The organism is Streptomyces sp. R41, assembly GCF_041053055.1.
In the GTDB taxonomy this organism is placed as follows: domain Bacteria; phylum Actinomycetota; class Actinomycetes; order Streptomycetales; family Streptomycetaceae; genus Streptomyces.
In genome coordinates, this window is the sequence record NZ_CP163443.1 from 2,097,690 (window position 1) to 2,209,036 (window position 111,347).

General features: G+C 70.8%; 105 protein-coding genes and 7 tRNA genes (2 of these 112 cut by a window edge). 39 read left to right on the top strand and 73 right to left on the bottom strand.

What is annotated here, in order from left to right; genetic code table 11:
- On the top strand, positions 1-1,544 hold the 3' portion of the coding sequence (locus AB5J53_RS09920) for an elongation factor G-like protein EF-G2 (RefSeq protein WP_369245257.1). Its footprint begins 652 nt before the window's first position; 1,544 of the gene's 2,196 nt are visible here — the last part of the coding sequence; its start codon lies beyond the left edge, outside the window; its stop codon occupies positions 1,542-1,544.
- A gap of 157 nt (positions 1,545-1,701) precedes the next feature.
- Positions 1,702-3,369, top strand: coding sequence for a hypothetical protein (locus tag AB5J53_RS09925; protein ID WP_369245258.1), 1,668 nt, complete (start codon positions 1,702-1,704; stop codon positions 3,367-3,369).
- 60 nt (positions 3,370-3,429) lie between these two features.
- Here AB5J53_RS09925 and AB5J53_RS09930 read toward each other — a convergent pair whose 3' ends face one another.
- Positions 3,430-3,993 (bottom strand): HIT domain-containing protein, encoded by a 564-nt coding sequence (locus tag AB5J53_RS09930; protein WP_369245259.1) that lies wholly within the window; start codon positions 3,991-3,993, stop codon positions 3,430-3,432.
- 67 nt (positions 3,994-4,060) lie between these two features.
- On the opposite strand from AB5J53_RS09930, the gene AB5J53_RS09935 reads away from it, so the two are divergent.
- Positions 4,061-4,717: a potassium channel family protein gene (locus AB5J53_RS09935; protein WP_369245260.1), complete on the top strand. Its 657-nt coding sequence runs from the start codon at positions 4,061-4,063 to the stop codon at positions 4,715-4,717.
- A 109-nt stretch (positions 4,718-4,826) separates the two neighbouring features.
- Here the strand turns inward: AB5J53_RS09935 and thrS are convergent, their stop codons facing one another.
- The 3 genes from thrS to AB5J53_RS09950 all read right to left on the bottom strand — a co-directional run bounded on the left by thrS (position 4,827) and on the right by AB5J53_RS09950 (position 8,697).
- A complete protein-coding gene (gene thrS / locus AB5J53_RS09940) occupies positions 4,827-6,806 on the bottom strand; it encodes a threonine--tRNA ligase (protein ID WP_369245261.1) in 1,980 nt (659 codons plus the stop codon).
- A gap of 110 nt (positions 6,807-6,916) precedes the next feature.
- Positions 6,917-8,134 (bottom strand): hypothetical protein, encoded by a 1,218-nt coding sequence (locus tag AB5J53_RS09945; RefSeq protein WP_369245262.1) that lies wholly within the window; start codon positions 8,132-8,134, stop codon positions 6,917-6,919.
- Positions 8,131-8,697: a DUF4365 domain-containing protein gene (locus AB5J53_RS09950; RefSeq protein WP_369245263.1), complete on the bottom strand. Its 567-nt coding sequence runs from the start codon at positions 8,695-8,697 to the stop codon at positions 8,131-8,133. Before AB5J53_RS09950 ends, AB5J53_RS09945 begins: the two co-directional genes overlap by 4 nt.
- Positions 8,698-8,867: 170 nt before the next feature.
- Between AB5J53_RS09950 and AB5J53_RS09955 the strand changes: the two genes are divergently transcribed.
- Complete coding sequence (locus tag AB5J53_RS09955) at positions 8,868-9,596, top strand: 3'-5' exonuclease (RefSeq protein ID WP_369245264.1); 729 nt, start codon at positions 8,868-8,870, stop codon at positions 9,594-9,596.
- A gap of 68 nt (positions 9,597-9,664) precedes the next feature.
- Here AB5J53_RS09955 and AB5J53_RS09960 read toward each other — a convergent pair.
- Positions 9,665-9,736: transfer RNA gene (locus tag AB5J53_RS09960), tRNA-Val, on the bottom strand.
- 39 nt (positions 9,737-9,775) lie between these two features.
- On the bottom strand, positions 9,776-10,222 hold the full coding sequence (locus tag AB5J53_RS09965; RefSeq protein ID WP_369245265.1) for an SRPBCC family protein: 447 nt from the start codon (positions 10,220-10,222) through the stop codon (positions 9,776-9,778).
- 132 nt (positions 10,223-10,354) lie between these two features.
- Here AB5J53_RS09965 and AB5J53_RS09970 point away from each other — a divergent pair, with 132 nt between their 5' ends.
- Positions 10,355-12,823 carry an SCO7613 C-terminal domain-containing membrane protein gene (locus AB5J53_RS09970; protein WP_369245266.1) on the top strand — a complete coding sequence of 823 codons (2,469 nt, stop codon included), beginning with the start codon at positions 10,355-10,357 and terminating at the stop codon, positions 12,821-12,823.
- Positions 12,824-12,830: 7 nt separating this feature from the next.
- Here AB5J53_RS09970 and AB5J53_RS09975 read toward each other — a convergent pair whose 3' ends face one another.
- From AB5J53_RS09975 to AB5J53_RS10005, 7 genes are all read right to left on the bottom strand, one after another.
- Positions 12,831-15,569 carry a Tat pathway signal sequence domain protein gene (locus AB5J53_RS09975; RefSeq protein WP_369245267.1) on the bottom strand — a complete coding sequence of 913 codons (2,739 nt, stop codon included), beginning with the start codon at positions 15,567-15,569 and terminating at the stop codon, positions 12,831-12,833.
- Between the two features lie 103 nt (positions 15,570-15,672).
- Entirely contained in the window at positions 15,673-16,272 is a 600-nt protein-coding gene (locus AB5J53_RS09980; protein WP_369245268.1) for a hypothetical protein, read from the bottom strand.
- A gap of 8 nt (positions 16,273-16,280) precedes the next feature.
- The gene (locus AB5J53_RS09985; RefSeq protein WP_369245269.1) at positions 16,281-17,180 is read right to left on the bottom strand and encodes a carbohydrate ABC transporter permease; all 900 of its coding nucleotides are present in this window, start codon (positions 17,178-17,180) and stop codon (positions 16,281-16,283) included.
- Positions 17,180-18,178 carry a carbohydrate ABC transporter permease gene (locus AB5J53_RS09990; RefSeq protein ID WP_369245270.1) on the bottom strand — a complete coding sequence of 333 codons (999 nt, stop codon included), beginning with the start codon at positions 18,176-18,178 and terminating at the stop codon, positions 17,180-17,182. Before AB5J53_RS09990 ends, AB5J53_RS09985 begins: the two co-directional genes overlap by 1 nt.
- The gene (locus AB5J53_RS09995; RefSeq protein WP_369245271.1) at positions 18,178-19,464 is read right to left on the bottom strand and encodes an ABC transporter substrate-binding protein; all 1,287 of its coding nucleotides are present in this window, start codon (positions 19,462-19,464) and stop codon (positions 18,178-18,180) included. Before AB5J53_RS09995 ends, AB5J53_RS09990 begins: the two co-directional genes overlap by 1 nt.
- A gap of 877 nt (positions 19,465-20,341) precedes the next feature.
- Positions 20,342-20,413, bottom strand: a tRNA-Val gene (locus tag AB5J53_RS10000).
- 83 nt (positions 20,414-20,496) lie between these two features.
- Positions 20,497-20,931, bottom strand: a complete 435-nt coding sequence (locus tag AB5J53_RS10005) for a TIGR02611 family protein (RefSeq protein ID WP_369245272.1) — start codon at positions 20,929-20,931, stop codon at positions 20,497-20,499.
- Positions 20,932-21,122: 191 nt separating this feature from the next.
- On the opposite strand from AB5J53_RS10005, the gene AB5J53_RS10010 reads away from it, so the two are divergent.
- Together AB5J53_RS10010 and AB5J53_RS10015 are read left to right on the top strand one after the other, a co-directional pair.
- Positions 21,123-21,536: an SsgA family sporulation/cell division regulator gene (locus tag AB5J53_RS10010; protein ID WP_003959770.1), complete on the top strand. Its 414-nt coding sequence runs from the start codon at positions 21,123-21,125 to the stop codon at positions 21,534-21,536.
- A 280-nt stretch (positions 21,537-21,816) separates the two neighbouring features.
- On the top strand, positions 21,817-22,374 hold the full coding sequence (locus tag AB5J53_RS10015) for a CGNR zinc finger domain-containing protein (protein ID WP_369245273.1): 558 nt from the start codon (positions 21,817-21,819) through the stop codon (positions 22,372-22,374).
- Positions 22,375-22,460: 86 nt separating this feature from the next.
- Here AB5J53_RS10015 and AB5J53_RS10020 read toward each other — a convergent pair whose 3' ends face one another.
- Together AB5J53_RS10020 and AB5J53_RS10025 are read right to left on the bottom strand one after the other, a co-directional pair.
- Positions 22,461-22,613 carry a hypothetical protein gene (locus tag AB5J53_RS10020; protein WP_167459210.1) on the bottom strand — a complete coding sequence of 51 codons (153 nt, stop codon included), beginning with the start codon at positions 22,611-22,613 and terminating at the stop codon, positions 22,461-22,463.
- A gap of 165 nt (positions 22,614-22,778) precedes the next feature.
- The gene (locus tag AB5J53_RS10025) at positions 22,779-23,225 is read right to left on the bottom strand and encodes a hypothetical protein (RefSeq protein ID WP_369245274.1); all 447 of its coding nucleotides are present in this window, start codon (positions 23,223-23,225) and stop codon (positions 22,779-22,781) included.
- Positions 23,226-23,418: 193 nt separating this feature from the next.
- On the opposite strand from AB5J53_RS10025, the gene AB5J53_RS10030 reads away from it, so the two are divergent.
- A complete protein-coding gene (locus AB5J53_RS10030; protein ID WP_369245275.1) occupies positions 23,419-23,940 on the top strand; it encodes a DsbA family protein in 522 nt (173 codons plus the stop codon).
- A gap of 19 nt (positions 23,941-23,959) precedes the next feature.
- Here the strand turns inward: AB5J53_RS10030 and AB5J53_RS10035 are convergent, their stop codons facing one another.
- The 3 genes from AB5J53_RS10035 to AB5J53_RS10045 form a co-directional block, all read right to left on the bottom strand.
- A complete protein-coding gene (locus tag AB5J53_RS10035) occupies positions 23,960-24,781 on the bottom strand; it encodes a GNAT family N-acetyltransferase (protein WP_369245276.1) in 822 nt (273 codons plus the stop codon).
- Positions 24,782-24,882: 101 nt separating this feature from the next.
- Complete coding sequence (locus AB5J53_RS10040; RefSeq protein ID WP_369245277.1) at positions 24,883-25,704, bottom strand: aminotransferase class IV; 822 nt, start codon at positions 25,702-25,704, stop codon at positions 24,883-24,885.
- A complete protein-coding gene (locus AB5J53_RS10045) occupies positions 25,701-26,861 on the bottom strand; it encodes a chorismate-binding protein (protein WP_369245278.1) in 1,161 nt (386 codons plus the stop codon). The genes AB5J53_RS10040 and AB5J53_RS10045 overlap by 4 nt, the downstream gene beginning before the upstream one ends.
- 156 nt (positions 26,862-27,017) lie before the next feature.
- On the opposite strand from AB5J53_RS10045, the gene AB5J53_RS10050 reads away from it, so the two are divergent.
- The 5 genes from AB5J53_RS10050 (at position 27,018) to AB5J53_RS10070 (ending at position 27,499) form a co-directional block, all read left to right on the top strand.
- Positions 27,018-27,090 (top strand) — tRNA-Gly (locus AB5J53_RS10050).
- Positions 27,091-27,129: 39 nt separating this feature from the next.
- Positions 27,130-27,203: transfer RNA gene (locus AB5J53_RS10055), tRNA-Cys, on the top strand.
- A 1-nt stretch (position 27,204) separates the two neighbouring features.
- Positions 27,205-27,276, top strand: a tRNA-Val gene (locus AB5J53_RS10060).
- Positions 27,277-27,312: 36 nt separating this feature from the next.
- A tRNA-Val gene (locus AB5J53_RS10065) sits at positions 27,313-27,384 on the top strand.
- Positions 27,385-27,424: 40 nt separating this feature from the next.
- Positions 27,425-27,499, top strand: a tRNA-Val gene (locus AB5J53_RS10070).
- A 129-nt stretch (positions 27,500-27,628) separates the two neighbouring features.
- On the opposite strand, the gene AB5J53_RS10075 is transcribed toward AB5J53_RS10070, so the two are convergent.
- The 4 genes from AB5J53_RS10075 to AB5J53_RS10090 all read right to left on the bottom strand — a co-directional run bounded on the left by AB5J53_RS10075 (position 27,629) and on the right by AB5J53_RS10090 (position 30,165).
- Positions 27,629-27,928, bottom strand: a complete 300-nt coding sequence (locus AB5J53_RS10075) for a zf-TFIIB domain-containing protein (protein ID WP_369245279.1) — start codon at positions 27,926-27,928, stop codon at positions 27,629-27,631.
- 74 nt (positions 27,929-28,002) lie between these two features.
- Complete coding sequence (locus AB5J53_RS10080) at positions 28,003-28,944, bottom strand: phosphotransferase family protein (RefSeq protein WP_369245280.1); 942 nt, start codon at positions 28,942-28,944, stop codon at positions 28,003-28,005.
- Between the two features lie 536 nt (positions 28,945-29,480).
- Positions 29,481-29,690 (bottom strand): hypothetical protein, encoded by a 210-nt coding sequence (locus AB5J53_RS10085; protein WP_369245281.1) that lies wholly within the window; start codon positions 29,688-29,690, stop codon positions 29,481-29,483.
- Between the two features lie 199 nt (positions 29,691-29,889).
- On the bottom strand, positions 29,890-30,165 hold the full coding sequence (locus tag AB5J53_RS10090; RefSeq protein ID WP_060902353.1) for a hypothetical protein: 276 nt from the start codon (positions 30,163-30,165) through the stop codon (positions 29,890-29,892).
- Positions 30,166-30,361: 196 nt separating this feature from the next.
- On the opposite strand from AB5J53_RS10090, the gene AB5J53_RS10095 reads away from it, so the two are divergent.
- On the top strand, positions 30,362-31,684 hold the full coding sequence (locus AB5J53_RS10095) for a protein kinase (protein WP_369245282.1): 1,323 nt from the start codon (positions 30,362-30,364) through the stop codon (positions 31,682-31,684).
- 28 nt (positions 31,685-31,712) lie between these two features.
- Here AB5J53_RS10095 and AB5J53_RS10100 read toward each other — a convergent pair whose 3' ends face one another.
- From AB5J53_RS10100 to AB5J53_RS10140, 9 genes are all read right to left on the bottom strand, one after another.
- A complete protein-coding gene (locus AB5J53_RS10100) occupies positions 31,713-32,531 on the bottom strand; it encodes a TrmH family RNA methyltransferase (RefSeq protein ID WP_369245283.1) in 819 nt (272 codons plus the stop codon).
- A gap of 64 nt (positions 32,532-32,595) precedes the next feature.
- On the bottom strand, positions 32,596-33,840 hold the full coding sequence (gene cobA / locus AB5J53_RS10105) for a uroporphyrinogen-III C-methyltransferase (RefSeq protein WP_369245284.1): 1,245 nt from the start codon (positions 33,838-33,840) through the stop codon (positions 32,596-32,598).
- Between the two features lie 246 nt (positions 33,841-34,086).
- Positions 34,087-37,890 carry a nicotinate-nucleotide--dimethylbenzimidazole phosphoribosyltransferase gene (cobT, locus tag AB5J53_RS10110; RefSeq protein ID WP_369245285.1) on the bottom strand — a complete coding sequence of 1,268 codons (3,804 nt, stop codon included), beginning with the start codon at positions 37,888-37,890 and terminating at the stop codon, positions 34,087-34,089.
- Positions 37,891-38,235: 345 nt separating this feature from the next.
- Entirely contained in the window at positions 38,236-39,447 is a 1,212-nt protein-coding gene (gene cbiE, locus AB5J53_RS10115; protein WP_369245286.1) for a precorrin-6y C5,15-methyltransferase (decarboxylating) subunit CbiE, read from the bottom strand.
- A gap of 173 nt (positions 39,448-39,620) precedes the next feature.
- Positions 39,621-40,259, bottom strand: coding sequence for a GNAT family N-acetyltransferase (locus AB5J53_RS10120; protein WP_369245287.1), 639 nt, complete (start codon positions 40,257-40,259; stop codon positions 39,621-39,623).
- Positions 40,260-40,497: 238 nt separating this feature from the next.
- Positions 40,498-41,328, bottom strand: coding sequence for a MetQ/NlpA family ABC transporter substrate-binding protein (locus AB5J53_RS10125; protein WP_369245288.1), 831 nt, complete (start codon positions 41,326-41,328; stop codon positions 40,498-40,500).
- A 74-nt stretch (positions 41,329-41,402) separates the two neighbouring features.
- Positions 41,403-42,140, bottom strand: coding sequence for a methionine ABC transporter permease (locus AB5J53_RS10130; RefSeq protein WP_369245289.1), 738 nt, complete (start codon positions 42,138-42,140; stop codon positions 41,403-41,405).
- Positions 42,137-43,171: a methionine ABC transporter ATP-binding protein gene (locus AB5J53_RS10135; RefSeq protein WP_369245290.1), complete on the bottom strand. Its 1,035-nt coding sequence runs from the start codon at positions 43,169-43,171 to the stop codon at positions 42,137-42,139. The genes AB5J53_RS10130 and AB5J53_RS10135 overlap by 4 nt, the downstream gene beginning before the upstream one ends.
- Positions 43,172-43,547: 376 nt before the next feature.
- The gene (locus AB5J53_RS10140) at positions 43,548-44,195 is read right to left on the bottom strand and encodes an HAD family hydrolase (protein ID WP_369245291.1); all 648 of its coding nucleotides are present in this window, start codon (positions 44,193-44,195) and stop codon (positions 43,548-43,550) included.
- A 69-nt stretch (positions 44,196-44,264) separates the two neighbouring features.
- On the opposite strand from AB5J53_RS10140, the gene AB5J53_RS10145 reads away from it, so the two are divergent.
- Entirely contained in the window at positions 44,265-44,624 is a 360-nt protein-coding gene (locus AB5J53_RS10145) for a hypothetical protein (RefSeq protein WP_189187955.1), read from the top strand.
- A gap of 163 nt (positions 44,625-44,787) precedes the next feature.
- Complete coding sequence (locus tag AB5J53_RS10150; RefSeq protein ID WP_369252138.1) at positions 44,788-45,171, top strand: hypothetical protein; 384 nt, start codon at positions 44,788-44,790, stop codon at positions 45,169-45,171.
- An 18-nt stretch (positions 45,172-45,189) separates the two neighbouring features.
- On the opposite strand, the gene AB5J53_RS10155 is transcribed toward AB5J53_RS10150, so the two are convergent.
- The 3 genes from AB5J53_RS10155 to AB5J53_RS10165 form a co-directional block, all read right to left on the bottom strand.
- Entirely contained in the window at positions 45,190-45,693 is a 504-nt protein-coding gene (locus AB5J53_RS10155) for a GNAT family N-acetyltransferase (protein WP_369245292.1), read from the bottom strand.
- 57 nt (positions 45,694-45,750) lie between these two features.
- Positions 45,751-46,245 (bottom strand): RNA polymerase sigma factor, encoded by a 495-nt coding sequence (locus tag AB5J53_RS10160; RefSeq protein ID WP_369245293.1) that lies wholly within the window; start codon positions 46,243-46,245, stop codon positions 45,751-45,753.
- A 91-nt stretch (positions 46,246-46,336) separates the two neighbouring features.
- Entirely contained in the window at positions 46,337-47,503 is a 1,167-nt protein-coding gene (locus AB5J53_RS10165) for a glycerophosphodiester phosphodiesterase (RefSeq protein ID WP_369245294.1), read from the bottom strand.
- Between the two features lie 384 nt (positions 47,504-47,887).
- Between AB5J53_RS10165 and AB5J53_RS10170 the strand changes: the two genes are divergently transcribed.
- Entirely contained in the window at positions 47,888-48,577 is a 690-nt protein-coding gene (locus AB5J53_RS10170; protein ID WP_369245295.1) for a lysophospholipid acyltransferase family protein, read from the top strand.
- An 82-nt stretch (positions 48,578-48,659) separates the two neighbouring features.
- Here AB5J53_RS10170 and AB5J53_RS10175 read toward each other — a convergent pair whose 3' ends face one another.
- The 5 genes from AB5J53_RS10175 to AB5J53_RS10195 all read right to left on the bottom strand — a co-directional run bounded on the left by AB5J53_RS10175 (position 48,660) and on the right by AB5J53_RS10195 (position 54,600).
- Positions 48,660-50,183: an MFS transporter gene (locus AB5J53_RS10175; RefSeq protein ID WP_369245296.1), complete on the bottom strand. Its 1,524-nt coding sequence runs from the start codon at positions 50,181-50,183 to the stop codon at positions 48,660-48,662.
- The gene (locus AB5J53_RS10180) at positions 50,180-50,731 is read right to left on the bottom strand and encodes a TetR/AcrR family transcriptional regulator (protein WP_369245297.1); all 552 of its coding nucleotides are present in this window, start codon (positions 50,729-50,731) and stop codon (positions 50,180-50,182) included. Before AB5J53_RS10180 ends, AB5J53_RS10175 begins: the two co-directional genes overlap by 4 nt.
- Positions 50,732-50,813: 82 nt before the next feature.
- Complete coding sequence (locus AB5J53_RS10185; protein WP_369245298.1) at positions 50,814-51,785, bottom strand: aldo/keto reductase; 972 nt, start codon at positions 51,783-51,785, stop codon at positions 50,814-50,816.
- A gap of 76 nt (positions 51,786-51,861) precedes the next feature.
- Positions 51,862-53,295, bottom strand: a complete 1,434-nt coding sequence (argH, locus tag AB5J53_RS10190; protein WP_369245299.1) for an argininosuccinate lyase — start codon at positions 53,293-53,295, stop codon at positions 51,862-51,864.
- 111 nt (positions 53,296-53,406) lie between these two features.
- Positions 53,407-54,600, bottom strand: a complete 1,194-nt coding sequence (locus tag AB5J53_RS10195) for an argininosuccinate synthase (RefSeq protein ID WP_369245300.1) — start codon at positions 54,598-54,600, stop codon at positions 53,407-53,409.
- 202 nt (positions 54,601-54,802) lie between these two features.
- Here AB5J53_RS10195 and AB5J53_RS10200 point away from each other — a divergent pair, with 202 nt between their 5' ends.
- Positions 54,803-55,639, top strand: a complete 837-nt coding sequence (locus AB5J53_RS10200) for a hypothetical protein (protein ID WP_369245301.1) — start codon at positions 54,803-54,805, stop codon at positions 55,637-55,639.
- Positions 55,640-55,751: 112 nt separating this feature from the next.
- On the top strand, positions 55,752-56,339 hold the full coding sequence (locus tag AB5J53_RS10205; protein WP_369245302.1) for a pyridoxamine 5'-phosphate oxidase family protein: 588 nt from the start codon (positions 55,752-55,754) through the stop codon (positions 56,337-56,339).
- 135 nt (positions 56,340-56,474) lie between these two features.
- Here AB5J53_RS10205 and AB5J53_RS10210 read toward each other — a convergent pair whose 3' ends face one another.
- Both AB5J53_RS10210 and AB5J53_RS10215 read right to left on the bottom strand, forming a co-directional pair.
- Positions 56,475-57,908, bottom strand: a complete 1,434-nt coding sequence (locus AB5J53_RS10210) for a sensor histidine kinase (protein WP_369252140.1) — start codon at positions 57,906-57,908, stop codon at positions 56,475-56,477.
- Between the two features lie 101 nt (positions 57,909-58,009).
- Positions 58,010-58,762 (bottom strand): response regulator transcription factor, encoded by a 753-nt coding sequence (locus tag AB5J53_RS10215; RefSeq protein WP_369245303.1) that lies wholly within the window; start codon positions 58,760-58,762, stop codon positions 58,010-58,012.
- Positions 58,763-58,946: 184 nt separating this feature from the next.
- On the opposite strand from AB5J53_RS10215, the gene AB5J53_RS10220 reads away from it, so the two are divergent.
- From AB5J53_RS10220 to AB5J53_RS10240, 5 genes are all read left to right on the top strand, one after another.
- Complete coding sequence (locus AB5J53_RS10220; protein WP_369245304.1) at positions 58,947-60,308, top strand: ferric reductase-like transmembrane domain-containing protein; 1,362 nt, start codon at positions 58,947-58,949, stop codon at positions 60,306-60,308.
- Between the two features lie 7 nt (positions 60,309-60,315).
- Positions 60,316-60,801, top strand: a complete 486-nt coding sequence (locus tag AB5J53_RS10225) for an FMN-binding protein (protein WP_369245305.1) — start codon at positions 60,316-60,318, stop codon at positions 60,799-60,801.
- A gap of 124 nt (positions 60,802-60,925) precedes the next feature.
- Entirely contained in the window at positions 60,926-62,263 is a 1,338-nt protein-coding gene (locus AB5J53_RS10230) for a ferric reductase-like transmembrane domain-containing protein (RefSeq protein ID WP_369252142.1), read from the top strand.
- 19 nt (positions 62,264-62,282) lie between these two features.
- Positions 62,283-63,083 carry an FMN-binding protein gene (locus AB5J53_RS10235; protein ID WP_369245306.1) on the top strand — a complete coding sequence of 267 codons (801 nt, stop codon included), beginning with the start codon at positions 62,283-62,285 and terminating at the stop codon, positions 63,081-63,083.
- Positions 63,076-63,864 carry an FAD:protein FMN transferase gene (locus AB5J53_RS10240; protein ID WP_369245307.1) on the top strand — a complete coding sequence of 263 codons (789 nt, stop codon included), beginning with the start codon at positions 63,076-63,078 and terminating at the stop codon, positions 63,862-63,864. The genes AB5J53_RS10235 and AB5J53_RS10240 overlap by 8 nt, the downstream gene beginning before the upstream one ends.
- 142 nt (positions 63,865-64,006) lie before the next feature.
- Here the strand turns inward: AB5J53_RS10240 and AB5J53_RS10245 are convergent, their stop codons facing one another.
- From AB5J53_RS10245 to AB5J53_RS10280, 8 genes are all read right to left on the bottom strand, one after another.
- The gene (locus tag AB5J53_RS10245; protein WP_369245308.1) at positions 64,007-64,543 is read right to left on the bottom strand and encodes an arginine repressor; all 537 of its coding nucleotides are present in this window, start codon (positions 64,541-64,543) and stop codon (positions 64,007-64,009) included.
- A gap of 23 nt (positions 64,544-64,566) precedes the next feature.
- A complete protein-coding gene (locus AB5J53_RS10250) occupies positions 64,567-65,754 on the bottom strand; it encodes an acetylornithine transaminase (protein ID WP_369245309.1) in 1,188 nt (395 codons plus the stop codon).
- Positions 65,751-66,665: an acetylglutamate kinase gene (gene argB / locus AB5J53_RS10255; RefSeq protein ID WP_369245310.1), complete on the bottom strand. Its 915-nt coding sequence runs from the start codon at positions 66,663-66,665 to the stop codon at positions 65,751-65,753. Before argB ends, AB5J53_RS10250 begins: the two co-directional genes overlap by 4 nt.
- Positions 66,662-67,831, bottom strand: a complete 1,170-nt coding sequence (argJ, locus tag AB5J53_RS10260; RefSeq protein WP_369245311.1) for a bifunctional glutamate N-acetyltransferase/amino-acid acetyltransferase ArgJ — start codon at positions 67,829-67,831, stop codon at positions 66,662-66,664. Before argJ ends, argB begins: the two co-directional genes overlap by 4 nt.
- 88 nt (positions 67,832-67,919) lie before the next feature.
- Positions 67,920-68,948, bottom strand: coding sequence for an N-acetyl-gamma-glutamyl-phosphate reductase (argC, locus tag AB5J53_RS10265; protein WP_369245312.1), 1,029 nt, complete (start codon positions 68,946-68,948; stop codon positions 67,920-67,922).
- A gap of 95 nt (positions 68,949-69,043) precedes the next feature.
- Entirely contained in the window at positions 69,044-69,436 is a 393-nt protein-coding gene (locus tag AB5J53_RS10270; RefSeq protein WP_369245313.1) for a hypothetical protein, read from the bottom strand.
- Positions 69,437-69,616: 180 nt separating this feature from the next.
- Entirely contained in the window at positions 69,617-70,258 is a 642-nt protein-coding gene (locus tag AB5J53_RS10275; RefSeq protein WP_369245314.1) for a class I SAM-dependent methyltransferase, read from the bottom strand.
- A 112-nt stretch (positions 70,259-70,370) separates the two neighbouring features.
- Positions 70,371-70,772 carry a DUF5997 family protein gene (locus AB5J53_RS10280; RefSeq protein ID WP_369245315.1) on the bottom strand — a complete coding sequence of 134 codons (402 nt, stop codon included), beginning with the start codon at positions 70,770-70,772 and terminating at the stop codon, positions 70,371-70,373.
- 216 nt (positions 70,773-70,988) lie between these two features.
- On the opposite strand from AB5J53_RS10280, the gene AB5J53_RS10285 reads away from it, so the two are divergent.
- A complete protein-coding gene (locus AB5J53_RS10285) occupies positions 70,989-71,780 on the top strand; it encodes a LysR family transcriptional regulator substrate-binding protein (protein ID WP_369245316.1) in 792 nt (263 codons plus the stop codon).
- A gap of 10 nt (positions 71,781-71,790) precedes the next feature.
- Here AB5J53_RS10285 and AB5J53_RS10290 read toward each other — a convergent pair whose 3' ends face one another.
- Positions 71,791-72,243 (bottom strand): hypothetical protein, encoded by a 453-nt coding sequence (locus AB5J53_RS10290; RefSeq protein ID WP_369245317.1) that lies wholly within the window; start codon positions 72,241-72,243, stop codon positions 71,791-71,793.
- Between the two features lie 34 nt (positions 72,244-72,277).
- Positions 72,278-73,189: a DUF6745 domain-containing protein gene (locus AB5J53_RS10295; protein ID WP_369245318.1), complete on the bottom strand. Its 912-nt coding sequence runs from the start codon at positions 73,187-73,189 to the stop codon at positions 72,278-72,280.
- Positions 73,190-73,763: 574 nt separating this feature from the next.
- Between AB5J53_RS10295 and AB5J53_RS10300 the strand changes: the two genes are divergently transcribed.
- Together AB5J53_RS10300 and AB5J53_RS10305 are read left to right on the top strand one after the other, a co-directional pair.
- Positions 73,764-74,183 (top strand): MerR family transcriptional regulator, encoded by a 420-nt coding sequence (locus AB5J53_RS10300; protein WP_369245319.1) that lies wholly within the window; start codon positions 73,764-73,766, stop codon positions 74,181-74,183.
- A gap of 14 nt (positions 74,184-74,197) precedes the next feature.
- Positions 74,198-74,632 carry a carboxymuconolactone decarboxylase family protein gene (locus tag AB5J53_RS10305; protein ID WP_369252145.1) on the top strand — a complete coding sequence of 145 codons (435 nt, stop codon included), beginning with the start codon at positions 74,198-74,200 and terminating at the stop codon, positions 74,630-74,632.
- Positions 74,633-74,653: 21 nt separating this feature from the next.
- On the opposite strand, the gene AB5J53_RS10310 is transcribed toward AB5J53_RS10305, so the two are convergent.
- Positions 74,654-77,134, bottom strand: coding sequence for an alpha-L-arabinofuranosidase C-terminal domain-containing protein (locus tag AB5J53_RS10310; RefSeq protein WP_369245320.1), 2,481 nt, complete (start codon positions 77,132-77,134; stop codon positions 74,654-74,656).
- A gap of 137 nt (positions 77,135-77,271) precedes the next feature.
- On the opposite strand from AB5J53_RS10310, the gene AB5J53_RS10315 reads away from it, so the two are divergent.
- Positions 77,272-77,721, top strand: coding sequence for a DUF6314 family protein (locus AB5J53_RS10315; protein WP_369245321.1), 450 nt, complete (start codon positions 77,272-77,274; stop codon positions 77,719-77,721).
- On the opposite strand, the gene AB5J53_RS10320 is transcribed toward AB5J53_RS10315, so the two are convergent.
- Positions 77,703-78,296, bottom strand: coding sequence for a histidine phosphatase family protein (locus tag AB5J53_RS10320; protein ID WP_369245322.1), 594 nt, complete (start codon positions 78,294-78,296; stop codon positions 77,703-77,705). The genes AB5J53_RS10315 and AB5J53_RS10320 overlap by 19 nt on opposite strands.
- Before the next feature lie 282 nt (positions 78,297-78,578).
- Entirely contained in the window at positions 78,579-80,012 is a 1,434-nt protein-coding gene (locus AB5J53_RS10325; RefSeq protein ID WP_369245323.1) for a PLP-dependent aminotransferase family protein, read from the bottom strand.
- On the opposite strand from AB5J53_RS10325, the gene AB5J53_RS10330 reads away from it, so the two are divergent.
- Together AB5J53_RS10330 and AB5J53_RS10335 are read left to right on the top strand one after the other, a co-directional pair.
- Positions 80,011-80,961, top strand: a complete 951-nt coding sequence (locus AB5J53_RS10330; RefSeq protein WP_369245324.1) for a DMT family transporter — start codon at positions 80,011-80,013, stop codon at positions 80,959-80,961. The two genes, AB5J53_RS10325 and AB5J53_RS10330, sit on opposite strands and share 2 nt — an antisense overlap.
- Positions 80,962-81,065: 104 nt before the next feature.
- Positions 81,066-81,257 carry a DUF1918 domain-containing protein gene (locus tag AB5J53_RS10335; RefSeq protein ID WP_369245325.1) on the top strand — a complete coding sequence of 64 codons (192 nt, stop codon included), beginning with the start codon at positions 81,066-81,068 and terminating at the stop codon, positions 81,255-81,257.
- Positions 81,258-81,298: 41 nt separating this feature from the next.
- Here AB5J53_RS10335 and AB5J53_RS10340 read toward each other — a convergent pair whose 3' ends face one another.
- A complete protein-coding gene (locus AB5J53_RS10340; protein WP_369245326.1) occupies positions 81,299-82,552 on the bottom strand; it encodes a glycoside hydrolase family 10 protein in 1,254 nt (417 codons plus the stop codon).
- Positions 82,553-82,721: 169 nt separating this feature from the next.
- Here AB5J53_RS10340 and AB5J53_RS10345 point away from each other — a divergent pair, with 169 nt between their 5' ends.
- Both AB5J53_RS10345 and AB5J53_RS10350 read left to right on the top strand, forming a co-directional pair.
- Positions 82,722-83,585, top strand: coding sequence for a 3-hydroxybutyryl-CoA dehydrogenase (locus AB5J53_RS10345; protein WP_369245327.1), 864 nt, complete (start codon positions 82,722-82,724; stop codon positions 83,583-83,585).
- A 203-nt stretch (positions 83,586-83,788) separates the two neighbouring features.
- Positions 83,789-84,046, top strand: a complete 258-nt coding sequence (locus tag AB5J53_RS10350) for a hypothetical protein (RefSeq protein ID WP_369245328.1) — start codon at positions 83,789-83,791, stop codon at positions 84,044-84,046.
- Between the two features lie 28 nt (positions 84,047-84,074).
- On the opposite strand, the gene AB5J53_RS10355 is transcribed toward AB5J53_RS10350, so the two are convergent.
- From AB5J53_RS10355 to infC, 10 genes are all read right to left on the bottom strand, one after another.
- Complete coding sequence (locus AB5J53_RS10355; RefSeq protein ID WP_095933127.1) at positions 84,075-84,620, bottom strand: NUDIX hydrolase; 546 nt, start codon at positions 84,618-84,620, stop codon at positions 84,075-84,077.
- 142 nt (positions 84,621-84,762) lie between these two features.
- Positions 84,763-86,103, bottom strand: coding sequence for a transcriptional regulator (locus AB5J53_RS10360; RefSeq protein WP_369245329.1), 1,341 nt, complete (start codon positions 86,101-86,103; stop codon positions 84,763-84,765).
- Positions 86,104-86,368: 265 nt separating this feature from the next.
- The gene (locus AB5J53_RS10365; RefSeq protein WP_369252147.1) at positions 86,369-87,370 is read right to left on the bottom strand and encodes a PP2C family protein-serine/threonine phosphatase; all 1,002 of its coding nucleotides are present in this window, start codon (positions 87,368-87,370) and stop codon (positions 86,369-86,371) included.
- A gap of 490 nt (positions 87,371-87,860) precedes the next feature.
- Complete coding sequence (pheT, locus tag AB5J53_RS10370) at positions 87,861-90,368, bottom strand: phenylalanine--tRNA ligase subunit beta (protein WP_369245330.1); 2,508 nt, start codon at positions 90,366-90,368, stop codon at positions 87,861-87,863.
- Positions 90,368-91,492, bottom strand: a complete 1,125-nt coding sequence (gene pheS, locus AB5J53_RS10375) for a phenylalanine--tRNA ligase subunit alpha (RefSeq protein ID WP_369245331.1) — start codon at positions 91,490-91,492, stop codon at positions 90,368-90,370. The genes pheT and pheS overlap by 1 nt, the downstream gene beginning before the upstream one ends.
- Positions 91,493-91,671: 179 nt before the next feature.
- Complete coding sequence (locus AB5J53_RS10380) at positions 91,672-92,889, bottom strand: ATP-binding protein (RefSeq protein WP_369245332.1); 1,218 nt, start codon at positions 92,887-92,889, stop codon at positions 91,672-91,674.
- A 51-nt stretch (positions 92,890-92,940) separates the two neighbouring features.
- A complete protein-coding gene (locus AB5J53_RS10385; RefSeq protein WP_369245333.1) occupies positions 92,941-93,798 on the bottom strand; it encodes a TrmH family RNA methyltransferase in 858 nt (285 codons plus the stop codon).
- A gap of 1,100 nt (positions 93,799-94,898) precedes the next feature.
- Positions 94,899-95,282, bottom strand: coding sequence for a 50S ribosomal protein L20 (rplT, locus tag AB5J53_RS10390; RefSeq protein WP_054236131.1), 384 nt, complete (start codon positions 95,280-95,282; stop codon positions 94,899-94,901).
- Positions 95,283-95,383: 101 nt separating this feature from the next.
- Positions 95,384-95,578 carry a 50S ribosomal protein L35 gene (gene rpmI / locus AB5J53_RS10395; RefSeq protein WP_003947156.1) on the bottom strand — a complete coding sequence of 65 codons (195 nt, stop codon included), beginning with the start codon at positions 95,576-95,578 and terminating at the stop codon, positions 95,384-95,386.
- 154 nt (positions 95,579-95,732) lie between these two features.
- Positions 95,733-96,467 (bottom strand): translation initiation factor IF-3, encoded by a 735-nt coding sequence (gene infC, locus AB5J53_RS10400; RefSeq protein WP_369245334.1) that lies wholly within the window; start codon positions 96,465-96,467, stop codon positions 95,733-95,735.
- Positions 96,468-96,826: 359 nt separating this feature from the next.
- Between infC and AB5J53_RS10405 the strand changes: the two genes are divergently transcribed.
- Positions 96,827-97,183 carry a DUF1844 domain-containing protein gene (locus AB5J53_RS10405; protein ID WP_369245335.1) on the top strand — a complete coding sequence of 119 codons (357 nt, stop codon included), beginning with the start codon at positions 96,827-96,829 and terminating at the stop codon, positions 97,181-97,183.
- A gap of 4 nt (positions 97,184-97,187) precedes the next feature.
- Here the strand turns inward: AB5J53_RS10405 and AB5J53_RS10410 are convergent, their stop codons facing one another.
- On the bottom strand, positions 97,188-97,919 hold the full coding sequence (locus AB5J53_RS10410) for an SseB family protein (protein ID WP_369245336.1): 732 nt from the start codon (positions 97,917-97,919) through the stop codon (positions 97,188-97,190).
- A 149-nt stretch (positions 97,920-98,068) separates the two neighbouring features.
- On the opposite strand from AB5J53_RS10410, the gene AB5J53_RS10415 reads away from it, so the two are divergent.
- Complete coding sequence (locus AB5J53_RS10415) at positions 98,069-99,016, top strand: serine hydrolase (protein ID WP_369245337.1); 948 nt, start codon at positions 98,069-98,071, stop codon at positions 99,014-99,016.
- A 99-nt stretch (positions 99,017-99,115) separates the two neighbouring features.
- Here AB5J53_RS10415 and mycP read toward each other — a convergent pair whose 3' ends face one another.
- Positions 99,116-100,303 (bottom strand): type VII secretion-associated serine protease mycosin, encoded by a 1,188-nt coding sequence (mycP, locus tag AB5J53_RS10420; RefSeq protein ID WP_369245338.1) that lies wholly within the window; start codon positions 100,301-100,303, stop codon positions 99,116-99,118.
- The gene (locus AB5J53_RS10425) at positions 100,300-101,403 is read right to left on the bottom strand and encodes a hypothetical protein (RefSeq protein ID WP_369245339.1); all 1,104 of its coding nucleotides are present in this window, start codon (positions 101,401-101,403) and stop codon (positions 100,300-100,302) included. The genes mycP and AB5J53_RS10425 overlap by 4 nt, the downstream gene beginning before the upstream one ends.
- Between AB5J53_RS10425 and AB5J53_RS10430 the strand changes: the two genes are divergently transcribed.
- The 3 genes from AB5J53_RS10430 to AB5J53_RS10440 all read left to right on the top strand — a co-directional run bounded on the left by AB5J53_RS10430 (position 101,402) and on the right by AB5J53_RS10440 (position 104,132).
- On the top strand, positions 101,402-102,031 hold the full coding sequence (locus AB5J53_RS10430) for a hypothetical protein (RefSeq protein ID WP_369245340.1): 630 nt from the start codon (positions 101,402-101,404) through the stop codon (positions 102,029-102,031). The genes AB5J53_RS10425 and AB5J53_RS10430 overlap by 2 nt on opposite strands.
- Positions 102,032-102,046: 15 nt before the next feature.
- Positions 102,047-102,418 carry a hypothetical protein gene (locus AB5J53_RS10435; protein ID WP_369245341.1) on the top strand — a complete coding sequence of 124 codons (372 nt, stop codon included), beginning with the start codon at positions 102,047-102,049 and terminating at the stop codon, positions 102,416-102,418.
- Positions 102,419-102,929: 511 nt separating this feature from the next.
- Entirely contained in the window at positions 102,930-104,132 is a 1,203-nt protein-coding gene (locus AB5J53_RS10440; RefSeq protein ID WP_369245342.1) for an amino acid deaminase/aldolase, read from the top strand.
- A gap of 34 nt (positions 104,133-104,166) precedes the next feature.
- Here AB5J53_RS10440 and AB5J53_RS10445 read toward each other — a convergent pair whose 3' ends face one another.
- The 5 genes from AB5J53_RS10445 to AB5J53_RS10465 all read right to left on the bottom strand — a co-directional run bounded on the left by AB5J53_RS10445 (position 104,167) and on the right by AB5J53_RS10465 (position 110,016).
- Complete coding sequence (locus tag AB5J53_RS10445; RefSeq protein WP_369245343.1) at positions 104,167-105,099, bottom strand: DUF2510 domain-containing protein; 933 nt, start codon at positions 105,097-105,099, stop codon at positions 104,167-104,169.
- A 78-nt stretch (positions 105,100-105,177) separates the two neighbouring features.
- Positions 105,178-106,428, bottom strand: a complete 1,251-nt coding sequence (locus AB5J53_RS10450; protein WP_369245344.1) for a haloacid dehalogenase-like hydrolase — start codon at positions 106,426-106,428, stop codon at positions 105,178-105,180.
- A 27-nt stretch (positions 106,429-106,455) separates the two neighbouring features.
- Entirely contained in the window at positions 106,456-107,238 is a 783-nt protein-coding gene (locus tag AB5J53_RS10455; protein WP_369245345.1) for a 3-oxoacyl-ACP reductase, read from the bottom strand.
- Positions 107,239-107,245: 7 nt separating this feature from the next.
- Positions 107,246-108,637: an aldehyde dehydrogenase gene (locus tag AB5J53_RS10460; protein WP_369245346.1), complete on the bottom strand. Its 1,392-nt coding sequence runs from the start codon at positions 108,635-108,637 to the stop codon at positions 107,246-107,248.
- Positions 108,638-108,645: 8 nt separating this feature from the next.
- The gene (locus tag AB5J53_RS10465) at positions 108,646-110,016 is read right to left on the bottom strand and encodes a glutamine synthetase family protein (RefSeq protein ID WP_369245347.1); all 1,371 of its coding nucleotides are present in this window, start codon (positions 110,014-110,016) and stop codon (positions 108,646-108,648) included.
- 77 nt (positions 110,017-110,093) lie between these two features.
- Here AB5J53_RS10465 and AB5J53_RS10470 point away from each other — a divergent pair, with 77 nt between their 5' ends.
- Complete coding sequence (locus tag AB5J53_RS10470) at positions 110,094-110,831, top strand: FadR/GntR family transcriptional regulator (protein ID WP_369245348.1); 738 nt, start codon at positions 110,094-110,096, stop codon at positions 110,829-110,831.
- Positions 110,832-110,927: 96 nt separating this feature from the next.
- On the top strand, positions 110,928-111,347 hold the 5' portion of the coding sequence (locus AB5J53_RS10475) for a gamma-glutamyl-gamma-aminobutyrate hydrolase family protein (RefSeq protein WP_369245349.1). The gene runs 270 nt beyond the window's last position; the window shows 420 of its 690 coding nt (coding positions 1-420); its start codon is at positions 110,928-110,930; the stop codon falls past the right edge of the window.

A 111,347-nucleotide genomic window follows, 5' to 3' on the forward strand; every position in this document is an offset into this window, starting at 1 on the left:
CGGAGCCGGGACCCGAGCAGCTGCCGCTCATCGAGGAGGCGCGCAACCGGCTCATCGAGGGGATCATCGCCGAGAGCGAGGACGAGACCCTCATGGACCGCTATCTCGGCGGCGAGGAGATCGATCTCAAGACGCTCGTACAGGACCTGGAGCGGGCCGTGGCGCGGGGAACCTTCTTCCCGGTGCTGGCCGCCGCTCCGGCCACCGACGGTGCCCGCCAGGGCCTCGGCACGGTCGAACTCCTCGAGCTCGTCACGGGCGGCTTCCCGACCCCGCTGGAGCGCGAGGCCCCCACGGTGACCACGCCGGACGGCGCGGCGCGCGGGGTGAAGGCCTGCGACCCGAACGGACCGCTGGTCGCGGAGGTCGTGAAGACCGCGTCCGACCCGTATGTGGGCCGGGTCTCGCTCGTACGCGTCTTCTCGGGCACTCTGCGCCCCGACGAGACGGTGCACGTGTCCGGGCACGGGCTGACCGACCGGGGCCACGAGGACCACGACGTCGACGAGCGCGTAGGGGCCCTGTCCAGGCCGTTCGGCAAGCAGCAGCGCGCCCTCACGCACTGCATCGCCGGCGATCTGGCGTGCGTGGCGAAACTGAACCGGGCCGAGACCGGAGACACCCTCTCGGCCAAGGACGACCCCCTGCTCATGGAGCCGTGGCAGATGCCCGACCCCCTGCTTCCGCTTGCCATCCAGGCCCACAGCAAACCCGACGAGGACAAGCTCTCGCAGGGTCTGGGACGGCTGGTCGCCGAGGACCCCACCATGCGCCTGGAGCAGAACCAGAACACCCACCAGGTCGTCCTGTGGTGCCTGGGCGAGGCCCACGCGGACGTCGCTCTGGAGCGGCTGCGCAACCGCTACGGCGTCCAGGTCGACGTCGTCCCGTACAAGGTCTCCCTACGGGAGACGTTCGCGGACAAGTCCGCCGGGCGCGGGCGCCATGTGAAGCAGTCCGGCGGGCACGGTCAGTACGCGATCTGCGAGATCGAGGTCGAACCGCTGCCGAACGGCTCGGGCATCGAGTTCGTGGACAAGGTCGTCGGCGGCGCCGTGCCCCGGCAGTTCATCCCGTCCGTCGAGAAGGGCGTCCGCGCCCAGGCCGCCAAGGGCGTGGCCGCGGGCTATCCCCTCATCGACGTACGCATCACGCTGCTGGACGGCAAGGCGCACTCCGTGGACTCCTCCGACGCCGCGTTCCAGACGGCCGGCGCGCTCGCCCTGCGCGAGGCGGCCGCCGACGCCAGGATCCATCTCCTGGAGCCGGTGGCCGAGGTGACCGTCCTGGTCGGCGACGACTACGTGGGCGCCGTGATGAGCGACCTGTCGGGACGGCGCGGCCGGGTCGTCGGCACCGAGCAGACGACCGGCGGGCGCACCCTCGTACGCGCCGAGGTCCCGGAGATCGAGATCGGGCGGTACGCCGTCGATCTGCGCTCCCTCTCGCACGGCACCGCGCGCTTCAACCGCAGTTACGCGCGGCACGAGCCGATGCCGCCTCAGATCGCCGAAAGGATCCGCGAACAGACCCAGGACGCTTGACGGTTCAGCGTCTCGTCGGTCGGCGGGCGGCTTCGGCCGTCCGCCGACGAATGTCGGTCGCGGCCGATACTCTGAGAACCTGATCAAGACGATGACCTGATCAACAGGTGTGCGGGGCAGGGAAGTCGGGAAAGCCGCAGGAGCGGGTGCGGCGGCGATGGGGGCGGAAGTGGCGTTCGACGGTTTCGATTTCACTCCCGGGGCGCAAGTGCCGCTCTCGGGCTCCGCGGGCCAGACGGCGGCGACGTTCGCCCTGGCCTCGGCGGCGTACCGGGACAACGCGGTCGTGGAGATCCTCAAGGCCGACAACGACTGGCACAAGTCCACCGTCAAGCCCGGAAAGATCAAGCTGTTCGCGCCGAACCTGGGCGAGGCCTTCGCGCGGGCCGTGCAGGACCGCATGCTGGGCGCGGGTCGCAAACCGCTCATCCAGTCCTTCGGCACCGAGCCGCAGGTCGTCGTGGAGCACTGCCTGGCGGCGAACCGCATCCGCAGGGAGCGCGACAACTGGCTGTCTGCCGTGATGGTGCTGTGCGGGCTGCTCTTCCTGCCCGGGCTCCTGGTCTGGCTGCTGGTCTTCCAGATCCGCACCCAGATCGCCAAGCGTGAGGACAAGCGCGCCTCCGCCCTGGCGACCACGCTCCTCGTCGCCGTCGGCGCCCTCGCGGTGCTCTTCCTCATCCGCATGCCGTTCACGGGCTTCTGGGCCTTGTATGCGCGCGCGGCGGTCGTGCTCCCCGTCGTCGGGTGGCTCTGGGCCAAGCAGATCTGCGAGCGCACGGCCAAGGACATGCGCGACCGCTGGGACAGCCTGCTGTCCGGTGGCGGCATCGGCGCCAAGATCCCCGAGGCCGTGCCCGGCAGCCCCGGTGAGACGGCGGCCGAGCGGCTGCGCCAGGCCCTCGCCCGGCTCACCGCCGAGCAGCAGTCCAACTCGGTCTTCTACGCGGGCCCCAAGGGCATACTCGGCATGGGCACCCGCTGGGGCGCCTGGCAGCTCGCCGAGGACCTGGTGCCGCGCGACGCGGACAAGGAGATCCACCCGTTCCGCAGCTGGGACGTCATCCGGTCCATCCACGACCAGCTGCGCATGCTGGAGCGCGGTCCGCTCAACACCGGTGGTTTCCCGGCCCCTTCGATAAAGCACTGGGTCGTCACACCGATCGGTGAGAACGCGAAGGCGGTGTCCCGGCCGACCGGTACGGACGTGGACGCGTACACGATCAAGACCCACGCCATACAGGACATCTGCAACAAGCAGCAGTTCGGCAGCGGGGACCGGCACTACCTCGGGGTGCAATGGACACTCTGGGACGGCCAGTTGATCATCACCATGCTGATCACCGTGACCGTCCTGCACGAGACACTGCGCATCGAGGTCACGGGGCACGCACTGGGTCCGGTGAACCCGCTCTTCACGACGAAGCCGGAGGCGCCGACCAAGGAGGTCGCGAAGGCCGTCAAGTTCTGGGAGACCCGCAAGGTGAATCTGCCGCTGGTCACCACGGACGAGGTCGTACGCCTCGCGGCGCGTGCGCCCTTCACCTGGTATCCGCCGTTCCTCAACTGGCTCGGCGGGACCCTGACGCTGCCCGAGCCCTTCGGGCTGCGGCACGCCTGGGCCGACCAGCCGTGGCGGCACCGTTTCATGGCGGACGACGCGCTGCGGGCCGCGACGCCCGTCCTGCGCGTGGTGCACGCCGCGGCGATCAGGGTTCTTGAGGAGAACGGCGTCGACACGGAGAAGTTCGGCAACCGCTCCGCGTTCCTCAGCACGGCGGTCCAGGACCCGATGCCTCGGAAGGCCGACCTGTACGACGCATAGCGTCTTCGTCGGTCGGGCTCCGGTGCCCCACTCACAAGGCACCGGAGACGCGGGTCGGGGTCAGGCGGCCGTCGGCCAGGCCTCCGCCAGCATCTTGCGGGTGTCCGCCAGGAGCTGGGGAAGCACCTTGGTGTGGCCCACGACCGGCATGAAGTTCGTGTCGCCGCCCCAGCGGGGCACGATGTGCTGGTGGAGGTGGGCGGCGATGCCGGCGCCCGCGACCGTGCCCTGGTTCATGCCGATGTTGAAGCCGTGCGCGCCCGAGGCGGTACGCAGCGCGATCATGGCCTGCTTGGTCAGCTCGCCGAGTTCGGCGGTCTCCGGGGCCGTCAGGTCCGTGTAGTCGGCGACGTGGCGGTAGGGCACGACCATGAGGTGGCCGCCGTTGTACGGGTAGAGGTTGAGCACGGCGTACACCTGCTCGCCGCGCCTGACGATCAGGCCGTCCTCGTCGGACTTGGCCGGGATCGAGCAGAAGGGACAGCCATCGTCGGCCCCCGGGCCGGTGGGCTTGTTCTCGCCCTGGATGTAAGCCATCCGATGGGGCGTCCACAAGCGCTGGAACGCGTCCTGCGTTCCCACTCCGATCTGCTGCTCCGGCTCACTCGTCATGTTGTGCAGCATATGACTTCGCCCGTTCGCGGCGTGTCGCCGGGTGCCGCGGAAAAGGGCCCCCGGCCAAGCTGGGGCGATGGACGACGACAGCACACAGGCCCGCTGGGAGCGGCGCATCGAGATCCCGCTCGCCGTGGCCTCGCTGGTGTTTCTCGCCTCGTACGCGGTCCTTGTCCTCGGTCACGGTCTGCCCGCCGCCGCGCGGGAGGCCTGTCTGGCGACGATGCTGGCGGCCTGGGCGGTGTTCGGTGTCGACTACGTCGTCCGCTGGCGGCTGAGCGGGCAGGGCCTGCGCTTCATCCCGACGCACTGGCTGGACACCCTGGTGCTCGCCCTGCCGCTGCTTCGTCCCGTGCGCATCGTGAAGGCCTACGACGCCGTGCAGCGCCGCCACGGGCAGCCTCGGCTCCCCCTGTACGGGCGCGTGGTCGTCTACGCGGGCCTGTCGGTCACACTGATCGGTTTCGCGGGCGCCCTCGCCGTCTACCAGGTGGAGCACACGGCCCCGAACGCAACGATCCTGACCTTCGGGGACTCGGTGTGGTGGGCCTGCTCCACGCTCGCGACGGTCGGATACGGGGATGTGACACCGGTGACACCGATGGGGCGCACGATCGCGGTCGGCCTGATGGGATGCGGCCTGGCGCTGCTCGGCGCGGTGACGGGGTCGTTCTCGTCGTGGCTGCTGGAGGTGTTCTCCCGTGAGGGCGACGAAAGGCCCCCGGGGAACTGAACTCTCCGGGGGCCTCACATCACGTACGCGTCGGAAGAACGCCGTACGCCTCAGAACCGTCGCCTCGGTCCCGTAGGTCTCGGAACCGTACGCGTCAGAACCGTACGCCTCAGACCTGCGCGCGCTCCTCGACGATCTGCACGATCTTGGCGATAGCCTCGTCGACCGGGATGCCGTTCTCCTGCGAGCCGTCGCGGTAGCGGAAGGAGACGGCACCGGCCGTCATGTCCTCATCGCCCGCGATGACCATGAAGGGCACCTTCTGCTTCTGCGCGTTGCGGATCTTCTTCTGCATGCGGTCCGAGGACCCGTCGACCTCGACGCGCAGACCGGCCGCCTTGGCCTTCTTGGCGAACTCCGCCAGGTACGGCACGTGCGCGTCGCCGATCGGGATGCCGATGGCCTGCACGGGCGCCAGCCACGCCGGGAACGCGCCCGCGTAGTGCTCCAGGAGCACCGCGAAGAAGCGCTCGATCGAACCGAACAGCGCGCGGTGGATCATGACCGGCTGCTGCTTGGAGCCGTCCGCGGCGGTGTACTCCAGGTTGAACCGCTTGGGCTGCTGGAAGTCGACCTGGATGGTGGACATCTGCCACGAGCGGCCGATGGCGTCCTTGGCCTGGACGGAGATCTTCGGGCCGTAGTACGCGGCGCCGCCCGGGTCGGGAACCAGCGGGAGGCCCTGCTTCTCGGCCGCCTGGCGCAGCGCGTCGGTGGCCTCCTCCCACTCCGCGTGCTCGCCGATGAACTTCGGGGAGTCGTCGCGGGTGGACAGCTCCAGCTCGAAGTCGTTCAGGCCGTAGTCGCGCAGCAGGTCCAGGACGAAGGTGAGCAGCGAGTCGAGCTCGCTGGCCATCTGGTCCTTGGTGCAGTAGATGTGCGAGTCGTCCTGCGTGAAGCCGCGTGCGCGGGTCAGGCCGTGCACGACACCCGACTTCTCGTAGCGGTACACCGTGCCGAACTCGAAGAGCCGCAGCGGCAGTTCGCGGTAGGAGCGGCCGCGCGCCTTGAAGATCAGGTTGTGCATGGGGCAGTTCATCGCCTTGAGGCGGTAGTTCTGCCCGTCGAACTCCAGCGGCGGGAACATCGCGTCCGCGTAGTTCGGCAGGTGCCCCGAGGTGACGAAGAGGTTTTCCTTCGAGATGTGCGGGGTGTTGACGAACTCGTAGTCCGCGTCCTCGTGGCGCTTGCGCGAGTAGGTCTCCATCTCGCGGCGGACGATGCCGCCCTTGGGGTGGAAGACCGCGAGGCCGGAGCCCAGCTCCTCCGGGATGGAGAAGAGGTCCAGCTCGGCGCCGAGCTTGCGGTGGTCGCGCTTCTCGGCCTCGACGAGGAAGTCCAGGTACGCCTTCAGCTCGTCCTTGGACGGCCAGGCGGTGCCGTAGATCCGCTGGAGCTGCGGGTTCTTCTCGCTGCCGCGCCAGTAGGCGGCAGCCGAGCGCATCAGCTTGAACGCCGGGATGTTCCGGGTCGTGGGCAGGTGAGGACCGCGGCAGAGGTCCTTCCAGCACAGCTCGCCGGTCTTGGCGTCGAGGTTGTCGTAGATCGTCAGCTCGCCGCCGCCGACCTCGGCGTCGGCACCCTCGGCGGCCTGCGCGGCGTTGCCCTTGAGACCGATGAGCTCCAGCTTGTAGGGCTCGTCGGCCAGCTCCTCGCGGGCGGCGTCGTCGCTGGTGACCCGGCGCGCGAACTTCTGTCCGCGCTTCTGGATCTCCTGCATCTTCTTCTCGATGCGCTTGATGTCCTCGGGCGTGAACGGCTCGGCGACGTCGAAGTCGTAGTAGAAGCCGTCCTTGACCGGCGGGCCGATGCCCAGCTTGGCCTCGGGGAAGAGTTCCTGCACGGCCTGTGCCATGACGTGCGCGGTGGAGTGGCGCAGGATGTTCAGGCCGTCCTCGGAGGAGATCTCGACGCCCTCGACGGTCTCGCCGTCGTTCAGCTCGTACGCGAGGTCCTTGAGCTCGCCGCCCACGCGGGCCGCGACGATGGTGCGCTCGCCGGCGAAGAGGTCGGCGGCCGTAGTGCCCGTCGTCACCACGCGCTCTTCCCGCTCGGAATCGCGTTGGATGATCACACGGACGTCTGACACCGGACTCTCCTGACTGAAGGGGACGCGCGCATCTTCTCTTGCGTACGTAATAGACGCGATCGTACCGAGCCCGGGGTCCCGTTCGCGAAACGGATAACCACGGCTCCGTCTCAGTCCCCGCTGCACGCCTCCTCGAAGAAGTCCAGGTTCTCCTGGAGCGACTTCATCAGCCGGTCCCGCTCGGCCTCGTCCACCTGCACGGGTACGACTCCGGAGGCGTCCGTGAGCCGGCGGAAGCCGCCCCGGCTCTCCAGCCGCCCGTGCACCCGTACCGGCAGTCCGACGAGATGGGCATGGCCCGCTATCCGGTACGCCTCCTCGTCGAGCGTCATGCGTACGTGCGGGACCTCGGCGCCCGCGATGACCCGCAGCCGTACGGTGCCCTCGCCGCGCGGCCCCGACCTGCGCATCCGTACCACGGCACCGGTGAGGCGCACCGGCACCGACGGCTCCTCGCGCAGATAGCGGGCGCCGGCCTCGCGCAGGACGGGCAGGTCGCCGGGCGAGAACTCGACGGGCTCGGCGGGTGTCGCACCGCCCTCGGGCACACCGGCGGCGGGCGCCCACTCGACGGCGATCCGGGCGCCCTCGGTGCCGCGGACGAGGGCCACCAGGGCCTCCATCAGCTCGTGGCTGACGCCCGCCTCGACGGCCGCGTCGAAGGCGTCCATACCGCCGGTGGCCCGCTGGTAGTCGATGGCCTCGCGGGCCGCGTACAGGGCCTGGTGCAGGCGGATGGCGAGCGGGCGCCCGGTGGCGACGGGCACGAAGGCGGTGAGCCTGCGTCCGCCGGGTTCGGCGCCGACCAGGACGTTCTCCAGGGAGGCGGAGGCGGACCTGCGGTGCCGGGCGCCGTAATAGCCCGCACGCGCGCGCGTGGCCAGCGCGCCCGCGAGCAGTATCTGGCGGGCGGCCGCGCGCAGCTGTTCCTCGACGGTCCAGGGCGCGGCGCCCACGGGCCCGGTCGGGACGTCACGCCACCAGCGGATCTCGTCGCTGGGCACGGCGAGCGCGACGAGCACGTCGCGTGCGGACGGCGAACCGCTGCGGGAGAGCGCGACGAGGGCCTCGCCGAGCAGGTCGTCGCTGTCGGGGAAGACCCGGTTCTCCGGCACCAGCAGGCTGGTGCCGCCGCCACCGGGCCCGGGTGGGGTCCACCGGCCGTATCGTCCCGGCGCGCCTCCGCGCCGCTGCCAGCCGTGCCGCTGCAGCAGGGCGCTGAGCACGGCGGGGTCGACCTGGCCGGGCGCGGGCGGTTCGTCGTACAGAGCCTCGGCCGGATGCGGCCTGACCGGTCGCAGGGCTTCGTCGATCGGGCGGTGCGTCATGGTCTGCCTCCCGTCCCGACCCGCGTCATGATCTCGCAGAGCGCCCGGTCGTCGAAGATCCGGGCTGTCGGTACTCGGACGGTGGTCCTGCGCCGGCCCGTGATGGCATGCCCGGCGAGGTTGGTCCAGTAGCAGCAGTGCCGCAGGTCGAGTCGGTCGTGACTGGCGCGCAGCCAGTCGTCCTGGGACCTGGGCACGAGCATCACGACCAGGATCTTGTGCACCGAGACCGGGGTGCGCGCGAGCTTCGCCAGGTGCTCGTTGTCGAGCGTGAAGGAGAAGGCGGGCCCCGGCGGGTTCGGCGGGATCTGATACGTGCACTTGAGCTGCACCTTGATGGTGACTTCGTCGTCGACCGTGTGCCCGGGGGCGCTGTGGCTGACGTGCCAGTCGATGCCGTTGTCGGGAAATGGCTGGGACAGCGAGCAGCCTGCTGCCGCCGCGACGGCGTGCAGATAGCCGACCTGCAACGTCTCCATGCAGGCGGTGGTGGCGAGTGTGCCGCGATGGGGTGCCGTCCGCTGGGGCAGCAGCCCGCCCCGTTCGGGCTGCGCGAGTGCCATGAGTCCAACAGCCTTCCAAACCAAGTGTTTCCCCGCGACGGGCCGCTGAACTGCAAAGACCCGTACCTCTGTTGTCTCCCCCCGGCGTACGGCGCAAACAGCCCGGGTATCACCAAACGGGCAGAAGACGGTACGTCAGCTGCCGTGGGTGAACGAGGAGTTGTGTACGTATGACGTGCTGGTACGAGGGCCCCTTGGCCGCGTTCGACACGGAGACCACGGGCGTGGACGTCGAGACCGACCGGATCGTGTCGGCCGCCGTCGTCGTCCAGGACGCCCCGGGTTCCCGTCCGCGGGTGACCCGATGGCTGGTGAACCCGGGAGTGCCGGTGCCCGCGGGGGCGACGGCGGTGCACGGGCTCACGGACGAACATCTGCAGCGCAACGGCCGCTGGCCGTCGCCGGTGATGGATGAGATAGCCCGCGAGCTGGGCGAACAGGCCGCAAGGGGCCGCCCGCTGGTGGTGATGAACGCACCATTCGATCTGACGCTTCTTGACCGGGAGTTGCGCCGCCATCGCGCCTCCTCGCTCGACCGGTGGTTCGAGGCGACGCCGCTGCGCGTGCTCGATCCCCGGGTCCTCGACAAACATCTGGACCGCTATCGCAAGGGCCGCCGCACCCTCACCGACCTGTGCGCGCACTACGACGTGGTCCTGGAGGGCGCGCACGACGCGGCGGCCGACGCGCTGGCCGCGATGGAGGTCGTACGCGCGGTGGGACGCCGTTTCGCGGCCCGCCTCGAACGGCTCACCCCGGCCGAGCTGCACACGCTGCAGGCCGTGTGGCATGCGGCACAGGCACGCGGACTGCAGGCGTGGTTCGCGCGCAGCGGCTCGGAGGAGGCGGTGGATCCGGCGTGGCCGCTGCGTCCGGATCTGCCCGCGGCAGCGGCCTGAAGGTACGGAAGAACGGTCCGTGAGCACAGAAAAACCGGTCCGTCTATGACGGACCGGCCTTCTCCGGGTGGGCGATACTGGGTTCGAACCAGTGACCTCTTCGGTGTGAACGAAGCGCTCTCCCACTGAGCTAATCGCCCGGGAACGGACTGAACAATACAGGTCCCCGCGGGTCTCGTTCAAACCGCTTCCAGGTAGGCCCTGAGTCCGCGCCGCCCCGCCCGCATCATCAGCGCGTGATTGGCGCGGAAGACGGGCCGCCCCGGCACGGCGAACCGCCGCATCAGCGGCTTGCTCACATCGACCTCCTGGTCGTACTGGGCACGGGTGCCCGGTCCGGCCGCTGTGAGCGTCCAGCGCGCCCAGCCGTCGAGGTCACCGGACATCGCGATCTCCAGGACACCGCTCGCCGGGTCGCGCCGCACCTCCCGCCCGGTGAACGTCACGTCGTACGGCAGGACCGAGCGGATCCGGATGACGCCGCTGCGTTCGTCGACAGGGATCACCTCGCGCACCTGGGGCCACCAGCGGGGGTAGTGCTCGGCCTGTTCCAGCACGACGTAGACGTCGGAGGGCGGCGCGGGCAGGTCCCACACGCTGCGGAAGCGGTAGTGGCTCCAGTCCATACACCGAGTGTGCCTGTCCGCGGTGCCGAGTGTGCCCATCCGCGGTACCGAGTGTGCCCGTCCGCGGATCTGAGTACGACCTGAGTACGCGCACTCATGCCGGCGAACGTGACCGGGACCACACTCCGGAGCATGACCCACATCCCGCCCCCGGCCGAGGAGTTGCGACTCCTCGACGCCGAGCTGCGGCAACTGGACGCACGCCGGGCCCTGTTGCTGGCGCGCCGCGCCTGGTTGGTCGCCGCCCTTCAGCCGGCCCCCGCACAGCCCGGATCCCGGGCCGTCCCCGCACGTCGGCCCGAGACCACCGCACCCGGCGTCCAGAACGTGCTCCTGCTGCTCGGCGGCATCCTGCTGACCGTGGCCGCCGTCGCGTTCACCGTCGTCAGCTGGGGGCACCTGGGGATCGCCGGGCGGGCACTGGTCCTCGGCGCGGTGACGCTGGCCGCGCTCGGTGCGCCCGTGCTCCTCCTCGGCCGCGGGCTGCGCTCGACCGCCGAGTCGGTGGCGGGGCTCGGCCTCGCACTGACGGTCCTCGACGTCTACGCGCTGCACGAGGTCGCGCTGCCGGACACCGACGGGCTCGGGTACGCGGCGATCGCGTCGGCGGTGCTGGCCGTGGTGTGGGCTGGGTACGGACTCGCCGTGGGCGCGCTGCACCGGCCGGACGGACAGCGGACGGCCGCCACCCGTGCGGGAGAGCGGACGGACACCATCGACTCCGGGGAGCGCAAGGTCACCACCGGCGTACGTCTCCCCCGGCTGCCCTTGCGACTGCCCCTGCCCACCGCCGTCGCCGCGGCCCAGCTCCCGCTGCTCCTCTGGGTGGCCGCGGCCGACGCGGGCGCCCGCACCATCACGGCCGCGCTGCTGGTGACGGCCGCGTTCGACACGCTGGTCGCGCTGCGGATCCCCGTGAAGTCCGTCCGTGTGGTCGCCGCCGTCGGCGCGTACGGCCTGGGCGGCTGGGGCACCTTTGCCGCCGGTTGGCTGTCCTGGACGGCCTCCGGCCCGAGCGCCGCCGCCCGTGCGGCGGCGCTCCTCCTCTTTGCCGCGGCGATCGCCCTGGCGGCGGCGTGGCACGCCCCGAGGGCGAACGTCGCGACCGGCCTCGCCCTGGCGAGCGGTCTCATCACCGTCGCCGCACCCGGCGGCGTCCTGCGCTCGTCGCTGCCGGACGACTGGACGGTCCCGGGTCATCTGGCGTGCGGCATCGCCCTGTTGGCCGCCGTACGCACCCGCTTGCCCGAGCCCGTGCGGCGCGGCCTCGCCTGGGCCTCCGGCTCCGTGCAGGCCGTGGCGGTGGTGTGGGCGCTGCCGCTGGTCGCCCTCGCCCTTCTGGGCCCGGTCGGCTGGGTCGAGAAGATCTGGTCCGGCGCTCCGGAGACGGCCCGGGACGCGGTGACGATCGACGTGCCCTGGCCCGCGAACGCGGCCACGGCACCCATCGTCCTCGCGCTCGTCGCCGGAGTCCTGGTGGTGACCGTCCGCGGCACGGCCTGGCGTTCACAGGCCCTGACCTGCGCGCTGACGCTGGCCTGGGCGACGGTGCTCGTCCTCCCCGCGGCTCTTGAACTCTCCTACACGGCAGGGCTGTTGGTGCAGGGCCTCGCGACGGCGGCCGCCCTGGCGTACGCCACCCGCCCGGCCCGGCCCCAGGCGCCCCCGCTCCTGCTGGCCCTCCTGACCTCCCTCGGTCTCGCGTTCCTCTCGCTGGCCTCCGAGGGCGCGACCCTCGCCGTCCTCGCCGCACTGGCCGCCCTGTTCGCGGTCGCCGCCTGGCGGCCCGGCCTCGGTCCGGTGGCGGCACCCGCCTCCCTCGCGTACGCCACCGCCCTGGCCTGCGCCGCGGGAGGTTCCCTCGGCTGGCAGCCTCAGCACACCGCGCTGCTCGTCCTCGTGGTGCCGGTCGGCGCGGCCCTCCTCGCGGCGCGCCTGAGCGACTCGTCCGTGGCCGTACCGGTGGAGGTGACGGGAGCCGTCGCGGGTCTGCTCGCCATCGCGCTCGCGGTCACCGATCCGCCGATGCTGGCCCTGGTGCTGGCACTCTGCGGCGTGATCGCCGCGGGCACGGCCGTACGGGAGGACCGACGCCACGTCGGATACGCGGCCGCCGCCCTGTTCGTCCTGGCCACCTGGGTCCGCCTGGCTGCCTGGGACGTCGGTTCCCCGGAGGCGTACACGCTTGCGGTGACCGTCCCGGCCCTGCTCGTGGGGGCGGTCAGGCGCCGGGGGGACACGCGGGCCTCGTCGTGGACGGCGTACGGACCGGGGCTGGCCGCCACGCTCGTGCCGAGCCTGTTCGCGGCGTGGGGCGACGCCCACTGGTTGCGCCCGCTGCTGCTCGGCGCGGCGGCGCTCCTTGTCACCCTCGTGGGCGCCCGCAACCGCCTCCAGGCGCCGCTCGTGCTGGGCGGCACGGTGCTCGCGCTGGACGCGCTGCACGAACTCGCCCCGTACATCGTGCAGGTGGTCGACGCGCTTCCCCGTTGGGTGCCTCCCGCACTCGCCGGTCTGCTGCTGCTCGCACTGGGTGCGACGTACGAGCAGCGGATACGCGACGCACGGCGGGTGCGGGAGGTGCTGGGGAGGATGGACTAGGCCACCATCACGAGGGCATCTTGTCGCCGAGAAGCGCCAGGTTCTCGATGGCGGCGAGGCCGTACAGCGCGGTGTCGTTCGTGTAGACCCAGTTGGCCTCGCTGCCGGGCACCAGGGTGAGCGGGCCGCTCAGCTTCTCCGTCTTCCAGGGCGAGGACTCCATGTAGCCGTCGGAGTTGTAGAACTTGCTCCACGCGCGCGTGGCGAGTTTCGCGTCGCCCGTCTGTACGGCGGCGTAGGCGTCGAGGCGTGAGTGGCCCTGGAAGAGCAGCAGAGTGCCGAAGTTGGAGCCGTAGCGGGCGGCCTGCTCCGCCTTGGTGGCGTTGAAGTAGCGGCAGTAGTCGAGGTACGCGTCCTTGAACTTGGGCATGTCGACGAGGTCGATGAGCTCCGCGCACAGTTCGCCCAGACCGAAGACCGCGGAGAGGTGCGAGACGCCGACGACGGGAGTCGTGGCGATCGCGAACTTGCCGGTGTCCAGGTCGTACAGGCCGCTGCCCTGCACAAATCCATTGGGCTGGGCGGCGATGGTCTCCATGGTCGACAGCACACGCGCCTTGGCCTTCTCCCACTTCGGCCCCTTGCGCTCCCACTCCGTGAGCCACGCCGACACGAGCCCGCTCCAGTCCGTGCCGAAGCCGATCGACAGCGCGTGCCGGTCGGGGGTGTACGGCTCGGTGCGGATCTTGCGGATCGGGTCGAGCACCAGAAACGTCTCGTCGGAGTCGACATTGGCGTGCATGAGGTCGCCGACGCGCTCGTCCGCGGTGAGGAAGTAGTAGTAGCGACGGTACGTGGTGTTGGCGATGCGCTGCTGCTTGGCGCTGTCGGCGTAGTGCTGGACGCCGTGTCTGGTGCCGAGACCCGCCCATTGGCCGAGGTGGTAGACGTCGACCTCGCCGGTGTGCCGGGTCATCGCCTCGGCGAAGCGGAAGATGTCCGAGCGGCCACTTCGTATGTACGCGAACCACAGCCAGAGGTCTGGCGACAGCTCGGAGTTGTCCCAGGCGTAGCCGCCGACGTCGTACCGCCACTGGTGCCTGACCGGGTCGTACGAGTGCATGATGTCGCCGTAGTCCCAGAAGCCGTACCAACGGCGCATCTCCACCTGGTCCTTGTAATAGGTGAAGAGGAAGTCGAGGTGGTCCTCGATCTTCGCCTTGGCGGGCGTGGAGCGGTCGGGTTCGGAGTAGAGGCCGGGGCCGAAGACCTTCGCCTTGATGAGCTGCCTGGGCGGGGCGGCGAGCTGTGGCAACACACGTACGGCGTCGACCTGTTCGGCGAGCTTCTCGGGGCTCGGCGTCGACTCGTTGGCCCAGAAGAGGAGTTCGGAGGTGCGGGCGATGCCGTACGGGGTGCCGAAGCCCGGCTCGTAGTCCTCGTAGGTGATGTTGAGGCCCTCGAGCTGCTCGGCGTACGTGTCCTGGCCCATGCCGTCGTGGTAGAAGCGCAGGTCCATGGGCTGCGCCTCGGGCGACCAGAGCCAGAGCGTGACTTCCGCCTCGTCGGTGTGGGCGTCGCGGATGTCGAGTTGCGCGGGGAACTTCTCCCAGAAGTCCCGCAGCCCGAAGGAGAATCCGCCGCTCGGCCCGCCGACGTAGCCGAAGCCCGACGCGCGCTGTCCGCCGCCGGCGCCGATCCAGCCGTACCCCTTCTTCGTGCGCTTTCGCAGCGTGAAGCCGTCTGCGGAGAGCTGGGCGAGGGTGTAGTCGCCCCATTCGGGGATGTACTGCAGCCGCGTCGTCACCCGCTGATCCCAGGTCGACGGGTCGGGCAGCTTCTCCCCCGCGAACTGGGCCGCCTGCACGGCCGCGCCCGGGTCGCGCCGCAGCCCTGTGATGCCCTTGACGGCCTCGCGCAGCAGACCGGTGCCGTCGCCGCCGATGCGGATGTGGCGGTCGTACGAGGCATCCCGCATCGGCACCGTGAAGCGGACGCCGAGACCGCGGATGAAGTCGCCGCTCGCCTTCCCCGGCTCCTGCTTCCCGTCGAAGGTGATGGTGTGCACCATGCGGAAGGAGTCGGCGCCCGCGTAGAAGTACAGCCGGATCGAGAACGGCAGCCAACTCCGGTCGCCCTTGCGGTGCTTGCCGTCGATGCGGACGACGGCACGGACCGGGCCCTCCTGCTCGACCTCGACCTCGGAGATCGCGCTCTCGAAGCGCTCGTACTTCTGAGCGCCCTGGTCCTCGTCCTCGATCTCCGGCTGGCGGATGAGCACCAGCCGGCCGTTCTTGGCGATCTCGGTCGAGCCGCGCGTCACGGACTTGACCAGCGTCGAGCCGCTCTTGCCGATCTTCGCGGTGACGACCCCGGTCGATATGTCGATGGTGCCGCCGCTCTTGTCGACGGTGACCTTCTTGCCCGGCGCGGCCGGCTCCCCCGCGGTGAGCGTGAGCTTGCCGGAGTCCGAACTCACCGCGTGCGCGGTCCACTTGAGGGAGCCGTCCGGCCAGTACGCGATCGGCCAGGACTGTACGGGCACGGCCTTGCCGTCGGCGTCCGTGAGCGCGAAGGTCTGGTCCTCCTGGTACGCGCCCTTCGGCCAGGGCACGCCGACGGTGGAGCCGGGGGCGGCGCCGAGGCCGCCGTCCTCCAGCCAGTCCAGGGTCACCGGGTCCGCGTCCGCGGCCTCGGCTCTGGGGGCGGCCTGCGCGTTCGTGACGCCGAGCGCCCAGCTGAACTGGGCGGCGGCTCCGGCGACGGCGGCCGCCTTGAGAAGGGACCTGCGGGGGATGGGAGACATGACCTTTCCTTTCCGTGCGGGAAGCTTCCGTGCGTGGTCAGGGGCATGACAGAGAGAGGTACGGCGCCGGGGGGGGCGCCGACCTGTGCGGGACGAGGGTGGGTCAGCGGCGCCGGTACCGCTCCTCCACGGCGACGGCGGCCGCCGCGACGGCCCCCAGGACGGGGACCGCCAGCGGCGCGATGAACAGGGCGGAGCAGGCCACCACGGCCAGTCCGCCGATCAGCAGGAAGGACCCGGCCGGGTCGAGAACGGTGCGGCGACCGGCGTCCGCGAGCAGCGTGCGCCAGGACGCGCCCGGCTCCCAGGCCGCCGCCGCGCGCAGTCCGGCGACGGCGAGGCCGATCAGCGCGAAGAGGCCGACGGCCCCGACGAGCGGCCCGCCCGGGATTCCGGCGCGCACGGCCTGGACGTCCACCCAGACCGCGGCCGCCGCGGCCCATCCGGCGAGCCCGGCGATCCAGCCGCCCCGGACGGCCGCCCGGAAGTCGGCGACGAACTCCCGCCAGCCGCCACCCATATGGGCGGTTCGCCGCCGCAGGTGACGCGATCCGGCGGCGAACGCGGCGGGATACGTGACGAGCGGCAGCGCGGCGACCGCGATCCACACGCCCGTCAGCAGACACTCCGCGAACAGCGCGAACCGCTCCGCGAGCACGGACTCCCGCGGCGTACCGCGTTCCTTGACACGTACCTGGCTCATCCCGCTCCTCAGCCCTTCAGGCCGGACGTGGCCATGCCGTCGATCAGGTAGCGCTGGAAGGCCAGGAAGAAGGCGAGTACGGGCAGGAGGGCGACGAGCGACATGGCGATCATGCCGCCGTAGTCGGCCACGCCTTCCTGGTCGACGAACATCTTCAGGCCGAGCGAGACCGTGTACTTGTCGGGCTCGTTGAGGTAGATCAGCGGGCCCATGAAGTCGTTCCAGGAGTTGATGAAGGTGAAGATCGCGCTGGTGATCAGTGCCGGGCGGCACAGCGGGAGCACGATCGACCAGTAGATGCGCAGATGTCCGCAGCCGTCGAGGCGCGCCGCCTCGTCGAGCTCCTTGGGCAGGTTGCGCATGAACTGCATCATCAGGAAGACGAAGAATGCCTCCGTGGCGAGGTACTTGCCGAGCAGCAGCGGCGTGTACGTGTTGATCATGTTCATGTTGCGGAACAGCACGTACTGCGGGATGAGCAGCACGTGGTACGGCAGCAGGAGCGTGCCGATCATCAGCGTGAAGAGCAGATTGCGGCCCGCGAATTTGATCTTGGCGAAGGCGTACGCCGTCAGCGAGCAGGACAGCAGGATCCCGATCACCGAGCCGACCGCGAGGAAGAGCGAGTTGAGGAAGAACGTGGAGATCGAGATGTCCGCGATGCCCTCGGTCAGGCGCGTGTAGTTGGAGGTGATCGGGGAGCCGGGGAAGAGGTCCAGGCTGCCGACGATGTCTTCGCTCTTCTTGAAGGAGCCGCCGACCACCCAGAGCACGGGGTAGAGGATGACCGCGAGGATCGCGAGGGACCCGAGATGCCAGGCGAGCGAACCGGGCAGCCTGCGGCGGAAGTTGCCCGCCTTGGTCGACTGGGCCCGAACCGGCGTGACGTCCGTGATCTGCGCGCTCATCAGGCGCCCTCCTCGTAGTGCACCCAGCGCTTCTGGGACCAGAACAGCACCGCCGTCACCAGGGCGACCGCGACAAGCAGCATCCAGGCCATGGCGGAGGCCAGGCCCATCCGGCTGTTCTCGAAGCCCTGGACGTAGAGGTAGCAGGTGTAGACCATCGAACCGTCCGCGGGCCCGCAGGCATTGCCTCCGGCGCCGCCACCGACGATGTACGCCGAGCTGAAGATCTGGAAGGAGTGGATGGTCTCCAGCAGGACGTTGAAGAAGAGGACCGGGGAGATCATCGGCAGGGTGATGTTCCAGAACCGGCGCAGCTTGCCGGCCCCGTCGACCTCGGCCGCCTCGTACAGCTCGCGCGGGACCTGCTTGAGGCCGGCGAGGAAGATGACCATGGGGGCGCCGAACTGCCAGACGGTCAGCGCCACGAGGCTGTAGATGATCAGGTCCGGGTCGCCGGTCCAACCGCCGGCGTGCACCCCGAAGAGCTTCTGCGTACGGTCGACGATCGCGTCGTCCGAAAAGATCGCCTTCCACACGATGGCGACAGAGACGCTCGCCCCGATCAGAGAGGGCGCGTAGAACGCGGCCCGGTAGAAAGCCTGTCCGCGACGCTTCTGGGCGAGGAGCAGCGCCACACCGAGGGCCGCGAGCAGCTTGAGTGGGGTACCGACGACGACGTACCACATCGTCACCTGCACCGAGTGGCGCCAGCGCGGGTCGGCGAACATCTCGGAGAAGTTGTCGAGGCCGATCCACTTGGGGGCGTCGAACAGGTTGTAGTCGGTGAACGCGAAGTAGAGCGAGGCGATCATCGGGCCCGCTGTGAGCAGCAGGAACCCGGCGATCCAGGGGGACATGAAGAGATAGCCGGCCAGGTTCTCCCGGCGGCCCCGCCGCTTGAGGGCGGCGGGGCGCCGGGGGTTCACCGGACCGTGCCGCGGCTCGGAGTCCTTGGCCAGGACGTCCGTCGCAGAGGCGTGTGTCACGGTGGTTCCCATCAGCTGCCGAGAGCCGTCTTCGACTCGGTGAAGAACTGCTTGACGGCGTCGTCCACGGACCGCTTGCCCAGGCCGAGTTCCTCGGCGATGCGCAGGAACGCGGACTCACAGATGTCCGCACCGTTCGGGTGCGGGGTGATGGGCTCCAGAACGCCCGCCGCGACGAGGGACTCCTCGTAGGCGGCGATGCCCTTGCCGACCGCGTCGGTCGGCTTGTACGCGTCGTACTGCGCCTGTGTCGCGGGCACCCCACGGTCGTAGCCCATGATCTTGGCGACCTCGGGCTCGTGCACCATGAAGTCGATGAACTGGGCGACTTCCTTGGGGTGCTGTGTGCGCTTGGAGGCGCTGAGCATCAGGGAGCCGAGGTACTGGCCCGTGTGCTTCCCGTCCGTGGTCGGGATCGGGGCAAGGCCGTACTCGCTCTTTCCCTCGGCGGAATAGCGGACCGTGAAGTTGTCCCAGGTGAACTCGCCGCCGGCGAGCTCTGCGGAGACGGCGGACTTGGGCTTGATCTGGGCGACCTTCTTCGGATCGGCGTAGACGCCCGACTCCACACCCTTCTTGGCCTTGGTCCACCACTCCTTGAGGTCCGCCTCGGTGAAGCCGAGGCCGTCCTCGGTGAAGAATGCCTTGTCGTTCTGACGCAGGTACAGGTCGTAGAGGTACATGACGCCGTACATGCCGCTGTCACCGGCACGTCCCGTCTTGTCGCGGATCTTCTTCATCGCCGCGTCGAAGTCGTCCCAGGTCCAGCCCTGCTTGGGCGTCACTCCCGCCTTGGTGTAAACGGGCTTGTCGATGACCAGGGCCATCGAGTTGGAACCAACCGGAACCCCAAGAAGCTTGCCGTCGACCTCGCCGAATTTCTCCAGGCCGGCCCGAAAGCCGTCCATGGAGAGGTTGCCCGCCTTCACCTGCTCGCTGAGATCGAGCAGCACATTCTTCGCGTCATACTTGCGCAGGAATCCAATGGCATTCTGGAAAACATCCGGCGGATTGCCGCCGGAGGCCTGCGTGTTGAACTTCTTCCAGAAGTCCAGGTAAGGCTGGAAGTCCGTTTTCACCTTGATCTTCGGGTACTTCTTCTCAAAGAGTGCGATGGTCTGGTTGATCCGCTTGGCGCGGTCGTCGGCACCCCACCAGGCGTAACGGATCGTCACCGTCCCGTCCCCCGCGCCGCTGTCGCCTCCGCAGCCCGTCGTCGCGGCCAGCCCCAGCGTGGCCAGCGATGCTCCGGCCGCCTTGAGGACCGTCCGCCTCTCGACACTCCCGTTGTTTCCCACAGTCGGGCCTCCCCGCTACGGCGTCGCCGCCTGCATGAATCGTTTCAAGTAAGCGCTTGCTGGCACAAGGTACGGAGGGCTTTGGGGCACGTCAATGATTCGGACAGGAATTGATGTGATGCGGTTCGGCTGCGCGACGGGGAGGGCGGGGGTGCGGTTCGCTCGTGGGGGCGCGACCGTGCAGGTCCGGCGGGCGTGGTCGACCTGCCGAACGGGATGCGGTAGGTCGGGGGGACGGAGGGCGGGGCCGAAAACGACTGCGGTTCCGGGGGGTTGGCGACGGTGGGGTGGGATTGAACGAAGGCGGGGGGACTGAGGGCGAGGGTGGGGTCCTCGGGTGGCGAGAGGCCTGGCGCCGCGAAGTGCTCGACGCCAGCGGGAGCCCAAGGGGCGCGAACGGCTCGACCATGGACGGGAAGTCCAGGGGCTGCGAAGTGCTCCACGCAGGCAGAAGCCCAGGGGCCGCGTACGGCTCGACCGGGACGGGAGTCCAGGGGCCGCGAAGGGCGCCTCTCGGGCTCAAGGGTCGTGCCCAGGTGGGGCGTTCACGGGTTCCGAAACCATGCACCAGAGAGCAGTTGACCAGCGACCGGGCCACCTGGATCAGTGCAGGTCGGAAGGCCGGCGGCTCAGCAACCGTCCCGGGACGCAGGGCACAGGCCGCAGTGCTCCAGCGGTGGGGAGAACCCACTGGACGCGACCCCGATGTCAACTCCAGCGCGCCCACTGGACCGACGTCCCGACCGGCTCCCAGTGGACTCAACACCCCAGGGGGTGCGGGTGGCGAGGCCCCGCCGCGTGCGGCGGAGCCGCGCAGGAACGACGAAGGCGACCCCGTCCACGCGTTTCCGTGGACATGAGTCGCCTTTCGCACACGTGGGCGATACTGGGATCGAACCAGTGACCTCTTCGGTGTGAACGAAGCGCTCTCCCGCTGAGCTAATCGCCCGGGCGCAGGAAGAACATTACCCCATGTCAGGGGGTGCCTTCGACCGGCCGAGGAGCCTCAGGGCGGTGCCTGAGCGGGCTACCTCACTCCTTGATGTTCCAGGGCATCGCGAGGCCGAACTTCCAGACGTAGACGCCGACAAGGGCCGCGACGATCACCAGGCCGACGGTCGTGAGGATGATGTTGCGACGCCGCACCTTGGGGTCGAGCGCCCGCTGAGTCGCCTCCGTGACCTTGCGCTTCGTCCAGCGGAGCACCAGCTGCGCCCAGACGAACTCGGTCGCCCAGATCGCCATGCCGCCGAAGATCACCAACCAGCCCGGCCCCGGCAGCGGAAGCATGATCACGCCCGCGGCCACCACCGCGAGCCCCACGATGAAAACACCCACCTGCCAGCTCAGGTGCAGCGCGCGGCGCGCCTTGATGAATCCCGGCGCTCGCGAACCGAGCGCTCGCTCACCCTTCGCCCCGTCATCGGCCGTGGCGACCTCGCCCGGCCCGTCACTCCCCGTATTCATACAGCCAAACCCTACCCGAGAGAAACCAGTCACCGGAATGGCCCTATCCGGCGAACGGTCTCTCGGCCGGATGAGTTACGTAAAGGCACGCAAAACACTCAGAGGGGTTTACAACGGCACCGTAGGTGGCATGTCGATTTCGCCGACGTGCGAATCCCCGAGCGCACACTGAGCGAAAGGCCCTGGCGCTTATGAACACCACGGTCAGCTGCGAGCTGCACCTGCGCCTCGTTGTGTCGAGCGAGTCCTCACTGCCTGTTCCCGCAGGACTGCGGTATGACACGGCCGATCCCTACGCCGTGCACGCCACCTTCCACACCGGAGCCGAGGAAACCGTCGAGTGGGTGTTCGCCCGCGACCTCCTCGCCGAGGGCCTGCATCGGCCCACCGGTACCGGCGACGTCCGAGTCTGGCCGTCCCGTAGCCATGGCCAGGGCGTCGTATGCATCGCCCTGAGCTCCCCGGAGGGCGAGGCCCTGCTCGAGGCCCCGGCGCGGGCCCTGGAGTCGTTCCTCAAGCGAACAGACGCTGCCGTGCCCCCCGGCACGGAACACCGGCATTTCGATCTCGACACGGAGCTCTCACACATCCTGGCCGAGAGCTAGCGAGGCACCACAGAGCCGCCCGGCGCCGTCCACTCGGGGAGACGGCTCGGGCCTAGACAACCGCATAGGGCACAACCGCATAGGGCACAAACACCGGCGCCGTCGCCGCGGAACACCGCGGAGGCGGCGTCGGCGTGCCTGCCCGGCCCGCCCGAGGCCACTTCCCCGCTCCCTCGCGACCGCTCCCGCTCCCCCGCGACCGCTCTCCGTGCCGCGAAGCCACTACCATCGGCCAGCATCGGGCGGGCGCCCGCCCGACCCCCAGGCCAGGGAGCGAAACGTGCTGATCACCCACGACATCCGGTGCGCCCTCGACGCCGTGGTGGGTCTGGTGAACACCGCGCCGGAGGACCAGACGACGGACGGGCTCGCGGATGTCGCGTCCCTCGCCGATTTCGTACGAAAGCACGAAATCAGCGATGTCGGTGTGCTGTCCGAGCACGATCTCGCGGCCGTGCGCAAGGTTCGCGACCGGTTCGCCGCGATCTTCGCCGCCGACGACCCGCGGACCGCCGCCGCGCTGATCAACGAACTGGTCGCCGCCGCGGGCACCACCCCCCGACTCACCGACCACGACGGCTACGACTGGCATGTCCACTATTTCGCGCCGGGTGCCTCCGTCGCCGACCATCTCGCGGCCGACTGCGGGATGGCTCTGGCCTTCTTCGTGGTCGCCGGGGAGCAGGAGCGGCTGCGCCGCTGCGAGGCCCCGGACTGCCGGCGTGCCTTCGTCGACCTCTCCCGCAATCGCTCCCGCCGCTACTGCGACAGCCGCACCTGCGGGAACCGCCTCCACGTGGCCGCGTACCGGGCACGCCGGAAGGAAGCCGCGGGCTGACGGACGTGTCCCCGCCATGCTCGACGCGAGGAAGTGGCGGGCTGACGGAGCCCTCGGCGGGTGACGCCAGGGGCTCCGTGTACGGCTCAGAGCAGCAGCAGGTCGTGCAGCGAAGCCATGAGCAGCAGACAGCCGATCACCGCAAGGAAGATCATCAGCGGTGGCTGGGAGAGCGCGAAGAGACAACCACGCCGCTCCTCGGACGGGGCGGCGGTGTCGCTCTGTGTTGTGTCCAGCATCTCGCGGCGATGATGACGCAGCCGACACCCCTGGCGCGATCAACACGCCCGGAAAATGCGGGAGTTCGCCAGATCATGCGACGGACACGCTCGAACGTGAACGCTTTCGCGTACTCCACGAGGCCCCGGTGAAGCCTTGTGTCGTTTCAGCTGGTCATGTGCGGGTCATATGCCGTGCTTCTTCAGGATGGCCTCGATGTCACTGAAGTCGTCCCCGGAGCCGGTGGCACGGGGCGCCGCCGCGGGGCGGGTGGCCGGGCGAGACCCCTGGACCAGCGAGGGCGCCGAGGCCGCAGGGGCCACCGCCTCGCGCTGGGCGGCGGCCTTCGCCGCCTTGCGTTCCTTCCGTGTCCCGCCGCCACGCCGCTCTATCGCCCGCGTGGTCATGAACAGCAGCCAGGCGCCGCCGAGCACGACGAAACCGGCCCACGCGGTCGGGCTGAACGCGGTGTCGGCGAGCCAGCCGACGACCCCGGTCATCACCAGGCCGACCGGCACGAGCGAGTAGGCGGCGATGCGGGCGGCCGCGAGGAAGCGCTTGCGGTAGGCCGTGACCGCGGCGATGCCCAGGCCGGCCGCGGAGACGGCGGAACAGACAGTCTCGGCAATCATCCGGTCCTCCAGGGCAGGGCTCGGTCGGGCAGGGTCGGTTCGTCCCTTCCATCCTGCACCGCCCGACGCCCGGTATGCCATGCTCCGGGCCGACCTCAGGGACATCTCCGGGTCGGCGTCCTCCCAAGGTCCCGGTTGGGGCGCCCCAGGTCCCGGTTGGGGCGCCCCCGCCGGGGCTGGGAGACTGGTCTCCATGAACGACTCCTCCTCCGCCCGCCCGGCCGCCGTCCTGGACGTCTGGTGCGAACTCCAGTGCCCCGACTGCGGCAGCGCCCTCGCCGACCTGCGCGCGCTGCGCGCCCGCTACGGCGACCGCTTGGAGCTGCGGCTGCGGCACTTCCCCCTGGAGAAGCACAAGCACGCGTTCGCCGCGGCGCAGGCCGCCGAGGAGGCCGCGGAGCAGGGCCAGGCCTGGCCGTACGTCGAGGCGGTGCTCGGCCGCGTAGCGGAGCTGGACCGTAAGGGAGAACCCTTCCTGGTGGAAGTCGCCCGTGAACTCGGTCTGGACGCCGAGGAGTTCGACACGGCCCTGATCGACGGCCGGCACATCCTGATCGTCGACGCCGACCAGGCCGAGGGCAAGGCCATCGGAGTGACCGGCACCCCGACGTACGTCATCGGCGGCGAACGCCTCGACGGCGGCAAGAGCCAGGAGGGGCTGCGCGAGCGCATCGAGGAGATCGCGGACCGGCTGCTGACCGAGCAGGAGGCATGACGCCCACGGAGGCTGCTTGCTACAGGTCCTTGTACAGATGGTGGGCCGTCGTCTCGTAGCCGAGGGACTCGTAGAGCCGCTCGGCCGGGGTGTTGCCCGAGAAGACGTTGAGACCGACGCGGTCCATCCCTGCGGCCACCGCCTGCGCTTCGGCGAGCAGCATGAGCGTACGGCCGTGGCCCCGGCCGCGGTGTGCGGCGCGGACCTCGACGTTGTAGACGAAGGCGCTTCCCGCGCGCTCCCCCAGCCACAGGTCGCCGACCGGGGTCCCTTCGTGTTCGAGGATGCTGAACAGCATGTTCTCCGTGGCCAGACCCTGCGGCAGCAACTGGTCGTGATCCCGGTGCGACTTGGCGTACGCCTCCGCTTCCGGCACCCCGCGCCGGATCCAGTCCTGGGCGAATTCCTCCCTGCCGTGCCGGTCCCAGGCCTCGTACTCGGCCTGCGTCATGGGGCGGCCGACACTCCCGGCGGGCAGCTCGGGAGGGGTGGCGCCGAGCGCCTTCTCCATCCCTCGGTTGCGCGTGACGTACCCGAGCGCCTTGGTGAGCCGGAGCCCGGCCTCGGCGTTGCCGGGGACGGTCGTCTCGATCTGCTTGCAGCCCCAGCCGCGCGCCACCTCCTCCGCGGCGAGCGCGGCCACGGTGCCCCGGCCGCGTCCGCGGTCCGGCTCCTCGATGCGAAGCTCGCGGATCTTGGCGACGGATGGTCCGAAGTGCGGATCGGTCGCGAGGTGTATCGCGCCCACGGGACGGCTGTTCACACACACTTGGTAGTGGCGCGAGAGCGTCCCGTCGGCGGCGTGCTGCAGCGGCTCGGTCGGCCGCAGGGTGGTGGTCATCAGGGGTGTTCTACCCGCTGCGGAGTCCTAGGTCAGCTGAATTTATTCAGCGATCAAGCGATCAAGCGGTCGGGACATCGCGAGATCGATCGGGCGAGCGATCAGGGATCGAGGTCGTCCCCGGCCCGCTCGTCGAAGATCCGCATCGCCTTGGCGGTCACCGGGCCCGGCGCGCCCGGGAGTTCACGGGCGTCGACCCGGTGCACGGCCTGCACGTCACGCAGCGTGGAAGTCAGGAAGACCTCGTCGGCGCGTGCCAGGACGTCCAGCGGCAGGTCGGTCTCCTTGGCGCCGGTCCACTCGACGGTCAGCGCGCGCGTGATGCCGGCGAGGCAGCCGGAAGCGACCGGTGGGGTGTGGATCTCGCCGTCGAGGACGACGAAGACATTGGACCCCGTGCCCTCGCAGAGCTGACCGACCGTGTTGGCGAACAGCGCCTCGGACGCGCCGTGTTCGCGCGCGCGGGCCAGGGCGACGACGTTCTCGGCGTACGAGGTGGTCTTGAGGCCGGTCAGCGCGCCGCGCTCGTTGCGGGTCCAGGGGACCGTGACGACGGCGGTGGAGTCGGGGCGCCGGGAGGACTCGCCGAGGGCGACGACCAAAGTCGGGCCGTGCTCGCCGCGGTCGGAGCCGAGCGGCCCGTGGCCGCCGGTGTACGTGATCCGCAGGCGGCCGAGCGGCATCGGGTTGGCGTCCATGACCGCGGCGCAGGCGCGGCGCACCTCGTCGAGGTCGGGCTCGGGCAGGCCGAGGCCACGGGCCGAGCGGGCCAGCCGGTCGAGGTGGCGGGTCAGTGCGAACGGCCGCCCCTCGACCGCCTTCACGGTCTCGAAGATGCCGTCGCCCACGGTCAGTCCGTGGTCGAAGACGGAGACGCGGGCGGTCTCGATGTCCTGCAGCCCGCCGTCGAGCCAAAGCTTCACTGGTCAATACCTCGCAAGAAAGTGCCGGATGCACCGTCCGACGTGCCTTTTCGGCCGGGGGTCCGGCCCGCGGCGGAGCCGCTATGGAATGCAGCGTCCCCCGGATGAACAGAGCAGGTCAGGGTTCCTCCGCTCACCTCGTACTCACCCGACGCTACCGCGAGCAGTCGCGCGGCCTTCAGCTCGGTCTCCCGCCACTCCCCCTCGGGGTCCGAACCCCAGGTGATGCCCGCGCCCGTCCCGAAACGCAGAACCCCTTCCTCCCGGTCGATCCAGAAGGTGCGGATACCGACGGCGAGCTGTCCGGTGCCGCGGTCGGCGTCGACCCAGCCGATGCCTCCGCAGTACGGGCCGCGGGGCGCGGTCTCCAGGGCCTCGATGATCCGCAGGGCGCTGGACTTGGGGGCGCCGGTGACCGAGCCGGGCGGGAAGGCGGCGGCGAGCAGCTCGGGCCAGCCGGCGTCGTCGCGCAGCTCGCCGTGGACCGTGGAGACGAGGTGGACCAGGCCGGGGTGCTTCTCGACGACGCACAGGTCGGGGACCGTCACGGTGCCGGTGGCGCAGACCCGGCCGATGTCGTTGCGGACGAGGTCCACGATCATCACGTTCTCGGCGTAGTCCTTCTCCAGGAGGTCCGCCTCGGTGCGTCCGGTGCCCTTGATCGGGCCGGACTCGACGATCCGGCCGTCGCGGCGCAGGAAGAGTTCGGGGGAGGCCGTGGCTATTTCCACGCCGTGCGCGGGCAGCCGGATCGTTCCTGCGTACGGCGCCGGATTGCCGCGGGCCAGCAGGGAGGTCAGCGCGTCCACGTCCGCGTCGGGTGCGATCGGCGCGGAGAGCACCCGGCAGAGGTTCGCCTGATAGACCTCGCCGGCCGCGATGTGCTCGCGGATCCGCCGTACGCCCGCGGTGTACGCGGCACGGTCGAGGGACGACTTCCAGTCATCGGGCGCCGGTCCCCGCCACCGTCCGGGCACCGGCGCGGGCACGGGCTCCTGTCGTACGTCCCGGAAGCGGGCGCAGACCAGACGTCCCTCGAAGTCGGCCGAGACAGCCCAGAAACCGGTCGAGTCCAGGGCCGCGGGGTCGCTGGTGACGTCGAGGAGACCGGTGGCGAGGAGGCCACCGAAGCGGGCGAGAGGAGGGAGGTCGAGCACGGAGTCGAGTCTATGGCGGGTGACCTGCGGGTGCCCTGACCATGTCCTTGGGCGGACAGACCGCAGCACGCTGCACAAACGCGTTTTTGTGCTGGCCCCGGAATCCGCTAGAGTTCAACACGTCGCCGGGCCGCGCAAGCGGAACGGAAACGGCACGCGGACGTAGCTCAGTTGGTAGAGCGCAACCTTGCCAAGGTTGAGGTCGCCAGTTCGAACCTGGTCGTCCGCTCGCAGGAAGTGGGGGATCTTCCCGAACCCCTACGCTCCTGGTGGAGTGGCCGAGAGGCGAGGCAACGGCCTGCAAAGCCGTCTACACGGGTTCAAATCCCGTCTCCACCTCCAAGGACGATTAGCTCAGCGGGAGAGCGCTTCCCTGACACGGAAGAGGTCACTGGTTCAATCCCAGTATCGTCCACTGGATCTTCCAGCACGTACGGCAAGATCCGAACCCGCGCGATTAGCTCAGCGGGAGAGCGCTTCCCTGACACGGAAGAGGTCACTGGTTCAATCCCAGTATCGCGCACGCAGCACCGGCAGTATGCGTGGCTCCAGCCGCGTGACCTGCGCGATTAGCTCAGCGGGAGAGCGCTTCCCTGACACGGAAGAGGTCACTGGTTCAATCCCAGTATCGCGCACCAGCCGAAGCCCCCGGCCGTCTCGTACGGTCGGGGGCTTCGTCGTATCCACGGCCGGATCCGTGCGTACGACGAAGGGGCCCCTCCACTCAGGAAGAGGGCCCCTTCGGTCGGTCAGCCCGTTTCAGTTCGTCAGGACGAGAAGAGCATGTGGCCGAAGCTCTTGTGACGGTGGTGGCCGCCGTAGTGACCGCCGTGGCCTCCGTGACCGCCGTGCTGCGGGGCGCCCCAGGCGGGCGCGGGGGCGGACGGGTACGCCTGCGGGGCGGCCGGGGGCGGCGGCGCGGGCTGCTGCCACTGGGACTCCAGGCGGGTCAGCGACTCCAGCTCGCCATAGTCGAGAAATATCCCGCGGCAGCCGCTGCACTGCTCGATCTGGACGCCATTGCGGTTGTACGTGTGCATCGGCGCATGGCACTTCGGACACTGCATGCTCGGCTCAACTCCTCGCCGGTCGGTACTGCTTCCGCCAGGACAGACTCCGCCCGGCTTCGGTCGGTTGCACCCTACGTCGCGAAACCGTGCGCCAACTCGGGCGGGACGGTGCCCATTCGGTCACAGGCATCGACCACGGCCTGCTGCACCTCGTCCAACGGGTGCCCGGCGGCGACGGATTTGGCGATCGCCAGGGCCGCCGTCTGCACGGTGAGGGCGCGGGCCGCGACGTCCAGGGCCGGCCAGGGGTCGCCGGCGACGGGGACGGCCGGGCCACCGGCCCGCTGGTAGGCGGTCAGGAAGCGCAGCCACTCGTCGGGCGGGAGCAGGCCGCAGGCGTACCACGCGGCCGGGCGGGCCAGGTCCCAGGCCGGGGCGCCCACGCCCAGGTCGTCGACGTCGATGAGGAGCCAGGGGCCGTTCGGCGCGGGGTGGCGGACGAGCTGGCCGAGGTGCAGGTCGCCGTGGCACAGGGTCGTGGCGTCCGGCATCGGGGCCTCGCCGCGGGCCCAGGGCGGGAGGCCGGCCCAGGCGCGCAGGACCGGGGCGGCGGCCGGGTGCGGGCCCGCCGCGCGGAGCCGGGCGATCGCGCGGGCCGCCTTGGCAGGGCCGCGCATGGGCGGCAGGCCGTCGGGCGCGCGGGTCCGGTGAAGGCGGGCCAGCAGAGTGGCGGCGGCCTCCCAGGGGGCCGCCTCAGGGATTTCCGGGTCGACCGGGCTGCCGTACGGCCAGAAGGACACCAGACGGCCGTGGAGGTCGACGGGGGTCAGGGTCAGCGGGGGCAGGAGGACGCCGGGGAGTTCGGCGGCGACGGAGAGGCGGAGGGCGAGTTCCGCGGGGGCCGCGTCGGGGGCGTGCGCTTTGGCGACGGTGTCGCCGTGGCGGACGACGGTGCCGTCTTCGCGGTCGGCGAGGACCGCGTCCTTCGTCCCGCACCGGCAGGGGCCTGGCACAGGGTGGACCGTGCCGCGCACCTTGGCGGTGAGTGCGGGCAGCAGGGTGTCTGCGGTCACGGGGCTCCCTGGGGTGTACGGCGTCTGGGGGTGAGCGTACGCAGGTGGGGCGCCGGGGGGTGGGGGTACCCGGCGCGGGTGCCGAGCTCCGGGGTGATGCGCTGCCCGGCACCTGCGGGGTGCCGCCATAGCCCAAGCGTGCCCGGCACGGGAGACGAACTCCGGGGGTGATGCGCCGCCCGGCGCCTGCGGGGTGCCGCTCTCAGTGGGACGGGTGCCGCCCCTAGCGGCACGCATGCCCGCAGCTGGGAGGGGGAGGGGGTCGCCTGTCGGCGGCGCGACTGCCCGCAAGGGGGACGGGAAGGACGCCGCCCCGCCACGCGCTCACCCACCGCTGGGACGGCAGGACCACCACCGCGCCGGGCCATCGCCCGTCGCCGGGGACGGTGGGCAAGCCCCTGGGCCCGTGCAGAAAAATGCCCGCGCAGCTCCCCAGCTGCGCGGGCATTTTGTGCCGTCCGCCGCACCCCCGTCCCCACGGGGTTTCATGGCCGGATGTCCCCGCCCGGACCGCTCTTCCGGGCCTGGGGCGCCGCTCAGCGCCCCAGCATCACGCCCACGGACGACGCTTGTGTGACCACTGCTTCCCAGCCGCCGAAGACGACTACCAGCAGGGCCGCCAGGGGGAGGACCATCGCTGTCGCCACCAGCGGGTGGCGCCGGCCCTGGCGGCGGGTGCCGAACGCAGCGGTGTATGCCCTGCGTCCCTGCGTGCGGATCGCTGTCCGCGGTGCCGTGTGGGCCATGGTCCCTCTCCTGACCGAGCTTCTGTTGTGGTTGGCAGCGGCGGGTGTCTGACCTCGGGGGACGAGTGCTGCACCCGCCGCTTGACCTCAAATCTAGGCGCGCGGCGGCAGTGGGTCGTCATGCCCTCGTACCGATTGGCGGGCCTCCCGGAGGATGAGCGATGACCTGCGGAGTACTCCCCTGGGTGGAGACGAGGACCTAGGTCTCAGGGTCTTCCCGGAGGGGGCGCCCGGTGTGCCCCGACTGTTCCGAGCTGTCCTCCCTGGGCACCGGCTGCTCGACCAGCGCCAGCACCCGGGTCGCCATGAAGCGGGCGGTGCGCACCACCGATCCGCTTCGGGTGACTTCGCTCACTTCCACGACACCTCGGCGTACCGCCGTCTCCACCCGGCGGCCCGCCCTGCTCGCCACCACCTCGTACGTACGCGTCGTGTCACCGGCGTCCACGACTATCTCCACACGGTCACCCTTCACGGGCCCAATCCCCCTTCTGCGACGGATGGTTGGGATCACAGGCAGCCCAAAGCAGGCCTGTTCGCACGCTCCCTGACCACCTTTCAAGTTTCCCACCCGGCACTGACAATCGATCGGGCCGAGAGGGCGCGGCCTCTGCGCGCACTCGGCCGCGGAAACGTAAGCTGTGGCTCGTCAAACGGACCGGGCAGCGGGGATGGACATGGCGATGATGCGCCTGAGGCGCGAGGACCCGCGTGTCGTCGGCTCGTTCAGGCTTCACAGGCGGCTCGGCGCGGGTGGGATGGGCGTGGTCTACCTGGGCTCCGACCGGCGTGGCCAGCGGGTCGCGCTGAAGGTGATCCGACCGGATCTGGCGGAGGATCAGGAGTTCCGGTCGCGGTTCGCCCGCGAGGTCTCGGCGGCCCGACGCATCAGGGGCGGATGCACGGCGCGGCTCGTCGCCGCCGATCTGGAGGCGGACCGGCCGTGGTTCGCCACGCAGTACGTGCCCGGGCCCTCTCTGCACGACAAGGTCGCCGAGGAAGGGCCGCTGAGCGCCGCCGATGTGGCCGCCGTCGGTGCCGCGCTCTCCGAGGGGCTCGTCGCCGTGCACGAGGCCGGTGTCGTCCACCGGGATCTCAAGCCGTCCAACATCCTGCTGTCCCCCAAGGGGCCGCGGATCATCGACTTCGGCATCGCCTGGGCGACGGGCGCCTCGACGCTCACCCATGTCGGTACGGCCGTCGGCTCGCCCGGCTTCCTCGCGCCCGAGCAGGTGCGTGGGGCCGCCGTCACGCCGGCCACGGACGTGTTCGCGCTCGGTGCCACGCTCGCGTACGCGGCGACCCAGGACTCGCCCTTCGGGCACGGCAGTTCCGAAGTGATGCTCTACAGAGTGGTGCACGAGGAGCCCCAACTGCACGGCGTGCCGGACGCGCTGGCACCTCTCGTACGGGCATGTCTGGCGAAGGACCCCGAGGAGCGGCCCACCACCCTCCAACTGTCCCTGCGGCTCAAGGAGATCGCGGCCCGCGAGGCACAGGGCATGGCGGATGTACGGCCGCCCGCGCCGCGCACGGATCCCGACCGGCCGACCGGACGCCTGGCCGAGCAGTACACCGAGCCGCGCACCCAGCGGCGTCCGCAGGGCACTCCCCCGCCGCGCACGGGCGGGACGAACGGCGGCACGAGGTCGACGCAGTCGGGTGCGCGCCCCACACCCGCGCGCAACACCGGCCGCTCCGGCAGCAGGCCCGCGCCCCGCAGCGGTGCCGGCCGTCCCGCGCCCCGGACCACCGGCACCGGCCGGCGGCCCGCCAACCCGCGACTGCTGCGCCAGCGGCTCTTCGTGTTCGTCGTCGTGACGCTGCTCGTCGCGCTCGGCATCGCCGCTGCCCAGGGGTGCCAGGGGCCCGCGCGCGGGCTGGACGACGGGGGCACCCACAGGGACGTACGACACGAGCAGACGTACGCACCGCTGCCCACCGGGGACCTGATGTCCCAGCAGTACCGGAGTGAGGTCCGCAAGGACGGCTAGCGCCTCGGGCGGACGCCCGTGAGGCCGCTCAGGGCTGCGGGCGGCCCGTCGCCACCGCGTAGAAGGCGACCGCGGCCGCCGCGCCCACGTTGAGCGAGTCGACACCGTGGGCCATGGGGATGCGGACCCACTCGTCCGCCGCCATCAGGGCCTTCGTGGACAGGCCGTCGCCCTCCGCGCCCAGCATCAGCGCGACCCGGTCCATGCGGTGCGGGGCCGCCTCGTCGAGGGACTTCGCCTTCTCGTCCGGGGTGAGGGCGAGCAGGGTGAAGCCGGCCTCGCGGACCGACTCCAGGCCCTTGGGCCAGGTCTCGAGACGGGCGTACGGCACCGAGAAGACCGCACCCATGGAGACCTTCACGGAGCGGCGATAGAGGGGGTCAGCGCAGTCCGGGGAGAGCAGAACCGCGTCCATGCCGAGGGCGGCGGCCGAGCGGAAGATCGCGCCGATGTTGGTGTGGTCGTTGACCGACTCCATGACGACGACGCGGCGCGCGGACTGCAGGAGTTCCTCCGCCGTCGGCAGCGGCTTGCGCTGCATCGAGGCCAGCGCGCCGCGGTGCACGTGATAGCCGGTGACCTGCTCGGCGAGCTCCGGACTGACCGCGTAGACCGGGGCCGGGAGCTCGTCGATGACGTCGCGCATGACGTCGACCCACTTCGCGGACAGGAGCATCGAACGCATCTCGTAACCGGCGTCCTTGGCCCGTCTGATGACCTTCTCGCCCTCGGCGATGAACAGGCCCTCGGCGGGTTCGCGCTTGCGGCGCAGCTCCACATCGGTCAGGCCCGTGTAGTCGCGCAGACGCGGGTCGTCGGGGTTCTCAACGGTGATGAGATCGGCCACAGGGTGATACTGCCTTGTCCTGGGTGCGGTGCCAACGGCTGGGAACGAGTTGGGTTACCCGTGGTTACTCGGAAGCCTTCAGCGGGCTGTGCACGCCCACGTTCACGACCTCGCCGATGACGATCACCGCCGGCGGCTTCACGTCCTGCGTCCGTACGGTCTCGGCGACCGTCGCCAAGGTCGCGTCGACGCGGCGCTGCGCGGCGGTCGTGCCCTCCTGAACCAGAGCGACGGGGGTGTCGGCCGGCTTGCCGTGCGCGACAAGGGTTTCGGCGATCTTGCCGATCTTGTCGACGCCCATCAGGACGACGAGAGTGCCGCGGAGCTTGGCGAGGGACGGCCAGTCGACGAGGGAGCGCTCGTCGTCGGGGGCGACATGGCCGCTGACCACCGTGAACTCGTGGGCGACCCCTCGGTGTGTGACGGGGATGCCCGCGGCGCCCGGGACCGAGATCGAGCTGGAGATGCCCGGGACGACGGTGCAGGCGATGCCCGCCTCGGCGAGAGCCTGGGCCTCCTCCATGCCGCGCCCGAAGACGAACGGGTCGCCGCCCTTGAGTCGTACGACGGACTTGCCCTGCTTGGCGTGCTCGATCAGCGCGTTGTTGATGGCCTCCTGGGCCATGTAACGGCCGTACGGGATCTTCGCCGCGTCGATCACCTCGACGTGCGGCGGGAGTTCGGCGAGCAGGTCGCGCGGGCCGAGGCGGTCCGCGATGACCACGTCGGCCTCGGCGAGCAGGCGGCGGCCGCGGACCGTGATCAGGTCCGGGTCGCCGGGGCCGCCGCCGACCAGGGCGACGCCGGGGGTGCGGGTGCGGTGGTGCGGCGCCACCAGGGTGCCGTCGCGCAGGCCCTCCACCACGGCGTCGCGGATCGCCGCCGTGTGACGGGGGTCCCGGCCCCGGGCGTCCGTCGTCAGGACCGCGACCGTCACGCCCTCGCTGTGGCCCGTCGCCGGGGTCCACGCCGTCGCCGCGTCGGCGTCGTCCGAGCGGACGCACCAGACGCGGTGGCGCTCCGCTTCGGCGGAAGCCTCGGTGTTCGCCTCGTGGTCGCTGGTGGCGATCAGGGCGTACCAGGCGTTCGCCAGGTCGCCTTCCTCGTACGGGCGCCTCGTCCAGGTGATCTCGCCCGCGTCCGCCATCGCCTCCACGGAGGGGGTGGCCTCCGGTGAGACGAGGTGAATGTCCGCGCCCGCCGCGATGAGCGCCGGGAGGCGGCGCCCGGCCACTTGGCCGCCGCCGAGGACGACTACGCGGCGGCCGGTGAGGCGGAGGCCTACGGGGTAGGCGGGGTGTTCGGCCATGGGGGTGCGGCTCCCTCGTGCGGGGTGGTGCGAGACGGGGCCCCGCGGCGTTGAGAAGGCCCCTGACGTGCGAATTTTAAGCTGCGGGTGCGGTATGTGGCTGAGGCGGGTGGGGAGTTTCCTTCCCCAGGCCCGCCCCTTGCCGAAACCGGGGCGCCGCCCCGGACCCCTGTTCGTCTGCGTGCCGGCGGGCGGGCTGTGGCCGCCGTTCCGCCCCGGCGGAACGACTGCCCACAGCCCTTGCGCCTACTTTTCGGTTACCCCTGCTGAATCGAACGTCGCCACCTCGTGCATCGCCCTTGCCGCGCTCTGGACCACCGGGAGGGCCAGGAGGGCGCCTGTGCCCTCGCCGAGGCGGAGGTCCAGGTCGACCAAGGGGCGCAGGCCCAGCTTGTTCAGGGCTGCCACGTGGCCGGGTTCCGCGCTGCGGTGGCCGGCGATGCAGGCCGCGAGGACCTCGGGGGCGATGGCACGGGCCACGAGGGCCGCCGCGCCGGCGCTGACGCCGTCCAGGATGACCGGCGTACGGAGGGAGGCGCCGCCGAGGAGGAGGCCGACCATGGCTGCGTGTTCGAGGCCGCCGATGGCCGCGAGGACGCCGATGGGGTCGGCGGGGTCCGGCTGGTGGAGTTCGATGGCGCGGCGGACGACCTCGGTCTTGCGGGCCAGGGTCTCGTCGTTGATGCCGGTGCCCCGGCCCGTCACCTCGGACGGGTCGGTGCCGGTGAAGACCGAGATCAGGGCCGCCGACGCCGTGGTGTTGGCGATGCCCATCTCGCCCGTCAGGAGCGCCTTGTTGCCCGCCGCCACCAGGTCGCGGGCCGTTTCGATGCCCACCTCGATGGCAGCCGTGACCTCTTCGCGGGTCAGCGCGGGGCCCGTCGTCATGTCGGCGGTGCCCGCGCGGACCTTGCGCGGGAGGAGGCCCGGGGTCGCGGGGAGGTCGGAGGCGACGCCCACGTCGATGACGCAGACCTCGGCGCCCACCTGGTTGGCGAACGCGTTGCAGACCGCGCCGCCGCCCAGGAAGTTGGCCACCATCTGGGCGGTGACCTCCTGGGGCCAGGGGGTGACGCCCTGGGCGTGCACGCCGTGGTCGCCGGCGAAGATCGCGACGGCGGCGGGCTCCGGGATCGGCGGCGGGCACATCCGGGACAGGCCCGACAGCTGTGCGGAGATGATCTCCAGCATGCCGAGCGCGCCCGCGGGCTTGGTCATCCGCTTCTGGCGCTCCCACGCCTCGCCGAGCGCCTTGGCGTCGAGCGGGCGGATGTTGGAGACCGTCTCGGCGAGCAGGTCGTGCGGCTCCTCGCCGGGCAGCGCGCGACGGCCGTACGTCTCCTCGTGCACGACCCACGACAGCGGGCGGCGCTTGGACCAGCCGGCCTGCATCAGCTCGGGCTCGTCCGGGAACTCGTCGACGTATCCGACGCAGAGGTACGCCACGACCTCCAGATGCTCGGGCAGGCCGAGGGCGCGGACCATTTCGCGCTCGTCGAAGAAGCTGACCCAGCCGACGCCGAGGCCCTCGGCGCGGGCCGCGAGCCACAGGTTCTCGACCGCGAGCGCGGAGGAGTACGGGGCCATCTGCGGCTGGGTGTGGCGGCCCAGGGTGTGGCGGCCACCGCGGGTCGGGTCAGCGGTGACGACGATGTTCACCGGGGTGTCGAGGATGGCCTCGATCTTCAGTTCCTTGAACTGCTTCGCACGGCCCTTGGGCAGCGACTTGGCGTACGCCTCGCGCTGGCGCTGGGCGAGTTCGTGCATGCTCCGGCGGGTGTCGGCGGAGCGGATGACGACGAAGTCCCAGGGCTGGGAGTGGCCGACGGACGGCGCGGTGTGCGCGGCCTCCAGGACACGAAGCAGCACGTCGTGCGGGATCGGATCGCTGCGGAAGCCATTGCGGATGTCGCGGCGCTCGCGCATCACGCGCAGCACGGCCTCGCGCTCGGCGTCGTCGTAACCGGGGGCCGCCGGGCCGGTGGACTCTCGTACGTCTTCCACTACGGCCGTGCTCTCTTCCTGGTCGGCGACCTGGGTGTCCAGGTCCTCCGCTTGCTGTGCGACTACGGGCTCCGGGTCCGCAGGGAGCGGCTCCGGTACGGGGGGTGTCTCGGTTTCGGTCTCGGTCTCGGTTTCGGTCTCGCCTTGAGGTTCGCGGGGCGCCGGCACAACTGCCGGAGCGATCTGCTCCGCTTCCTCGACGGGAGCCTCCGAGGGTTCCTCCGCGGCCTCCTCGACGGGGGCGGGCGCCACCACGATCGTCTCCTCCGCGGGCTCCTCGGCTGTGGGCTCCTCGGCCGTGGGCTGCTCCTCGACGGGGAGCGGCGGCACGGTCATGGCGTGCGGCGGGGTCGGGGCCAGGTGCGGGGTCGTCGGCACCTGACCCTCCACGGGCACGAACTGGCCCAGGGGCTGGTCCGCGTGGGGCTCCAGGGGGGTGCCCGGGAGTCCGGAGGCGCCTGGCGCGTCGCCTTCGGCGGCACCGGCTCCTGGGAAGTGCTGCTCGCCGTGTGGGCCGCCCACCGAGGCCTCCGCGTGGGCCGCCACACCTACCGGCACGCCGTGCGACGCCTCGGTGGCACCCGTCTCGGAGAATGCGGCCGCATCCGCGAACTGCTGGGCAGGGAAGGCTTCGAGGCCGGGGACCGCCCGGCCGTGCGAGGCGTCCGCCGAGAGCGAGGCCTGCACGGGCTCGGGAGCGTGCGCCGCGGCTGCCGCGAGCGGCCGCGCGGTCTCTGTCTGGGATCCCGCGTCCGCGAACTGGGCTGCTGGTTCCGGGATGTGAATACCAGGGTCCGCGAACTGGGCGGGCTGGGTGGGGAACTGGGCCATGGACTCGGCCGGGTCGGCTCCGTATGCGACCGGGTCGACGGTGGCCTGGTCGGCGATCTGCGGCGGGGTCACATGCGCCGTCTGCGGGGCTTGCTCGGGTGCGAGGTCCGGCACGGGGGCGAGGTTCGGAGCGGGTGTGAAGTGCCCGCCGTCCGACGGGATCTGCGGCGGTGCGGCATCGTGCGCGGGCGAGTGGGCGTCGCCTGCGTGCCCGGCGTATCCGGTGTCGTCCACCGCTTGGAGGGCGTGCGGAATCTCCGGGGCCGCCGGGAAGGGCGTGGCGTCCGGAGTCTGCGGGGCCCGCGGGTCGAGCGCGCCGTCCAGGGTGGGCGCGGCCTCGGGAACCTGGGCGCCCGCCGCCTCCTGGAGGGTGAGCGAACCCTCCGGGGCCTGGGGTACCTGCGCCGGGGTCTCAGCGGCCACCGGGATCTGGGGAGCGTGCGCGAGCCCCGGAAGCTCAGCGGCGTCCGGAGCCTGCGGGGCGTCAGCGGACTGAGGCGCATCCGCTACCTGGGCCACCTCCGGGAACGACCCGGACTCGGTGATCGGCACCGACTCGGTGGTCGGCACGGACTCGGGCGTCTGTCCCGCCTCCGGGACGACCGTTTCTGCAGCCCCCGCCTCGGAAGCCACGGGCGGAGCGCCCCACGGCATGGCGCCCTGCGGCGGAGTCTCGCCGAGCTGCGGCACATCGAGGTACTCGGGCCCGGCCGTCGGCGGACCCGCGTGCCGTACGGGAGTTACGGGAGCGGCGGCCGCAGGAGCAGTGGGCGGGACCGGCGTACCCGCCGGGCCACGGTCGGCCAGCGACCGCACCGGGCTCGCGGAGCCGTCCGGCGTCGGCGGGCCGAGGTGCAGCGGGCGGCGCGCCGGCGTCGGCTGCGGGGCGGGCCCCTGGTTCGGCACGCGGACACCGCCGAGGTCGACCGAGCCGCTGTCGCGTCCGGCCATCTCGTGCGGACCCGGCTCGTGCGGACCCGGCTCGTGCGGACCCGGCTCGTGGGCGAAGGGCATCGGGGCCGGTGGCGGCACCTCGTTGCCCCACGCGCCCTGCGCTCCCGGCGCGCCCGGCATCAGGAGCAGGTCGTCGTCCTCGGCGGGGTTCTCGGAGGGGTCGAGGAAGGTGTACGCGCCCGGCGCGGTGACGCCCGGCTGCTCCACCATGCCTGCGTTCTCCGGCAGTCCCTCGCCCGGGACCTGGCCGGTGTCGGTCATGCGTACCCCTCGCCCATCGGTTAGTGCTTCCAAGTCCAGCTCGCCCGGAACGGCGCACCGACCGCCCCACTGTGAAGAACGAGCGTGCGTGCCCAGCGGCACGAACGACCGGCCAACAAAGACGACAAAGCCATTAACTGGCATTGTCCCGGTCGTCCCGCCTTCGCGACACCTTGATCCGCGAGGGCCCGCTGTGGACTGCGCCACGTTGCGCGTCCTCCGGTTCTGCCGTACCACACACGCCTCAAAACGGGTGCGTTTTCCGGACATTGACCGACGAAAGGCCGACCACCCGGGAGCGGTACAACGATCGGCCAGCCTACCGCGCGGAGTACGACAACAGGATCACGGGGCGCGATCCGGCAAACGGCCGCTGAGCAGGAACGCGACGCTCCGTTCCTTCTCCGTCCAGGCCCTTGTATCGAGTTCGACGGACTGAATGAGGGCGCACTCGACCTCATAGCCGTGCTCCGTCAGGTCCCGGCCGATGAGTTCGGCCGCGTCGCGGGTGGCGGCGTGCGTCACGATGCGCTGCGGACGGCGGTCGGCGACGGCCGAGACCACCGCCGCTCCCCCGCCTCCGACGCGTACGACATCGGGCTCCGGAAGGTCCTCCAGAATGTGCGGCGCGTTGCCGTGCACGATCTGCATCTGGACGCCGAAGCGACGGGCGGAGTCCTCGGTGCGGGCGCAGCAGCCCGGGTTGCGGTCGACCGCGATGACGGCGGCGCCGGTGCGTGCGGCCTCGGTGGCGAAGGCGCCGCTGCCGGAGCCGATGTCCCACACGAGGTCCCCCACGCGCGGGCCCAGTCGGGCGAGTTGGGCGGCGCGCAGCAGATCCGTTTCGCCTTCGCCGAGCGCACCGCCGTACGCCTCGGCGGGCAGCGCCCAGCCGCGCGCTCCATTGCCCGGGTCGCGTCCGGCGATCCAGCCGCCGCCCTCGGCCGCGGCCACGAAGGCGCCGATGACGATGACGACGTTGGGGTCGCGCCAGGTGTGGTCGGCGGCCTTGTCGGAGGTCACGACGGTGACCTGTTCGCGGGCGGTGCCGAGTTCCTCGCAGATGACGAAGGTGCGGTGCACTCCTCCGAGGAGCAGACCGAGTTCGGCGGGGCCGGCGCCCGGCGAGGTGAGGACGGCGACCTTGGTGTGGGCGCGGCACACATTCACCGCGCGTCGCAGGGTGCGGGGGTGTGCGACGACTACCTGCGCGTCATCCCAGGGCATCCCGGCGCGAGCGAAGGCGGCGGCCACCGCGGAGACGGCGGGCACCACTTCGACCTCCAGGCCGAACTCGGGGCCCCGCAGGGTGCGTACGACACCGAAGAAGCCCGGGTCCCCGTCGGCGAGGACGACGGCGGTGCCCCGGTGGTTCGCGATCCGGCGGGCGGCGAGGGAGACGCTGCCGAGGCGGATGCGCTCGGCGGCCCGGGGCACCTCGGGGAGCGCGAGGTGGTGGGCCGCGCCGGCCACCAGGCTGGCGGCACCGAGCGCGGAGCGCGCCGCGGCGGTCAGCGGCGAGCCGTCCCAGCCGATCACCGTGACCCGGTCGGCCATCGTCGTCAGTCTCCAGAAGGTTTTCGCAGGTCGTCAGGGGGCAGCCCGAGAGCGGGCTCCGTGAGGGTACCTGGTACGGCTGGGCAGTGCCGCGACGGGCTCCCGCGCGTGGGAGCGGTCCCGCGGATTCAGGTAGACGGTTCCAGGGCCCCGGGACGCGGCTCCCGTAGGTCTCAGTTCCAGTCGGAGAACGACGTGAAACCACCGGTGTCGGCGAGCTGCTCGCCGACGCCTTCGAGGTCCTCCGGGAGGAGGCTCCACACAATGAAGTCGGTGCGCAGGTCGACCCAGGTTCCGTCCTCGGTACGGGTGCGCGCTATACAGGCGTTGCGCAGCACGCCCTCGCTGATGCAGCCGATCTTCTGGGCGACCTGTTGCGAGGCGGTGTTGTCGGCCGCCGTACGCAGTTCGATGCGCTCGAACTTCTGGTCGCGGAAGAGCCATTGGGCGGTGGCGAGCGCCGCCTCGGAGGCGTAGCCCTCGCCGCGTGCCCAGGGGGCGATGATGTACGACAGTTCAGTGGACCGCACATGCCAGTTCGTCTTGCCGAGCTGGATGATGCCGACCAGGCGCTGGGTGAGGAACTCGGTGACGGCGAGGTCGAGTCCGCGGCCCTCCGTGCGTTCCGTGGGCGCGTACTCGGTGATCCAGGTGCGGGCGCCGTCCTCGGTGAAGGGCTGCGGCACCGACGTCCAGGCCGCCACCATCTCGTCGTTCATCATCTCGGCCAGGGCGGGTACGTCGTCCTCGTCGAGCGCACGCAGGACCAACCGCTCCGTGCTGATGGAGATGTCGGGGAAGGTGCTCGTCATGCGCCGCTCCGTAACCTTCGGGGGACTTCGGGCCCTCGGAATCCTTCGGGTCCGCTGAACTGCCCAGCATGCAGCATGAAAGCACTGAACTGCACCACGGGGTCCACTCCAAGTGATGGAGTGGACCCCGTGCGGTGACGAGGGGCGCGTCAGCCGGAGGTGACCGGCAGGACCGACCCCGTGTACTTGTCCTCGATGAACTTCTTCACCTCGGACGAGACAAGGACGACCGGACCGACTAGAACGACGGGATGACGGAGCCGGCGTACTTGTCCTCGATGAACTTCTTGACCTCGGGCGAGGTGAGGAGCTTGGCGAGCTTCTTCACGCGCGGGTCGTCCTCGTTGCCCTTCTTGACGGCGAGGAAGTTGCCGTACGGGTTGTTCTGCGCGGACTCCAGGACGAGGGCGTCCTTGGCGGGCTTGAGGTCGGCCTCGATGGCGTAGTTGCCGTTGATCACCGCGGCGTCGACGTCGTCCAGGGAGCGCGGGGTCTGGGCCGCCTCCAGCTCCTTGAACTTGAGGTTCTTCGGGTTCTTGGTGATGTCCGCGGGGGTCGCTTCGTTGCCCACGCCGTCCTTGAGCGTGATGATCCCGTTGGCGGCGAGCAGCTTGAGGGCACGGGCCTCGTTGACGCTGTCGTTCGGGACGGCGATCGTCGCACCGCTCTTCAGGGCGTCGGCGCTCTTGACCTTGTGGGAGTAGAGACCGAGCGGCTCCAGGTGCACCGTGACGACGGGCACGATGTGGGTGCCGTTCTTCTTGTTGAAGTCGTCGAGGTACGGCTGGTTCTGGAAGTAGTTGGCGCCCACGGAGCCGTCCTCGGTCGCCGTGTTCGGCGTCACGTAGTCGGTGAACTCCTTGACCTCCAGGTCGAGGCCCGCCTTCTTCGCCAGGTTCTTCTTGACGTAGTCGAGGATCTCGGCATGCGGGGTGGGGCTCGCGGCGACGACCAGCGGACCGCTGGTGTCGGAGGAGGCGGAGTCCTTGTCCGAGCCGCAGGCGGTGAGCCCGAAGGTGAGGGCTCCGGCGGCGAGGACGGCGGTGGTGATCTTGGCGGTGTTACGCACGAAAAGTGCCTTTCCTTATGGGTGGAGCGACCCCGTTTTGGGTGGTACGGGGAGTTCAGGGGGAGGGTGGTGGCTCAGGCGACCTTGCCGACGTCCGCGGTCGCGGGCTCCTTGGCCTTCAGCAGGCGGAGCTTCGGCGCGGCTCCGGAGTCCCCGCCGCGCCGGTGCAGCCCACGGGCGGCGTAGTCGCCGGCGAGCTGGATGACGGAGATGACGACCGCGAGGATGGCGACCGTGATCCACATCAGTCCGGTCTCGAAGCGCTGGTAGCCGTAGCGGATCGCGATGTCGCCGAGGCCTCCGGCGCCGACGGTGCCGGCCATCGCCGAGTAGCCGATGAGGGCGACGATGGTGGTGGTCGCGGAGGAGATCAGCGACGGCAGCGACTCCGGTACGAGGACCTTGCTGACGACGGTCCAGGTGTTGCCGCCCATCGACTGCACGGCCTCGACGAGCCCGCCGTCCACTTCGCGGACAGCCGTCTCGACAAGCCGGGCGAAGAAGGGGATCGCGCCGATGGCGAGCGGCACGATCGCCGCCTCGCGACCGATCGTCGTACCTGTGATCGTGCGCGTGAAGCTCATCAGCGCGACCATCAGGATGATGAACGGCATCGAGCGGGCGATGTTCACGACCTGCCCGATGACCTTGTTGGCGACGACGTTCTGGAGGAGTCCGCCGCGGTCGGTGAGGACGAGCAGGATGCCGAGCGGGAGGCCGCCGACGATCGCGATGAGAGTGGACCAGCCGACCATGTAGAGCGTGTCCCAACACGCCTGGGACAGCAGCGGCTGCATCTCGGACCAGGTCACTTGGCACCTTCGTTCACCAGTACGGGCTCCTGGCCCTGGATGTCGATCTGCAGGCCCTGCTCTCGCAGGAATCCGATCGGCACGACGTTCTCCTCGTAGCGGCCGGGCAGTTCGATGCGCATCCGGCCGACCTGCTTGCCCGCGACGGTGTCCATCGCGGCGCCCAGGATCGAGATGTCGATGTTGTACGTGCGCGAGAGCTGCGAGATGACGGGCTGGGTGGCGGCCTCGCCGTGGAAGGTGACATCGATGACCGTGCGGTCGTCGCCGGAGGCGTCGCCGCTCACCGGGAAGAGTGCGGAGGCCAGTTCGGAGCCGGGCGTCGCGAGCAGTTCGCTGACGGTGCCGGACTCGACGATCTGGCCGTTCTCCATCAGGGCGGCCGAGTCGCAGATGGTCTTGACGACGTCCATCTCGTGGGTGATGAGCAGGACGGTCAGGCCCAGCTGCCGGTTCAGGTCGCGCAGCAGCTGCAGGATGGAACGGGTGGTCTCCGGGTCGAGCGCGCTGGTCGCCTCGTCGGAGAGCAGCACCTTCGGGTCGCCGGCCAGGGCGCGGGCGATGCCGACGCGCTGCTTCTGGCCGCCGGAGAGCTGGGCCGGGTAGACCTTCGACTTGTCGGAGAGGCCGACCAGGTCGAGGAGTTCGAGGGCCTTGCGGCTGCGCGCCTTGCCGGAGACGCCGAGGATTTCGAGCGGCAGCTCGACGTTGTCCTGGACAGTGCGCGAGGACAGCAGGTTGAAGTGCTGGAAGACCATCCCGATGCGGCTGCGCGCCTTGCGGAGTTCCTTGCCCGCGCGCGGGCCGCGGCCGGCGAGGGCGGTGAGGTCCTGTCCGGCGACGGTGACCGTGCCGGAGGTGGGACGCTCCAGGAGGTTGACGCAGCGGATGAGCGATGACTTGCCGGCGCCGGACTGGCCGATGACGCCGTACACCTCACCTTCGCGGACATGCAGATCGACGCCGTCGAGGGCGGTCACTTCACGGCCGCGCGAGCGGTAGACCTTGGTGAGGCCCGTTGTCGTGATCACTGGGGTTTCCGTCACTGTCGAGTGCAGGGCGTGGGTGTGCGCCGGGCACGGGTGCATTCGGTCGGGAACGCGGCACGGTTCTCGCGATGGCGATGGAACCGGAGGGAACCGGGGGGAGAACTTGTGCGCGGGGCAGCCTCAGCCACGTACGTGGTACGGACAGGGCGCGGCGGTCTCGCTTCGGGGCGCGAGACCAGGCGGTGGTGCGGGGGCCCTCTAGAAGGCGCACATTCGACACATACAACGAGCACCGGGCGTCATGGTCGCCTCGGTCGCAAGGGTGCGGCTGCTCGTCGTGGTCATGGGATCAAGTAAAGCAGACCCACAGGAGGGGCCTGCCACCGCTGTCCGTATAGCGGACAGCGGTGGACACCTGTCAGCCTCTGGTGGAGATCTCCAGTCCCTGGGCCGTGACCAGTACGGACAGGGCCGAGAGGTCCTTGACCACCAGGTCGGCGTCCAGCTCGTGGGCCTGGTGGGTTGTGGCCAACGCCACGGTGGTCATGCCTGCGGCGCGGCCCGCCTGGAGACCGGCGGGGGCGTCCTCGAAGACGACGCAGCGGGCCGGGTCGACGCCCAGTTCGCGGGCGGCGAGGAGGTAGGGCTCGGGGTCGGGCTTGCCGCGGGTGATGTCGTCGGCGGCGATCAGCGTCTTGGGGCGGATGCCGACCTCGTCGAGCCGGGCCTCCGCCAGCCGCCGGGTGGCGGAGGTGACGACGGCCCAGCGCTCGGCGGGAAGGGCGTCGAGCAGCGCGAGGGTGCCGGGCAGCGCCTCGACTCCGCCCGGTACGTCCTCGACCTCCAGTTGCTCGATGCGCGCGAGGGCCTCGGGGACGATGTCGGCGGGGAGCAGGTCGGCGGCTATCTCAACGGCGGGGCGGCCGTGCAGTTCGATCCGGGCGAAGTCCTCCGCCGTGATGCCGTACTCCTGCGCCCATCGGGTCCAGCACCGGTTGACCGACTCAAGGGATGAGACGAGCGTTCCATCGTTGTCGAACAGCAGGGCTTCAGCGTGGATCTTCATGCTCTCGACCCTACGGGGCACCCAGGGGGTGCGGGCATCGGGTCTTTTGGCCCGTAATAGGGTCGCGGCATGCTTGATGCCCTGACGGTCGCGACTGCCGTCGCCGCGCTCGCGCTCGCCGCCTGGTGCGGCTGGGCCGCCTACCGTGATCAGCCCACCAAGGACTGGCACTTCATCGGCATGGCCGTGGTGTCGCTGCTCGCCGTGGTCCAGCTGGTGATCGGCATCGTCCAACTGGCGCGCGGCGAGAAGCCGGAGCAGGGGACGACGATCTTCGTGGCGTATCTGCTCGGCGCCTTCGCGTGCATTCCGGCCGCGGGTTTCATGTCGCTGGCGGAGCGCACTCGCTGGGGTTCGGTCACGGTGGCGGCCGGCGGCATCGTCCTCGCCGTCCTTGAGGTGCGGCTCTATGACATCTGGGGAGGCTGAGATGGCGGCCACGGAGGAGAACGGGACGGTACCTCAGGAGAAGAAGCCGACTGACGAGAAGCCGGTGGCTCGGAATCCGGTGGGAGAGAAGGCCACGGAAGAGAAGTCAGGCGCAGAGCGGCCAGCGAAGAACAAGCGGACGCGGCTCATCAGCGGCCCGGGCATGCTGCTGCTCTGGCTGTACGGCGTGATGGTCGTCGGCGCCGTCTCGCGCTCGGCCGTGCAGATCTCGACCGAGTTCGACAAGGCTCCGCTCGCCTACTCGCTGTCCGCGGTCGCGGGCGTCGTCTACGGCTTCATCACGTACTCGCTCGTGCGCGGCGGTGAGACGGCCCGCAAGGCGGCGCTGGTGTGCTGCGCCGCCGAGCTCGCGGGCGTACTGACCGTCGGGACCTGGACGCTGGTGGAGCCGTCCGCCTTCCCCGACGCCACGGTGTGGTCGGACTACGGGATGGGCTATCTGTTCATCCCGGTGCTGCTGCCGCTGTCGGCGATGTACTGGCTGCGCAAGGCGCGTGCCGCCGGTTCGGTAACCCCGGTTCAGTAACCGCACATTCGCTGGCAGCTACGCGCTGGCCACGAACGCGCCCGCCTCGGCACCCTTCGCCAGGGTCACCAGTGTGAGCCGCTCGTCGACGCGCTCCTGGGAGACCGGGGCGTAGCCGTGCTTGCGGTAGAGGCGGAGATTGCGCTCGCTGCGGTGGCCCGTGAAGAGCTGGAAGGACTTGGCCGCGCCGTCCTCGCCGAGCCGGGCCTCGATCGCGGCGAGCAGGCGTCCGCCGAGGCCGTGGCTCTGCATGCGCGGGTGGACGATGAGCTTGTTGATGCGGGCCGTGCCGTCGGGGTCGACGGCGCCACGGACCGAGGCCACCACCTCTTCTCCGAGCCGGGCCACCAGCACGGTGCCGCCCGCCAGTTCCGCCCTGAGGGAGTCGAGCGGCTGTGTGAGCGGCTCGATGCCGTAGTCGCCGTACAGCTCGGCCTCGCTCTGGTAGCAGAGGTACTGCAGCTTGAGGATCTGCTCTGCGTCCTGCTCGGTCGCCGCCGAGATGGTCACGCTCATGCCCATGTGTGCATGCCTCCCGCTCACCTGTTCACCGGATGTCCCTCACTCCTATCCCCGCCGTCAGCGGGCCGCAACCTCCACCGTGAGCAATCGCCGCAGACATCCCAGGCATCTGGAACGTTCCGGGCCAAGACTGCCCTGTGAGATACCCAACTCCCCTGCGATCTCCTGGTAGGTGAGGTCCTTCGGGGAGAGCAGTGCCGCCACCAGGCTCGGGCAGCGGCCGGGCAGGCGTCGTACGGCGGCGTGCAGCGCGCGGCGGCGGTCGGCGGTCATCGCCTCCTGTTCCGGGCCGGGACCGCGTTCGTCGGCGGGTTCGGAGGCATACGGCTGTTCAATGCGGGCCGTACGGCGGCTGCGGCGGGCCTCCGAGCGCACGGCGCGGCGCAGCCAGCCCTGCGGATCAACCGGTGGGCCCTCGCTGTCGAGTCGCTCCAGGAGGCGCAGCCAGACGGCCTGTTCCAGGTCGCTCTGCTCGGCGCCGGACGCATACGCCTCGGCCGAGGCCTCGGCGGCGAGGAGGGGGCGCAGCGTGGCCACCATGTCGTGTGTCATATGCGGCACGACGCGGCCGCCCCGGCGCGAGGTTGCCGGAGCGGCCGACTGTCACCCCAATCGGGGTGGCGGGGTCATCCGTTGACGCGGGTCATCCGTCGAGGAAGTCCGCGCGGGCGAGCAGCGCGGTGTCCGCGTTGTCGGAGAAGACGCCGTCGATGCCCGTCTCGAAGTAGGTCTGGAACGCGCCGAAGGCGTCCCCGTAGGCGGTCGGGTCGGTGCCCTTGCGGAAGTTCGCGGGCAGGAAGGGGTTCTCGTTGCGCATGGTGTACGGGTGCAGGATCAGGCCCCGCTTGTGCGCGTCGGACACGAGCGTGGTCGGCGTGGTGAGGTTGCCGCTCGCGTCCTTCGGGATGACCAGGTCGAGGGTCGGGCCGATGCCCTGCGCGTAGCCGGCGATCTCCCTGAGGCCCTTGGGGGTGATCAGGTCGGCGACCGTGCGCGGGTCGCCCGCCTCGACGAAGTCCCAGGGGCGGCTGGTCGCGGTGGAGAGCAGGACGACCAGGGGGTTGTCGACGAGCTCGTTCAGCCGCTGGATGCTGGTCGGCTCGAACGACTGGAGGATGACCGGCGAGTTCCGCTTGTCCTTGCCGTACTTGTGCAGCAGCTTGGCCACCCGCTCCTCCAGGCCGAGGCCCAGCTTGCGGAAGTAGGTGGGGTGCTTGGTCTCGGGGTAGATCCAGACCTGCTTGCCGCGCCTGCGGGTCTGCTCGTCCTGCCAGCGGAGCACCTCTTCGAAGGTGGGGATCTCCCAGCGGCCGTTGTAGAGGGTGTTGTGCGGGCGGTTGGCCGGGATGCGCTCGACGGCGCGCAGGGTCTTCAGCTCGGCGAGCGTGAAGTCCTCGGTGAACCAGCCCGTCGTGGCGACCCCGTCGAGGGTCTTGGTGGTCTTGCGGTCGGCGAACTCGGGGTGTGCCGAGACATCCGTGGTCCCGCCGATCTCCGGCTCGTGGCGGCATACGAGGTGGCCGTCCTTGGTGGGCACCAGGTCGCCCGCCTCGACGATGTCCGCGCCCATGTCGAGGGCCAGCTGGTACGAGCCGAAGGTGTGCTCCGGCCGGTAGCCGCTGGCCCCGCGGTGCCCGATGATCGTCGGCACGGGCAGGCTCTTCAGGCCGCCGTCCCCGTGCTGCGCGTCGGCGGCTCTCGCCGTGCCCGCCGTGCCCAGTGCCGCCACGCCCGCGCCGAGCACCGCCGCGCCGAGCAGCGCCCGCCGTCCGGTCCCGCGTGTCCGCTCGTCCGACTCCTGCGTTCCCATGAGCGCCTCCGTCGTCCTGTCTTCGCCAGTGCGGGCCGATCGTAGAGGCGCGCCCGTGACGGGCGGGAGACGTCGTCGGGAACACGGGGGTGACGCTGGATGTCGTACGAGGACAGAGTTCTGACGATCCGTCCGCTTGGCCCCGGCCGGATCGGGTACGCGGCGATTGGGCCCTCCGGGCGATGTCGGGTACGCGCCCACTGGGCCTGACGGGCGATGTCCGTCACATCGTGGCGGTCACGTTACGCGCGGCCGACGGAGCGACACCGCAGGTAAAGCTGCGTCAACAGTGCGTAAGACCTCGGTGAACCCGATGTGCCCGATGTGCAATACCCCGGGGGGCGCGAGTATCGTCCTCACCTGCACAGACTTCATACCGATCCCTTGACACCGGAGGGCCCGTTGTCCCGCTTCGCGCTCATCAAGGCAGTGCTCGGACCGATCATGCGCCTGATGTTCCGCCCACGGGTGGAGGGCGTGGAGCACATCCCGGGCGACGGTCCCGTCATCCTGGCCGGCAACCACCTCACGTTCATCGACTCGATGATCCTTCCGCTCGTCTGCGACCGGCAGGTGTTCTTCATCGGCAAGGACGAGTACGTCACCGGCAAGGGCTTCAAGGGCCGTCTGATGGCCTGGTTCTTCACCGGCGTCGGCATGATCCCGGTGGACCGGGACGGCGCGAACGGCGGTGTCGCGGCGCTGATGACCGGCCGCCGTGTCCTGGAGGAGGGCAAGGTCTTCGGGATCTACCCCGAGGGCACGCGCTCCCCCGACGGCCGCCTGTACCGCGGCCGCACCGGCATCGCCCGGCTGACCCTGATGACCGGCGCCCCGGTCGTGCCGTTCGCGATGATCGGCACGGACAAGCTGCAGCCGGGCGGGGCGGGGATGCCGCGGCCCGGCCGCGTCACGGTTCGCTTCGGCGAGGCCATGGAGTTCTCGCGCTACGAGGGCATGGACCGTGACCGGTATGTGCTGCGGGCCGTGACCGACTCCGTCATGACCGAGGTCATGCGGCTCTCGGGTCAGGAGTACGTGGACATGTACGCCACGAAGGCGAAGGCCGCGTAGCGCCTCCGGCCGACTGCCGGTTTTCGGGTGCGGCTGCGCTGGCTGGTCGCGCCGTTCCCCGCGCCCCTGAGGGGCGCTTCCACTACGGCGTGCTTTCCAGGCGCTGTCCCCTCAGCAGGAACCATGCCGCCACCGCCGTGGCGAGCAGTACCACCGCGCCGCCGCCCGCCGCGAGCGTGAGGCCGTCGACGAAGGACTCGCGGGCCGCGTTCAGCAGGGCCTCGGAGGTGTGGGCGGGGAGACCCTGTGCCGCCTCCACCGCACCGCCGAGCGACTCGTGGGCCGCGGCAGGTGTGCCCGCCGGGCCGGTGAACCCCGCGTAGACGCCGGTCACGATGGAGCCGAGCAGGGCGATGCCGAGGGCGGCGCCGAGTTCGTACGCCGTCTCGGAAACCGCGGACGCGGCGCCCGCCTGCTCCTTGGGCACGCTGGAGAGGATCACGTCGGCGGTGACGGTGAACGAGAAGCCCGCGCCGATGCCGACGACCAGCAGGGCGGCGCCGAGCAGCGGATAGCCCGTGGACTGGCTCAACAGGGTGAGCGAACCGAGCGCCAGACCCACCGCGGCGAGACCGCCGGAGACCACGGCGCGCACCGAGAACCGCCGCGCGAACGTGCCCGCGACCAGACCCGTCGCCACCGCGCCGACGGCGGCGGGAACTTCGGCGAGCCCGGCCTCGAACGGCCCCCTGCCCTGCACGAGTTGCAGGTACTGGGAGAGGAAGAAGACGAGCCCGGACAGGCCGAGGACGGTGAAGAGGTCCGCGAGCACCGCTCCGGAGAAGCCCCGGTTGCGGAACAGCCGTACGTCCAACAGCGGTGCGGGCAGCGTGAGTTGGCGGCGCACGAACCAGTACAGGGCGGCGGCACCGAACAGACCGGTGGCCACCGGCTGCCAGCCGAGACCGTGCGCGGCGGCTTCCTTCACCGCGTACACGACGCCGATCATGCCGACGAGCGAGAGGGCGACGCTGGACAGGTCCCAGGGCCCGGGGTTCGGGTTCTTCGACTCGGGCAGCAGCCTGCTGCCGACGAGGACGAGGACGATCATCACCGGGAGGTTGATGAGGAAGACGGAACCCCACCAGAAGTGTTCGAGCAGGAATCCTCCGGCGACCGGCCCGACTGCCGTACCGGCGGAGGCGGTCGCACCCCAGATGCCGACGGCGAGGCTGCGCTCGCGCGGGTCGTGGAAGAGGTTGCGGATCAGGGCGAGTGTGGCGGGCATCAGGGTCGCGCCCGCGACGCCGAGCAGCGCCCGCGCCAGGATCATCAACTCCGGTGTCGTGGCATAGGCGTTGAGCACCGATATCAGACCGAACGCCGTGGCGCCGACGAGCAGCAGCTTCTTGCGGCCGATGCGGTCGCCGAGGCTGCCCATGGAGACGAGCAGACCGGCGATGACGAACGAGTAGACGTCACCGATCCACAGGAGCTGCGTGCCCGAGGGCTTCAGGTCCTCACTGATGTACGGCGTCGCGAGGCCGAGGACGGTCGCGTCGACGGCTACAAGGAGCACGGCGAGGATCAACACCGAGAGCGCAGCCCAACGGCCCGGGCGCTTCTCCACCGCCGCCGTCGATACCGGCTGCAGGGTGCTGGTCATGATTCCTCTCTCCGTAGTGCGCCGCCGAGCAGCAGCTCGACGATCATGTAGTGGAAGTCCTTGGCGGCGACCCGGCCCTCGGTCACGGCCCACGCCCCCGAGGCCATCAGTCCGTACAGCGCCTCGGTGAGCCAGGCCGGGCTGAGGTCGATGCGGAACTCGCCGCTCTCCTGACCGCGCCGGAACAGGGCGGCCATCCGCCCGTCCAGCCGGGCCCAGCCCTCGTTCTGCTCCTCGCCCTCGAACAGCTGGTTCTCGGTGTAGAGGAAGGCGAGCAGTCCGGCCGCTCTTTCGAGCTCCTTCACCAGGCGGCGCACGGCCTCCTGGGCGGTGTCCTCGTCGAGGCGGGCGGCGTCCAGGGCTGCCTCGCACTCCTGGATGCCGAGCGACTCCAGCGCCCGTACGAGCGCGTCGCGGCCCGCGAACTGGCGGTGCAGCGTGGCCCGGCTGATCCCGGCCGCCTTGGCGACCTCGTCCATGGTGGCGGTGGATTTGCGGGTGAGCAGGGCGGCTGCGCTGCGCAGCACGTGGTCACGGTCGACGGCCATGAGGCAATGATAGACCACATGAGACATCTTTGTCTCATTGAATACATGCGTGTCTCATCGACCGGTGTCAGTCGGGAGATGCTCAGTGCCAGGGCAGCTGTCCGCGCCGCTCCCAGTACGCCTGCGGATCCTCCACGAGCGCGGCGAGCCGGGACAGCTGGTCGTCGTCGAGGTCGACGACCGCGGCGTGCAGATTCGAGGCGAGCTGGTTGGCGGTGGCCGCCCCGGAGAGCACGACACCGACCCAGGGTTGGCGCAGGATCACCGCCAGGGCCACCGCGTCACAGCCCAGGGACGTCTCCGCGGCGACGGCCTTCAGGGCGTCCGGCGCATACGGCCCCGCGAGCCGGCCGTTGGCCACGCCCTCCTTGACGATCACCGTCAGCCCGGCGTCGTGGGCCTCGGCCAATGCGGGCGCGGCCGAGGTCTCCAGCACGTTGTACGTGGCCTGCACCGTGCGGAAGAGCGGTTCGTCGTCCACCGTCACGGCCAGCGCGGCGCGGATGGCGTCGGCCTGAGTGGGCCCGCTGGTGGAGAAGCCGATCGAGAGACCTTGCGCGGCCGCTTCGGCGAGCTTGGCGTGGAGTTCCTTGTCTGTGAGGGCCGGGCTGTCCGGGGTCACCGAGTGGATCTGATAGAGGTCGAGCCGGTCGCCGAGCAGCTCCGCCGTCTCGGCGCGCTGCCGCTCGTACGTGGCGAGGCTGTGGTCCTTGACCTCGTGCGCCTCGGCGTCGATGCGCCAGTCCGCCGTGTAGGTGTAGCCCCACTTGCTGCCGATCACGACGTCGTCGATGTCGGGCCGGTGGTTCAGCCAGTCGGCGAGGAACTCCTCGGAGCGGCCGTAGGAGCGGGCGACGTCGAAGTAGCGCACGCCCTGGGCGTAGGCGGCTTCGAGGAGTTCATGGGTGCGCTCGCGCAGGGCGTCGACACTGCGGTCGGCCGGGAGGTCCTGTTCACGGCCCAGGTTGATGTAGCCGGGGCGGCCTACGGCGGCCAGGCCGAGGCCGATGTGGGCGGTGGCAGTCGTCGCTGCGGCCAGGCGGGCGAAGGGCATCGCGGGCTCCGTTCGGTCGGCTCCGTTACGGCTCCGGACCAACGTATCCCGCGATGTCCTTCTCGTACGCGACCTGCTACTTCTTCTGCTTCGCCGTGGCCCAGGCGTGCTGGCCGGCCACATCCGACTTGACCTCGGCGAGCTGCACGGCGACCGCGCTCGGCGCCGTGCCGCCACGGCCGTTGCGGGAGGCCAGGGCGCCGTGGACGTTGAGGACGGTCCGCACCTCGGGCGTCAGATGCGCGGAGATCTTCGCGAACTGCTCGTCGGTCAGACCGTCCAGCTCGATGCCCTCGGCCTCCGCGACCTTCACGCACTCGCCCGCGACCTCGTGCGCGACACGGAACGGCACGCCCTGCTTGACCAGCCACTCGGCGATGTCGGTGGCGAGCGAGAAGCCGGCCGGGGCCAGCTCCTCCATGCGCTCGCGGTTGACGGTGAGCGTGGCCATCATGCCCGTGAAGGCGGGGAGCAGTACCTCCAGCTGGTCGCAGGAGTCGAAGACCGGCTCCTTGTCCTCCTGGAGGTCGCGGTTGTACGCGAGCGGGAGGGCCTTGAGCGTCGCCATCAGGCCGGTCAGGTTGCCGATCAGACGGCCCGACTTGCCGCGCGCCAGCTCGGCGATGTCCGGGTTCTTCTTCTGCGGCATGATCGACGAGCCCGTCGAGAACGCGTCGTGGAGGGTGACGAAGGAGAACTCCTTCGTGTTCCAGATGATGACCTCTTCGGCGATCCGGGAGAGGTTCACGCCGATCATCGCGGTGATGAAGGCGAACTCGGCGACGAAGTCGCGGGAGGCCGTGCCGTCGATGGAGTTCGCGGAGCTGCCGTGCTCGAAGCCGAGGTCCTTGGCGACCGCCTCCGGGTCGAGGCCGAGGGAGGAACCGGCCAGCGCACCCGAGCCGTAGGGCGACACGGCCGTCCGCTCGTCCCACTGGCGCAGGCGTTCGGCGTCCCGGGACAGGGACTGGACGTGCGCGAGGACGTGGTGGGCGAAGAGCACCGGCTGGGCGTGCTGAAGATGCGTACGACCGGGCATCGCGACGTCCGGGTGGGCCTCGGCCAGGCCGATCAGGGCGTCCTGGAGGTCGGCGATCAGGCCGCCGATGACGCGGGCGTGGTCGCGCAGATACATCCGGAACAGGGTCGCGACCTGGTCGTTCCTCGACCGTCCCGCGCGCAGCTTGCCGCCGAGGTCGGGGCCGAGACGTTCGAGAAGGCCGCGCTCCAGGGCGGTGTGGACGTCCTCGTCGGCGATGGTGCCCACGAAGTCGCCGGACGCCACGTCCGCTTCGAGCCGGTCGAGGCCCGCGAGCATGCGCGTCAGCTCGTCGTCCGTGAGCAGGCCCGCCTTGTGCAGCACGCGCGCGTGGGCACGCGAACCGGCGATGTCGTACGGCGCGAGGCGCCAGTCGAAGTGGACCGACGCGGACAGCTTGGCCAGGGCCTCGGCGGGACCGTCGGCGAAACGGCCGCCCCAGAGCCGTACGTCACCGCTGTTGCTGCTCACTTGCGTTGCTCCTCGGAGATGGTGGCTGTGTTTTCTGGGGGACACCCCAGACCCTCGTGCAACCGCCCCCCTGCCGACCGGCGGTCAGGGGGGCGGCATTCACGCTACTGCTTACGCGAGGTCGCGCTTCGCCGCGATCTTCGACGACAGGCTGTAGATGTCGATGAAGCCCTTGGCCGCGGCCTGGTCGAACGAGTCGCCCGTGTCGTACGTCGCCAGGTTGAAGTCGTAGAGCGAGGTGTCGGAGCGCCGGCCGGTGACGACGGCGCGGCCGCCGTGCAGGGTCAGTCGGATGTCGCCGTTGACATGCTCGTTGGCCTCGTTGATGAAGCCGTCCAGGGCGCGCTTGAGCGGGGAGAACCACTGGCCGTCGTAGACCAGTTCGCCCCAGCGCTGCTCGACCTGCCGCTTGTAGCGGGCGAGTTCGCGCTCGACGGTGACGTTCTCCAGCTCCTGGTGGGCCGTGATCAGCGCGATCGCGCCCGGGGCCTCGTACACCTCGCGGGACTTGATGCCCACGAGCCGGTCCTCGACCATGTCGATCCGGCCGATGCCCTGGGCACCGGCGCGCTCGTTGAGCTGCTGAATGGCCTGGAGCACGGTGACGGGCTTGCCGTCGATGGCGACCGGGACGCCCTGCCTGAAGGAGATGATCACCTCGTCGGCCTCGCGGGACTCGGCCGGGTTGGAGGTGTACTCGTAGATGTCCTCGATCGGGGCGTTCCAGATGTCCTCCAGGAAGCCCGTCTCGACGGCGCGCCCGAAGACGTTCTGGTCGATGGAGTACGGGGACTTCTTGGTGGTGGCGATCGGGAGCTGCTTCTCCTCGCAGAAGGCGATCGCCTTGTCCCGGGTCATCGCGTAGTCACGGACGGGGGCGATGCACTTGAGGTCGGGGGCGAGGGCGACGATGCCGGCCTCGAACCGCACCTGGTCGTTGCCCTTGCCGGTGCAGCCGTGGGCGACCGTGGTGGCGCCGTGCTTCTGGGCGGCGGCGACGAGGTGCTTGACGATCGTCGGCCTGGAGAGGGCGGAGACCAGCGGGTAGCGGTCCATGTAGAGGGCGTTGGCCTTGATCGCCGGGAGGCAGTACTCATCGGCGAACTCGTCCTTGGCGTCCGCGACCTCGGCCTCGACGGCACCGCAGGCGAGCGCGCGCTTGCGGATGACGTCCAGGTCCTCGCCGCCCTGGCCGACGTCCACGGCAACGGCGATGACCTCGGCGCCCGTCTCCTCGGCGATCCAGCCGATGGCGACGGAGGTGTCCAGACCGCCCGAGTAGGCGAGTACGACGCGCTCGGTCACGGGATTCTCCTCACAGTGCATTCGCTGATATGCATGAGTATGCAGGGCTCTGCATGATTCGTCAATCCAGGGGTCGCCGACTCGGAAATCCCGGAAGCGATTGAACGCGTGAAACCGCTTTCTCGTACTTCACTCCGAACGCAGGCGCCGCGTTCGTCGATCCACTCCCGTGCACCCACTCCTGACCAAGTGAGGCTTCCGCATGTCCAGGGCTCTTCCGAAGTACCACAAGCGCCGCGTAGTGATGATCGGCGGCGCCGCCGCGGTGGTGTTGTCAGGGGCGGTGATCGCCGGTTCCGCCTTGGCCGGGGAGACGTCCAAGAACAGCGGCCAGAACGCCACGACGAAGGCCGCGTCCCCGGGCACGGTGAACTGCCCGGCCGTCGCGCCGAGCCTGCCCGCGGTTCCCGCCTCCGCCAAGGCCGAGGTCGACCGCAATCTGGCGCTCCTGAACACGCAGATCTCCGAGGCCGACAAGAGGCTGGTCGACACGGTCGGCCAAGGCGGACCGAACTTCGTCCAGAACGCGATCCTCGGCCCCCTCAAGGACAAGCGGGTCGCCACCATCAATCGCATCGCGACGGCCATCGGGCGCACCGCGGCCAAGCCGCAGGGGCTGGACGCCCTGGCGCCGTGCACGCTGAACTCGGCGGGAGGCGGGGCCGCCGCCACGCCGAGTGCGGCCGCTTCCGCGAGCGCGCCGGCGACCGCTCAGGCGGGCGGCGGCAGCGGAAACACCAACACGGCGGGCACCATCTCCTGCCCCGACGTCGCGTCGAAGCTGCCCGCGGTTCCCGCCTCCGCCAAGGCCGAGGTCGACCGCAATCTGGCGCTGCTGAACACCCAGCTCTCCGAGGCGAACACGCGGCTGGCGAACACCGTCGGCCAGGGCGGCCCCAACTTCGTCCAGAACGCGATCCTCGGCCCCCTGAAGGACAAGCGCGTCTCCACCATCGACCGCATCGCCATCTCCATCGGCCGCACCGCGGCCAAGCCGCAGGGCCTGGACTCCCTCGCCGCCTGCACGCTCACCAAGTGACATGACAGGCGCTGTGGCCGCCCCGCGCAACGCCGGCCGGGGGCGGCCACGGGCCTACCGGAACCATCAATTCATTAGACAGGCGAAAGACTTTCCTCAATAATCGTTAGACATGGGAAAGACTTATGAGCGCATAGACGGCCGCCTGCGTACGTTCATCGAGGCGCAGCCCCTCTTCTTCACCGCGACCGCGCCCCTGTCCGGGGACGGCACCATCAACCTCTCCCCCAAGGGGCTCACCGGCTCGTTCGCCGTGCTCGACGAGCTGACCGTGGCCTATCTGGACTTCGCGGGAAGCAACGCCGAGACGATCGCGCATCTGCGGGAGAACGGCCGGGTCACCCTCATGTGGTGCGCCTTCCAGGGCCCGCCCAACATCGTCCGGGTGCACGGCCGCGGTGAGCCCGTCTTCCGGGACGATCCGCGCTTCCCGGAACTGCTCACACACTTCCCGGACATCGACCCGACCCCGCACGGCCTGCGCGCGATCATCGTGGTGAGCGCCGAACTCGTCCGTGACACCTGTGGTTACGCGGTGCCCTTCATGTCGTACGACGAGGATCGCGATCTGCACGGCAAGCGGTTCGCGCGCGAGGACGACACCTCGCTCAGCGAGTACTTCGGCAAGAAGGAGCACATCGCCACGAGCCTGGACGGCCTGCCTGGGTTGCCGCTGCCGCTGCCGCCGTCCCCGGTCTGAGCCATGCGCGCGGCGCCTGCACCGAGAGCACGACTGCGGTGTAGGGGTGTGGGCCGTCTCGTGGCTACCGGTCGTGTGTGGCCGGTCGCGCCCGTGCGGCGGAGCCGCATGTGTCCGCGCCCCTTGAGGGGTGCCTCAGCCGCCCTTGGTTGACAGGCGGACCGTGAACGTTGTCGTGCCCGGACGGCTCTCGAGTGCGACCGTGCCTCCGTGCGCTTCCACCACCGCCGCCACGATCGACAGTCCCAGCCCCGCGCCGCCGCCCGCGCCCTCGGTGCGGCGGCGGTCGGCTCGGGTGAAGCGTTCGAAGACGCCGGGTTGCACGTCCTCCGGGACTCCCGGGCCATCGTCGTGGACCGTGAGGACGGCCGTCTTGTCGTCGGTCTCCAGCGACACCGTCACCTTGGTGCCAACGGGCGTGTGCAAACGAGCGTTGGCCAACAAGTTGGCCAACACCTGTTGGAGCCGGTGCGCGTCACCGGTCACCGTCACCGGCTCCTCCGCCAGCTCCAGCGTCCAGCGGTGGTCGGGGCCCACGGCCCGTGCGTCGGTGACCGCGTCGAGGACGAGGTGGGTGAGGTCGACGGGGAGCCGTTCCAGCGGACGGCCCGCGTCGAGGCGGGCGAGGAGCAGCAGGTCGTCGACCATCTCGCCCATGCGGGCCGACTCGGCGGCGATGCGTTCCAGGGCGCGGGTCACCTTGGGGGGCACCGGGCCCGGGTGCAACAACGCCAGTTCGGCGTGGCCGCGGACCGAGGCCACCGGGGTGCGCAGCTCATGGCTGGCGTCGGCGGCGAAGCTGCGCAGCCGTTCCTCGCTCGCGTGCCGCTTGGTCAGCGCGTCCTCGACATGGCCGAGCATGCGGTTGAAGGCACCGGCGACCCGGCCCACCTCGCTGCGCGGGTCGGACTCGGGCGCACGTGGCGGCAGCGCCACCTCGCCGCTGGCGAGCGGGAGTTCGCTGACCCGGGTCGCGGTCGCGGCGACCCGGTTCAGCGGGCGCAGTGACCAGCGCACCCAGAGGGCGCCGGTGACGCCGGCGACGGCGAGAGCCGCGCCGAAGACGGCGGAGGCCACCAGTTCCAGACGGTGGACCGCGGCCGTGACGGGCTCCATCGGCAACCCGGTGATCAGGACGTCGCCGTCGCGGCCCGGCGCCGCCGTCACCCGGTACTCGCCCACCGCCGACAGGCAGATGGTGTGTCCACCGCCGTCGAGCGGGACTCCGGCGAGGGCCTTCTTGTCGGCGGCTGTCACGGCCACGTTCACGGCGGTCGCCTTGCCGCCGGAGGGTACGACCGCCGCGTTGGTGACGTCCTGGCCCACCAGCCGGGCGCCGAGGGTCCCGGCGCTCTGGTTGCGGGTGTCGCCGTGTTCGTCGCCGTCGTGGTCCGACGGCTTCACAGCCCCGTGCTCCAGGCTCGCCGGGAACCGCGCTCCCACGTCGTGCAGTTGCTGGTCGAGGCGGCCGGTAAGGAAGCCGTTCAATTCGTACACGGCGGCCACCCCGACGGCGGCGCAGCTGACGGCGAGCAGCACCACGAGCCCGGCGGTGAGCCGGGCCCGCATCGTGCGCGGGCGCGGCAGCCCGCGCACGCCCGCCCCCAGCCACGCCCACCGTCCCCTCACCCACGACGACTGCCGACTCGCCCACGGCCACCACCGCGGGCTCATCGTCCCGCCACCGGCTTGATCACGTATCCGGCGCCGCGCACCGTGTGGATCATGGGCTCGCGGCCCGCGTCCACCTTCTTGCGCAGATACGAGATGTAGAGCTCCACGACATGGGCCTGGCCGCCGAAGTCGTACGACCAGACGCGGTCGAGGATCTGCGCCTTGCTGAGGACCCGGCGCGGGTTGCGCATCAGGAAACGCAGGAGCTCGAACTCGGTCGGCGACAGCTCGATCAGCTCGCCGCCCCGGGTCACCTCACGGGCCTCCTCGTCCATGACCAGGTCGCCGACGACCAGCCGCGGTCCCTCGTCCAGCTGCCTGGCCATGCCCGCGCGGCGGAGCAGCCCGCGCAGCCGGGCGACGACCTCCTCCAGACTGAACGGCTTGGTGACGTAGTCGTCGCCGCCCGCGGTGATGCCGGCGATACGGTCCTCGACGGCGTCCCGCGCGGTGAGGAAGAGGACGCAGACGTCGGGCTTCACGGTGTGCAGGTCGCGCAGCACATGGAAGCCGTCGGTGTCCGGGAGCATCACATCGAGGACGACGGCGTCGGGCAGCAGCTCCCGCGCCCCGGCGACGGCCGAGGCCCCGTCGCCCGCCGTGCGCACCTCCCAGCCCTCGTAGCGCAGGGCACCGGAGAGGACCTCGGCCAGATCGGGGTCGTCGTCGACGACGAGGACGCGTACAGGGGTGCCGTCGGGCCGGGTGAGCGCGGGCCGGCCGTTGCCTCGGGAGCGGGGAGTGTTCATGTCGTCTTCCAGCATCGCTCTTCCCGGAGGCCGCACCTCCCCGCGGCGCCTCTGAGTTTCCTCTGAGTCGCCTCTCCTCTTCGCTCTCGGTTTCCTGTGAGTCTCCGCCGAAAGCCCCTGTTCAGAGCTTCCTCAGAAGTTCCGGACGCACAGTTTCCTCCCGGACAGCCGGAAGGACGGACAGATGACCACGGTGTACGAGCGGGCTGCGGTCCCGCGCCCCACCCGAGGACGCAGGCGACCCCGCCCCTCGCCCGCCGGGCCGCTGCTGGCCCTGCTCTGGGCCGGAGCCGTCGCCGTCGTCGCCCTGTGGTGGACCGACACCCGGTCGGTGGTGGGCCTCGCCGGATGGCTGACCGACGCCGGGCGGATCGCCGGGCTGCTGTGCGGCTACAGCTGTGCGGTGCTGGTGGCGCTGATGGCCCGCGTTCCCCTCCTGGAGCGGCGCATAGGCTCCGACCGGGTTGCCCGCTGGCACGCCATGGCGGGCCGGTACACCATCTGCCTGCTCGTCGCGCATGTCACGCTGATCCTCTTCGGGTACGCGGCCCAGGACGGGTCGGGCATCGTGCACGAGACGCTGAGCGTGGTGTTCGACTATCCGGACATGCTCAAGGCCACGATCGGCACGCTCATCCTCTTCGCCGTCGGGATCACCTCGGCGCGTGCGGCCCGCCGTCGGATCCGCCACGAGTTCTGGTACTACGTGCACCTGCTCACGTACGTGGCGGTCTTCCTCGCCTTCTTCCACCAGCTCGCACTCGGCTCCGACCTCGTCGGCGACAACGTCGCCCAGGCCGCCTGGTACGTGCTCTACCTGGGCACGGCCGCGCTGGTCGGGTGGTTCAGGCTGCTCGTCCCGGTGCGGCTCAATCTGCGCCACCGGCTGCGCGTGGAGTCCGTGTACCGCGAGGCGCCGGGGGTCTTCTCCATCGTGGTGCGCGGGGAACGGCTGGACGAACTGAACGCCCAGGCGGGACAGTTCTTCCGCTGGCGGTTCCTCTCGGACGGGATGCGTTGGACCTCCACGCCGTACTCGCTGTCGGCGCCGCCACGGCCGGACCGGATGCGGATCACCGTGAAGGCGCTGGGCGACCACAGCGCCGCGGTGGGGCTGCTGCGGCCCGGCACCCGGGTGTGGGCGGAAGGCCCGTACGGCTCGCTGACCGCCGAACGGCGCACCTCGTCGAAGGCGCTGCTGATCGCGGGCGGCGTCGGCATCACGCCGTTGCGCGCCCTGTTCGAGACCCTGCCGGGCCAGGTCACCCTCCTCTACCGGGCGCGTACGGCCGAAGACCTCGCGCTGGGCGGCGAGTTGGAGGCCATCGCGAAGTGGCGCGGCGCGCGCGTCCTGTACGCGGTCAACGGCGCCGACGGCACACGCCCGCGGTTCACCGCCGAGTCCCTGCGGGCGAGCGTGCCCGACCTCGCGGCGCACGACGTCTACCTGTGCGGCCCGCCCGCGATGGCGCAGGACCTGTACGGGGCGCTGCGCGCGGCGGGTGTCCCCGACCGCCGTATCCACCACGAGTCGTTCGAGCTGTGAGGCCGCCTTGCACGCCCTGAAGAAGCAACGTCCGCTGCGCCGCGTCGTACTGGCGGCCGCCAGTACAGTCACCGGTGTCGTCCTGCTGCTGTCGCTGAAGCCGCACACGCCGCCGACCGTGGCGCAGGCGTCCTCGTCCGCCGGCCAGTCCCAGACCCAGGCCCCGTCCCCTGGAACCTCCTCGGGCAGCTCCTCCGGGAGCACGAAGAGCACGGGCACCAAGACCGTCACCGGTGAGACGGTCCAGACCCGTTGGGGCCCCGTCCAGGTGCGCATCACGCTCAAGAACGGAAAGATCACTGACGTCACCGCGGTCGCCTACCCCTCGGACAATCCGAAGGACCAGGAGATCAACAGCTACGCGATACCCCAGCTCAGGCGCGAGGCGCTGGCCGCGCAGAGCGCGCAGATCGACTCGGTCTCCGGTGCCACGTACACCAGTGACGGTTACAAGCAGTCCCTCCAGTCGGCACTGGACTCCGCGGGCCTCTGAACGCACTGCCGTCGTGGGCCGTATCTCTGGGCCAGGGGACCACTCCCCTTGCCCCGTCCCCACGGACGAACACGGAGGAACCGTGTCCACGATCGCCGGTGGTCGCGCCGCGCGGCGCCAGACCATGCGCCGTATCCGCCCTCGCCGCTCGCCCGCCGTCCCGTTGCTGCTCGCCGTCTGGGCGGGCGCGGCCGGGGTCATCTGGCTGTGGTGGAACAACACCCCGTCCATCGCGGACGACAACAGCAAGATCCTCAACGCGGGCCGGATCACCGGACTGCTCGCCGGCTACCTGATGGCGCTCGTGGTGCTGCAGATGGCCCGCGTTCCCGCCCTGGAGCGCCGGGTGGGCTCCGACCGGGTCGCGCGCTGGCACGCCATGAGCGGCCGGTACACGATCTGCCTGGTCCTGGCCCACCTCTTCCTGACCATGTGGGGCTACGCCCTGCAGTCGGGCAAGGGGCTCGGCGGGATCGTGCAGCAGACCATCGACTCGGTGAACCAGCTGCCCGACATGGGCAAGGCCGCGATCGGCACGGGTCTGCTGGTGCTCATCGGGTTCATCTCCATCGGCGGGATCCGCCGTCTGATCCCGTACGACACCTGGTATCACGTCCACTTGCTGACGTACGCCGCCGTGTTCCTGACGTTCTGGCACCAGCTGTCCACCGGCAACGACTTCGCCGTCGAGCCCGCCGCGAAGACCGCCTGGTACGGGCTGTACGGGTCGGTGACCGCGCTGGTGATCTGGTACCGGGTCCTCGCGCCGATCCGGCTCAACGTGAAGCACCGGATGCGGGTCGAGGCGGTGATCGAGGAGACGCCCGGGATCGTGTCGGTGCTGATCAGCGGGCGGAAGCTGCACCGGATGGGCGCGGAGGCCGGGCAGTTCTTCCGCTGGCGCTTCCTGGCGCCGGGGATGCGGCTCAGCTCCCACCCGTACTCGCTGTCGGCGGCGCCCCGCCCCAACATGCTGCGCATCACCGTGAAGGCGATCGGCGACCACAGCGCCGCGCTGCGCGACCTGGAGCCGGGCACCCGGGTCTGGGCGGAGGGCCCGTACGGGGCGCTGACGGCGGGCAAGCGCAGCCGCGGCAAGGTGCTCCTGGTGGCGGGCGGCGTCGGCATCACGCCGATGCGGGCGCTGTTCGAGACGCTGCCCGGCGCGTCCGGCGACCTGACGCTGCTCTACCGGGCCAACAGCACCCAGGACCTGGCCCTGTGGGACGAGCTCGCCGCCATCTCCAAGGAGCGCGGGGCCCGCCTGATGTACGCGGTGAACAGTCCCGAAGGGGAGCGCCCGGACATCTCGGCGGAGTCGCTGCGCCGCAAGCTGCCGGACATCGACCGCCACGACGTCTTCATGTGCGGGCCGCCCGGCTTCGCGCAGCAGGTGTACGAAGCACTGCGCGGCGCGGGGGTCCCCGCCCGCCGCATCCATCACGAGTCGTTCGAGATGTGAGCGACGGGAGTCAGGAGCGATGAAGAAGAGCCACCCCATTCGGCGCGTCGTGCTCGCCACCGCCGCCACCGTGTCCGGGATCGTCCTGCTGCTGTCGCTGAAGCCGGCCTCCGATCCGGCCGCGGCGTCGGCGGCGGGCGGAACGACGCCCCAGCAGACGGCGGCCGGGCAGGAGTCGCCGCAGGGCGGCGGCTCGCAGCAGACGGGCACGCAGACCGTCACCGGTGACGTGGTGAAGACCCAGTACGGGCCGGTCCAGGTACAGCTGACCATGAGCGGCGGCAAGATCACCAAGGCGGACGCCGTCCAGGCCCCCAAGGGCGGAACCAGCGACCAGAAGACCGCCCTGGCCGTACCCAAACTCAACCAGGAAGCAATCGCCGCACAGAGCGCGGACATCGACGCGGTCTCGGGGGCGACGTACACGAGCGGCGGCTACAAGCAGTCCCTGCAGTCGGCCCTGGACAAGGCGAAGGCCGCCGGCGGTACGTCGGGATCCTCGGGGGCGGCGGGGGCCTCCTCGTCGCCGCAGGCCCCCGCCACACAGACCCGCACCGTCACCGGAAACGTGGCCCAGACCCAGTACGGGCCCGTCCAGGTCCGCCTCACCCTCACCGGCGACAAGATCACCAGGGCCGAGGCCGTCCAGGCGCCCAGCGGTGGAACCAGCAGCCAGAAGACCGCCCTGGCCATCCCCGCACTCAACCAGGAAGCCGTCGCCGCCGGGAGCGCCGACATCGACGCCGTCTCCGGCGCCACCTACACCAGTGGCGGATACAAGCAGTCCCTGCAGTCGGCCCTGGACAAGGCCGGTGGCTGAGCCCGCGCAGGCCCCGCCCGCGCTGCGCCATGCCGAGGAGGTCATGGGCACGGTCTTCTCCTTCGACGTACGCGGAGGGGAACCGGCGGTCGTGCAGGCGGCGTTGGAGGAGGCGATCGCCCAACTCCACCGCGTGGACGAGGTGTTCAGCACCTACCGCGAGGACAGCCAGATCTCGCGTCTCGCGCGCGGTGAGCTGACGGTAGAGGAGTGCGATCCGGAGGTCGCCGAGGTCCTCGGTCTGGGCGCGCAGGCGGAGCGGCTGAGCGAGGGCTGGTTCAGCACGACGTACCAGGGAGAGCTCGACCCGACGGGGATCGTGAAGGGCTGGGCGACCGAGCGCGCGGCCCGGCTCATCGCGGCGGCCGGCGCGAGCGGAGTGAGCGTCAACGGCGGCGGCGACGTCCAGCTGTGCGGCGTGCCCGGGTCGCACCGGCCCTGGCGGGTCGGCGTGTCGGACCCGCTGCGCCCGGGCTCACTCGCCGCCGTGGTCTCCGCGGCCGGCGTCGACGAGCTCGCCGTGGCCACCTCCGGCACGGCCGAGCGCGGCACCCACATCGTCGACCCCCGCACCGGCAAGTCCGCGGTCACCGACCTGGTCGCCGTGACGGTGGTGGGCCCCCGGCTGACCTGGGTCGACGCCTGGGCGACGGCAGCCTTCGCGATGGGCTCCCGCCAGGCCCTGGACTGGCTGGAGTCCCTGCCCGACATCGAGGCCCTGCTGATCACGGCGGGAGACGAGGTGAGGTGCACCGGGGGGCTGGCTCAAAGACTGGGCTGAGCCCCATAAAGGGCGCGGGGCTGTGACATCATGCGGCTCCGCCGCGGGGGCGCGACCAGCCACGAACAACCCGCGGCGGAACGCGGACATACGGAATTGGAGGCGCGCCCCGACCCGGGGTGCGCCTCCACCGACGTACAGCTCAGTGATGGTTCTGAGCCAGCCGCAACAGGTGATCGGCCAGCGCCTGCCCGCCGGTCGGGTTGCGGCTGATGAGCAGCAACGTGTCGTCCCCGGCGATGGTGCCGAGGATGTCGTGCAGCTCCGCCTGGTCAATGGCCGAGGCGAGGAACTGCGCGGCGCCCGGCGGGGTACGCAGAACCACGAGGTTCGCGGAGGCCTCCGCGGAGATCAGCAGCTCCGCGGACAGCCGCCGCATCCGCTCCTCCTTCGCCGACTCCCCCAGGGGGGCGCGCGGCGTGCGGAAGCCGCCCTCGCTCGGTACCGCGTAGATGAGGTCGCCGTCGTTGTTGCGGATCTTCACCGCGTTCAGCTCGTCCAGGTCCCGGGAGAGCGTCGCCTGGGTGACGTTCAGCCCGTCGTCGGCGAGAAGCTTCGCCAACTGGCTCTGGGAGCGCACCGGTTGCCGGTTGAGGATGTCCACGATCCGGCGGTGGCGTGCGGTGCGGGTCTGCGGCACGGCAGGCCCTGCGTGCTCGTGGTCCTGCGCCTGACTCATCGTCGTCGTCCCATTTCTCAGGATCATCCATCCCCGTTGGCTGCGTCGAGGACGCCAGGAAGGGCCTGGAGGAACGCGTCCACTTCGTCATCGCCGAGGTTCAGCGGCGGCATCAGCCGTACGACATCGGGGGCGGGCGCGTTCACCAGGAAACCGGCGTCCTGAGCCGCCTGCTGCACCTGGGGCGCGAGCGGCTCGGTGAGCACGATACCCAGGAGCAGCCCCGCGCCCCGGACATGGTCGATCAACGGGTGCCCGAGTGACTCGATTCCGTCCCGCAGTTTCTCGCTCGTGCGCTTCACGTTCTCGAGGAGTCCTTCGGACTCGATCGTGTCGAGCACGGCCAGCCCGGCGGCACAGACGACCGGGTTGCCGCCGAAGGTCGTGCCGTGATGACCGGGCTTCAGCAGCCCGGCCGCCCGGCCGAAGGCGACGGTGGCGCCGAGCGGCAGTCCGCCGCCGAGGCCCTTGGCGAGTGTGACGATGTCCGGCAGGACGCCCTCGTGGGCCTGGTACTCGAACCAGTGTCCTGTCCGGCCGATTCCGGTCTGCACCTCGTCGAGGACGAGGAAGGCTCCGGTGGCGGCGGTGATCGCGCGGGCGGCCTTGAGGTAGCCGGCGGGCGGCACGACCACGCCGTTCTCGCCCTGGATGGGCTCGATGATCACCAGGGCGGTGTCCTCGGTGACCGCTTCGGCCAGGGCCTGCGCGTCGCCGTACGGCACATGCGTGACGTCGCCGGGCAGCGGCAGGAACGGCTCCTGCTTGGCGGGCTGGCCGGTGAGCGCGAGGGCGCCCATGGTGCGGCCGTGGAAGCCGCCGGTGGTGGCGACCATGTGCGTCCGGCCGGTGAGCCGGCCGATCTTGAAGGCGCCCTCGTTGGCCTCGGCGCCCGAGTTGCAGAAGTACACCCGGCCCTCGCGCCCGAAGAGCTGGAGCAGCCGTTCGGCGAGCGCGACGGGCGGCTCGGCGACGAAGAGGTTGGAGACATGGCCGAGGGAGCCGATCTGCTTGCCGACGGCCTCGACGATCGCGGGGTGGGCGTGGCCGAGCGCGTTGACCGCGATCCCGCCGACGAAGTCGAGGTACTGCCTGCCGTCGGCGTCCCACAGCTTGGTGCCGGCGCCCCGGACCAGCGGCAGCCGGGGCGTGCCGTAGTTGTCCATGAGCGAGCCCTGCCACCGCTCGGTGAGCTCTTCGTTGCCGGTCATGCGGCGTCCCCCGTTTCCTCGTCGTCCGGCACGACCATCGTGCCGATCCCCTCGTCGGTGAAGATCTCCAGCAGGATCGAGTGCTGGACCCGGCCGTCGATGACGCGGGCCGTGGTGACGCCGTTGCGCACGGCGTGCAGACAGCCCTCCATCTTCGGCACCATGCCGCTGGCCAGCTCGGGCAGCAGTTTCTCCAGCTCGGACGCGGTGAGGCGGCTGATCACCTCGTCGCTGTTGGGCCAGTCCTCGTAGAGGCCCTCGACGTCCGTGAGGACCATGAGGGTTTCGGCCCCAAGTGCCGCAGCGAGTGCCGCAGCCGCCGTATCAGCATTGACGTTGTAGACATGTCCGTCGTCCTGGGAACGAGCGATGGAGGAGACGACCGGGATCCGGCCGTCGGAGAGCAGCGCCTCGATGGCGCCCGTGTCGATGTCGGTGATCTCGCCGACCCGCCCGATGTCGACCAGCTCGCCGTCGATCTCGGGCTGGTGCTTGGTGGCGGTGATGGTGTGCGCGTCCTCGCCGGTCATGCCGACGGCGAGCGGCCCGTGCTGGTTGAGCAGCCCGACCAGCTCGCGCTGCACCTGTCCGGCCAGCACCATGCGTACGACGTCCATGGCGTCCTCGGTCGTGACGCGCAGGCCCGCCTTGAACTCGCTGACGATGCCGTGCCGGTCGAGGGCCGCGCTGATCTGCGGGCCGCCGCCGTGCACGACGACGGGCTTCAGCCCGGCGTGGTGCAGGAACACGATGTCCTGCGCGAACGCCGCCTTCAGCTCTTCGTCGATCATGGCGTTGCCGCCGAACTTGACGACGACCGTCTTGCCGTTGTGCCGGGTCAGCCAGGGCAGCGCCTCGATGAGGATCTGGGCCTTGGGGAGTGCGGTGTGTTTCCGCGTCACATTGCTCATGAGGAGTAGGCGCTGTTCTCGTGGACGTAGTCGGCGGTCAGGTCGTTGGTCCAGATCGTGGCGGTCTCGCCGCCGGCGGCGAGGTCGGCGACGATGTGGACCTCGCGGTAGCGCATGTCGACGAGCTCGCGGTCCTCGCCGACGCCGCCGTTCTTGCAGACCCAGACGCCGTTGATGGCGACGTTGAGCTGGTCCGGCTCGAAGGCGGCGGACGTCGTGCCGATCGCGGACAACACCCGCCCCCAGTTGGGGTCTTCACCGTGGATCGCGCACTTGAGGAGGTTGTTGCGGGCAATGGAGCGGCCCACCTCGACGGCGTCGTCCTCGGTCGCGGCGTTGACGACCTCGACCTTGATGTCCTTGCTGGCGCCCTCGGCGTCACGGATGAGCTGCTGACCGAGGTCGTCGCAGACCGCTCGCACGGCCTCCGCGAACTCCTCGTACCCCGGGGTGACCTCGGAGGCGCCGGAGGCGAGCAGCAGCACGGTGTCGTTGGTGGACATGCAGCCGTCGGAGTCCACGCGGTCGAAGGTGGTGCGGGTGGCGGCGCGCAGGGCCTTGTCCAGGTTCTCGCTGTCCACGTCCGCGTCCGTCGTCAGGACGACGAGCATGGTGGCGAGGCCGGGGGCGAGCATGCCCGCGCCCTTGGCCATGCCGCCGACGGTCCAGCCGTCGCCCGTGGCCACGGAGGTCTTGTGGACGGTGTCGGTGGTCTTGATGGCGATGGCGGCCTTCTCGCCACCGTGCGGGCTGAGCTGGGCGACGGCGTTGTCGATGCCCGGCAGGAGCTTGTCCATGGGCAGGAGCACACCGATGAGGCCGGTCGAGCACACCGCGACCGTGCCCGCGCCGATCTCGCCGAACCCCGCGGCGTCGAGGGACTCGGCCACCTTCTCCGCCGTGGCGTGGGTGTCCTGGAAGCCCTTCGGCCCCGTACAGGCGTTGGCGCCACCGGAGTTGAGGACGACGGCGGTCAACTGGCCGCTCTTCAGCACCTGTTCCGACCAGAGCACCGGAGCGGCCTTCACGCGGTTGGAGGTGAAGACGCCCGCGGCGGCGAGGCGGGGCCCGTTGTTGACCACGAGGGCCAGGTCCGGGTTGCCGTTCTCCTTGATCCCGGCGGCGATCCCCGCCGCCGTGAATCCCAGTGCTGCCGTGACACTCACTGCGTCTCCTCGTTCGCTTCTCCGCCCGTGCAGCGCAGAGGTGCGGCCTTCGTCGTTGTCTGCGACCCGGTGGCCGCACGTACGTCGCTCACGGTGCGACTCCGATCGTGGAAAGACCCAGCTCCTCAGGAAGCCCGAGGGCGAGGTTCATGCTCTGGACGGCACCGCCCGCGGTGCCCTTGGTCAGGTTGTCGATGGCGCTGATCGCGATGATGCGGTGCGCGGCGGCGTCGTACGCGACCTGGACCTGAACGGCGTTGGAACCGTAGACGGACGCCGTGGCGGGCCACTGTCCCTCGGGCAGCAGGTGCACGAACGGCTCGTCGGCGAAGGCCTTCTCGTACGCGGCCCGTACGGAGTCGGCGGTGACGCCGGGCTGTGCCTTGGCGCTGCACGTGGCGAGGATGCCGCGGGGCATCGGCGCGAGGGTGGGCGTGAAGGAGACCGTGACGGGCTCACCGGCGGCCGCGCCGAGGTTCTGGATCACCTCGGGGGTGTGCCGGTGGACGCCGCCGACGCCGTACGGGGACATCGACCCCATGACCTCGCTGCCGAGGAGGTGCGCCTTGGGCGCCTTTCCGGCACCCGATGTCCCGGAGGCGGCGACGATCACGGCCTCGGGCTCGGCGAGGCCGGCCGCGTACGCCGGAAAGAGGGCCAGCGAGGCGGCCGTCGGGTAGCAACCGGGCACCGCGATGCGCTTGGACCCCTCCAGCGCGGCGCGGGCACCCGGCAGTTCGGGGAGGCCGTACGGCCAGGTCCCGGCGTGCGCGGAGCCGTAGAACTTCTCCCAGTCGGCCGGGTCCTTCAGCCGGAAGTCGGCGCCCATGTCGACCACCAGGACGTCCGGGCCGAGCTGCTCGGCGACGGCGGCGGACTGCCCGTGGGGCAGCGCGAGGAACACGACGTCGTGCCCGGCGAGCACGTCGGGGGTCGTCTCCTGGAGGACGCGATCGGCGAGCGGCAGCAGATGCGGCTGCAGCGCGCCGAGGCGCTGGCCCGCGTTGGAGTTGCCGGTCAGGGCGCCGATCTCGATCTCGGGGTGCACCAGGAGCAGACGCAGCAGTTCCCCGCCCGCGTACCCACTCGCTCCCGCCACTGCCGCACGTACCGTCATGGAACCCTCCTCTTGGATGGCATGACTATACGTTTCGCTGCACGTTTATGCAATCCCGTCATCGGTGCCCGGGTATCGGGACGCAGGGCAGCGCCTCAGTCGGCGAGCTGGTGCGCGGAGGTCAGCCACCGCCAGCGTGGGCGTTCCGTGACGAGCGTGGCGGCGGCCAGGAGGGTCACCGGGACCGCCGCCCACGCCGGCCAGACCAGCCACGAGGACACCACGGCCGCGACGAGCTGGAGCAGCACCAGAAGGATCGTGACCCAGCCCGGCACCGCGACGATCACGTTCGCCTTGTCACCTGGGGTGGAGAAGCAGGTCGGAAGGCCGATCAGCAGCACCACGGACAGGGCGGCGAGCAGCCATGAGCGGTCGGCCAGCGCCCACGGGGTCGCTACCCAGGCGATGAGTTCCACGGCGAAGCGCAGCGCGGATGCGGTGCGGTCGTCCGGTCGTCCCGGGATCGTTTCGTCGGCAGAGTCGGTCACCCGCGGACGATCTCACGGCGGGTGCGCGACTGTCAGGGGGCTTGGCGTGCGCGACTGTCAGGGGCTTGGCGTGCCCGGCTGTGCCAGGGGCTTGAGTGCCGGACTGAGGGGCTTGACGTGCCCGACTGTCAGGTGCTTTAGGCGTCGCGGTTGCCACCGGCGCCGCCACGCTCGCGCCTCTCAGCCGGAAGGTCTCGGCGGTGCCGCAATGCCGACGATGAAGTTCCCCAGCGGGCGGACCTCGGCCGACCAGCCCAGGGCCGCAAGATCACCGGTGAGTGTCGCGGGGGCGCGGAAGATCTTGACGATCCGGTACTCGCTCCCATCCTCGAGCCGGCGCGCTTCCGCGGCCACTTCCTCGCGCGCCGCCTCCGCGGGGCCCTCGTCGATGAAGACCGCTCTGCCGTGCGGGGCAAGGGCGGTGGCGACGGTGTTCCAGAAACGGCTCATCCGGGACGGCGGGACGTGGGAGGGCCAGAAGGCGAAGAACACAGTGTCGTAGCGGCGTGGAGGCTGCCATGCGAACAGGTCGGCCCGGACGAACTCGACGTCGCGGGACGTGGTCCGCGCACGTGCGATGGCCAGCACCTCGGGAGACGAGTCGACGGCCGTCATCGAGCGCGCCCGCGCTGCCGGCGCCCCGGTCCACTGCCCCGTGCCACAGGCCATCTCCAGCACGTCTCCGGTGACGGGGAGCCCGTCGACCGCCGTCACCAGCTCCCGCAGGTCCTGGCGCTCGGCGTAGACCCGGTCGTACTCGGACGCGCGGGCCCGGTAGTGCGCGATCTGCTCTGCCACGAGGGCGTCGTCATCGGCGTCCATGACAAGCGACGGTAGCGGCGGCGGCAAGGGACGGTAGCGGCGGCCGTGCGGATCCGCCCGCCGTTTCCGACGCCGGGGCGGGCGGCCGGGCCGCGCCGGTGAGGGCCTGGGGTCAGCGCGGGTCGCGGGACTGCGCGGCGCGCTCCGCGTTCCTCTCCTTGATGCGGGCCGCTTCCTTCCGGACCTCGGCCTGGGTGGCGCGCTCCTTCTGCAGCCACTCGGGGTTGTCCGTCTTCAGCGCCTCGATCTGCTCCGTGGTGAGGGCCTCGGTGACCCCGCCCCGGGCGAGCCCCGCGATGGACACGCCCAGCTTGGACGCGACGACGGGCCGGGGGTGCGGGCCGTTGAGGCGCAGCTCCCGCAGCCACTCGGGCGGGTCGGCCTGCAGCGCACTCAGCTCGGCACGCGAGACGACACCCTCCTGGAACTCGGCGGGGGTGGCCTCGAGGTACACACCCAGCTTCTTGGCCGCGGTCGCGGGCTTCATCGTCTGGGTGGTCTGGTGCGAACTCATGGTGCCAAGGGTATCGAGCATGTGAGCCACCGCCGACCACACGAGTCCGGCGCCCGACCTTGACGTGTCCTGCGCCCGACCGTGACGCGTGCCGCCGCCCCACCCTCGCGAGCGCGCCACCCCACCCCCGCAAGCGCGCCGCCCATGACCACTACCGGTGCCGCCCATGACCCTGACCGGTCAGGCGCCCATGACCACGACCGGTAACCTGACGAAGTGACTGGCTCCGAAGCACCCCCCGCGTTCCGGCTCGCGTACGTCCCGGGGGTCACGCCCGCCAAGTGGGTACGGACCTGGAACGAGCGGTTCCCAGCCATCCCGCTGGCCCTCGTCGCGGTGCCCGCCGCCGAGGCGTTCGGCCTGCTGCGGAACGGTGGCGCCGACGCCGGCTTCGTGCGGCTGCCGGTCGACCGGTCCGACCTCAGCGCGATCCCCCTGTACACCGAGACGACGGTGGTCGTGGTCCCGAAGGACCACATCGTGGCGGCGGTCGACGAGGTCTCCACGGAGGATCTGGCCGACGACATCGTGCTGCACCCTCTCGACGACCCCCTCGACTGGGAGCGCCTGCCGGGCAAACCCGCGCTCGAGCGCCCCGCCACCACGGCGGACGCGATCGAACTCGTGGCGGCGGGCATCGGAGTTCTCGTCGTCCCGCAGTCCCTCGCACGCCTCCACCACCGCAAGGACCTCACCTACCGGCCGGTCACGGACGCCCCCGAGTCCCGCGTCGCGCTGTCCTGGCCGCAGGACGAGACCACCGACCTGGTGGAGGACTTCATCGGGATCGTCCGCGGCCGGACGGTCAACAGCACGCGCGGTCGTACCCCGGCCGCCGCCCAGCCGAAGTCCAAGCCCGCGCCCAAGCGCTCCGACACGGCGGGCGTCCGGCGGAAGCCCGTGGCGGGCAAGTCGGCCGGCAAGAGCGCACGCGGCGGCGGTTCGGGATCCTCCAAGGGTGGAGCCAAGGGCGGCGCCAAGCGCGGCAAGCCCCGCCGCCACTCCTGACCCCCGTGTGTCAGTCGGCGATCATCCGGTTGCCCAGCCATGCGCCGCGCTCCGTGCCGCGCTCGCGCTGACGGCGTACGAGGTACCGACCGGGCGCGATGCCGGTACCGCCGTGCTCGGGGTGGATGAGGTACGCCACCGCAGAGGTGTCGATCATGCCGAGGGCGAGCCCCGCAGGGTCGCGCACGGCGGTCGTCCACCGGCAGGTGCCGGCGTCGGCCACGAGGGAGTGCGGGTTGCCGCCGGCGGCGCTGCGGAGCAGTTCGACGCCCGCGGCGGGGACGTCCTGCCAGCGGGCCTGCGGGAACGGTTCGACATGCCGTGCCACGAGCCCGTACGGGATGACGATCAGGTCGCCCTGGGCCTGGAGCCCGTCGACGACCGGGATGGTGACCTGGCGCTCCAGGTGGTCGAGGACGTCGAGACCGGTGCGGGTGGTGAGTTCGGCGAGGGTCATGGTCATGTGTGCATCACCTTGGGGGTTTCGGGGGCGGGGGTCAGGTACGGCGGACGAGTTGCGCGTAGTGCTCCGGGGACAGGCCGTAGGACCAGCCGGCGGCGGCCACCGGATCGTCGAAGTGGGCGGGCACGCTCAGGCCGTAGCGGCGGCGGCGCCCGTCCGGTTCGACGGAGCCGTTGACGGCGAGCAGGAGGCGCACGGGGCGGCCCCAGAGTTCCCTGGGTACGTCGTAGAGGTGCAGCTCGGAGCCCGGGTTGCCGGGGTCGTCGGCGGTGGCGACGAGCTGGAGCCCGGCCTGGTCGATGTAGACGCCCCAGCCGATGCGCTCGATGGCGGTGCGGCGGACCTCGACGTTGCGCTCGGCGTGGATGCGTTCGACCGTGGGCCCTGTGACGACCCAGCTCGGGACATGGGCGCCGTGCAGGACGTGGACCGCCGCGCCGTCCGCGAACCGGACGGCCGGACCGTCGTCGCGATGCAGCCGCAGTTCACCGTGGTCGCTGTTGGGCTGGGGTTCGGTGTGCATCTCGGTGGGCCGTTCGGCCATGACGCACAGGCCCTCGCCGGGCCACCACCAGCCGGTGGTCCGGGCGAGTTCGGCCCACAGGCCGAGCCGCTCGACCGCCTCACCGGGGTAGGTGGCCAGACCGACGCGGGCGTAGACGTCGTAGTGGGCGATCCAGTGGGCGTCGTGCTGGCCGTACCAGGTGATGCCGTCGATGCCGCCGGACGTCGGCATCAGTTCCGTACGCATCGGGGCGCGCACGGAGTTGTGCAGGGTCGCGCGCAGGGCGGCACGGGCGACGGCGTCGACCGCACCCCGTACCGACCAGCCCTCGGTGGTCACGGCGAGAGGCGTCCGTGAGCCGTCCCACGATCTCAGGTGCCCGGTTCTCGCGTCGAGGCCGGAGCGCAAGTCCCTGACCAGGGAGGCGAGTCGGGTGGACACCCCGTGGTCGTGCGATCCCGCGGGCGGGGACGCGGCCCTCAACCGCACGGCCGGAAAGGCACATGGGTCGTCGAGCACGAGCGACAGTGCCGCAGTCGGAGACGGAACCCATAGGAAATGCGGCGGTTGTTCTCCCACCAGGCGATACAGCTCGGTGACGGCAGCCTCGGCCCTCGGCCGGTCCGCCGGCCGTGCCGCCAGACCGTGCTTGAGCCAGTTCTCGCTCAACAGGCGTGCCAGAGCGACGCGCTCGGCCGAGGAGTCGGGCTGCGGAAAGAGTCGGCGCGCCTCGCGCGCGCCACGGGAAGATCCCCCTCGGGGATCGGTCACGGCGCTCACCAGAGAGTGGCGGTGTCCGCCTTTCGGTTCATCATGCGAAGGATCGTGACAGCGGGACCCGAGATCCGCAAGGAATTTTGGATCCCGGCGACCACCCGAGCGAGCTTCTACGTCTACAACACCGGCGGAGGTCGATGCGCCGGCCGAGGGCGTTCGCGCGGCTCAGCGGTGCTTCGCAGGGTGATCGCCGACGAGGCTTGACCTGGAGCGCGCTCCAGGTTCTACCGTTCTTGTCATGACCAGCGGACAGCCCCTCCCGCGCAGCGAGGAACCGACGCTCACGATCGCCCAGGTCGTCGAGCGCACCGGCCTCTCGCACGACACGTTGCGGTACTACGAAAAGGCCGGCCTGATCGAACGGGTCGGCCGGACCACCGGGAATCAGCGGCGTTACGAGATGGCCGACCTGGCCTGGCTGGAGTTCCTGATCCGGCTGCGCGAGACGGGCATGTCGATCGCGGACATGCAGCGGTTCGCACAGCTGCGGGCCCGGGGCGACGCCACGGTCCCCGACCGGCTCGCGATGCTCCGGGAGCACCGCGCCGACCTCGCGGACCGCATCCGCGCACTGCGCCGCAACGCGGCCGCGCTCGACGGCAAGATCGACCACTACGAACGGCTGCTCGACCAGCCGGGATCGGACGACCTCACATGAGCAACGCCACCACCCTGAGCGACGCCACCACCCGCGAGGAGCGCTTCGAGCATGGCCTGGGCGTCCTCGAGCGAGTCGACGGCGAGGCCGGGCAGCGGGTCGTCGACGCACTCTCCGACATCAACCCCGAACTCGGCCACCAGATCGTCGCCTGGGCCTTCGGCGACATCTACGACCGGCCCGGACTGGCGCCGCGCGACCGGCAGTTGGTGACCCTCGGCATTTTGACCGCGCTCGGCGGCTGCGAGGCCCAGCTCGACGTGCACGTCAACGCCGCTCTGAACGTGGGTCTCACACCGGAGCAGATCGTCGAGGCGCTGCTGCACTCCGCGGTGTACTGCGGCATACCCAAGGCGCTGAACGCCACGTTCGCGGCCAAGAAGGTGTTCGCCGAGCGTGGGCTGCTGCCCGTAGGACAGCAGCCCACCACGTCGGCCGACCCTTCTTGAGGGCCGCCTCTTCCTGAGGGGTTACCTCTGCTCGATCCTCAGGAAGGTCACGGAATTCGCCGGGAAGGTGTACGTGAACCTGTCGGCGACCCCGGCGAAGGTCGACTTCACCGGGGCGACCGCCGTGGCCGTCTCCGAGTTCACCGCGTCCGGCGCGGCCTGCAGCGTGGTGACGGCGGCCTTGCTGTCCACCTTCGCCCCGCCCAGGTCGATCGCCGTACGGGCGTCCGCGGACTGGGCGTTGACGACCTTGACGATGAGGTCACCGGTCTTCGCGTCCCGCGTGACGACCTGCCGGAACGGCTCCGCGGGCTTGTCGTCCGTGAAGCTCCCCCACTCCTGGCCGTCCAGGTAGAGGATCACCTGACGGCCTCGTACCTTGATGTCGATGTCGTAGGCACGGCCCGTCTCGATCGAACCCGCCTTGGAGATCAGCGTCGACTTGCCGCCGTCCACGGCCTGTTCGACCGCGGAGGTGGTGTTGTTCCAGCCGCCGAGGTTCCACCAGTAGTAGTTGCCGGTGTCCTTGACGCCGAAGGCGATGAGGAAGCCCTCCTTGCCGGACTTCTTGGTGGCCTTCACCCGCAGGTCGTAGTCGTGCCAGGCGGGGTCGCCCGCCTGGACCATGGTGTTGGTCGCGGCCTCGTCGCTCTGCACGTACTGCCCGTCCTGGAGGCTCCAGCTGCCGGTGCCGGTGTGGGTCCACTGGGAGGCGTCACCGCTGAAGTCGTCGCTGAGCAGCGTGCTCCCGTCCGCGCCGGTGACCAAGACATCGTCGTACGCCGCCGTGGTCGCCCAGGTCGACAGGCCGACGGCGCCCGAGATCGGCGCGCTGAGCGACGGTGTGGTGGTGGCGCTGCTGGGCACCACCCGGTCGCCGACATTGCTCATGAAGAGCTTCTGCACCTCGTAGTCGGCCGAGCCCCATGAGGCGTGGTTGTTGAACCAGATCATGTCCGGACGCCACTGCACATAGTCCTCGTTGGCGAGCAGCGGAGCGTACGAGGCGAGCTTCACCACGTCCGCGTTGCGCTCGAGGCCGGTCATGTACGCGGCTTCGGAGAGGGCGTTCTTGAAGGTGTTGCCGCCGGAGGCGTACTCCCCCAGGAAGACCTTGGGACCGCTCCTGTCGTACGAGTCGTAGCGGTCGTTGTTCTGCAGGAACCACTGCGGGCTGTTGTAGTAGTGCTCGTCGACCATGTCGACGTGTCCGTCCGTGTTGAGCTTCCAGGCCGTGTCGAAGGTGGTGCCGGAGTCGTCCGGGCCGGCGTTCGAAATCACCGTGACGTCCGGGTACTTGGCCTCGATGGCGGAGCGGAACTGCTGGAAGCGGGCGAAGAACTCGTTGGGCAGGTTCTCCTCGTTGCCGACTTCGAGGTGCGTGAGGTGGAAGGGCTTGGGGTGGCCCATCTGGGCGCGCTTCCTGCCCCACTCGCTCGTGACCGGCCCATTGGCGAACTCGATGAGGTCGAGGGTGTCCTGGATGTGCCGCTTGAGCAGGGCGTCGTCGTCGGTGGCCGTGTTCTGACCGCAGCCGGTGACGAGCGCGGGCACGACGGGCAGCGGCATCGCGCCGATGTCCTCGGAGAACTGGAAGTACTCGTAGTAGCCGAGCCCGTAACTCTGGTTGTAGCCCCAGAAGTTGGAGTTGGTGGCGCGCTGCTCGACCGGGCCGATGGTGTCCTTCCACTGATACGAGCGCTTGCGCTGATAGCCCGACGCCTCGTCATATCCCTGCATGCTGCCGGTGTTGACCAGGCAGCCGCCCGGGAAGCGCACGAAGCCGGGGTGGAGGGCGGCGATCTTCTCCGCGAGATCCCTGCGCAGGCCGTGCCCCTTGTACGTGTCCCGGGGCAGCAGCGAGATCATGTCGAGCGCGACCGGGCCGCCGGCGGCGACGGTGAGACGTCCGGTGGTGCTGCCGCGGGTCGCGGTGAACGTCGCCCGGTACTTGGCCCAGCCGCCGCGCACGGTGACCCGGCGGGCCTCGGCGAGGGCGCCCTCGGAGTCCTGCAGCGTCACGGTCAGAGGCGACGCGGCGTCGGCGCGGGCCCAGACCGAGAAGTCGTACACCTTGCCGCTGTCGACCGATATCCCGGTGTTGTAGCCGGAGTTGGTGACGGACGAGTCGCCGTCCAGGGAGAGATACGTGCGGTTGCGGGCGTTGAGCCGCCCGTCGTCGTTCACGGCCTTGGCGGTGCCGGAGACGGTCCAGGAGGTGAGCGGCGTATAGGAGTTGTTGTCTGCGTTGCTGTACTCGAAGGACCGGTTCTGTACGAGCTCCGCGTACAGGCCGCCGTCCGCGGCGCGGTTGATGTCCTCGAAGAAGACGCCGTACATGGTGTCGTCGATCTTCGCGCCCGAGCCCTTCGGGTCGACGTTGATCGCGTAGTCGGTGACGTCGGCGGCGGCGCTCGCCGGAGCGGGCCCCAGGACGACGGAGGCCACCAGGAGCGCGGTGGCCGTGAGTCCGAGTCTCCAGCGGGTGCGGGTGGGTGACATGGATACTCCGCGGCTCTGTAGTGTTGAGTTGTTCGAAATACCAGACAGCGATCAATACTTCGAACGGCAAGATAGGGAGGGGGTCGGAGTGCGTCAATGGGTCGCGCAGCATCGGATGGGACGGAGAGCGGTTCGGTATGGGCGAGTTCTGGCCAGTGACAGACGTACTGGCCTACCTGACCGGCAGCTGGCGGGTGGAGCGCTCGGTGCGGGATCTGGCGAGCGGTGCGGAGGGGCGCTTCACGGGGACGACCGTCTTCTCGCCACTCGACGACGGAGGCGACGGCCTCCTTCATCAGGAGTCCGGGACCTTCCTCTGGCAGGGCACGCCCCGGCCCGCCGAGCGGACGCTGTGGTTCCTGCCGGGCGGGCGCCCGGGCAGCGCGGCCGTACGGTTCTCCGACGGCCGTCCCTTCCACGATCTGGACCTGACCACCGGGCGGCACATCGCCGACCATCCGTGCGCGGCGGACCTCTACCGGGGTGAGTTCACCGTCCGCGACGAGAACCACTGGCGGACCGTGTGGCGCGTCCGGGGGCCCGCGAAGGACCTGGTACTCACCACCGACTACGCGCGCGTGGACTGAGAGAACGCTCCGTCGAAGCGCAGGTTCCAGCGACCTGCCCGGCCCGTGACGGTGGTCGTCGACAGGGGGCGCACATCGATGTTCCAGTACGTCGAGGGCGGCGCCTTCAGGACGTAGACCAGGGCGGCCCGGATCACGGAGGGTTCGGCCACGGCGACGATGCGCCCTCCGTCGTCGGCGGGCCTGGTGTCGAGCCAGGCGCCGACGCGAGCGATGAAGGCCAGCAGCGACTCGCCGCCGTGGGGCGTGGACCGAGGGTCGGCGAGCCAGGCGTCGACGGCCTCGGGTTCACGGGCCATCGCCTCGCCCAGCGTGAAGCCGCGCCATCGGCCCATGTCGCAGTCGCGCAGGGCGAGCTGGACGAGCGGCCCGTACCCCAGGGCGTCGCCGGTGGCCCGGCTGCGGGGCGTCGGCGAGCAGTAGCGCAGCTCGGCCGCCGCCAGCGATACCAGCTCCGGGGCAGCGCGCTGCACCTCGTCCCAGCCGGCCTGGTCCAGCGGCCGGTCGTCCTGGAAGCGCTCCGCGAGCAGCGAGGAGCTGCGCGCGGCGGCGACGAACGTGACCCGAAGATGCATGCGGAGATCGTGGAGCGCGAGACTCCGCAGGTCAAGAGGGGTTACGCAGGGTACTTGGGAGCTCACTGGAGCGGGTCCGCGAAGGGGGCTTGCCCGGAGCCGACTCCGACGCGCCGATTTGGTTTTCGCCCCCTCCGCCCCTGCCCTCCCCCACTCTCGACTTCGCTCGAGCGGGGGGACCCCCATCGTCCCTGGGGGCTGCCGCCCCCAGACCCCCGCTTCGGCCTTGCCGGTCTCGTCCTCAAACGCCGGACGGGCTGAAAGATCTCCAGCAGAGGCCGACTAACAGATCTCCGCGTACGCCGATCGCAGTCTGCGTACCCCCTCCGTGATCTCTTCCGTCCCCGCCACCGCCGCGAAGCTCAACCGGAGGTGGGCGGCCGGGGGTTCGGCGCTGAAGTAGGGGCGGCCGGGGGTGACGGCGACGCCTGCGCGGAGGGCGGCGGTGACCAGGGCGGGCTCGTCCGTGCCGTCGGGCAGCCGCAGCCAGAGGTGGTAGCCGCCGAACGGGATGTGAGGGAGGGCGAGTTCGGGGAGGTTCAGACGTAGCGCCGTGGTCATCGTGTCGCGGCGGGCCTTCAACTCGGCGGCCAGTGCGCGCAGATGACGGGGCCAGGCGGGTGAGCCGACGAGTTCGAGCGCGGCCTCCTGGAGCGGGCGCGGCACGAAGAAGGTGTCGACGACCTGGATGGCGCGCAGCCGCTCGAGTACCGGACCGCGCGCGGCCAGTGCGCTCACCCGGAAGCTCGGCGAGGTCGCCTTGGTCAGCGAGCCGACGTGCACGACGACTCCGTCGGGGTCCTCGGCAGCCAGCGGCCTGGGCAGCGGGCCCGCGTCCTCGTGCACGAGACGGCGTACGAAATCGTCCTCGACCACGAACGCGCCCGCCTCGCGCGCGATGCGCAGCACCTCGCCCCGCCGCTCGGGCGCGAGGACGCCGCCGGTCGGGTTCTGGAACAGCGGCTGGCAGACGAAGACGCGGGCGCCGGTCGTCCTGAACGCGTCGGCGAGCAGTTCCGGCTTCACGCCGTCGGCGTCGACGGGCACCGGCACGGGGCGCAGTCCGGCCGCGCGGGCGATCGCCAGCATGCCCGGGTAGGTGGGCGATTCGACCAGGACCGGCGCCCCGGGCGGCGCGAGCGCACGCAGGGCCGTCGTCAGCGCGGACTGACCGCCCGCCGCGATGAGCACCTCGGCCGCGGTGATCGCGCCGCCGATCCCCCGCGCGAACCACTCGCGCAGTTCCGCGAGTCCTTCCATGGGCGGCCGGGACCAGGCTCCGGGACGGCGCCCGGCCCGGGACAGGGCCGCGCCCATCGCCCGCTCCGGCTGCAGCGACGGGTGCAGATAGCCGCCGTTGAACTCGACGACACCGGGCGGCGGGGCGGCGAGGGAGACGAGGACGCCGGACGCGTCCACCGTGCGCGGTACGAGTTCGGCAGCGGCGTCCGCGCTGAGCGCGAGCTCCTGCCAGGAGGTGTCCCCGGCGGGGGCGGGGGCCGTACGCGGCTGGGCCCGGAACGCGCCGGCGCCGGGCCGGGTGATCACAAGACCCTCGGCGGCGAGCTGCGCCAGCGCCCGCGACACGGTCACCGGGCTCACCCGGAACCGCTCCACGAGTGCCCGGCTCGACGGCAGCTTTCCACCAGGCGAGTAGCGGTCCAGCTCCCGACGCAGCTGATTCGCGAGATCTCCCACACTGCTACGCTCTTGCATGAGAACACAGGATAGCGCTACCGCCGAGACCCCGATAGCGGTTGTCACCACCGGGACCGCCGCGAACGACACCGCTCGGACCGCCGCGACGGCCCGCCGCTCGGGCACCCTCCAGGCCGCCCTCGGCGTCACCGCCTTCTCACTGACCTTCCCCTCCACCGCCTGGGGTCTGGAGGGCTTCGGCCCCTGGTCCCTGGTGGCCGTGCGCAGCGTCCTGGCGGCGGTCATCGCGGGCAGCTGCCTGCTGGCGCTGCGTGTTCCCGTGCCGGGCCGCCGCCATCTGGCGGGGCTGGCCGTCGTCGCCGCGGGTGTCGTGCTCGGCTTCCCGCTGCTGACGACGCTCGCGCTGCAGACGTCGACCACCGCCCACGCGGCCGTGGTCGTCGGGCTGCTGCCGCTGACGACCGCGCTGTTCTCGGCGCTGCGCACCGGGGCGCGGCCCTCGCGGATGTTCTGGGTGGCGGCCGTCGCGGGCGCGGCCGCGGTGATCGCGTTCACCTTGCAGCAGAGCGGTGGGGCCCTGACCGGCGCGGACGCGTATCTCTTCGGGGCGCTGCTGATCTGCGCGGCGGGCTACACCGAGGGCGGTCGGCTCGCCCGGGTCATGCCGGGCTGGCAGGTCATCGGCTGGGCGCTGGTCCTGTGTCTGCCACTGTCGGTGCCGGGCGCGCTGGTCGCGCTGTCGCAGGAGCCCGTGCACCTGACCATGCACAGCGTGACAGGACTGCTGTGGGTGTCGGCCGTGTCGCAGTTCCTCGGCCTGGTCGTCTGGTACCGCGGTATGGCATCGATCGGGATTCCGAAGGCCAGCCAGTTGCAGCTGGCGCAGCCGCTGCTCACACTGGTGTGGTCGGTACTGCTCCTGGGCGAGCAGCTCACACCGGCCGCACCCCTGACGGCCGCCGCCGTTCTGGTCTGTATCGCGCTCACCCAACGGGCGCGTGGCTGACCGGCACGCACGGGCCGGGCCAACCGGCGCCACCAGCCGTAGACTTGCGGCCACGGACCGCTACTCCCGCACATGACGACGCACATGACGAGGAGACCCTTCACATGCGTGCAACCGTGGGCGACCAGATTGTGCAGCACGGCAGGGTTGTCGGGCAGCACGACAAGGTCGGGAAGATCACCGAGGTCATGGGGGCGGAGGGCAATCCCCCGTACCGCGTGAAGTTCGAGGACGGGCACGAGGGAGTGTGCTCACCGGGCCCCGACACCGAAATCCGCCACAAGGACACCAGGTAGGAGCTCAGCACGGGGTCGCGCCCCAGCCGGCGCGCCCTGGCTCAGCGCGGAGTTCTCGCCGGCCGCTGATAGTGGTCGGCGACGACCCGTGCCATCGCGCCGATGCGATCCGCGCCGACCTCCCTGGCCGAGAAGAAGGCGTGCCCGCGCACCTGCGGGTAGTCGCGGGCGAGGGTGAGGTGCCGGGAGAGTTCGGCGGGGTCCTGCCACGCCGCGGGCTGCGCGGGATCGCCCGCCTTGTACAGCGCCTCCCCGACGTACAACTGCACGCCCGTGCCCTCGACGACCGTCGACCACCAGGGCAGCAGCTTCGCGTAGTCGGCGGCGGCGAGCCCGATGTTCCAGTACAGCTGCGGGCAGATGTAGTCGATCCAGCGCTCCCGGACCCACTTCCTGGTGTCGGCGTGCAGATCGTCGTACGTCTGCACGCCTGCCCTGGTCGGCGAGCCGAGCCCGTCGGTGGTGGCGTTGCGCCACACTCCGAAGGGGCTGATCCCGAAGCGCGCCGCGGGCCGGACCTCCCTGATGCGGGCCGCCGTCTCCCGGACCAGGCAGTCGATGTTGTGGCGCCGCCAGGCGGCCCTGTCCGGGAAGCCCGCGCCGTGGGCCGCGTACGTCGCGTCGTCGTCGAAGACCTGGCCGGCGACCGGATACGGGTAGAAATAGTCGTCCCAGTGCACCGCGTCGATCTCGTACTTCCGCACGGCGTCGAGCATCGCGTCCTGGACGAACGCGCGGACCTGGGGCAGCCCGGGATCGTAGTAGAGCTTCCCGCCGTAGGGCACGACCCAGTCGGGGTGCTCGCGGGCGGGGTGGCTCGCCACGAGCTTCGCCGGGTCGGTGTGGTTGGCGATCCGGTACGGGTTGAACCAGGCGTGCAGCTCCAGGCCGCGCGCATGGGCCTCCGCCACCGCGGTGCCCAGCGGATCCCACCCGGGATCCTCGCCCTGGACACCGGTCAGGTATTGGGACCACGGCTCGTACGGCGAGGGCCACAGCGCGTCGGCCGTGGGACGCACCTGGAAGATCACGGTGTTGAGGCGCAGGCGTACGGCGGTGTCGAGATGGTCGAGGAGTTCGGCGCGCTGCCGGCCGGCGGTCAGGCCCGGGCTCGACGGCCAGTCACGGTTGGAGACGGCGGCCAGCCACATCCCGCGCAGCTCGCTCGCGGCCCGCGTCCCCGCCCGACCCCGGGAGACCGAACCCGGTAATGCCGCGGCATCCCCCGCCGTCGCCGACCCGCAGAGCGTCGCCACAGCTGCCACCGCGAACGCCCGACGTGACAGTCGCCCCATCTCCACTCCCCCATACACAGCGGATCCGCGCCGTCACGGATCGTCCCCGCGCCCAGCATGGCGGACCCGGACGATCGATCATCGATACTTCGGAGTAACGTGCACGATCGGAGCAGGCACCGAACAACGGGGGCCCTGCCTAGTGCCGTAGATCAGCGAAGGGGACGATGTGACCGACATCGAACGCGTCGGAGTCGTGGGCTGCGGCCAGATGGGAGCGGGCATTGCCGAGGTGTGCGCCCGCGCCGGTCTGGACGTCAAGGTCGCCGAGACCACCGGTGAAGCCCTGGAGATCGGCCGTACCCGGCTCTTCAACTCCCTCTCCAAGGCGGCCGAGCGCGGCAAGATCTCCGAGGACGAGCTCAAGGCCACTCAGGACCGGCTCAGCTTCACCACGGACCTCGGCGAGTTCGCCGACCGCGACCTGGTGATCGAGGCCGTCGTCGAGAACGAGCAGGTGAAGACCGAGATCTTCCAGGTGCTCGACCAGGTGGTGACCCGGCAGGACGCGATCCTCGCCTCCAACACCTCCTCGATCCCGCTGGTGAAGCTCGCCGTCGCCACCTCGCGCCCCGACCAGGTCATCGGCATCCACTTCTTCAACCCGGCCCCGGTGCAGCAGCTCGTCGAGCTGATTCCGGCGCTGACCACCTCCGAGGGCACCCTCAGCCGCGCCCAGCTGTTCGCCGAGAAGGCGCTCGGCAAGCATGCGATCCGCGCCCAGGACCGCTCAGGCTTCGTGGTCAACGCGCTGCTCATCCCGTATCTGCTGTCCGCGATCCGGATGTTCGAGTCGGGCATCGCGAGCCGCGAGGACATCGACAACGGCATGGAGATGGGCTGCGCCCACCCGATGGGCCCGCTCAAGCTGTCCGACCTGATCGGCCTCGACACGGTGGCCTCGGTCGCCCACTCGATGTACGAGGAGTACAAGGAGCCCCTGTACGCCGCTCCCCCGCTGCTCCAGCGCATGGTGGACGCCGGACGCCTGGGCCGGAAGTCGGGCTCGGGTTTCTACACGTACGGCGAGTGATACCGGAGAGCTGACTACGGTCCGTACGTCTCGGGCGGGCGCGGGCCCGGCACCCTTTTCGGTGCCGGGCCCGCGCCATTCACACACCGTGTGCGTGCCGGGCCCGCATATGCCCCTCGCACACGCTCCCCACGTGTCCACCAGGCGAGTTGACTTTCCGTGCGCATGCAAGGGATGTGACGACTACGGAAAGGAGCGGACTCGTGACCGCCGACCCCGAGCATCCCGTGGCACCGAGGGAACTCGCAGAGTTACGCCGGTCGCTCGAAGTGGGCCTCACCCGCATCGAGGGCGGACTGGCGCTGCTCACTCAGCGCGACGACCAGACCGCCAAGGATCTCGACGACCTGAGCGCACGGGTCGTCGCCCTCGAGCACACCCGCTGGCCACTGCCCACCCTCGCGGCCGTCGCGGCCGTGGGCGCGCTGGCCGTGGCGGTCTGGCAGGCTCTGGGCCACTAGGCCTCTGGACGCCGGTGGGGGGGACGGATCAGGGCAAGGCGTCCTGCCCGAGCCTGAGATGGTGCAGAAGGAGCAGTGCGGCAGCCATGTTGGCGGCCGGGACCTCGCCGCGGGCGACCATGTCGGGGACGAGCTTTAAGGGAACCCATTCCCTTCGGTCCGACTCGAAGTCGTCCACGGGGTGTCCGATGTACGCGCCCTCGTCGGCCCAGAAGATGTGGTGCCGGGCGTCGGTGAGCCCGTTGGAGGGCTCGACGCTCATCAGATGCCGCAGGGGTCCCGGCCGCCAGCCGGTCTCCTCCTCCAGTTCGCGGGCCGCCGCGACGGCGATGTCCTCACCGTCCTCGACGACGCCCGCCGCGAGTTCCCACCCCCAGCTGTCGGTGATGAAGCGGTGCCGCCACAGGAGCAGCACTTCATTGGCCTCATTCACCACAGTGGCCACGGCCACCGGCCGCAGCCGTATCAAAAAGTGATCGAGGTGCCGACCGTCCGGCAGCTCCACATCTGCGAGATTGACGCTGAACCAGCGGTTTGCATACACAGTTTGTTCGTTCTGTTTCGTCCACTGCACGGTTCTGCCACCTTCCGCCGAGTAGATGGCAATATCGCAGCAGGAGTGTCCTCACAGCAGGCTCACAGCGGTCGGGGCACGGTGCAGCGGCAGCGCAGGCACGGTGTTCTGGAGCGGTACGCGGTGTTTCCGGAGCACTTGTCTACAGCGGTACCCGCAGTGCTCCGTCGATGAGTTCGGCGGCCTCGGCCGTGCCCGCACAGCCGCTGCGCACCAGGTGTTCGCGTACCGCGCGGAGTCTGTCGCGCAGTCGCTGGGACTCCATCCCCCGCGCCTGTTCGGCCATTTGGACCGCGGTGGCCACGGCCTTGTCGGCATTGCCCTGGCGCAGCTCGATCTGACTGAGCATCGCGAGCCGGTGCACCCGTCCCCGGTCGTGCGCCGGGTTGTCGACGGCGGCTATCGCGTGCTCCCCCGCCGCCACCAGGTCGCCGAGGCTGAGCAGCGCCTCCGCCACCTGTACGTTGACCAGGCCCGGCTGGACATAGCCGGTCTCGTCGGGCTCGTAACCGCGACGAATACGCTCTGCGGCCTGTTCGGCACGCCGGATGCAGGACAGCGCGCTGCTGCCGTCGCCGAGGTGTGCGTACGCCTTGGCCTGCATCGCGTACAGGTCGGAGGCGAGCGCCGGAGTGATGTGCCGCCCCGCGGCGCGCAGCGCGGCCTCGGCGAACGCGACGGCCTGCCGGTACTCGCGCATGAACAGCGACTGGTTGACGAGCAGGGCTATGACGTAGGCCCCAAGTCCCCTGTCCCCGCTGGCCTTCGCCAGGCGCAGCGCCTGGTGGAAGTAGCGCTGGGCGAGTCCGTGCGCGTCGGAGTCGTAGGCGCAGATGCCCGCGATGGCGACCAAGCCGCCGGTCGCGCGGTGGAGTTGGCGGCCGGTGGCGTCGGTGTAACTGCCGCGCAGCAGGGGTGCCGTCTCCGAGTTGAGGAAGCCGACGATCCGGGTGCGGGTCGCGATGCCGCCTGCCTTGCGGTACATCTGCTCGTAGTGGGCGCGGGCCGCGCGCAGCATCTCGATGTCGGCCATGCTGACGTGGTGGCGTCCGCCGCGCGAGACGTCGACGTCCTCGGGCGGGTTCTCCCACTCCCACACCGGCATCACGGCGGGCGTTCCCGTGACGGCCGGCGCGCCGAGGATGTGCGGGCGCTGCTGTTCGTCGGAGCGCCACAGCGCGGTGGCGCGCTCGACGAAGCCGGAGAGCGAGGTGCCGTGCGGAGTCGACGGCTCGCCGGGCACGCCGAGGCCGATGTCGTCGAGCGTGACCTGCCGGTGGAGTCGGCCGGCGAGCACCTCGCAGATCAGGTCGGGCACCTGGCCACGCGGGCGCTGGCCCTTCAACCAGCGCGCCACGGCGGTGTGTTCGTACCTGAGCGCGAGACCGCGCGCTCTCCCCGCCTGATTGACGTGGGCGGCGAGTCCCGCGTGCGAGATGCCGGCCTCGTCGAGAATCGCGTCGAGCAGAGTGTTGGGCTGCATGAAGGCCCCCCGGGTGGCTCGGTGCCGACAGACTAGTGCGTCCCGTTTCACACGGGGTGTGAAACGAGTGCCCGTATCCGGGCAGTACGCGCGCTGTCGCAGAGCGTTTCTGGCCGGTTGACTGAAATGCCTCGCAAGAGGCCGGCCGGGCCGCCGGCTCCCCCTCGTACAGTGCGGCGGCCCGATTCGCGCCGTCCGCCCAGCTGCCTGCCCGACACTCCGTGGCGGGGCGGACGGCTCCGCCGGTCGCACAGCCCCGCGCCCCCTATCGGGGCGCGTGGTGGGCCACGGCGTGCCCCTGCTGCAGGGGGACGCGACTGCGGTCGTTGCGGAGCACGAGCACGGCCACGTCGTCGGCGGGTCTGCCGCCGGTGTGACGCAGCAGTCCGGTGAGGACTGCGCGCAGGACGGACTGGGGTGAGACGGGCTGGGTACGGACGGCTTTGGTGAGCTCGGCCGCAAGCGGGAAGAAGCGGCCGTGACCGTCGCGCGCGTCCTCGACACCGTCGGTGTGCAGGAACAGCACCTCGCCGGGCAGGAGTTGACCGCAGCGCACGGCGGGCAGCTCGGCCGGGAGCGGGAACGGCCCGAGCGGAGGCAGCGGGTCGGCACGTACGAGTGGCTCGGCCCGGCCACCGCTGAGCAGATACGGCCAGGGATGACCGCAGTTGAGGGCGTACACCTCACCGTCGCGGCGGATCTCCAGCAGCAGTACGGTGACGAACTCCTCGGCGACCGGGCTGTCGGGTTCGAGCCCGGTCGAGGGGTGCTCGGCCCGGGCCCGCTCGCGCAGATGCCGGGCCAGCGCCCGCTCAAGGCGTCTGAGGACACAACCGAGGTCGGGCTCGTCGTGCACGGCCTCGCGGAAGCTGCCGAGGACGGCGGCGACGGTTCCGATGGCGCCGATGCCGTGCCCGCGGACGTCGCCCATGACGATCCGTACGCCGTGCTCGGTGGCGATCACCTCGTACAGGTCACCACCGATGCTCGCGCCACGGTCCGCGGACAGCTGGGCCGCGGCGACGCTCAGCCCGTCGACACGCGGGGGCAACGGCCGCAGCAGCACGTTCTGGGCGGCGCCGGCGATCTTGCGGATCTGCCTGAGCTCCCGCAGCAGCGCGCTTCTGACATGGAGTATCAGGCCCGTACCGACCGCGAAGAACACGGCACTGGTGACGATCCGGGCGCCGAGCCCGTTCTGCTGCGCGAGCGGGCAGGTCATCCTGTACGTGATCGCCATCGCGCCCCAGGCGATGGGCAGCCCCATGCTGAACGCCCGGCGCAGCGGTGGGCGCTCGGCCCGGCGAACCGTGCGGTCGACGCCGCCACGCGGGGCACGTCCGCGGACCAGCCGGGGTCGCCCTCCGCGCACCGCCCGAGTGAGCCCGGCCCGCAGGGCCTCGCCCCGGCCCCGCGACCCGATGCCCGCCCGGGCCAACACCCGTGAATGCGTCCGGGGCGTTGCCCTGCGGGGAGCCCCAGCCTTGATACGGATCATGCCGATTGGCCCCCCAATAGGCCCTGACAGCGCAGACGGCCTCCGAGAGGCCGGTCCGATTCTGTCGACCGCATGCCCCGATCGGGCCAGATCGCCCGGACTTGTCACCCGAATGAGTGAGGTGCCTCCGGATACATGCATTTATGCAGGTAGGCCAGGGGGAAGCGCCCCCTGAGAGGGCGGGGAACTGCGCGCCCAGCCACGAACAACCCGCGGCCGACAAACGACGCACAGTTCCCCGGAACAACCAGCGGAGCCCCTAGGCTCCGCGCAGCACCGCCTCCGTACGCTCAGCGGCCAGCGCCACCGCCGCGTCGCGGGCCGCCGAGGCCTCGTCGACGGTCAGGGTGCGGTCGGCGGCCCGGAACCGCAGTGCGTACGCGAGGGACTTCTTGCCCTCGCCGAGCTGCTCGCTGTTCTCGTAGACGTCGAACAGCCGGATGGACTCCAGCAGTTCACCCGCGCCCTCGCGGAGCGCGGCCTCGACGTCCGTGTGCGGGACGAACTTGTCGACGACCAGCGCGACGTCCTGCGTGGCGACCGGGAAGGTCGAGATCTTCGGGCCCTTGGGAAGGCCCTCGCTCGCCTGCTCCAGCGCGTCCAGGTCCAGCTCCATCGCGCAGGTGCGCGCGGGCAGGCCCAGGGTCTTCAGGACACCGGGGTGCAGCTCACCGGCGTACCCGATGACCTGCTCCACGCCGCCCACGCGGACCGCCAGCTCGGCGCAGCGGCCCGGGTGCCACGGCCCGTACTGGCCGGAGCGGACGAGGAGTTCGGTCCCCGTCTCGCGGGCCAGGGTGCGCGCGGCCTCGACGGCGTCGGCCCAGTCGGCCGGACGGCCCTTGCCCCACCAGCCGGCCTGCTCGCGGGCGCCCGCGAGGACGACGGCGGCGTGCCGGGGCTGGACGGGGAGCGCGGCGGTGAGCGACGCGATCTCCTCGTCGGTGGGACGGCGGTCGACGGGCAGCCGGCCCGCGACGCGCAGCTCCGCCTGCGGGTGGAAGACCAGCCCGGTCTCGAAGAGCGCCAGGTCGTGGCTGCCGCGTCCGTCGTTGCGGCGCAGCGCGCCGAGCAGGCCCGGCAGCAGCGTCGTGCGGAGCGCGGGCTCCTCGTCGGAGAGCGGGTTGACCAGCTTGACGACCTTGCGATTCGGGTCGTCGGCGGCCAGGCCGAGCTGGTCGAAGACGGGCTCGCCGATGAACGGGTAGTTCAGCGCCTCGACGTATCCGGCGCCGGCCAGGGCGCGGCCGAAACGGCGGTGCAGCCGCTGCCGGTCGGTCAGGCCGAGGCCCGCGGGGGGCTTGGGCAGCGTGGAGGGCAGGTTCTCATAGCCCTCAAGACGGATGACCTCCTCCGCGAGGTCGTTCGGGTCCGTCAGGTCGGGCCGCCAGGACGGCACGGTGACGATCAGCTCGTCCTGTCCGTAGACGTCGCAGCCGACCTGCTGGAGTCGGCGTACGACGGTCTCGCGGCCGTAGTCGACACCGGCCACCTTGTCCGGGTGGTTGGCCGGGATGGTGATGGTGTGCGGCGCGAAGGGCGCGATGACCTCGGTGACCCCGGCGTCGGCGCTTCCGCCCGCGAGGAGGACCAGCAGGTCGACCGTGCGCTGCGCCGCGGCAGACGCGGCCTGCGGGTCGACACCGCGCTCGAAGCGCTTGGACGCCTCGGAGGCCAGCTTGTGCCGACGGGCCGTACGCGCGATGGAGATCGTGTCGAAGTGCGCGGCCTCGATGACGACCTCGGTGGTGGTGCCCTCGGTGTCGTCGATCTCGGTGTGGGCGCCGCCCATGACGCCCGCGAGGCCGATCGGACCGCGGTCGTCGGTGATCACCAGGTCTTCGGCGTCGAGCGTGCGCACGACCCCGTCGAGCGTGGTGAGCTTCTCGCCATGCGCGGCCCGGCGCACGCCGATCGCGCCCTGGACACGGGTGCGGTCGTACGCGTGCAGGGGCTGGCCGAGCTCCAGCATCACGTAGTTGGTGATGTCGACGGCGAGCGAGATCGGGCGCATGCCCGCCTTCTGCAGGCGCCGCTTCAGCCAGATCGGCGACAGTGCCTCGGGGTCGAGACCCGTCACTGTGCGCGCCGTGAAGCGGTCGCAGCCTCGCGGGTCGGAGACCTGCACCGGGTAGCCGAACGCGTTGGGCGCCGGTACGTCGAGCAGCGCCGGGTCGAGCAGCGGCCGCCCGTACGCGATGGCGGCCTCGCGGGCCACACCGCGCAGCGACAGGGCGTAGCCGCGGTCGGGCGTGACGGCGATGTCGAGGACCTCGTCGACGAGCTGGAGCAGCTCGATGGCGTCGGTGCCGACCTCGTGCTCCGGCGGCAGGACGATGATGCCGCCGCTGCCGTCGTCGCCCATGCCCAGCTCGTCGCCGGAGCAGATCATGCCGTGCGAGGTCTTGCCGTACGTCTTGCGCGCGGCGATCGCGAAGTTGCCGGGCAGGACGGCGCCAGGCAGGACCACGACGACCTTGTCGCCGACCGCGAAGTTGCGGGCGCCGCAGACGATCTCCTGCGGCTCACCCGTGCCGTTGGCGGTGCCGACGTCGACGGTGCAGAAGCGGATGGGCTTCTTGAAGCCCTCCAGCTCCTCGATGGTCAGCACCTGGCCGACGACGAGGGGGCCCTTGAGGTCGGCGCCGAGCTGCTCGACGGTCTCGACCTCGAGGCCTGCCGAAATGAGCTTGGCCTGGACGTCGCGCCCGGTCTCCGTCGCCGGCAGGTCGACGTACTCCCGCAGCCAAGAAAGCGGGACCCGCATCAGATCTCCATCCCGAACGGCCGGGTGAACCGGACGTCACCCTCGACCATGTCTCGCATGTCTTCGACGTTGTGGCGGAACATCAGCATCCGCTCGATGCCGAACCCGAAGGCGAATCCGCTGTACTTCTCCGGGTCCACGCCACAGGCGACAAGCACCCGCGGGTTGACCATGCCGCAGCCGCCCAGCTCGATCCAGCCCTCGCTGGAGCAGGTCCGGCAGGGGCGGTCGGGGTTGCCGACGGACTCGCCCTTGCAGACGTAGCAGAGCATGTCCATCTCGGCGGACGGCTCGGTGAAGGGGAAGTAGTTCGGGCGCAGCCGGGTCTTCATGTCCGAGCCGAAGAGCGACTGGACCATGTGGTCCAGGGTGCCCTTGAGGTCGGCCATGGTCAGACCCTCGTCGATGGCGAGGAGCTCGATCTGGTGGAAGACCGGCGTGTGCGTGGCGTCCAGCTCGTCCGTGCGGTACACGCGGCCCGGGCACACGATGTAGACGGGCGGCTCGCGGTCGAGCATGGCACGGGCCTGCACCGGCGAGGTGTGCGTGCGCAGCACGACACCGGACTCGCCGTGGTCGCCCTTGGGGCCCTCGACGAAGAAGGTGTCCTGCATCTGCCGGGCCGGGTGGTCCGGGCCGAAGTTCAGGGCGTCGAAGTTGAACCACTCCGCCTCGACCTCGGGGCCCTCGGCGACCTCGTATCCCATGGACACGAAGACGTCGGCGACCCGCTCCATCATGGTGGTCAGCGGGTGGCGGGCGCCGGCCGGTACGCGGTCGTACGGCAGCGTGACGTCCACCGCCTCCTCGACCAGCACCCGGGCGTCGCGCTCGTCCTCCAGCTCGGCCTGGCGGGCGGCGAGAGCCTTGTTCACAGCGCCACGGGCCTGGCCGACCAGCTTGCCGGCCGCGGCCTTGGCATGCGGGGGCAGGGCGCCGATCTCGCGGTTGGCGAGGGCCAGCGGCGAGGTGCCGCCGGTGTGGGCGACCTTGGCCTCCTGGAGCGCGTCGAGGTCGCCGGCGGCCGCGAAGGCGGCGAGCGCCTCGTCCCGCATGCGCTCGATCTCTTCCGGTTTCAAGGCCTCGACCTCTACAGGGTCGTACGACTTATTCGGTGCCGACATCTCTTCCCGTGCTTCCGGTTGGCTGGCGGATGGTCCCCGTCGACGACTCGGAGACGAATCGTCCACATTGAGGGACGCAAAGGTGCCAAAGGCCGAGTCTAACGGGGTGGGAGCCTGCCTCGGACGCGCAGTCCAAGGGGTGGCTCCTGTGCGCGTGCGCCCGTGGGGCCTCTTCGGCGTTACAGCAGATACGCCGGGGTGCCCACGGGCAACGTAAATCGGAACTCGGCGCCGCCGCCGGGGGCGCGGCCGACCGTGATGGTGCCGCCGTGGGCTTCGACGATGCCCTTGACGATGTAGAGCCCGAGCCCGGTGCCGCCGCGCTTGCTGCCCCGCCAGAAGCGGGTGAAGACGCGGTTCATGGATTCCTCCGGGATGCCGGTGCCCTCGTCGCTCACGGTGACCGACGTGGCGGCGTACTCGCCGTCCTCCCGCTCACGCGGGGACGCCGAGGGCGCTACGTCGATGGTGACGCTTCCCTCGCCGTGGCGCACCGCATTTTCGAGGAGGTTGCTGAGCACCTGGTCGATCTTGTCGGGGTCCGCCCAGAGAGCGGGCAGCGGCTGCTCGATGCGGAGCAGAAAGCGGTCGGCGGGCTGGCCCGAGGTGACATACGCCTGGATGTGGCGGCCGACGGCGGCACCGATGTCGACCGGCTGGCGGCGCACTTCGAGGCGCCCGGAGTCGATGCGGGAGATGTCGAGCAGCTCCGCGATGAGTCGCGTGACGCGGTTGGCGTCGGCGTCGACGGTCTCCAGCATGAGCTTCTTCTGGTCGTCGGTGAACCGCTCCCACTTGGCCAGCAGCGTCGCGGTGAAGCCCTTGACGGAGGTGAGCGGCGAGCGCAGTTCATGGGCGACCGTGGCGATCAGCTCGGCGTGGCTGCGCTCGGTGCGGCGGCGGGCCTCGGTGTCGCGCAGGGAGACGACGACGCGGTGGACGGGGCCGGTGGGGTTCGTCCGCACGTAGCGCGCCGAGACCAGGACCTCACGGCCGCCGGGCAGCAGCAGATTGCGCTCGGGTTGACCCTTGCGGATCGCCAGACCGCCGTACGGGTCCGTCAGCTGCCACCAGCGGCGGCCCTCCAGGTCCTCTAAAGGGAGGGCCGACTCGAGTCGGCGGCCGAGGGCCTCGGAGGGAGGAACGGCGGTGATACGAGCCGCGGCGGCGTTGAAGCAGATCACCCGGCCCTGCTCGTCGGCGACGACGAGTCCGTCGGGCAGATCGTCGGGGTCGATGCCCAGCTCGGCTCCGGGCTCGGCACCGGGGTCGACCGCGGCGTCGGCTCCGAGTGCGGCTTCGCCCTCGGTGGCGAGCTCACCGCGCCGGGACGTGGGTGTGCCGCGCACGTCCCGTGCTCGCGGCGCCTTCTGCGCGCCGCTCGTGCCGACACTCATCCCCGTACCCCACCTCTCGTCTGGCAGTGGGCCCCCGAGCCCGTCACCCTACTAGCTGTCGGTGACGGAACGGCACCCTCCGGAGGCGCGCTGTGCACGGGCGGATGCATAGAGACATACGGCGGCGGCCGTGGCGAGGTTCAGGCTCTCGGCCTTTCCGTGAATCGGAACGCGCACGACGGCATCGGCCAGCGCGCGGGTCTCCTCCGGAAGCCCCCACGCCTCGTTCCCGAACACCCAGGCGGTGGGCCCGCCCATGGTCCCCTTGTCGAGCTCGTCGTCGAGGTCGTCCTCACCGGCACCGTCGGCGGCGAGAATCCGCACCCCGGCGTCCTTGAGCCCCTGCACGGCCCGCTCGACGGGCACGCCGACGGCGACGGGCAGATGGAACAGGGAGCCGACCGAGGCCCGTACGGCCTTGGGGTTGTAGAGATCGACGGACGCGTCGGTGAGTACGACGGCCTCGGCACCGGCCGCGTCCGCGCACCTCAGCACGGTCCCGGCGTTCCCGGGGTCCCGGACGTGCGCGAGCACGGCGACGAGCTTGGGCCGCTGCTGGAGGATCTCCTCGAACGGCGTGTCCAGGAACCGGCAGATCCCGACCAGCCCCTGCGGGGTGACGGTCGTCGAGATGTCGGCGATCACCGCCTCGTCGGCCAGGTGCACACGCGCCCCGGCGTCCCGGGCCTCCCCGACGATGTCGGCGTACCGCTCCGCCGCCTCGACGGTCGCGAAGAGCTCCACCAGCGTGGTGGCGCCGTCGGCCCGGTGCGCCGCCGCCTCCCGCACGGCTTGGGGCCCCTCGGCGAGAAACAGCCGCTCCTTCCCCCGAAAGTTCCGCTTCGCCAGCCGCCGCGCGGCAGAGACACGAGGCGAGCGCGGGGAGAGCAACTCGGGGGCGGCAGCCATGGGTTCACCTTCGGTGGGTTACGGAGAATTGTTCAACGCCCGCCGCACGGGGCTGAGCAGACGACGGGGGGACTCGCAGCGACAGCCGGCGTGCGGCTGCGGGGCAAGTATCCGGCGAGCCGGAACCTTCAGGCACGGCGGCGAGCCGAGCCACCCGCAGACGCGGTGCGCGGGGCTTCGCGGCACGCGGGGCGGTGCGTTGCGGGGGGGGGAGGACCTCCCAGCCGCCACCGCCACGACAACGGGGCAGGTCCCCCAGTCGCGGCAGCGAGCGAATGCCGCCGCTGTGGTCGAAGGCTCCAGCGGGCGAAGCCCTTCGACCGCGCGCCGGAGATCTCGTCCCGCCACAGCGAACAAGGTCTCCCGCCCGCAGCCACAAGCAAAGCCCACGCAGCCGACGAGATCACCACGGCAGCGAACGAAAGCCTCGCACCCAAGGCCCTACGACCACGCGACCGAGATCCCGTCCCCGCAGCGAACAAGGTCTCCTGCCCGCAGCCACAAGCAAAGCCGACGCAGCCGACGAGGTCTCCTGCTTGCAGCCACAGGCAAGTGCCCGCGTAGCGAACGAGGTCTCCTGCCCGCTGCTCCATGCGAATGCCGACACAGCGGATGAGATCTCTGCCGCGGCAGTGAGGAGCAAAGTCTCGTGCGCGAGGGCCTTTGACCGCGCGGCACGAGGGCCTCCCGCCGCAGCGGCGGGGATCTCGTCCCGCGACAGCGGCCGAGGGCTCCCGCTCGCCGAAGCGAGCGAATGCGGCCGCAGCGACCGTGGTTCTCGCGGGTGAGCCCCGATCGCCGCGGCAAGCGCCGTCTCCTCCCGCCGCGGCAGCGGAGTACGGCGGTGTCGCACCAGGCGGAACGACGCGCAGCGTACGGTCCACGGCCCAGCCACGGACGGCCCGCATGGCCGAATCGGCCGCCGCCGCCCCGTGCGCACCGCACGGCCGGCGGTCCAGGCGTGCACGGCAAGCGGGGCCCGAGCCGACGGCGTCGCAGAGCCGGACGGTGACCGCACGGCGCAGCGAAAACGCACATGGACCCGCAAGCCGCAAGGCAAGCGGGTCCACAGCTACGTCCGGCTCAAGCCAGCGCCGGCGTCACGCGGCCTTCGGCGCGTTGACGTCCGACGGCAGCGCCTTCTGCGCGACCTCGACGAGCGCGGCGAACGCGCCCGCGTCGTTGACAGCCAGCTCCGCGAGGATCTTGCGGTCGACCTCGATGTTCGCGGCCTTCAGACCCTGGATGAAGCGGTTGTACGTGATGCCGTTGGCGCGGGCAGCGGCGTTGATGCGCTGGATCCACAGCTGACGGAAGTCACCCTTGCGCTTCTTGCGGTCGTTGTAGTTGTAGACCAGCGAGTGGGTGACCTGCTCCTTGGCCTTGCGGTACAGACGCGAACGCTGACCGCGGTAGCCGGAAGCTGCTTCGAGGATCGCCCGGCGCTTCTTGTGGGCGTTGACTGCCCGCTTGACGCGTGCCACTTGTTAACTCCTTGTAGCGGGGCCGTGGTTGGACTCACACGGCCCGGAATCGATTGGGTCCCGGTCCAGACGTACGGCGCTCGGTGCGAGCGCCGCTCACGTCACTTGCCGAGAAGCTTCTTGATCTTCTTGGCGTCGCCCGGGGCCATCTCGGCGTTGCCGGTGAGGCGCCGCGTCAAACGGGACGACTTGTGCTCGAGCAGGTGGCGCTTGCCGGCGCGCTCACGGAGCACCTTGCCGGAGCCGGTGATCTTGAAGCGCTTGCTGGCACCGCTGTGCGACTTGTTCTTCGGCATAGCGCCGTTCTCTCCTCGTCAGTGGCGTTCCGATGCCCGGTCGTTAAACCGGGCACGGTGGAACGTCATGTGTGTATCGGTTGTCATCCCTGGACGGGTGTCCCAGGACTCCACGGACTCTCGTCCGTGACTCCCCGGGGCCTTCACCCTGGGATCAGGCCTCGGCGGAAGCCTCGGCCGGGGCCTCGGCGGTCTCGGCGTCGGTCGTCTCGGCGTCAGCCGCCTCGGCGGCGTTCTGCGAGCGGCCCGGGTTGGCCTTCGCTTCCGCCTTGCGAGCCGCCTGGGCCTCACGGGCCTCGGCCATCGCCTCGGTCTTCTTCTTGTGCGGACCGAGAACCATGATCATGTTTCGGCCGTCCTGCTTCGGGTTCGACTCGACGAAACCGAGGTCCTCGACGTCCGACGCGAGACGCTGCAGCAGTCGGTAGCCGAGTTCCGGCCGGGACTGCTCGCGACCACGGAACATGATCGTGATCTTGACCTTGTCGCCCTGCTTGAGGAACCGGACGACGTGACCCTTCTTGGTGTCATAGTCGTGCGGGTCGATCTTCGGCCGGAGCTTCATTTCCTTGATGACCGTGTGCGCCTGGTTCTTGCGCGCCTCACGGGCCTTCATGGCCGACTCGTACTTGAACTTCCCGTAGTCCATGAGCTTGCAGACCGGCGGGCGCGCGTTCGCGGCCACCTCGACCAGGTCGAGGTCGTACTCCTGCGCAAGCTCCAGGGCCTTGGCAAGCGGAACAATTCCGACCTGCTCGCCGCTGGGACCGACAAGTCGCACCTCGGGAACGCGAATCCGGTCGTTGATGCGGGGCTCGGCGCTGATGGATCCTCCTCGGTAGCACCACACGGCGGTCTGGCGGACAGCCGCGTATGTCTCTGATGACATGTGGACCAACCACCGCGGGGCATGAAAAATGCCCCGGGACGGTACACAGGCGGGGCTCCAAGGACTACCGGAGCACCGCCGCGGTGGACCGCGGGGCGCACTTTCGGGCGACTCCACCGTCCGTACGGAACGGTGGTGGCCGCCTGACCGGGGTGACCCGCCGTCCCGGAGGACGGTCAGGTGGGAGATCGGAGCCTCCACTTGTGGGCCGGACACGCTGACATATGTCTGGGCGCATCCAGCCGGTCGTTACACAAGGTTAGCAGCTCCCCGGGGGAGGCGCGAACCGGTGTGCACCGGACAGTGCACCGGCACTCCCCCGCACGGGGGCGGGCGCGCCGGGGCCTATCGTGTGAGGCATGAGTGACACCCCTCCCCAGACGCCCGACTACGACGCCATGACCCGCGACATCGCCGAGGTCCCCGCGGTCGAGGTGATCGTGACGGTCGCCGTCAACCTGATGAGCGCCGCCGCGGTTAAGCTCGGTCTGACCGAGGAGGGCGACGAGCACAAGGACCTCGACGAGGCGCGCAAGCTGGTGGCCGCGCTCGCCGGGCTGCTCGACGCGAGCGCGACCGAGATCAGCTCCTTCCACGCGGCACCGCTGCGCGACGGCCTGAAGTCGCTGCAGCTGGCGTTCCGCGAGGCGTCGATCGTCCCGGACGAGCCCGGCCAGGGCCCGGGCGAGAAGTACACGGGCCCGATCTACGGCTAGACGTTCAGGAGCGTACGTACAAGGGCTCGCCCGGCGGCGTCGCCCCGGCCGGCAGGAGTGCCAGGTCGAGGCCGCGCACCAGGCGGGCCCTCAGCGTTTCGTCGGCCGCGAGCCGTTCGGCGACCGCGCGGGCGGTGTCGGCCGGGGCGGCGGACGGGTCCAGTACGAGGGCGAGGGTGCCGTCGGCCTGCCCGGGGCCGAGATGGGCACGGAGCACCAGGGGCTCGGCGGCGACCGCGGCCCGTATCGCTTCGACGACGGCCGGGTCGGCCAGCGGGTCGGCGGACGTGCGCCCCTCGGCGAGCGCGAGCAGGGCCGGGCCGGTCAGCTCGTAGGCCACGGGTCCCGCCATGTCCAGCACGATCGTGTCGGCCTTCTCGTGCGCCGCCGCCTGCAGGGCCTGATGCAGGGGTACGGCGACGGGGCGGGCCTCGGGGTCCCAGCGGGCCAGCGACTCGGTGGACGTGAAGGCGGGCAGTGCCGTGCGGTTACCGGCCTTCAGGGTCGGCACCGCCATGTCACTGGTCTTCTCGTGGCGGAGGCCGTTCTCGTCCTCCTCGACCTCGCCGAGTACGGCCACGACGGGCACCAGCAGCCGGGCGCCCTTCAGCGCCTCCAGGACCGGTCGCACGGCGGTGCGGTCCTCGGCCCAGGCCGCGAGCGCCGCGCTCAGCCGGGGATCGGCGGAGCCGTCGTCGTCGGAGAAGCCGGAGTCGGGAATGTTCTTGTTCGCCACGGTCCCCGACCCTATCGGGGGGATGCTGCTGCGCTTGTGCGGCCCCTGAAACCCCGCGTTGACCGGACTCATCGGTTTCTCAGCCTTCCCTGACACACATCTAACATTCGTCTAACCGCGGGCACAGGCCCGGCACCCAGCATCGCGGGATGGACCGTCACAGAGCCCGCGGGCGCCGCGCCCGACCCTCCCGACGCAAGCCAATCCTCTACACCTTGGTGGCCTCCGCCGTCCTCGTGGGCGGTACGGCTGCCGGAACCGTGTATGTGAAGGCGCAGGCGCACGACGGCCCTGGCCTCGTATCGTCGACCTCGGCATCGCCGACCGTCAGCGAGGAGGCCTCGGTGGAACCTGTGGCGGAGCCCACGGTGGACCGGGGCGCGCTGCTCACCAAGGCGATGAAGTCCGTGACCGTGGAGGTCGGCGCGGAGGTGTCGGTCGCGGTCCTCGACCTCGACTCCGGTGAGAGCGCCGCGTACGGCGACGGCACCTTCGACACCGCGAGCATCGTCAAGGTCGACATCCTGGCCACGCTGCTGCTCCAGGCCCAGGACGCGGACCGGCATCTGACGGCCCACGAGAAGACGTACGCCACCTCGATGATCGAGAACAGCGACAACACGTCGGCGTCCGCCCTGTGGCGCACGATCGGCCAGGCGGACGGCCTCGCCTCCGCCAACAAGCGCTTCGGGCTGACCGGTACGGAGGGCGGGGACGGCATGCTGTGGGGTCTGACGCAGACCACCGCGGCCGATCAACTGACTTTGCTGCAGCAGGTGTTCGGGGACGACTCGGAACTCAGCGAGAGCTCGCGGACGTACCTTCAGGGGCTCATGGGTGACATCGCCGCCGATCAGCACTGGGGGGTGTCGGCCGCTGCCGATGGATCCAAGTGGGCCCTGAAGAACGGGTGGTTGGCGCGCAGCACGACCGAGCTGTGGGACATCAACAGCATCGGGCGGGTCAGTGTCGACGGGCACGACTATCTGGTGGCGGCTCTGTCGAACGGCAACTCGACGAAGGCGAAGGGGATTTCGCTGGTGGAGGAGGCGGCGCAGGCGGCGGTCTCCGCCTTTCAGGACACGGTCGACGACTAGGCCGTAGGCCGCCGACGACCAGGCCGTACGCCGCCGACAGCTGGGTGTACGTCTCCGTCGTGTACGTCTCCGACGTATGTGTCCCTCTCGAAGCCGTTGCTACAAGCCGTACCGGCGTGGGCCCCTGCGGCCGCGCCACAGCAGCACCGCCGTCGCCAGCAGGACCGCGCCGAGGCCACCTGCGAGAGGGCCCGCCCAGCCGGAGGAGTTCTCGTCGTCGGCGGGGGTGTCGGGGCCCGAACCGAAGTACTTCTCGCCGTACGCCGCCGAGTGGAGCCCTTCCGGCTTGAGGTGGCCGGCCGCCTTGATCGCGGCGGCGGGGTCGATGAAGCCGAAGCCGCGCGAGTCGTCGTGGCCGCCGGCGGGGGCGTTGCGGGCCGTGTCCTCCAGGAGCTGCTTTATCTGTGCCGGGGACAGGCCCGGGTGGGCCGCCTTGATGAGCGCGACCGCGCCGGAGACGAACGCGGAGGCCGCGCTGGTGCCCCAGCCCTCGTAGTACCGGTCGTCCGGGTCGGCGATGACGACGTCGACGCCGGGGGCGCTGACGGTGGCGTACCAGCGGCGGGTGGAGAACGAGGCGCGGGTGCCGTACCGGTCCACGGCTGTCGCGGTGATCACGCCCGGGTAGGCGGCCGGGTACGAGACGTGGTCGCCCTTCTCGCCGCCGTTGCCGGCCGAGGCGACGACGACCACGCCCTTCTTCAGCGCGTACTGGACGGCCTCGTCCTCGGCGGGTTCAGGGTGGGCGGACTTGGAGTCGTCGCCGAGGGAGAGGTTGATGACGTCGGCGCCGTGGTCGCTGGCCCAGCGGATGCCTTCGGCGAGGGCGTTGCCGCGGGTGTTGCGGGCCTTCGTACGGGCGGAATCGCCGTCTTCGAGGATGACGCGGACGGGGAGGATCTTGGCCTTGGGGGCGATGCCCATGACGCCGTCGGCGTCGCCCGCGCCGTGGCCGTGCCCCGCGATGATGCCCGCCATGGCGGTGCCGTGCCGGGCCCAGGCCCGGTCGCCGCGGCTCGCGCCGAAGCCGACCATGTCCTTGCCGGTGAGGACGTTGCCCGCGAGGTCGGGGTGCTGGGCGTCGACGCCGGTGTCGAGCACCGCGACCGTGATGCCCTTGCCCTTCGTCGTGCGCCAGGCCTCCTGGGTGTGCATCGCGTCGAGGGCCCACTGCTGGGCGCGTATGCCGTCGGCGTGGGCGGCGGTCGGCGGCACCAGGGCGAGGGAGGCGGCCAGCAGGACGCCGAGGAACCCGGCCCTGCGGGTCAGTCCGGCCTTACGGATCATGACGGCTTCTCCGTGGCCGAGGTGACGGTCTTGCGGAGGCCTCGCTCCACACGGTCGGCGAGCCCCTGCGCCTCGTGGCCGAGGCCCGCCTGGGCCGGGGCGGTGGTCGCGCCGGGCTTCATGGCGTCGGCGGCGGGCTGCGGGGCGGTGACGATACGGCCGTCGGCGAAGCCGGAGACGGCGTAGACGACGACAGGGGCGTCGGTGAGGACCGACACCGTCCAGGAGGCGCGCTGGGCGTCGCCGAAGTCCTCCGCGTCCGTGCCCTTGGCGGCGTACGGGCGGGGCATCAGGTCGGTGCGCCGGTCCAGGCCCTCTTTCTGGAAGCGTGCCTTCAGCGAGGTCATGGCCGCCGCGTCCGCCTTGGTGAACAGCAGGCCGACGGTGGTGACATGGCTGCGGGTCGCGTCCGTGTACGTGGCGCGCAGCAGGCGCAGGCAGCCGACCGGGGCCAGGGCCTTGCGCAGGAGCGGGTCGAAGGCGTCCTTGCAACCGCTGTCGGGGGCGACGGCGATACGGGTCCAGGTGCGGTCGGCGCCGCCGGGGCCCGCGCCCACGCCCTGCACGGTGGGCGGGAAGAGCCGGTCCACGGGCACGCTGTGCCAGAGCTCTCCGGCCGACGCGAAGGCGCTCCGCGAGCCTGGCCCGTCCGTGCTGTCCCCGGTCAGCCAACTCCCGGTCACCGCACCGCCGATGAGGCCGAGCCCGAGCACGACACAGGCCGCGGCGGCCACGGTACGGGGCCGGGTACGGCCGCCGAGCGGGCGCAGCCGTGCGGTGTCGTCGTCGTACGTCTCCGGCTGCGCGAACGACACGAAGGGGCGCTCCACGCTCGGGGTTTCTGACGGGGGTGTGGGGACCGCGGCCGGGGCGACAGCGGATTCGGCCGGTTCCTCGGCCCGGATCGGGCGCAGCCGCCGGGTCGTCTCCGTGGGCCTCTCCTGGGGCACGGTGGCACGCCGCTCGGCGGGCGCCGGGGGCGCGTCCGGGAACCGCGCGGAGGCCGCGGGCGGGGGTGGGGGCACCGGACTCGACGGCCGCTCGGGGCGCAGCTCGGGGAACCGCCGGGCCTCCGGGCCGGCGGACCGCGGGGCACGCATGGCCTCCGCCGCCGACATTGACGTATCGGATGTGTCCGACGTATCGGCCGAGGAGTCGAAGAAGTCGAAGGACCTCGACGGCGAGGGGATGCGCCCGGCACGGGACACCGCGCCGGCACCGGCCGACCCAGGACTGTCGGCCTGCGTCGAGGGCGAACCGAAGTCCTCCCCCACCGAAGGCGGCTCCACCGGGCGGGGCGGAAGCGACGGGACACCGTTCGACCGCGAGACCACTCGCCCCGGCGAGGACACCGAAGCGTCCACCGGCCGGGACGACGAGGCATCGCCGGTCCACGCGGCCGCAGGCTGGGAGGAGGACGTCGCAGCGTTGCTCGACGGCGACGTCGCGGGGCGCTGCGGAATCGCCGGGACGTCACCGGACACCAGATCCCGAGCGCGGGACGACGAAGCCTCGCCGGAAGGCGAAGCCGTCGGACGGGGTGGCAGCGACTCGGAACCGTCGGGCTGCGAGGCCGTTCGACGGGACGAAGACAACGGGCTGTCATCCGACGGCAGATCGTTCTGTCGGGGCAACGAGGTCTCGCTCGAAGGCGAAGCCACGGGACTGGGAGGTAGCGACACGATGCCGCCCGACATCGGATCCCACGTGGGGCGCGGCGGGACGTAGCCCGGCGGCGGGGTCGTGGGACGGGGCGGCGTCAGGGTCTCCGCCCTCGATGCGGCCTCGGCGCGCGACGGGCTTTCCCCCGAAGCCGCCGCCTCGCGCCGTACGGCCTCAGCCCGCGAGGCGGCCTCGCCGAGCGGCGACGGCTGTTCCGGCAACGGAGGCCGGCCGGGGTGGGGCGGGCCCGACGGGGCGGACCAAGCCGACGGGTCGGGCGTGCCCGACCGGCCGGGCGAAGCCGACGGGTCGGATGGAGAGGAGGTATCGGACGGACTCGTCGCCTGGGACAAAGCCGACGTGCCCGACGAAACCGACGTGCGCGACGAAGCCGCCGCGCCCAGCGGAGTCGACAGACCGGACGGGGTCGTCGGACCCGGTGGCGTCGCCTGATCGGCCGGAGTCGACGTGCCCGACGAGACCGACGTGCCCGGCGGAGTCGTGGCGCCTGGCGAAGGCGTGGTGCCCGACGGAGTCGACGTGCCCGACGGAGTCGCGTCGTTCGACGGAGTCGCGTCGTTCGACGGAGTCGCGTCGTTCGACGGAGTCGCGTTGTCCGGCGGAGGCGTCGAGGCGGGCGGCGGCGTCGGGCGTGGGGGAAGGGAGGCGCGGCGCGCTTCCGTGCTCATGGACCCCCCGTTTCCTCGTACCCGGGCCAGCGGACCGCCTCGGAGCTCGGCGGGGCCGTTTCACATGTGCGGAAGGGAACCCCGCCACGGGCACGCATACCCGTACCGGTGGACCGTCACCCCGGGCAGGGCCCGCCGGGGCAAGGTCGTTCCTCCCTGCGTGCGCGTCACTCTACGGGTTGACCCCGGCCCGGCGGGAACCAGTCCGGGGCCCCGGGGCATCTGCCCGGAACGTCCCCCTACCCTGCGGTATTCGAGTCTGGCAGGCTTCGCTCATGACTGCCCGCGCCGCAGACAGGGCCCGCTACGACCGGGCCACCGCTCACCTCGACGCCCCCGTCGCGATCGTGGACCTGGAGGCCTTCGACGCGAACGCGGACGATCTCGTCCGCCGGGCCGCCGGCAAGCCGGTCCGCGTCGCCAGCAAGTCCCTGCGCTGCCGCGCCCTGCTCGAACGCGTCCTGGACCGGGACGGCTTCGCGGGCATCATGTCCTTCACCCTCGCCGAGTCGCTGTGGCTGGCCAGGTCCGGCTTCGACGACGTGCTGCTCGCCTATCCGTCGGCGGACCGCAAGGCGTTCGCCGAGCTGACCAGTGACCCCAAGCTCGCCGGCGCCGTGACCGTCATGGTCGACGACCCGGCCCAGCTCCGTCTCATCGACGAGTCCCGGCAGGGCGGCACCGAAGTCGTGCGCGTCTGCCTGGAGTTGGACACCTCCCTCAAGCTGCTCGGCGGCCGGGTCCGGGTCGGGGCCCTGCGCTCGCCGCTGCACTCCCCCGCCCAGGTCGCCGATATGGCCCGCGCGGTCACCCGCCGGCCGGGGTTCAAGCTCGTCGGGATCATGGCGTACGAGGGTCATATCGCGGGCGTCGGCGACTCGGTCGAGGGGCAGCCCCTGCGCTCGCGTGCCGTCCGGCTGATGCAGGCCACCGCCCGCAAGGAGCTCGCCCAGCGGCGCGCCGAGGTCGTCCGCGCGGTACGGGCCGTGGAGCCTGACCTCGAGTTCGTCAACGGCGGCGGCACGGGCAGCGTCCAGCACACCGCCGCCGAGGACGCGGTCACCGAGATCGCGGCGGGCTCGGGGCTCTACGTGCCGCGGCTCTTCGACAACTACACCTCGTTCACCGGGCGTCCGGCCGCGCTGTTCGCCCAGCCCGTCGTCCGCCGGCCGGGCGTCGGGGTCGTCACGGTCCTCGGCGGCGGCTACCCGGCCTCGGGCGCTGCCGGCCGTGACCGGCTGCCCGTCCCCTACCTCCCCGAGGGGCTGAAGTACGACCCCCAGGAGGGCCCCGGGGAGGTACAGACACCGCTGCTCGGCTCCCCCGCGGACGATCTGCTCATCGGCGACAAGGTGTGGTTCCGGCACGCCAAGGCCGGCGAGCTGTGCGAACGGTTCGACACCCTCCATCTGGTGGAGGGAGATGCCGTGACGGCCGCCGTCCCGACCTATCGCGGCCAAGGGCACACGTTCCTCTGAAGTTTGTCGGGCCTCCAAGGCCTGCCCGGCGGCCTCACTTCGACGGGCCGATGCTGCTGCCCACTCCCCCTCCAGTGTCCGCATCGCCCAGCGGCCGGATCCCCTTGGTGATCTTGTCCATGTCGGACAGCGGGGGCCCGTCGGCGCCCGCGTCGAAGGCGAAGCGGACGATGACCAGCGACTGCGAACCCACACTGGACGGGAAGGCCAGCGACTCGACGTAACCGCCGGGCCCCACCCCGGTCCTGACCTTCCAGCGCACGAAGTACCCGGCGCGCCCGGCCACGGCGACCGAACCCGCCTTCACCAACTGGTGGGACTTGATGCCCCTGTAGGGGCGGCTGTCGACGAGGTCGCGGTCGTACGCGCTGTTCGCGGCGTCCTCGATGTCCTGCTCGGCGAGGATCCGCGGGGACTTCTCGTCGTTCGCCGTGACCGTGCGGGAGACGACCCGGCCGTGGCGGCAGAGGCCGGGGTCGCCCGGGCAGTCGTACGTGCCCGGAGTCGTCATCACGACGTCGTCCTCGGCGACGTACTGCGGTCTGGCCCAACCGTCGAGCAGGGGCAGGGTGATGCCGTTGAGCTCGTCCACGACGACGGACGGGTCGTCCGCCGAGGGGGCGGACGTGGACGCCGAGGGCGACGGGCTGCCGGTCTGCGACGGGGTCGGGGTCGGGGACGCGCCGGTCGGTGTGGTCTGCGCCGCCGCGTCGCCGCTGCCGCCGTCGCGGCCGAGGAGGACGGCGCCCGTGGCGATCGAGGCGACGAGGACGACCGCGGCCAACGTGAGCGCGACGGCCTTGGCACGACCGGAACCGCCCGTTGCGGGCGACTCCGGTTGCGTCAAGGGCGGTTGGGGCACTTCGGGCTGGCGCCGGTGGTCGGTCCAGGCGGTCCCGTCCCACCAACGCTCGATGAGGGGGTACGAGGGGTCGCGGTACCAGCCGGGCGGTGGCGTCATGCTCATCCCGGCACTCTAGGACGAGCCCCGAAGGTCAGTACACGGTGCTCAGTACATGTGGCTCAGGTGCTCCTTACATGCCGCTCAGTGGACGGTGTCCTGTTGGTCGGGCACGACCGAGCCGTCCTCCCTGCGCAACGGACCCTTGCTGCCATCGGGCGCGCTGTAGGCGCTCGTCGAGCACGGGTAGGGATCCGGCCTGTGCGGCAGCGGGTCGATGAACATCGGGTTGATCACCCAGCGGCCGTCGGCGTCGTCGTAGGCCCGGCACATGAGTTCGTTCTTGTTGCGGTTGAGGACGAGGTGCGCGCCGGTCGCGTCGCCCACGAAGGTGACGTCGGTGTCGGCGTCGCCGCCCGCGATCGCGGGGCGATGGCGCCGGTCCTGCCGCTGCCACGCCGCGGCGCCGGGCACACCGTAGATCTCCTGGTTGATCCAGCAGCGTTTCCCGTCGATGTACGGGATGACCTCGCCCCGGCTCACCGGTACGCCGCCGCAGCCCTGGTTCCAGGTGGTGATGCGCCCGTGCCGGTCGAGGACGGATCGGATCGCGACGGTGTGCCGTGCGTCGATGCCGACGCCGCGCGACCAGACCTCGGTGACGGGTTCGGAGCCCGCCGAGACGATGTAGACGTCGAATCCGGCCCGTTGGAGCGTACGGATCAGATCGCGCTGCTGGTCGTAGTAGCGGACGTACGCCGGGACGGTGTGGGTACCGAGGGTCCGGGTGGAGCCGACCGGCGCCGCGAGGGCCTCCGCGCGGGCCCGGCGTGCGTACGAGGTCAGCTCGGCGATCGTGTGTCCGGCGAACAGCTGGGGCACCCAGGCGTACTGCGGAACGGTGCGCCGGTGGTTCCAGTCACCGGAGAAGGCCGCGGTGCCGCTCATCGTGTTCCCCTCCGCGCGGATCTCGAGGATCTCGTCCGTGCAGCGGGTGTTCGTGGCGGTCGGCAGGGGGGCGCCCACCGGTACGTCGGTGCCGCAGGCGGCGGTGAGGGCGGCTTCCGCCGCGTCGGTGAGCCACTTGCTGGTGGCCTTCCAGTTCGCCGGGCGCAGGATCTTGTCGTGCCGCAGGGCCCAGCCGAGGGTGGCGTCGGTGACGTCGTTCTTGGTGACCGTGTTGTCCCAGTCGAGAGCGGCGACCGGGTGACCACCGAGGTGTCCGGCGCAGGTGCCCCGCTCGTCGATCACCCGCTGAAGGCGGGCACGGTTGTCGCCGTACCAACTCCCCGACAGTCGGGGACAGTTGGTGCGCTCGGCCGGAGCCGCGGGTGGCGCGGCCGCCAGGGCGGCGGCCGCGGCCAGGGTCCACGCGAAAACGTGTCGGTATCGCATGAAATGCGGACCGTATACCCGGGTGACCTACAGAGGCGTGACGTACGCGCCCGAGATTCCGCCGTCCACCAGGAAGTCGGTGGCGTTCACGAAGGAGGAGTCGTCGCTGGCGAGGAAGGCGACCGCCGCGGCGATCTCGTTCGCCTCGGCGAACCGGCCGACGGGGATGTGCACGAGCCGCCGCGCGGCCCGCTCCGGGTCCTTGGCGAACAGCTCCTGCAGAAGCGGAGTGTTGACCGGCCCGGGGCACAGGGCGTTGACCCGGATGCCCTCCCTGGCGAACTGCACGCCCAGTTCACGGGACATGGCCAGCACACCGCCCTTGGAGGCCGTGTACGAGATCTGCGAGGTCGCCGCGCCCATCCGGGCCACGAACGACGCCGTGTTGATGATGGAGCCCTTGCCCTGGCGTTGCATGTAGGGGATCGCGGCCTTGCAGCACAAGTAGACGGAGGTGAGGTTGACCTCCTGGACGCGCTTCCAGGCCTCCAGGCCCGTCTCCAGGATGGAGTCGTCGTCTGGCGGCGAGATGCCCGCGTTGTTGAAGGCGATGTCGACGGAGCCGTAGGTGTCGTACGCCGTCTTGAAGAGCGCCTCGACCTGCTCGGGGTCGGTGACGTCGACCTTCACGAAGGTCCCGCCGACCTCCTCGGCGGCCGCCTTGCCGCGCTGCTCGTCGACGTCGCCGCAGACGACGTGGGCGCCCTCGGAGGCGAGCCGGCGCGCGGTGGCGAGGCCGATGCCACTGCCGGCGCCGGTGATGACGGCGGTGCGGCCGACGAGGCGGCGGCAGATGCTTTCTTCGGTCATGAGTGGCTCAGGCCTCCGTGCTGATGAAGACGTTCTTGGTTTCGGTGAAGGCGGTGAGGGCGTCCGGGCCGAGCTCGCGGCCGATCCCCGACTGCTTGAAGCCGCCGAAGGGGGTCCAGTAGCGGACGCTGGAGTGGGAGTTGACGGACAGGTTCCCGGCACGGACGGCACCCGACACCCGCAGTGCCCGGCCGACGTCACGGGTCCAGATGGAGCCGGAGAGGCCGTACGACGTGTCGTTGGCGAGCCGGATCGCGTCCGCCTCGTCCTCGAAGGGCAGGACCACGGCGACCGGGCCGAAGACCTCCTCGACGGCCACGCGCGCGTGCGGCTCGACGCCGGTGAGGACGGTGGGCGCGAACCAGAAGCCGGGGCCCTCGGGGGCCTTGCCCCGGATGCCGGGCGCGTCGTCGGCGACGTACGACCGTACGCGCTCCAGCTGCGCCCGGGAGATCAGCGGACCCATCTGTGTCTGCTCGTCGGCCGGGTCGCCGACGAGGACGGACTCGACGGCCGGGGCGAGGAGTTCGAGGAAGCGGTCGTAGGCGGAGCGCTGGACGAGGATGCGGGTGCGGGCGCAGCAGTCCTGGCCGGAGTTGTCGAGGAAGGACATGGGGGTGGCGGCCGCGGCGGCCTCGATGTCGGCGTCGGCGAAGACGATGTTGGGGCTCTTGCCGCCGAGTTCGAGGGTGACGCGCTTGAGGAGGGCCGAACCCTTCGCCAACACCTGTTTGCCCACGGTCGTGGACCCGGTGAAGACGATCTTGGCCACTCCCGGGTGCTCGACGAGGGCGTTGCCGGCGAGGGGTCCCGCGCCCGGCAGCACCTGGAAAAGGTGCTCGGGAAGGCCGGCCTCCAGGGCGAGTTCGGCCAGGCGCAGCGCCGTCAGGGGTGTCGTCTCGGCGGGCTTGAGGATCACCGCGTTGCCGGCCGCGAGTGCCGGTGCCGTGCCCCACGCCGCGATGGGCATCGGGAAGTTCCAGGGCGCGATGATCCCCACGACGCCGAGCGGTTCGAGGATCGTGACGTCGAGACCTCCCGGCACCGGGATCTGCCGGCCGGTCAACCGCTCCACTCCCCCGGCGGCGTAGTCGAGCAGATCGCGGACGTTACCCGCCTCCCAGCGGGCGTTGCCGAGGGTGTGGCCCGCCTCGCGGACCTCCAGCCGGGCCAGCTCTTCGAGGTGTTCGTCCACGACGACGGCGAAGCGGCGCAGCAGCCGGGCGCGCTCGCCCGGCGCGAGGGCGGCCCACCTGGCCTGCGCCTTCGCAGCCCGTACGACGGCGGCGTCGACGTCCTGCGGGGTGGCGCCCGGGACGGTGGCGATGACCTCTTCGGTCGCGGGATTGAGTACCTGGAGCTCGTACGGTGCGGCGTACTGCTCGGACTGCTCGGACAAGAAGGGCCTCACATGCGTTCGAAGGAGCGGCGCAGCTCCCAGTCGGTCACCGCGGCGTCGAACGCTTCGAGCTCGACGCGCGCCATGTTGCGGTAGTGCGCGACCACCTCGTCGCCGAAGGCGGCCTTGGCGATGGGGCTGTTCTCCCAGAGCTCGGCGGCCTCGCGCAGGGTGGTGGGCACGTGCTCGTACTCGGAGGTGTACGCGTTGCCCGCGCACGGCTCCGGCAGCTCCAGCTTCTGCTCGATGCCGTACAGGCCGGCCGCGACGAGTCCGGCGACGGCCAGGTGCGGGTTGACGTCGCCGCCGGGGAGCCGGTTCTCGAAGCGCATCGAGCGGCCGTGGCCGACGACACGGAGGGAGCAGGTGCGGTTGTCGTACCCCCAGGCGACCGCGGTCGGCGCGAAGGAGCCGGGCTGGAAGCGCTTGTACGAGTTGATGTTGGGCGCGTAGAGGAGCGAGAAGTCGCGGAGCGCCGCGAGCTGCCCGGCGAGGAAGTGGCGCATGACCTCCGACATGCCACCCGGGTCCTGGGAGGAGCCCGCCATGACGTTCCTGCCGTCCGCGTCCGCGAGCGAGAGGTGGATGTGACAGGAGTTGCCCTCGCGCTCGTTGTACTTCGCCATGAAGGTGAGCGAGACGCCCTCCTGGGAGGCGATCTCCTTGGCGCCGGTCTTGTAGATGGCGTGCTGGTCACAGGTGACCAGGGCCTCGTCGTACTTGAAGGCGATCTCGTGCTGGCCGGGGTTGCACTCGCCCTTGGCGGACTCGACGGTCAGCCCGGCGGCCTCCATTTCGTTGCGGATGCGGCGCAGGAGCGGCTCGATACGTCCGGTGCCGAGGACCGAGTAGTCGATGTTGTACTGATTGGCGGGCGTCAGACCCCTGTAATGCGCGTCCCAGGCCTGCTCGTAGGTGTCCTTGAAGACGATGAATTCGAGCTCGGTGCCGACCTGGGCGGTGTAGCCGAGTGCGGCGAGGCGGTCGAGCTGGCGGCGCAGGATCTGGCGGGGCGCGGCCACGACCGGGGAGCCGTCGTTCCAGGCGAGGTCGGCGATGAGCAGGGCGGTGCCCTCGTTCCAGGGGACGCGCCGTAGGGTGCTGAGATCGGGGTGCATGGCAAAGTCGCCGTAGCCCCGGTCCCAGGAGGACATGTCGTACCCGTCGACCGTGTTCATCTCGGTGTCGACGGCCAGGAGGTAGTTGCAGCCCTCCGTGCCGTGCTCCAGGACCTCGTCGAGGAAGAAGCGCGCGGCGAACCGCTTGCCCTGGAGCCGCCCCTGCATATCGGGGAAGGCCAGGACGACGGTGTCGATCTCACCGCCCGCGACGAGGGCGTGCAGCTCCTCGACGGCGAGCGGGGGTGTGCGGTCTGCCACCGGAAAAGCCTCCTTGGGTCAGCCGAGAGCCATAAGGTATTGCCGAGAACCATTGCTTGGGAAGGGGGCACGACCGGATGACGCAGACGGAACCCGACGGCGGGGTGGACGACCGGCTGACGCCGGTGCTGCGGCCGGTGCGGGCGGGCAACGGTTTCGAGGAGGCGCTGGAGCAGATCCTCCAGGTCGTCCGGCTCGGCCTGGTGCCCGGCGGCGAACGGCTGCCCGCCGAGCGGGAGTTGGCGGACCGGCTGGGGATCAGCCGGGTGACGCTGCGCGAGGTGCTGAAGGTGCTCCAGGACCAGGGCCTGGTCGAGTCCCGGCGCGGCCGGTACGGCGGGACGTTCGTGCTGCCGAGGAGCGACGCACCCGGCGAGCACGAGCTGCGGCGCCGGATCGCCGAGGTCGACATCGAGGACGTGCTGCGCTTCCGCGAGGTGCTGGAGGTGGGCGCGGCAGGGCTGTGCGCCACACACGGGCTGGACGACGACCAGGCCGACCGCCTGCGCGAGGCGCTCGCCCGCACGCACGACGCGCCGCTGGCCGATTACCGGCGGCTGGACACGATGCTCCACCTCACCCTCGCGGAACTGTGCGGCTCCCCGTCGCTGACGGCCCAGTACGCGGCCGTCCGCGCCTCCGTCAACGACCTCCTCGACTGCATCCCTCTTTTGGTACGGAACCTGGAGCATTCCCAGCGCCAGCACACCGCGCTGGTCGAGGCGGTGCTCGACGGGGACGCGGACGGGGCGCGGGAGATGATGCGGGAGCACTGCGCGGGGACGGCGGCTCTGCTGCGGGGGTTCCTGACGTGAGCCGGACATGCCGCGCGGGGGCTTGCTCTTTCCGCGCCCGCACCGCAAAGGTATGAGTGCGTGCCATTGGGCCCGGTCGATCCGAGGGAGAGCAGCGTGGGCAGCGTGGGCAGGCCGCTGATCGGCGTGAGTACGTATCTGGAGTCCGGGACGCGCTGGGGCGTGTGGGAACTGGAGGCGGCGCTGCTTCCGGCCGGCTACCCGAGGCTCGTGCAGCGGGCGGGCGGGCTCGCCGCGATGCTGCCGCCGGACGATCCGGCACGGGCGGCCGCGACCGTCGGCCGCTTCGACGGGGTGGTCGTCGCGGGCGGCCCGGACGTCGACCCCGCTCGCTACGACGCCGAGCGCTCTCCGCGTACGGGGGCGCCCGCGACAGAGCGCGACGCTTGGGAACTCGCCCTGATCCAGGCCGCGTTGGCCTCCGGGACGCCGCTCCTCGGCATCTGCCGGGGTATGCAGCTCCTGAACGTCGCCCTGGGCGGCACGCTCGTTCAGCACATCGACGGGCATGTGAAG

Coding starts and splice junctions, on each gene's coding strand:
- AB5J53_RS09925 (WP_369245258.1), top strand. CDS start 1,702: ATGGGGGCGGAAGTGGCGTTCGACGGTTTCGATTTCACTCCCGGGGCG.
- AB5J53_RS09930 (WP_369245259.1), bottom strand. CDS start 3,993: ATGCTGCACAACATGACGAGTGAGCCGGAGCAGCAGATCGGAGTGGGA.
- AB5J53_RS09935 (WP_369245260.1), top strand. CDS start 4,061: ATGGACGACGACAGCACACAGGCCCGCTGGGAGCGGCGCATCGAGATC.
- AB5J53_RS09945 (WP_369245262.1), bottom strand. CDS start 8,134: ATGACGCACCGCCCGATCGACGAAGCCCTGCGACCGGTCAGGCCGCAT.
- AB5J53_RS09950 (WP_369245263.1), bottom strand. CDS start 8,697: ATGGCACTCGCGCAGCCCGAACGGGGCGGGCTGCTGCCCCAGCGGACG.
- AB5J53_RS09955 (WP_369245264.1), top strand. CDS start 8,868: ATGACGTGCTGGTACGAGGGCCCCTTGGCCGCGTTCGACACGGAGACC.
- AB5J53_RS09965 (WP_369245265.1), bottom strand. CDS start 10,222: ATGGACTGGAGCCACTACCGCTTCCGCAGCGTGTGGGACCTGCCCGCG.
- AB5J53_RS09970 (WP_369245266.1), top strand. CDS start 10,355: ATGACCCACATCCCGCCCCCGGCCGAGGAGTTGCGACTCCTCGACGCC.
- AB5J53_RS09975 (WP_369245267.1), bottom strand. CDS start 15,569: ATGTCTCCCATCCCCCGCAGGTCCCTTCTCAAGGCGGCCGCCGTCGCC.
- AB5J53_RS09980 (WP_369245268.1), bottom strand. CDS start 16,272: ATGAGCCAGGTACGTGTCAAGGAACGCGGTACGCCGCGGGAGTCCGTG.
- AB5J53_RS09985 (WP_369245269.1), bottom strand. CDS start 17,180: ATGAGCGCGCAGATCACGGACGTCACGCCGGTTCGGGCCCAGTCGACC.
- AB5J53_RS09990 (WP_369245270.1), bottom strand. CDS start 18,178: ATGGGAACCACCGTGACACACGCCTCTGCGACGGACGTCCTGGCCAAG.
- AB5J53_RS10005 (WP_369245272.1), bottom strand. CDS start 20,931: ATGAATACGGGGAGTGACGGGCCGGGCGAGGTCGCCACGGCCGATGAC.
- AB5J53_RS10010 (WP_003959770.1), top strand. CDS start 21,123: ATGAACACCACGGTCAGCTGCGAGCTGCACCTGCGCCTCGTTGTGTCG.
- AB5J53_RS10020 (WP_167459210.1), bottom strand. CDS start 22,613: ATGCTGGACACAACACAGAGCGACACCGCCGCCCCGTCCGAGGAGCGG.
- AB5J53_RS10025 (WP_369245274.1), bottom strand. CDS start 23,225: ATGATTGCCGAGACTGTCTGTTCCGCCGTCTCCGCGGCCGGCCTGGGC.
- AB5J53_RS10030 (WP_369245275.1), top strand. CDS start 23,419: ATGAACGACTCCTCCTCCGCCCGCCCGGCCGCCGTCCTGGACGTCTGG.
- AB5J53_RS10035 (WP_369245276.1), bottom strand. CDS start 24,781: ATGACCACCACCCTGCGGCCGACCGAGCCGCTGCAGCACGCCGCCGAC.
- AB5J53_RS10075 (WP_369245279.1), bottom strand. CDS start 27,928: ATGCAGTGTCCGAAGTGCCATGCGCCGATGCACACGTACAACCGCAAT.
- AB5J53_RS10085 (WP_369245281.1), bottom strand. CDS start 29,690: ATGGCCCACACGGCACCGCGGACAGCGATCCGCACGCAGGGACGCAGG.
- AB5J53_RS10095 (WP_369245282.1), top strand. CDS start 30,362: ATGGACATGGCGATGATGCGCCTGAGGCGCGAGGACCCGCGTGTCGTC.
- cobA (WP_369245284.1), bottom strand. CDS start 33,840: ATGGCCGAACACCCCGCCTACCCCGTAGGCCTCCGCCTCACCGGCCGC.
- cobT (WP_369245285.1), bottom strand. CDS start 37,890: ATGACCGACACCGGCCAGGTCCCGGGCGAGGGACTGCCGGAGAACGCA.
- cbiE (WP_369245286.1), bottom strand. CDS start 39,447: ATGGCCGACCGGGTCACGGTGATCGGCTGGGACGGCTCGCCGCTGACC.
- AB5J53_RS10120 (WP_369245287.1), bottom strand. CDS start 40,259: ATGACGAGCACCTTCCCCGACATCTCCATCAGCACGGAGCGGTTGGTC.
- AB5J53_RS10140 (WP_369245291.1), bottom strand. CDS start 44,195: ATGAAGATCCACGCTGAAGCCCTGCTGTTCGACAACGATGGAACGCTC.
- AB5J53_RS10145 (WP_189187955.1), top strand. CDS start 44,265: ATGCTTGATGCCCTGACGGTCGCGACTGCCGTCGCCGCGCTCGCGCTC.
- AB5J53_RS10150 (WP_369252138.1), top strand. CDS start 44,788: ATGCTGCTGCTCTGGCTGTACGGCGTGATGGTCGTCGGCGCCGTCTCG.
- AB5J53_RS10155 (WP_369245292.1), bottom strand. CDS start 45,693: ATGGGCATGAGCGTGACCATCTCGGCGGCGACCGAGCAGGACGCAGAG.
- AB5J53_RS10160 (WP_369245293.1), bottom strand. CDS start 46,245: ATGACACACGACATGGTGGCCACGCTGCGCCCCCTCCTCGCCGCCGAG.
- AB5J53_RS10165 (WP_369245294.1), bottom strand. CDS start 47,503: ATGGGAACGCAGGAGTCGGACGAGCGGACACGCGGGACCGGACGGCGG.
- AB5J53_RS10175 (WP_369245296.1), bottom strand. CDS start 50,183: ATGACCAGCACCCTGCAGCCGGTATCGACGGCGGCGGTGGAGAAGCGC.
- AB5J53_RS10180 (WP_369245297.1), bottom strand. CDS start 50,731: ATGGCCGTCGACCGTGACCACGTGCTGCGCAGCGCAGCCGCCCTGCTC.
- AB5J53_RS10185 (WP_369245298.1), bottom strand. CDS start 51,785: ATGCCCTTCGCCCGCCTGGCCGCAGCGACGACTGCCACCGCCCACATC.
- AB5J53_RS10200 (WP_369245301.1), top strand. CDS start 54,803: ATGTCCAGGGCTCTTCCGAAGTACCACAAGCGCCGCGTAGTGATGATC.
- AB5J53_RS10205 (WP_369245302.1), top strand. CDS start 55,752: ATGGGAAAGACTTATGAGCGCATAGACGGCCGCCTGCGTACGTTCATC.
- AB5J53_RS10210 (WP_369252140.1), bottom strand. CDS start 57,908: ATGCGGGCCCGGCTCACCGCCGGGCTCGTGGTGCTGCTCGCCGTCAGC.
- AB5J53_RS10215 (WP_369245303.1), bottom strand. CDS start 58,762: ATGAACACTCCCCGCTCCCGAGGCAACGGCCGGCCCGCGCTCACCCGG.
- AB5J53_RS10220 (WP_369245304.1), top strand. CDS start 58,947: ATGACCACGGTGTACGAGCGGGCTGCGGTCCCGCGCCCCACCCGAGGA.
- AB5J53_RS10230 (WP_369252142.1), top strand. CDS start 60,926: ATGCGCCGTATCCGCCCTCGCCGCTCGCCCGCCGTCCCGTTGCTGCTC.
- AB5J53_RS10235 (WP_369245306.1), top strand. CDS start 62,283: ATGAAGAAGAGCCACCCCATTCGGCGCGTCGTGCTCGCCACCGCCGCC.
- AB5J53_RS10245 (WP_369245308.1), bottom strand. CDS start 64,543: ATGAGTCAGGCGCAGGACCACGAGCACGCAGGGCCTGCCGTGCCGCAG.
- AB5J53_RS10250 (WP_369245309.1), bottom strand. CDS start 65,754: ATGACCGGCAACGAAGAGCTCACCGAGCGGTGGCAGGGCTCGCTCATG.
- argB (WP_369245310.1), bottom strand. CDS start 66,665: ATGAGCAATGTGACGCGGAAACACACCGCACTCCCCAAGGCCCAGATC.
- argC (WP_369245312.1), bottom strand. CDS start 68,948: ATGACGGTACGTGCGGCAGTGGCGGGAGCGAGTGGGTACGCGGGCGGG.
- AB5J53_RS10275 (WP_369245314.1), bottom strand. CDS start 70,258: ATGGACGCCGATGACGACGCCCTCGTGGCAGAGCAGATCGCGCACTAC.
- AB5J53_RS10280 (WP_369245315.1), bottom strand. CDS start 70,772: ATGAGTTCGCACCAGACCACCCAGACGATGAAGCCCGCGACCGCGGCC.
- AB5J53_RS10290 (WP_369245317.1), bottom strand. CDS start 72,243: ATGACCATGACCCTCGCCGAACTCACCACCCGCACCGGTCTCGACGTC.
- AB5J53_RS10300 (WP_369245319.1), top strand. CDS start 73,764: ATGACCAGCGGACAGCCCCTCCCGCGCAGCGAGGAACCGACGCTCACG.
- AB5J53_RS10310 (WP_369245320.1), bottom strand. CDS start 77,134: ATGTCACCCACCCGCACCCGCTGGAGACTCGGACTCACGGCCACCGCG.
- AB5J53_RS10315 (WP_369245321.1), top strand. CDS start 77,272: ATGGGCGAGTTCTGGCCAGTGACAGACGTACTGGCCTACCTGACCGGC.
- AB5J53_RS10320 (WP_369245322.1), bottom strand. CDS start 78,296: ATGCATCTTCGGGTCACGTTCGTCGCCGCCGCGCGCAGCTCCTCGCTG.
- AB5J53_RS10330 (WP_369245324.1), top strand. CDS start 80,011: ATGAGAACACAGGATAGCGCTACCGCCGAGACCCCGATAGCGGTTGTC.
- AB5J53_RS10325 (WP_369245323.1), bottom strand. CDS start 80,012: ATGCAAGAGCGTAGCAGTGTGGGAGATCTCGCGAATCAGCTGCGTCGG.
- AB5J53_RS10335 (WP_369245325.1), top strand. CDS start 81,066: ATGCGTGCAACCGTGGGCGACCAGATTGTGCAGCACGGCAGGGTTGTC.
- AB5J53_RS10340 (WP_369245326.1), bottom strand. CDS start 82,552: ATGGGGCGACTGTCACGTCGGGCGTTCGCGGTGGCAGCTGTGGCGACG.
- AB5J53_RS10360 (WP_369245329.1), bottom strand. CDS start 86,103: ATGCAGCCCAACACTCTGCTCGACGCGATTCTCGACGAGGCCGGCATC.
- AB5J53_RS10365 (WP_369252147.1), bottom strand. CDS start 87,370: ATGGGGCTGCCCATCGCCTGGGGCGCGATGGCGATCACGTACAGGATG.
- pheT (WP_369245330.1), bottom strand. CDS start 90,368: ATGCGGGTCCCGCTTTCTTGGCTGCGGGAGTACGTCGACCTGCCGGCG.
- pheS (WP_369245331.1), bottom strand. CDS start 91,492: ATGTCGGCACCGAATAAGTCGTACGACCCTGTAGAGGTCGAGGCCTTG.
- AB5J53_RS10380 (WP_369245332.1), bottom strand. CDS start 92,889: ATGAGTGTCGGCACGAGCGGCGCGCAGAAGGCGCCGCGAGCACGGGAC.
- AB5J53_RS10385 (WP_369245333.1), bottom strand. CDS start 93,798: ATGGCTGCCGCCCCCGAGTTGCTCTCCCCGCGCTCGCCTCGTGTCTCT.
- rpmI (WP_003947156.1), bottom strand. CDS start 95,578: ATGCCGAAGAACAAGTCGCACAGCGGTGCCAGCAAGCGCTTCAAGATC.
- infC (WP_369245334.1), bottom strand. CDS start 96,467: ATGTCATCAGAGACATACGCGGCTGTCCGCCAGACCGCCGTGTGGTGC.
- AB5J53_RS10405 (WP_369245335.1), top strand. CDS start 96,827: ATGAGTGACACCCCTCCCCAGACGCCCGACTACGACGCCATGACCCGC.
- AB5J53_RS10415 (WP_369245337.1), top strand. CDS start 98,069: ATGGACCGTCACAGAGCCCGCGGGCGCCGCGCCCGACCCTCCCGACGC.
- mycP (WP_369245338.1), bottom strand. CDS start 100,303: ATGATCCGTAAGGCCGGACTGACCCGCAGGGCCGGGTTCCTCGGCGTC.
- AB5J53_RS10430 (WP_369245340.1), top strand. CDS start 101,402: ATGGCCTCCGCCGCCGACATTGACGTATCGGATGTGTCCGACGTATCG.
- AB5J53_RS10425 (WP_369245339.1), bottom strand. CDS start 101,403: ATGCGTGCCCCGCGGTCCGCCGGCCCGGAGGCCCGGCGGTTCCCCGAG.
- AB5J53_RS10440 (WP_369245342.1), top strand. CDS start 102,930: ATGACTGCCCGCGCCGCAGACAGGGCCCGCTACGACCGGGCCACCGCT.
- AB5J53_RS10445 (WP_369245343.1), bottom strand. CDS start 105,099: ATGAGCATGACGCCACCGCCCGGCTGGTACCGCGACCCCTCGTACCCC.
- AB5J53_RS10450 (WP_369245344.1), bottom strand. CDS start 106,428: ATGCGATACCGACACGTTTTCGCGTGGACCCTGGCCGCGGCCGCCGCC.
- AB5J53_RS10455 (WP_369245345.1), bottom strand. CDS start 107,238: ATGACCGAAGAAAGCATCTGCCGCCGCCTCGTCGGCCGCACCGCCGTC.
- AB5J53_RS10470 (WP_369245348.1), top strand. CDS start 110,094: ATGACGCAGACGGAACCCGACGGCGGGGTGGACGACCGGCTGACGCCG.